At 46.6% G+C, this 102710-nt stretch carries 87 protein-coding genes, 1 rRNA gene, 1 pseudogene and 4 riboswitches (1 of these 93 only partly in view); of the genes and pseudogenes, 19 read left to right on the top strand and 70 right to left on the bottom strand.

Going from position 1 to position 102710, the window contains the following annotated elements:
* Nucleotides 1–85 precede the first annotated feature (85 nt).
* From QFZ81_RS37190 to bcp, 10 genes are all read right to left on the bottom strand, one after another.
* Nucleotides 86–1627: ribosomal RNA gene (locus tag QFZ81_RS37190) — 16S ribosomal RNA — on the bottom strand.
* A gap of 354 nt (nucleotides 1628–1981) precedes the next feature.
* Complete coding sequence (locus QFZ81_RS37185; RefSeq protein WP_307435317.1) at nucleotides 1982–3385, bottom strand: NCS2 family permease; 1404 nt, start codon at nucleotides 3383–3385, stop codon at nucleotides 1982–1984.
* Between the two features lie 137 nt (nucleotides 3386–3522).
* Nucleotides 3523–3623: riboswitch (purine riboswitch) on the bottom strand.
* Between the two features lie 95 nt (nucleotides 3624–3718).
* On the bottom strand, nucleotides 3719–5257 hold the full coding sequence (gene guaA / locus QFZ81_RS37180; protein WP_307606786.1) for a glutamine-hydrolyzing GMP synthase: 1539 nt from the start codon (nucleotides 5255–5257) through the stop codon (nucleotides 3719–3721).
* A gap of 112 nt (nucleotides 5258–5369) precedes the next feature.
* Entirely contained in the window at nucleotides 5370–7808 is a 2439-nt protein-coding gene (locus QFZ81_RS37175) for a transglutaminase-like domain-containing protein (protein ID WP_307606785.1), read from the bottom strand.
* Nucleotides 7795–9009, bottom strand: coding sequence for a DUF58 domain-containing protein (locus QFZ81_RS37170; RefSeq protein ID WP_307606784.1), 1215 nt, complete (start codon nucleotides 9007–9009; stop codon nucleotides 7795–7797). The genes QFZ81_RS37175 and QFZ81_RS37170 overlap by 14 nt, the downstream gene beginning before the upstream one ends.
* Before the next feature lie 8 nt (nucleotides 9010–9017).
* A complete protein-coding gene (locus tag QFZ81_RS37165) occupies nucleotides 9018–9995 on the bottom strand; it encodes an AAA family ATPase (protein WP_307606783.1) in 978 nt (325 codons plus the stop codon).
* 64 nt (nucleotides 9996–10059) lie between these two features.
* Entirely contained in the window at nucleotides 10060–11496 is a 1437-nt protein-coding gene (locus QFZ81_RS37160; protein ID WP_307606782.1) for a polysaccharide deacetylase family protein, read from the bottom strand.
* 154 nt (nucleotides 11497–11650) lie between these two features.
* Nucleotides 11651–12892 carry an MFS transporter gene (locus tag QFZ81_RS37155; RefSeq protein WP_307606780.1) on the bottom strand — a complete coding sequence of 414 codons (1242 nt, stop codon included), beginning with the start codon at nucleotides 12890–12892 and terminating at the stop codon, nucleotides 11651–11653.
* Nucleotides 12893–12917: 25 nt separating this feature from the next.
* Complete coding sequence (locus QFZ81_RS37150; RefSeq protein WP_307606779.1) at nucleotides 12918–14270, bottom strand: PepSY domain-containing protein; 1353 nt, start codon at nucleotides 14268–14270, stop codon at nucleotides 12918–12920.
* Nucleotides 14271–14356: 86 nt separating this feature from the next.
* Entirely contained in the window at nucleotides 14357–14854 is a 498-nt protein-coding gene (bcp, locus tag QFZ81_RS37145; RefSeq protein WP_307606777.1) for a thioredoxin-dependent thiol peroxidase, read from the bottom strand.
* A 140-nt stretch (nucleotides 14855–14994) separates the two neighbouring features.
* Here bcp and QFZ81_RS37140 point away from each other — a divergent pair, with 140 nt between their 5' ends.
* Nucleotides 14995–15402 (top strand): VOC family protein, encoded by a 408-nt coding sequence (locus QFZ81_RS37140; RefSeq protein WP_307606775.1) that lies wholly within the window; start codon nucleotides 14995–14997, stop codon nucleotides 15400–15402.
* A 51-nt stretch (nucleotides 15403–15453) separates the two neighbouring features.
* On the opposite strand, the gene QFZ81_RS37135 is transcribed toward QFZ81_RS37140, so the two are convergent.
* From QFZ81_RS37135 to QFZ81_RS37110, 6 genes are all read right to left on the bottom strand, one after another.
* Nucleotides 15454–16563 (bottom strand): DUF3221 domain-containing protein, encoded by a 1110-nt coding sequence (locus tag QFZ81_RS37135; protein WP_307606773.1) that lies wholly within the window; start codon nucleotides 16561–16563, stop codon nucleotides 15454–15456.
* Between the two features lie 185 nt (nucleotides 16564–16748).
* A complete protein-coding gene (locus QFZ81_RS37130) occupies nucleotides 16749–17648 on the bottom strand; it encodes an RNA polymerase sigma-70 factor (protein ID WP_307606771.1) in 900 nt (299 codons plus the stop codon).
* A 40-nt stretch (nucleotides 17649–17688) separates the two neighbouring features.
* The gene (locus tag QFZ81_RS37125; RefSeq protein WP_307606768.1) at nucleotides 17689–18966 is read right to left on the bottom strand and encodes a phytoene desaturase family protein; all 1278 of its coding nucleotides are present in this window, start codon (nucleotides 18964–18966) and stop codon (nucleotides 17689–17691) included.
* A gap of 299 nt (nucleotides 18967–19265) precedes the next feature.
* A complete protein-coding gene (locus tag QFZ81_RS37120; protein WP_307606766.1) occupies nucleotides 19266–20246 on the bottom strand; it encodes a 2,3-diaminopropionate biosynthesis protein SbnB in 981 nt (326 codons plus the stop codon).
* Nucleotides 20227–21228 (bottom strand): 2,3-diaminopropionate biosynthesis protein SbnA, encoded by a 1002-nt coding sequence (sbnA, locus tag QFZ81_RS37115; RefSeq protein WP_307606764.1) that lies wholly within the window; start codon nucleotides 21226–21228, stop codon nucleotides 20227–20229. Before sbnA ends, QFZ81_RS37120 begins: the two co-directional genes overlap by 20 nt.
* Before the next feature lie 14 nt (nucleotides 21229–21242).
* Nucleotides 21243–22457, bottom strand: a complete 1215-nt coding sequence (locus QFZ81_RS37110) for a phenylacetate--CoA ligase family protein (protein ID WP_307606762.1) — start codon at nucleotides 22455–22457, stop codon at nucleotides 21243–21245.
* Between the two features lie 210 nt (nucleotides 22458–22667).
* On the opposite strand from QFZ81_RS37110, the gene QFZ81_RS37105 reads away from it, so the two are divergent.
* Nucleotides 22668–23465, top strand: a complete 798-nt coding sequence (locus tag QFZ81_RS37105) for a YheC/YheD family protein (protein WP_307606760.1) — start codon at nucleotides 22668–22670, stop codon at nucleotides 23463–23465.
* A gap of 60 nt (nucleotides 23466–23525) precedes the next feature.
* Here QFZ81_RS37105 and QFZ81_RS37100 read toward each other — a convergent pair whose 3' ends face one another.
* Genes QFZ81_RS37100 through QFZ81_RS37090 form a run of 3 tightly spaced genes read right to left on the bottom strand, consistent with a single transcriptional unit; the run spans nucleotide 23526 to nucleotide 26160 of the window.
* Entirely contained in the window at nucleotides 23526–24314 is a 789-nt protein-coding gene (locus QFZ81_RS37100) for an ABC transporter permease (protein ID WP_307435366.1), read from the bottom strand.
* 3 nt (nucleotides 24315–24317) lie between these two features.
* Complete coding sequence (locus QFZ81_RS37095) at nucleotides 24318–25112, bottom strand: ABC transporter permease (RefSeq protein ID WP_307606758.1); 795 nt, start codon at nucleotides 25110–25112, stop codon at nucleotides 24318–24320.
* The gene (locus tag QFZ81_RS37090) at nucleotides 25105–26160 is read right to left on the bottom strand and encodes an ABC transporter ATP-binding protein (RefSeq protein ID WP_171641283.1); all 1056 of its coding nucleotides are present in this window, start codon (nucleotides 26158–26160) and stop codon (nucleotides 25105–25107) included. The genes QFZ81_RS37095 and QFZ81_RS37090 overlap by 8 nt, the downstream gene beginning before the upstream one ends.
* A 234-nt stretch (nucleotides 26161–26394) precedes the next feature.
* Between QFZ81_RS37090 and QFZ81_RS37085 the strand changes: the two genes are divergently transcribed.
* Both QFZ81_RS37085 and QFZ81_RS37080 read left to right on the top strand, forming a co-directional pair.
* The gene (locus QFZ81_RS37085) at nucleotides 26395–27384 is read left to right on the top strand and encodes an LCP family protein (protein ID WP_307449178.1); all 990 of its coding nucleotides are present in this window, start codon (nucleotides 26395–26397) and stop codon (nucleotides 27382–27384) included.
* A gap of 226 nt (nucleotides 27385–27610) precedes the next feature.
* Complete coding sequence (locus tag QFZ81_RS37080; RefSeq protein ID WP_307606756.1) at nucleotides 27611–28957, top strand: glutamate-1-semialdehyde 2,1-aminomutase; 1347 nt, start codon at nucleotides 27611–27613, stop codon at nucleotides 28955–28957.
* Nucleotides 28958–29179: 222 nt separating this feature from the next.
* On the opposite strand, the gene QFZ81_RS37075 is transcribed toward QFZ81_RS37080, so the two are convergent.
* A complete protein-coding gene (locus QFZ81_RS37075; RefSeq protein WP_307606754.1) occupies nucleotides 29180–29446 on the bottom strand; it encodes a hypothetical protein in 267 nt (88 codons plus the stop codon).
* 549 nt (nucleotides 29447–29995) lie between these two features.
* Between QFZ81_RS37075 and QFZ81_RS37070 the strand changes: the two genes are divergently transcribed.
* Together QFZ81_RS37070 and QFZ81_RS37065 are read left to right on the top strand one after the other, a co-directional pair.
* Nucleotides 29996–34546 (top strand): glutamate synthase-related protein, encoded by a 4551-nt coding sequence (locus QFZ81_RS37070; protein ID WP_307606752.1) that lies wholly within the window; start codon nucleotides 29996–29998, stop codon nucleotides 34544–34546.
* Nucleotides 34547–34694: 148 nt separating this feature from the next.
* On the top strand, nucleotides 34695–34820 hold the full coding sequence (locus QFZ81_RS37065) for a DUF6254 family protein (protein WP_235550886.1): 126 nt from the start codon (nucleotides 34695–34697) through the stop codon (nucleotides 34818–34820).
* 120 nt (nucleotides 34821–34940) lie between these two features.
* Here QFZ81_RS37065 and QFZ81_RS37060 read toward each other — a convergent pair whose 3' ends face one another.
* The 13 genes from QFZ81_RS37060 to QFZ81_RS37000 form a co-directional block, all read right to left on the bottom strand.
* Nucleotides 34941–37946 (bottom strand): alpha-mannosidase, encoded by a 3006-nt coding sequence (locus QFZ81_RS37060; protein ID WP_307606750.1) that lies wholly within the window; start codon nucleotides 37944–37946, stop codon nucleotides 34941–34943.
* Nucleotides 37947–38055: 109 nt separating this feature from the next.
* On the bottom strand, nucleotides 38056–38310 hold the full coding sequence (locus tag QFZ81_RS37055; RefSeq protein ID WP_307435393.1) for a hypothetical protein: 255 nt from the start codon (nucleotides 38308–38310) through the stop codon (nucleotides 38056–38058).
* A 287-nt stretch (nucleotides 38311–38597) separates the two neighbouring features.
* Entirely contained in the window at nucleotides 38598–41093 is a 2496-nt protein-coding gene (gene helD, locus QFZ81_RS37050) for an RNA polymerase recycling motor HelD (protein ID WP_307606748.1), read from the bottom strand.
* Nucleotides 41094–41303: 210 nt separating this feature from the next.
* Complete coding sequence (locus QFZ81_RS37045) at nucleotides 41304–42188, bottom strand: VOC family protein (protein WP_307435398.1); 885 nt, start codon at nucleotides 42186–42188, stop codon at nucleotides 41304–41306.
* Between the two features lie 130 nt (nucleotides 42189–42318).
* Nucleotides 42319–42981: a bifunctional 2-keto-4-hydroxyglutarate aldolase/2-keto-3-deoxy-6-phosphogluconate aldolase gene (locus QFZ81_RS37040; RefSeq protein WP_307435401.1), complete on the bottom strand. Its 663-nt coding sequence runs from the start codon at nucleotides 42979–42981 to the stop codon at nucleotides 42319–42321.
* Nucleotides 42982–43010: 29 nt separating this feature from the next.
* On the bottom strand, nucleotides 43011–43988 hold the full coding sequence (locus QFZ81_RS37035; RefSeq protein ID WP_307435404.1) for a sugar kinase: 978 nt from the start codon (nucleotides 43986–43988) through the stop codon (nucleotides 43011–43013).
* A 298-nt stretch (nucleotides 43989–44286) separates the two neighbouring features.
* Complete coding sequence (locus tag QFZ81_RS37030; RefSeq protein WP_307435407.1) at nucleotides 44287–45147, bottom strand: inositol monophosphatase family protein; 861 nt, start codon at nucleotides 45145–45147, stop codon at nucleotides 44287–44289.
* A gap of 190 nt (nucleotides 45148–45337) precedes the next feature.
* On the bottom strand, nucleotides 45338–46108 hold the full coding sequence (fabI, locus tag QFZ81_RS37025) for an enoyl-ACP reductase FabI (RefSeq protein ID WP_307435410.1): 771 nt from the start codon (nucleotides 46106–46108) through the stop codon (nucleotides 45338–45340).
* A 100-nt stretch (nucleotides 46109–46208) separates the two neighbouring features.
* Nucleotides 46209–47198 (bottom strand): UV DNA damage repair endonuclease UvsE, encoded by a 990-nt coding sequence (gene uvsE, locus QFZ81_RS37020; RefSeq protein ID WP_307435413.1) that lies wholly within the window; start codon nucleotides 47196–47198, stop codon nucleotides 46209–46211.
* A gap of 143 nt (nucleotides 47199–47341) precedes the next feature.
* Nucleotides 47342–47659: a hypothetical protein gene (locus QFZ81_RS37015; protein ID WP_307435416.1), complete on the bottom strand. Its 318-nt coding sequence runs from the start codon at nucleotides 47657–47659 to the stop codon at nucleotides 47342–47344.
* A gap of 295 nt (nucleotides 47660–47954) precedes the next feature.
* Nucleotides 47955–48272 (bottom strand): hypothetical protein, encoded by a 318-nt coding sequence (locus tag QFZ81_RS37010; RefSeq protein WP_029194487.1) that lies wholly within the window; start codon nucleotides 48270–48272, stop codon nucleotides 47955–47957.
* A gap of 6 nt (nucleotides 48273–48278) precedes the next feature.
* Entirely contained in the window at nucleotides 48279–49427 is a 1149-nt protein-coding gene (locus QFZ81_RS37005; protein WP_307606746.1) for a D-alanine--D-alanine ligase, read from the bottom strand.
* A gap of 38 nt (nucleotides 49428–49465) precedes the next feature.
* Nucleotides 49466–50485, bottom strand: coding sequence for an amidase domain-containing protein (locus tag QFZ81_RS37000; RefSeq protein WP_307606744.1), 1020 nt, complete (start codon nucleotides 50483–50485; stop codon nucleotides 49466–49468).
* A 194-nt stretch (nucleotides 50486–50679) separates the two neighbouring features.
* Here QFZ81_RS37000 and acnA point away from each other — a divergent pair, with 194 nt between their 5' ends.
* Together acnA and sleB are read left to right on the top strand one after the other, a co-directional pair.
* Nucleotides 50680–53397, top strand: coding sequence for an aconitate hydratase AcnA (gene acnA, locus QFZ81_RS36995; RefSeq protein ID WP_307606742.1), 2718 nt, complete (start codon nucleotides 50680–50682; stop codon nucleotides 53395–53397).
* 227 nt (nucleotides 53398–53624) lie between these two features.
* On the top strand, nucleotides 53625–54281 hold the full coding sequence (sleB, locus tag QFZ81_RS36990) for a spore cortex-lytic enzyme (protein ID WP_307435432.1): 657 nt from the start codon (nucleotides 53625–53627) through the stop codon (nucleotides 54279–54281).
* 136 nt (nucleotides 54282–54417) lie between these two features.
* On the opposite strand, the gene QFZ81_RS36985 is transcribed toward sleB, so the two are convergent.
* Together QFZ81_RS36985 and QFZ81_RS36980 are read right to left on the bottom strand one after the other, a co-directional pair.
* A complete protein-coding gene (locus QFZ81_RS36985; protein WP_307606740.1) occupies nucleotides 54418–55323 on the bottom strand; it encodes a cation diffusion facilitator family transporter in 906 nt (301 codons plus the stop codon).
* A 126-nt stretch (nucleotides 55324–55449) separates the two neighbouring features.
* Nucleotides 55450–56193, bottom strand: a complete 744-nt coding sequence (locus QFZ81_RS36980) for an IclR family transcriptional regulator (protein WP_307606738.1) — start codon at nucleotides 56191–56193, stop codon at nucleotides 55450–55452.
* 364 nt (nucleotides 56194–56557) lie between these two features.
* On the opposite strand from QFZ81_RS36980, the gene QFZ81_RS36975 reads away from it, so the two are divergent.
* Nucleotides 56558–57577, top strand: coding sequence for an alpha/beta hydrolase (locus tag QFZ81_RS36975; protein WP_307435443.1), 1020 nt, complete (start codon nucleotides 56558–56560; stop codon nucleotides 57575–57577).
* 741 nt (nucleotides 57578–58318) lie between these two features.
* On the opposite strand, the gene QFZ81_RS36970 is transcribed toward QFZ81_RS36975, so the two are convergent.
* The 11 genes from QFZ81_RS36970 to QFZ81_RS36920 all read right to left on the bottom strand — a co-directional run bounded on the left by QFZ81_RS36970 (nucleotide 58319) and on the right by QFZ81_RS36920 (nucleotide 66062).
* Entirely contained in the window at nucleotides 58319–59638 is a 1320-nt protein-coding gene (locus QFZ81_RS36970) for a deoxyguanosinetriphosphate triphosphohydrolase family protein (protein WP_307435446.1), read from the bottom strand.
* A 307-nt stretch (nucleotides 59639–59945) separates the two neighbouring features.
* Nucleotides 59946–60533 (bottom strand): GTP cyclohydrolase I FolE, encoded by a 588-nt coding sequence (gene folE, locus QFZ81_RS36965; protein ID WP_171694148.1) that lies wholly within the window; start codon nucleotides 60531–60533, stop codon nucleotides 59946–59948.
* Between the two features lie 27 nt (nucleotides 60534–60560).
* A complete protein-coding gene (locus QFZ81_RS36960) occupies nucleotides 60561–61139 on the bottom strand; it encodes a TetR/AcrR family transcriptional regulator (protein WP_307606736.1) in 579 nt (192 codons plus the stop codon).
* 192 nt (nucleotides 61140–61331) lie between these two features.
* Nucleotides 61332–61541 carry a YneF family protein gene (locus QFZ81_RS36955; protein ID WP_036632513.1) on the bottom strand — a complete coding sequence of 70 codons (210 nt, stop codon included), beginning with the start codon at nucleotides 61539–61541 and terminating at the stop codon, nucleotides 61332–61334.
* An 87-nt stretch (nucleotides 61542–61628) separates the two neighbouring features.
* Entirely contained in the window at nucleotides 61629–62663 is a 1035-nt protein-coding gene (locus tag QFZ81_RS36950) for an HD-GYP domain-containing protein (protein WP_307606734.1), read from the bottom strand.
* A gap of 17 nt (nucleotides 62664–62680) precedes the next feature.
* Nucleotides 62681–63013, bottom strand: a complete 333-nt coding sequence (locus QFZ81_RS36945) for a methylated-DNA--[protein]-cysteine S-methyltransferase (RefSeq protein ID WP_307606731.1) — start codon at nucleotides 63011–63013, stop codon at nucleotides 62681–62683.
* On the bottom strand, nucleotides 62983–63105 hold the full coding sequence (locus QFZ81_RS36940; protein ID WP_307435475.1) for a hypothetical protein: 123 nt from the start codon (nucleotides 63103–63105) through the stop codon (nucleotides 62983–62985). The genes QFZ81_RS36945 and QFZ81_RS36940 overlap by 31 nt, the downstream gene beginning before the upstream one ends.
* Nucleotides 63102–64298, bottom strand: coding sequence for a tRNA epoxyqueuosine(34) reductase QueG (queG, locus tag QFZ81_RS36935; protein ID WP_307435477.1), 1197 nt, complete (start codon nucleotides 64296–64298; stop codon nucleotides 63102–63104). The genes QFZ81_RS36940 and queG overlap by 4 nt, the downstream gene beginning before the upstream one ends.
* Before the next feature lie 36 nt (nucleotides 64299–64334).
* Nucleotides 64335–64934, bottom strand: coding sequence for a signal peptidase I (lepB, locus tag QFZ81_RS36930; protein ID WP_307435479.1), 600 nt, complete (start codon nucleotides 64932–64934; stop codon nucleotides 64335–64337).
* A complete protein-coding gene (locus tag QFZ81_RS36925) occupies nucleotides 64935–65489 on the bottom strand; it encodes a DUF402 domain-containing protein (protein ID WP_307435482.1) in 555 nt (184 codons plus the stop codon).
* A gap of 141 nt (nucleotides 65490–65630) precedes the next feature.
* Nucleotides 65631–66062 (bottom strand): GNAT family N-acetyltransferase, encoded by a 432-nt coding sequence (locus QFZ81_RS36920; RefSeq protein WP_057303466.1) that lies wholly within the window; start codon nucleotides 66060–66062, stop codon nucleotides 65631–65633.
* 282 nt (nucleotides 66063–66344) lie between these two features.
* Here QFZ81_RS36920 and QFZ81_RS36915 point away from each other — a divergent pair, with 282 nt between their 5' ends.
* Nucleotides 66345–66551, top strand: coding sequence for a hypothetical protein (locus tag QFZ81_RS36915; protein WP_047687546.1), 207 nt, complete (start codon nucleotides 66345–66347; stop codon nucleotides 66549–66551).
* 84 nt (nucleotides 66552–66635) lie between these two features.
* Nucleotides 66636–67247, top strand: coding sequence for a superoxide dismutase (locus QFZ81_RS36910; RefSeq protein WP_029194504.1), 612 nt, complete (start codon nucleotides 66636–66638; stop codon nucleotides 67245–67247).
* Between the two features lie 206 nt (nucleotides 67248–67453).
* On the opposite strand, the gene QFZ81_RS36905 is transcribed toward QFZ81_RS36910, so the two are convergent.
* Nucleotides 67454–68089, bottom strand: a complete 636-nt coding sequence (locus QFZ81_RS36905) for a LysE family translocator (protein ID WP_307435490.1) — start codon at nucleotides 68087–68089, stop codon at nucleotides 67454–67456.
* A 237-nt stretch (nucleotides 68090–68326) separates the two neighbouring features.
* On the opposite strand from QFZ81_RS36905, the gene QFZ81_RS36900 reads away from it, so the two are divergent.
* Nucleotides 68327–69010 carry a Crp/Fnr family transcriptional regulator gene (locus QFZ81_RS36900; protein ID WP_307435493.1) on the top strand — a complete coding sequence of 228 codons (684 nt, stop codon included), beginning with the start codon at nucleotides 68327–68329 and terminating at the stop codon, nucleotides 69008–69010.
* Nucleotides 69011–69031: 21 nt separating this feature from the next.
* Here the strand turns inward: QFZ81_RS36900 and mutY are convergent, their stop codons facing one another.
* Nucleotides 69032–70156: an A/G-specific adenine glycosylase gene (gene mutY / locus QFZ81_RS36895; RefSeq protein ID WP_307435496.1), complete on the bottom strand. Its 1125-nt coding sequence runs from the start codon at nucleotides 70154–70156 to the stop codon at nucleotides 69032–69034.
* Between the two features lie 99 nt (nucleotides 70157–70255).
* Here mutY and QFZ81_RS36890 point away from each other — a divergent pair, with 99 nt between their 5' ends.
* Nucleotides 70256–70921 carry a hypothetical protein gene (locus QFZ81_RS36890; RefSeq protein WP_307435499.1) on the top strand — a complete coding sequence of 222 codons (666 nt, stop codon included), beginning with the start codon at nucleotides 70256–70258 and terminating at the stop codon, nucleotides 70919–70921.
* Between the two features lie 291 nt (nucleotides 70922–71212).
* On the top strand, nucleotides 71213–71692 hold the full coding sequence (locus QFZ81_RS36885; protein ID WP_307606730.1) for a c-type cytochrome: 480 nt from the start codon (nucleotides 71213–71215) through the stop codon (nucleotides 71690–71692).
* Between the two features lie 8 nt (nucleotides 71693–71700).
* On the opposite strand, the gene acpS is transcribed toward QFZ81_RS36885, so the two are convergent.
* Complete coding sequence (acpS, locus tag QFZ81_RS36880; RefSeq protein ID WP_029194509.1) at nucleotides 71701–72087, bottom strand: holo-ACP synthase; 387 nt, start codon at nucleotides 72085–72087, stop codon at nucleotides 71701–71703.
* A 211-nt stretch (nucleotides 72088–72298) separates the two neighbouring features.
* Here acpS and QFZ81_RS36875 point away from each other — a divergent pair, with 211 nt between their 5' ends.
* Nucleotides 72299–73276 carry an aldo/keto reductase gene (locus tag QFZ81_RS36875; protein WP_307435504.1) on the top strand — a complete coding sequence of 326 codons (978 nt, stop codon included), beginning with the start codon at nucleotides 72299–72301 and terminating at the stop codon, nucleotides 73274–73276.
* 68 nt (nucleotides 73277–73344) lie between these two features.
* On the opposite strand, the gene nadE is transcribed toward QFZ81_RS36875, so the two are convergent.
* From nadE to QFZ81_RS36790, 17 genes are all read right to left on the bottom strand, one after another.
* On the bottom strand, nucleotides 73345–74154 hold the full coding sequence (nadE, locus tag QFZ81_RS36870; RefSeq protein ID WP_307606728.1) for an ammonia-dependent NAD(+) synthetase: 810 nt from the start codon (nucleotides 74152–74154) through the stop codon (nucleotides 73345–73347).
* 172 nt (nucleotides 74155–74326) lie between these two features.
* Nucleotides 74327–74764, bottom strand: a complete 438-nt coding sequence (locus tag QFZ81_RS36865) for a BrxA/BrxB family bacilliredoxin (RefSeq protein WP_047687537.1) — start codon at nucleotides 74762–74764, stop codon at nucleotides 74327–74329.
* Between the two features lie 121 nt (nucleotides 74765–74885).
* Nucleotides 74886–75293: a DUF3905 domain-containing protein gene (locus QFZ81_RS36860; protein WP_307606725.1), complete on the bottom strand. Its 408-nt coding sequence runs from the start codon at nucleotides 75291–75293 to the stop codon at nucleotides 74886–74888.
* Complete coding sequence (locus QFZ81_RS36855) at nucleotides 75290–76177, bottom strand: prolipoprotein diacylglyceryl transferase family protein (protein ID WP_307606724.1); 888 nt, start codon at nucleotides 76175–76177, stop codon at nucleotides 75290–75292. Before QFZ81_RS36855 ends, QFZ81_RS36860 begins: the two co-directional genes overlap by 4 nt.
* A gap of 225 nt (nucleotides 76178–76402) precedes the next feature.
* A complete protein-coding gene (locus QFZ81_RS36850; protein ID WP_373463759.1) occupies nucleotides 76403–77383 on the bottom strand; it encodes a substrate-binding domain-containing protein in 981 nt (326 codons plus the stop codon).
* A 9-nt stretch (nucleotides 77384–77392) separates the two neighbouring features.
* Nucleotides 77393–79183, bottom strand: coding sequence for a cache domain-containing sensor histidine kinase (locus QFZ81_RS36845; RefSeq protein ID WP_307435522.1), 1791 nt, complete (start codon nucleotides 79181–79183; stop codon nucleotides 77393–77395).
* Nucleotides 79180–80796: a response regulator gene (locus tag QFZ81_RS36840; protein WP_307435525.1), complete on the bottom strand. Its 1617-nt coding sequence runs from the start codon at nucleotides 80794–80796 to the stop codon at nucleotides 79180–79182. Before QFZ81_RS36840 ends, QFZ81_RS36845 begins: the two co-directional genes overlap by 4 nt.
* A 106-nt stretch (nucleotides 80797–80902) precedes the next feature.
* Nucleotides 80903–81934, bottom strand: coding sequence for an ABC transporter substrate-binding protein (locus tag QFZ81_RS36835; protein WP_307435532.1), 1032 nt, complete (start codon nucleotides 81932–81934; stop codon nucleotides 80903–80905).
* A 63-nt stretch (nucleotides 81935–81997) separates the two neighbouring features.
* Complete coding sequence (locus QFZ81_RS36830) at nucleotides 81998–83002, bottom strand: ABC transporter permease (protein WP_373462554.1); 1005 nt, start codon at nucleotides 83000–83002, stop codon at nucleotides 81998–82000.
* 20 nt (nucleotides 83003–83022) lie between these two features.
* Nucleotides 83023–84525, bottom strand: a complete 1503-nt coding sequence (locus QFZ81_RS36825; protein ID WP_307435535.1) for a sugar ABC transporter ATP-binding protein — start codon at nucleotides 84523–84525, stop codon at nucleotides 83023–83025.
* A gap of 449 nt (nucleotides 84526–84974) precedes the next feature.
* Entirely contained in the window at nucleotides 84975–85661 is a 687-nt protein-coding gene (locus tag QFZ81_RS36820) for a PspA/IM30 family protein (RefSeq protein ID WP_171643108.1), read from the bottom strand.
* Nucleotides 85662–85664: 3 nt separating this feature from the next.
* Nucleotides 85665–86120, bottom strand: coding sequence for a PspC domain-containing protein (locus tag QFZ81_RS36815; RefSeq protein WP_307435541.1), 456 nt, complete (start codon nucleotides 86118–86120; stop codon nucleotides 85665–85667).
* A gap of 2 nt (nucleotides 86121–86122) precedes the next feature.
* Entirely contained in the window at nucleotides 86123–86785 is a 663-nt protein-coding gene (locus QFZ81_RS36810) for a PspA/IM30 family protein (protein WP_307435544.1), read from the bottom strand.
* A 43-nt stretch (nucleotides 86786–86828) separates the two neighbouring features.
* The gene (locus QFZ81_RS36805; RefSeq protein WP_307606720.1) at nucleotides 86829–87047 is read right to left on the bottom strand and encodes a hypothetical protein; all 219 of its coding nucleotides are present in this window, start codon (nucleotides 87045–87047) and stop codon (nucleotides 86829–86831) included.
* Nucleotides 87048–87586: 539 nt separating this feature from the next.
* Complete coding sequence (locus QFZ81_RS36800; protein ID WP_307606718.1) at nucleotides 87587–90247, bottom strand: stalk domain-containing protein; 2661 nt, start codon at nucleotides 90245–90247, stop codon at nucleotides 87587–87589.
* Nucleotides 90248–90447: 200 nt separating this feature from the next.
* Entirely contained in the window at nucleotides 90448–90690 is a 243-nt protein-coding gene (locus tag QFZ81_RS36795) for a hypothetical protein (RefSeq protein ID WP_307435553.1), read from the bottom strand.
* A gap of 45 nt (nucleotides 90691–90735) precedes the next feature.
* Nucleotides 90736–90830, bottom strand: a riboswitch (cyclic di-GMP riboswitch).
* 272 nt (nucleotides 90831–91102) lie between these two features.
* Nucleotides 91103–95140: an S-layer homology domain-containing protein gene (locus QFZ81_RS36790; protein WP_307435556.1), complete on the bottom strand. Its 4038-nt coding sequence runs from the start codon at nucleotides 95138–95140 to the stop codon at nucleotides 91103–91105.
* Nucleotides 95141–95200: 60 nt separating this feature from the next.
* Nucleotides 95201–95292: riboswitch (cyclic di-GMP riboswitch) on the bottom strand.
* 433 nt (nucleotides 95293–95725) lie between these two features.
* Nucleotides 95726–95813: riboswitch (cyclic di-GMP riboswitch) on the top strand.
* A gap of 63 nt (nucleotides 95814–95876) precedes the next feature.
* On the opposite strand from QFZ81_RS36790, the gene QFZ81_RS36785 reads away from it, so the two are divergent.
* On the top strand, nucleotides 95877–98129 hold the full coding sequence (locus tag QFZ81_RS36785; RefSeq protein WP_307435558.1) for a stalk domain-containing protein: 2253 nt from the start codon (nucleotides 95877–95879) through the stop codon (nucleotides 98127–98129).
* Nucleotides 98130–98334: 205 nt separating this feature from the next.
* Here the strand turns inward: QFZ81_RS36785 and QFZ81_RS36780 are convergent, their stop codons facing one another.
* Nucleotides 98335–99024, bottom strand: coding sequence for a 3D domain-containing protein (locus tag QFZ81_RS36780; protein ID WP_307435561.1), 690 nt, complete (start codon nucleotides 99022–99024; stop codon nucleotides 98335–98337).
* Between the two features lie 347 nt (nucleotides 99025–99371).
* Here QFZ81_RS36780 and QFZ81_RS36775 point away from each other — a divergent pair, with 347 nt between their 5' ends.
* Together QFZ81_RS36775 and QFZ81_RS36770 are read left to right on the top strand one after the other, a co-directional pair.
* Nucleotides 99372–99713, top strand: coding sequence for an ArsR/SmtB family transcription factor (locus QFZ81_RS36775; protein WP_156396625.1), 342 nt, complete (start codon nucleotides 99372–99374; stop codon nucleotides 99711–99713).
* A 2-nt stretch (nucleotides 99714–99715) separates the two neighbouring features.
* Nucleotides 99716–100249 carry an SRPBCC family protein gene (locus tag QFZ81_RS36770; RefSeq protein WP_307435566.1) on the top strand — a complete coding sequence of 178 codons (534 nt, stop codon included), beginning with the start codon at nucleotides 99716–99718 and terminating at the stop codon, nucleotides 100247–100249.
* Between the two features lie 143 nt (nucleotides 100250–100392).
* On the opposite strand, the gene QFZ81_RS36765 is transcribed toward QFZ81_RS36770, so the two are convergent.
* The gene (locus tag QFZ81_RS36765; protein ID WP_307435570.1) at nucleotides 100393–101106 is read right to left on the bottom strand and encodes a MerR family DNA-binding transcriptional regulator; all 714 of its coding nucleotides are present in this window, start codon (nucleotides 101104–101106) and stop codon (nucleotides 100393–100395) included.
* 188 nt (nucleotides 101107–101294) lie between these two features.
* Between QFZ81_RS36765 and QFZ81_RS36760 the strand changes: the two genes are divergently transcribed.
* Nucleotides 101295–101921 (top strand): DUF5701 family protein, encoded by a 627-nt coding sequence (locus tag QFZ81_RS36760; protein ID WP_307606716.1) that lies wholly within the window; start codon nucleotides 101295–101297, stop codon nucleotides 101919–101921.
* Between the two features lie 42 nt (nucleotides 101922–101963).
* Here the strand turns inward: QFZ81_RS36760 and QFZ81_RS36755 are convergent, their stop codons facing one another.
* Both QFZ81_RS36755 and QFZ81_RS36750 read right to left on the bottom strand, forming a co-directional pair.
* Nucleotides 101964–102641, bottom strand: coding sequence for a hypothetical protein (locus QFZ81_RS36755; RefSeq protein ID WP_307606714.1), 678 nt, complete (start codon nucleotides 102639–102641; stop codon nucleotides 101964–101966).
* Nucleotides 102638–102710: pseudogene (locus tag QFZ81_RS36750) on the bottom strand (ABC transporter ATP-binding protein) (it continues 823 nt past the right edge of the window). Before QFZ81_RS36750 ends, QFZ81_RS36755 begins: the two are co-directional and overlap by 4 nt.

Genomic DNA, 102710 nt, shown 5'->3' with positions numbered 1-102710 from the left:
ATCCTTCAAAACTGAACACGAGTGAGTAAGCGATTTGTGTACTTACGTACACTTGACTGGTCTTATCAAGACCGAGTCTCCATAGAAAGGAGGTGATCCAGCCGCACCTTCCGATACGGCTACCTTGTTACGACTTCACCCCAATCATCTACCCCACCTTCGGCGGCTGGCTCCCTTGCGGGTTACCCCACCGACTTCGGGTGTTGTAAACTCTCGTGGTGTGACGGGCGGTGTGTACAAGACCCGGGAACGTATTCACCGCGGCATGCTGATCCGCGATTACTAGCAATTCCGACTTCATGCAGGCGAGTTGCAGCCTGCAATCCGAACTGAGATCGGCTTATAAGGATTGGCTCCACCTCGCGGCTTCGCTTCCCGTTGTACCGACCATTGTAGTACGTGTGTAGCCCAGGTCATAAGGGGCATGATGATTTGACGTCATCCCCACCTTCCTCCGGTTTGTCACCGGCAGTCATCTTAGAGTGCCCACCCAAAGTGCTGGCAACTAAGATCAAGGGTTGCGCTCGTTGCGGGACTTAACCCAACATCTCACGACACGAGCTGACGACAACCATGCACCACCTGTCTCCTCTGTCCCGAAGGCCTACGATATCTCTACCGTATTCAGAGGGATGTCAAGACCTGGTAAGGTTCTTCGCGTTGCTTCGAATTAAACCACATACTCCACTGCTTGTGCGGGTCCCCGTCAATTCCTTTGAGTTTCACTCTTGCGAGCGTACTCCCCAGGCGGCATACTTACTGTGTTAACTTCGGCACCGAGGAATCGAATCCCCGACACCTAGTATGCATCGTTTACGGCGTGGACTACCAGGGTATCTAATCCTGTTTGCTCCCCACGCTTTCGCGCCTCAGCGTCAGTTATAGGCCAGAAAGTCGCCTTCGCCACTGGTGTTCCTCCACATCTCTACGCATTTCACCGCTACACGTGGAATTCCACTTTCCTCTCCTACACTCAAGTCAACCAGTTTTGGATGCGAACCGGGGTTGAGCCCCGGGCTTAAACACCCAACTTAATTGACCGCCTGCGCGCGCTTTACGCCCAATAATTCCGGACAACGCTTGCCCCCTACGTATTACCGCGGCTGCTGGCACGTAGTTAGCCGGGGCTTTCTTCTCCTATACCGTCACACAAAAGGCAGTTACTCCTCTTGCTGTTCGTCTAGGGCAACAGAGCTTTACGATCCGAAAACCTTCATCACTCACGCGGCGTTGCTCCGTCAGACTTGCGTCCATTGCGGAAGATTCCCTACTGCTGCCTCCCGTAGGAGTCTGGGCCGTGTCTCAGTCCCAGTGTGGCCGTTCACCCTCTCAGGTCGGCTACGCATCGTCGCCTTGGTAGGCCGTTACCCTACCAACTAGCTAATGCGCCGCAGGCCCATCTATAAGCCACAGATTGCTCCGTGTTTCATAATTCTCTCATGCGAGAAAACCAGTTATCCGGTCTTAGCTATCGTTTCCGATAGTTATCCCAGTCTTATAGGCAGGTTACCTACGTGTTACTCACCCGTCCGCCGCTAACTTATCCCGAAGGATAAATCCGCTCGACTTGCATGTATTAGGCACGCCGCCAGCGTTCGTCCTGAGCCAGGATCAAACTCTCCATAATAGTAAAACTATTTGAAAGCTTAATTGCTCATTTGCGTTGCTAGCGAGATTTTGCAATCTCTTTTTGAACGATTTCTCGTTCGTGCTTACTCACTCGTTGTTCAGTTTTCAAAGATCAATTTCTTTCGTTTTAATCCTTCGCCCCTCAAAGGCGACTTGATCAATATACCACATCGACCTATTCGATTGCAAGAACTTTTTTTGATTTCTTTCGTTCTTTCGTTCGACCGCCGAAGCGACAAGGAGTAATATAACAAATCCACAAACCGATTGCAAGCTTTTTATACATAGGAAAATATGGAAATGTTAATAACAAAAAAGCTCCAGTGCGTTATGCACCAGAGCTTGAACCTTTTTAACCTTGGCTTCCTATAAAGATGTATCGAGCTAGGATTAGAATCGCCAGTACCCACATTAACCAGTGAATCGGATAACGCGTCTGACTTTTGCCACCTAAATTAGATGCTGCTGCCAGAACTACATACGTAACGATACCGAAGGAGATACCATTCGCAATATTGTAAGTGAAAGGCATCAATACAATTGTAAGGAAAGCTGGGATCGCCAGAACGAAGTCTTGAAAGTCGATCTCACGAATGGATTGAACCATCAGAACACCAACTACAATCAACGCTGCCGCTGTCGCAGAACCAGGAACCAACATGGCAATCGGAGCTAAGAACAGGGCAAGCAAGAAACATACGCCTGTCGTTACTGCCGTTAAACCTGTACGTCCGCCTTCTGCTACACCCGCTGCGCTTTCTACGAAAGCAGTAACGGTACTTGTCCCAACTAACGCACCGCCACTAACACCAATCGCATCTACGAACATGGCTTTACCTACACGCTTATTGCCTTCTTCTTTATTCTTCATAATACCAGCGCGATTCGCTGTTCCAACCATAGTACCGAATGTATCAAAAAGCTCAACAAACGTAAACGTAGCAATAACCGAAACGATTCCCGTTGTCATAATGCCTGCAAAATCAAAATCAGCGAAACGAAGCTTTGTTAAATCAGGAACCCATGTCGTGTCAGCACTAGTCAATGTACCGAGATTAACCATACCCATGAAATATCCAATGATTGTCGTAGCCAAGATACCAATCAAGATTGCGCCGCGCAGTCGAAGCACCATAAAGATAGAAATCAACAAGACTCCAACGATTGTTAAAATAACGCCTTTATCTTCTAATGAACCCATGTGGAATACAGTTTCAAATGAAAGTACATCTGTAAATTGATGAGCCTTAATATCTTTGCCGCTTTCAACCGCAACCGTTAAAATGCCGCTATTCTTGAAACCAATCATTGCTATAAACAAGCCAATGCCCACAGTAATCGCATGCTTCAGGCTGTCTGGAACGGCCACAAGGAGCATTTGACGGACTCTGGTAATGGTAAGAATGATGAAAATAATCCCCGAAATGAATACGGCTGCTAAAGCCATTGAAAACGTGAATTTACCTTGTGATGTTAAAATGATAGTCGCGAAGTAAGCATTCAAGCCCATCCCAGGAGCTAGCGCAACTGGAAAGTTAACGAATAACCCCATTGCAATTGTCATTACACCTGCAGCAATCGCTGTAGCCAAGAAAATCGAAGTCCAGTCACCGCCGGTAGCCCCCGATTTAAAAGCACTCAGAATGTCTGGATTTACCGCTAGGATGTAAGCCATCGTCATGAAAGTGGTGATCCCCGCCATGATTTCTGTTCTTACTGTCGTGCCGTTTTGTTTCAATTTAAAAAAGCGATCCATTTTCCTACTCCTCCTAAAACGAATGTGGGGAACAGCAAAAAACCCGGAATCATAATGCCTGATTCCGGGTACGAAAAAGGAGCTATCCATATGAGAGCTGCCTTAGATGTCTAAAGGTGCACGTAGAAACTCATACGGATTCCGTTCCTTTTTTTCGTAGCCAGATCATTTGCGGTGATCTCGTAGAAACTCTCAGGCCAATTCCCGAGATTATACGAAAAACTGTTATCCATAACACATTTTAGTTGTGAAATAACCAGATGTCAATAAAAAAGACGAACGATACAGGGGTATTTTTTCCCAGAACGTTCGTCTTTTTACTAGTGATTTATATTATTCCCACTCAATGGTAGCAGGCGGCTTAGACGTGATGTCATAAACGATACGATTCACGTTCTCAACTTCATTAACGATACGAACCGAAATCTTCTCAAGCACATCCCAAGGGATACGCGCCCAGTCAGCTGTCATTCCATCAATCGATGTAACAGCACGAATACCTACGGTATAAGAGTAAGTTCTTGCATCACCCATAACTCCCACGCTTTTCATGCCCGGAAGTGCTGTGAAATATTGCCAGATCTCGCGATCTAAGCCAGCTTTGGCGATTTCGTCGCGTAGAATGGCGTCGGATTCACGAACTATTTTCAGCTTATCTTCCGTTACTTCACCTAGAACACGAATAGCTAGACCTGGACCTGGGAAAGGCTGTCTCCAAACGATTGCTGATGGAAGGCCGCATTCCTCGCCTACTTTACGCACTTCGTCTTTGAAAAGTGTTTTTAAAGGCTCGATTAACTTGAACTTCATATCCTTCGGCAGTCCGCCAACATTATGATGCGATTTAATCGTTTGAGCAGTAGCCGTACCGCTTTCCACGATATCTGTGTATAAAGTACCTTGGGCTAGGAAAGTAAAGTCATCGAACTGACTGGATTCCTCTTCGAAAACACGAATGAATTCGGTACCGATAATTTTACGTTTTTGCTCTGGATCGTCTACGCCCGCCAACTTACCGAGGAAACGGTCACGCGCATCAATTTTGACCACTTTCATATCGAATTTACCGACAAAAGTGTCCATAACGCTCTCCGCTTCACCTTGACGCAGCAAACCATGATCAATAAACATACATGTCAATTGAGCACCAATTGCTCTATGAAGCAGGATAGCAACAACCGATGAATCCACACCGCCACTAAGGGCGCATAGTACTTTCTTGTCGCCAACTTCTTGACGAAGCTCTTTAATCATATCTTCAACAAAAGAGGACATCGTCCAATCGCCTTCGCAACCGCAGACGCCATATATAAAGTTATTAATCATTTCGTTCCCTTGGACAGAGTGACGAACCTCTGGATGGAACTGTACCGCATGAATGTTACGCTCACGGTTACTCATTGCAGCAATCGGAAGAGAATCCGTGCTTGCTTCTATGACGAAGCCTTCAGGCAGGACGGAAACGTGATCGCCGTGACTCATCCACACGGTTTGTTTGGACTCTAACCCTTTCACGAGCGGGCTTTCATTCGTAAATGCAAGATCTGCCTTGCCATATTCACGCGTATGCGCGCGTTCAACTTTACCGTTCAGTTGGTGAGCAATCAACTGCATGCCATAGCAAATACCCAAAATCGGAATGCCCAGATCAAAGATTCCTGCGTCAACAGCGGGAGCTCCTTCACCGTATACGCTCGACGGACCGCCCGAGAACACAATCCCCTTAGGGTTAAGCTCACGAATTTTATCAACAGTTGTATTGAACGGCAGCAGCTCGCTGTAAACGCCCAAATCACGAATTCGTCTAGCAATCAATTGATTATACTGGCCTCCAAAATCTAATACGACAATCATTTCACTCGGTTTACTCATTATCCGACCTCCTAGATTCATAGCGATTGAGGTTTAAGGGGCTCCCCTTGTCCACTTATCACTATTTATAGGTACTAATTTTAAACATTAGGTACCTAGGATGTAAAGGGGTTTAATGTGTCTTTTGAATGGCTTTCCAAATCGTGGTGATTTCCCTCTTCGTATAGGTCAATGAATTGGCCGTATCATAACGGACACTTTCGTAAATCAAGGTAAATTCGAGCAGCGCTTGTTTCTGCCGTTGATCTTTGAAATTTAGAGTTGTGACGTACTCTCGTACCGTCTGGCTAGCAGATTTTGTGCCGTATTTGCGAAATAGCTGCATCCATAAACGATCCATATAAGGTGTCATGGGGTGTGAGTTGCCCTGCTCGGCTTTGTAAATTGGAAAATACAGCCGCGTATTCAATAGGAGACCTTTTCGCCTAAGCAAAACGAAAATACTCACAAGAAGGAGACAACATCCGATTAGAACAATGAAAGCTTCCCTATAAGCCTTTGCAAAATTGACGATTCTATCCTTCGTTGCATGAAGCCACTCGCTTGGATTGGTTGCAAACTTAGTTGATGTGGGAATGTTCATGAGTGAAGCAGTCATCGCCGCTTGCTCCATGGCAGCTGTCGTCAAGGTTTCTCTCGGATGGTCGGACGAAATACCCGAGAAACCCGGCGTAGGTTCAAACGGTACCCAGCCCATAGAAGGAAAATAAACCTCTACCCATGAATGCGCATCTTGATTGCGAACCATAACTTCCTTGAGCCCATCGCCGTCGGTGGATGTTTGAAGTGTCCCTGGAGCGAAACCTTTTACCCAGCGGGCAGGTACACCGACAGAACGAAGCAATACGACCATCGAGGTTGAAAAATGATCACAGTACCCTGTTTGGTCTACGAACAGAAAATGACTGACAAAATCCTCGTTGCGGCTTGGATGCGTTGGCTTTTCGAGACTATAGGTATAGGTATTGCTTAAATACTGCTCAATTGCAACCGCTTTGGCATACGGCGTCAAACGATTCGCTGTCACTTGCTCGGCAATGCTGCGAACAGACCGCGGCATTGCAGCCGGAAGCTGGAGATAATCCTCTACATCAGAGGGATAGCTGCCCGTATCTGTATTGAGTACTGTTGGATCTTCCTGCACGGGTTGGACCGTTATTTTGTAATAAGACAATGGATCCACAATCTCAGGCAGAGTTACTTTACCATTAGATTTAGATGTAAGGAGGCTGCTCGGTGTTAGCGGTTTCCCCTTCTCGCTCAAAAGCATATCAACGCCTAGTAACTTCCCACCCACAAATAATTGGTGATTAGGCGACTTCGTGTTCCACAGAATTTCCTGCACCACGGATCGACCTGTGAATAGTTGATTAGAAGTAACGTAAGGCTCCAGCTTTTGATTGGGCTCAGTCCAGCCTTTGCCGTCGTAGAAGCTTTTGGACTCTCCGCGCCAGTAGGTTAATTTGGATGTTCTCGCTGTGAATACCGGGGTCGTGTCCACCTGGAGTGGACCACCTAAGGAGGAATCATCTTGACCATATCCAGACCTAGCAAAAACACCGTTAGCCCCCGTATCTTCCTTGTAAAGTTCAAATATGCGATCGTATAAATACGCCCAACTAACTGGTTTCATGAGAGAAGCAGGCTCCGCCTGCCTTGCCGAGTACCACCCTACACTAGCTAGTGCACTTACTACGACCAAACTGACTACAATCCATTGAAAAACGCCGCTCGAACGCACCGAAGAGATGCTATAGGTTTGTTCAATTCTAGAAAGATTGAGCAGCGATAACAGAAGTAGTCCATATCCTATTGTGCGCATAATACCTTGAACGGTATCCGCGCCAAGTACCAACTGTAAGAAGACAAGATAGATGAGCGTGGCCGCAACAAACCAGAGACTATGCTGCCTCTGCAGCATGAGAGCCTGCACAACGGAGATCAGGAGCGACCAACCTAACAGAAAGAGCAGCGTTCGCATTTGACCACTGATAAGGTCGAAATGAGCTCGAACGATGTAAACCACATCCTGAGAAATGATCCTCACCAAATCGATAATCCATGCTCCGGTTAGAAAGCCTTCACGGTCAAACATAAAGCCGATGAAGAGCAGGATAATGACGCTTTTGGCTGTCCATCCCCAAACATAAGGGACCTTGAAGCAGTCTATGGCGATGCAGATCGCAAACACAACGAGAATGGGACCGATTTGAATAGAGGCGTCTGCCATCCAGGCTAGAGGACGGAGCCATTCTGAGAGCAGTAGGAAGAGCAGCAGTGAGATTAGACTGTCTCGGAAAAAGGTGTTGGTGATTGGCGTTGATGACTGTGCGTTAGAGATGGCGCTTGAATGGAAGATTGGGCTTGATGGGATAGTAGTATGAGCGCCCGCATGTGATGACGAAGTCCGGGAGAGCGCGCTCGGTGAGTCTGCGCTGGTATGTGAAGAGCTAGTGCCTAAAGAGCGAGACTTCAAGCGCGACGAGTCTGCGCTTGTGCGTAAAGGGCGTGAAAGAGCGCGCGGCGCGCTGTGGGGTTCAAGCGGTTGCATCCGCGACACCTCCTTGCTTTGGCCACTGGCGCACGGGGTGCGGCACTTCCGTGAAGCTGCAGCCTACGGCCTGTAGCTGAGAAGCTCCCTCTCGCTCGGCGACCGAGAGGGAGGGCCGCGCGTGCACGTAGATCACGTGCACGGATCGGCGCTTGGTGCGCGCATCAGCGATCGCGCGCACCAAGGCCAGGTCCAGCGTCGATGTGATGCACAGCATCGACGCATCCAGCGGCAAGGCCGCCGCCTCTTTCCTGACGAGGTCAGGAAAGGAAAGGGCGGGCTTGCCGCCCACGCTCGCGAGTACTTCGTACGCGAGCGTTAGATCAGGGCGAATCGTCGGCGCGATTCGCCTGCTGCCTGAGCTGCTGGCGAAGCCGCAGCTCTCGCGCCCGCCAGCGGCGGCTTCGAAGAAGCCAGCCGCGAGGGCGACGCCCTTCTCCAGCAGCGGCTGCGCCGCCTCAGCTGGACCTGCCGCAGGCGCCGCGTCGAGCAGCAGCATCCGCTTCGCGGAGGATGCTTGCTCGGGGTCTTTGGTCATCAGCCGGCTCAGCCTGGCTGTGGATTTCCAATGGATGCGGTGGTAGGGATCACCGCTGACATAATCACGAACGCCGCTAATTAGCGGAGTATCGGTTTTGGGGCCACGGACGGTAGGCACATCACCATCCTCCGATAGAAATGTCATGCCGGATCCGGTCAAAGAATCTGGTCTCGGATAAACGACACACCGATGAAGATCATCGCGGTATGCTTTTCGAACAGCAAAGCCAAATAAATCACCCGTCACCGCCTCAAATCCTGCGAACCGATAAACACCTCGCATAAGACCCGTCATTTTATAATGGAGGATGAAGGCTGATCGAAACCATGGGAAAAGCAGCTTGCTGTAGCACAGCTTCACCCCGCTTCCTTCATGAATCCAAGTATCCTTAATAATCATCCAAGGCAGCGGCAATAAAGTACGATGCCCAACTTGTAAAGTGATGGTCACGTCTTCACCGGACACGAAGACTTCGCCAGACAACTGCCGGCTAACGGTTAGTCCTTTTAATGCGAACACATAAAATAATCCAGCCTGAATCCAGATTAATGTCAAACAAATTCCTATATACCAAGCGGCAAATCCACCTTGCCAATAGGCCAAAACAATGGACAGCACACATCCCACAACCAATAGCGACGTTTTACCCCAGCTTCTCATAGTAGGCCCTACTTCCCCGAGACGTAACGAAGAACAGGAGTTTGTAAGGAGGTTAGTAAGCCTGTCAAAATCGTATCCGCAGACTTACCAGTCATTCGTGCTTCGGAAGTCAGAATAAGCCGATGTGTCCAGATCGGCAGCACCAAATCCTTGATGTCATCAGGTACCACGAAACTTCTGCCCTTCATATAAGCAGATGTTTGCGCAGCGCGCATCAAGGCGTAGGATGCTCTTGGACTTGCACCCAAGTACAAATCAGCATGCTCCCTAGTTGCCAAAGCCAGACGGACAATGAAATCTTTTAACGTATTATCGACATGAATCATGGTTGCTTCTCTTTGTAATTGCACAAACTCATCCTGTACGATAACGGGCTTCAAATGATCCAGCGGCTGACGGTCCTGCAGACGATCCAGCATCAGAATTTCTTGCTCAGGCGTTGGATATCCAAGTGACAACTTCATCATAAAACGATCCATTTGCGCTTCCGGCAGCGCATAAGTACCTTCATAGTCCACAGGATTTTGCGTAGCTAATAAGACGAAGGGTTTAGGCAATTCATAACTCACTCCGTCAATAGTAACCCGCTTCTCTTCCATCGCCTCTAAGAAAGCAGATTGTGTCTTCGGTGAGGTACGGTTGACTTCGTCTGCCAACACGATGGGTGTCATTAAAGGTCCAGGGCGAAACTCAAAATCATTCGTCTTCACATTATATACAGATACACCGGTTACATCTGACGGCAATAAATCAGGAGTGCACTGAATTCTCTTAAACTCACAACCAATCGTCCTTGCCAAGGCACGTACAAGCATCGTCTTCCCAACACCGGGTACATCTTCTAGCAAAAGATGGCCGCCGCTCAGCATAGCAACGAACGCTTTCTCTATCGTCTCTCTCTTTCCAACTATCACTTTCTCTACGTTCATGATCATCCGTTCCACGAGAGGCTGCGGCTGATCGAATATTCGGGTTTTCGACTGCATAGACAAGAAGCCTCCTTTATAAGGGTATGCTTCTAGTTTTTCCAGCCCTCTACTATTTTAGACATTACCCTCCCATGGCAAATAGAGAGTTTTTCAGAAGACTATCATTCTCTTTAAATATATAAAAAGGCCGTAATGCCACAGACACCTCTCGCTTATTAGATTCTATGACAGTATCCGTAATTCGCCCGCCTAGTAAATCTATGGTTTTCCGTAAAGGAACGATGATCTTACCGTCTTTGAAATCCATATCCGCTAATGAATAGGTAGCTACGCTATTACCTAGGGTATACAGCCTGATACTTCTAGCGGACAAATCATATTCCAAATCATAAACACCAAAATGTGCATTCGCTGTCTTCTTTTCAGCCAGCCATTCTACTTGCCCGCCCATTTTCTCAATAAGAAAGCGCAGCGGCAGTTCAATCCGATTTGTACGCAACTGATACTCTATAGGTTCAATTGTAAAGCTGCTGCCTCCGGCCACATGAATTTGCAGCGGTAACGCCGCCTGCGCGGAGAGAATTTGTGCCGTTTCTTCTCTGGCTACTGCGGTTTGCTGGGCGAGATGCTGTTCAGCATCCTTCTGATCTTGATCCGTCTGAACATGTGCTAAAGCATATTGCTGTGTTTCTTTCATTAGCTCTTGGAAATGGGCCAAACTCATATTTCTCGACCACTTCGGCTTACCCACGGGGAACTGTTTGGGCTTAACCTGAGTCGTAAGGGGAGCGAAGGCGTAACCTAATTTTTTGTAATAGCTGATGACTTGGGGCAATACCTCTACCGTTGACTCATGCCCGCTGCCATCATGAAACAGGATGTTGATCTCGTGTTCGAGCGGTGATCCCTTAATTGTTTGCCAAATTTCATTCACGGGTACATGTAATCTTTTGGAATCACCACTGTCAACATTCCAATCTGTAACGATATAACCCGCCTGATCCATCAAATAATAGTAGTACGCATCGAAATTCGTATATGTACCTCCCGGGGCGCGCACCAATTGCGGTCTGGTACCAGCCAAACTGGCAAATACGTCCTCACTACGCTGGATTTGGTCCCAAAAAGTTTGGAAATCGCTATACAGCTCTTTATATACATGATTATAGGAATGATTGCCTAATGTATGTCCGTCTTGCACGATTCTTTTGACCAATGCAGGGTGTGCCTGAGCTTGTTCGCCAAGTGCGAAAAACGTAGCTTTCACATTCTCTTTATCTAAAATATCCAGCACCTGACTCGTCAGCTTGCTAGGACCGTCGTCAAAGGTCAAGTAAACGGTAGGCTGTTCCGGTGTTTCATACGTCCTCTCGCTCTGCGGGCGCTTACCTGTTTTGAGCTTTTGATAAAGGTCTTGCCCTTCTTGTGCGGAGTATCCATCGTTCTCTGTCGCATTTGCCGAAATCGTAGAGAAAAATAGAGAAACTAGTAAAAGGATTGCCATTAAAAGTTGAACTCGTTTCTGCCTGTTGATTGTACGTTGTGGACGAAAGCGCATCCGATGATCCCTCCGCTTGTTCTATCATTTTGCTAGCTGATAGATTATATGGGAGAACGATCAAGAGTATGTCACTAAAACAAAAACTACCCCTCTCAGAGTGAGAAGGATAGTTTCTAGTGAAAGGACCTGAGCTGCTTTATTCAATTTATTGCTATATTTCTTGTGGTACAGCCTCATTTTTCGTTTGAGTTGCCACGTTAAACAAGGGCTTGCTGCTAATAAGACCTATGAAACTAACGACTAATAAGACTCCGAGCAAAAGAATGGCCATCCTAGCGCCTTGAAAAGAAACAATTTGTGTACAGACACCAATGAGTAGAACTCGCATACCCATCCCTACCGTATTGAAAAAACTGTTCACACGACCGATCAAATGATTTGGCACCATTTCCATCAAAATCGTATTACGCGCTACGCGACTCCCCGCATTCCCCCATCCGTTCAACGTTTTGAATAGGAGAAAAATAGAGACAAAAGGGAACGCGTAAAAGAAAACAATCGACAGACTGAAAATGACAAACGAAAGAATCGTTGTATAATAGGAACCCAAACGCTGCATGAGCAGCGGGACCGTTAAACCTGCCACGACAGCTCCGATGGCAAAAATCATATCGGCTGCCCCGAGAACATTAGCCCCACCATGGAGGACACTTGTGATATACACGGGGTAAAGAAAATTACCGACCATAACACAAAGAAACGGCATCAGTGCGCAAAGGAAAAACATAACTAATAGCGGTCTCGTTTTCAAATAAGCGAAGCCTTCTCTGATATTCGACCACATAGAGACGGCACCGTTTGCCGTGACAGACCTGTTTTTGATATAAGGAATAAGCAAAAATAGACCAAAACCCAAAAAGTAAGTCATCGCGTCCGCTAATAGAATCCATGCAAAATCGATATGATCAATCAGTAGACTCGCCAAACCGCCAGCAATCATTGATGTGGATTGATTTTGGACCTCGAGGATGGAATTTAACGTTTTGTACTGCTCCTTCGAGAAGATCTCCTGTGTAAAAGCGAACTGGGTTGGAAAGTGAACGTTGTAGTACAGAGAACCGCTAAAATAAATGACGATCAACTGCCAAGTTTCAAAATGCCCCGCACTTAATCCCCATAGCGCAAATAGCAGCGTGACTGATCCGCCGACAACTTCACTGCCCAGCAGCATTTTCTTTCGGGAAATACGGTCAATATACACGCCGATATGCGGCGATAGGAAGAAAAGTATTATGGTTGATGCTAGCGTCGCATAACCAAATATCTCACTCCCCCCGGCTCGATTCACTAATAGCCACGGCACGCCGATCATGGTTATTCCTGAGCCGATCGAGGATAAGATGTTGGCTATCATGAGAAACATCATTCTTCGGTCTTTGAGCATCATCCACATGTGAAAAAAGTCCTTTCATTTCTGTTTACCCTATAGGAGCTTCAATCTCCCCAAGGACCATGATTTTACCTGTTCTGGCATCAATATACACAACCATTTTGTTTCCTGCTGGATAGACCGCTTCTACGACCCATCCGTCATAGATTAACCTGTTCGTGTTGTAATGGAGCACCAGCCCCTTCTTGAAGGTTACTTTCCATTCGGCTTCAGAATCGGGGTCCGTTTCTTTGGCTATTTGTAATGCGGTCTTCTCATCAATTAGCAAAGGGGTATCGTTCAAAGCCTCCCTTAAGCTTGCACGGATAGCAAGAGCAGCCGCCTCAGCATAGGTTAGGTAACCGTGGACGCCGAAGCTTTGACCGTTCCGCCCCTCCAAAAGGCCATCTCCGTAAGCAACAGCGATTTTATCGGAGTCAAAAGCAGCGCCATAATCTGCAAACGCTTGTTCAGCTTTCATTTTTTCCTCCGCAGTTGCGCTTCTTGGATTTTCTCCAAGCTTAGTTACTCCGACTACCGCTCTGTCCCGAAGTATTCCTCCATCCTTATCATAAGCGAGCGTATACATAAATGCTTTATCCTTTATATAGGCAGGTACCGGCAGTCCTGAAACGAGCATTTCGTGCCACAAAGCAACAGGAATATTGCGTTCGGCGTTCATCGGATCTTGAAAAGCACGGCGCAGCACCTTAAGCATCTGCTTTGGAAGCTTGCTGCTTTGGTAGGCAGACTCCAGTTCTTCGCTGAGCCAATGGTTTGCCGGCAGATCTGGCTTATCATACGCCAATTCACCCATTACCCGAAACATCATAGAAATTGCTTCAGCATTCGTAAGCTTATCGTTCGGCCTAAACTTTTCTTTCACCGAATCATCCAAAATTCCCTGGACATACGCAATCTCAACCAGACCTCGCTGCTTATCGCTGATATCCTGGTGATCCAGCAGCGCTTTTGCCGGCTTTACTTCTTCCGCAGACCAGCTCCCCTTGAGGTAAGAACCGATCAACAGCTTTACCATCCCTCCGACTGCATTTTCGCGGGTAATCTCCGTCTCTTGCCCCAGCCCGTGAACATACATGCTGATCCAGGCATCACGGTCTTTTCCCGGCAAATCCGCCGCCATTTTAAGAGCCGTCGCCCAATCATCGAGTAGTATGGGTTTATTCAGATTGCTCCCGTCCAGTACATTTCTCTGGAATGAATCCCACTCTTTCTGCGTGATCGTACCTTGTGTCGAAGCATTGTCCCTATAAGGCACGATGTACTGCTTGTAATCCTTGAGCTCCTTCATCACCCAATGGGTTTCCTCCACAGCCCCGTACGCTGTACTTCCGTATGCCACGAAAATAGACAACATCGAAACAATCAGCTTCTTTTTCATCGCTTTCCCCTCTTCACAAATATTCTCCCTTGCAATTGAATTAGACGAGTAATTTGTAAAAAAGTTCCATCATTCTTTGTGGCGTATTAGCTACTTGCATTCAATGCCATTACAGCGTCTAAAACCGATTGCACGTGATTCTTAATCCTCACTTTACTCCATTCCTTGACGATATATCCCTCTTCATCTATGAGGAAAGTAGACCGAACAATCCCCATATACTCGCGGCCATATAGCTTCTTCCATGCCCATACACCAAACTTCTCAGCTACCTGATGGTCAGGGTCAGAGAGCAGTAGGAACGGCAGCTCATATTTCGCAATGAACTTATCGTGAGCTTTCAGCTCATCAGGGCTAATTCCGATCACTTCTACGCCTAGCTGTGCAAACTTACCATTATAGTCACGAAAATCACACGATTGTTGGGTACAGGTTGGCGTGTTGTCTTGTGGGTAAAAGTAAATGACAAGTTTCTTCCCTTTAAAATCCTGTAAGGATACGTTTTTCCCGTTGGATGCAGGAAGTGTAAATAAGGGCGCCCGTCGCTTGGCTGTCTCTGTTTCAATCTGTATCTTTTTACTCATCTATGTTCGCTCCTCTAATTATCCGGCTATTGTCTTTATTCATTATGCGACATTCTATGGGAGAACATCAAACGAATCTTATCCAACTAGCTTTTACAAAGAAAAATATGGTAGTTTAAAAAGGAGAGGAAGTGTTCTTAATGAAAGCAAACATAGCCGTAATTACTATTCTATCGAATGACGTGCCTCTTTTAGCTCAGTTTTATCGTGATGCACTAGGTTTTAAAATAATTGTTGATTCTGAAGAATATGTTGAATTCGAGAATATTGGAGTCCGTTTTTCTATTTGCTCAAAAAGACTAATGGCTATTAACACCGATGGACATAGCTCCTTTTTAGAAGAACGTAAAGGTCAATCGTTCGAGCTCTGTTTCCCCTGTGATTCACCGGAATTAGTCCAAAAAACTTATAGGGACATCCTTACCAAAGGTGCTATTGCAATTAAGGAACCAACTATTATGCCGTGGGGGCAGACAACAGCCTTTTTCGCTGATCCCGAAGGAAACATTCATTCCATTTATGCAGACGAAGAAACTTCTGATTCGTAACAATAGCAAAAAAGCTGCCACGAGTCGTGATGACTTCGTGAGCAGCTTTTTTTATCTTTGTATGCCAGGTAATAAATTCGGAATGCTGGCTCTTCCAAGCGCTACGATATAGTCGTTTAGTTCGGTTGTAACTGAATTTTGCTTATATTTAATGTTATCAAACCTTAGATTGGTACCATACAGAAACTTGTTATCCCCAATGGTTAATTCCATCCCGTACAGAAACCCATAAGAGGTTCTTTTATCATTGGCTCGGACAAGCTCAATTCTTTTCAATTTTGATGATATCTCCTCAAGAGACTTTGTATCTGTAATGGCCAGCTTTTTACCGTCGCCGAATCTGACATCGATTTGTTTAATGCCATTAAATTCTATCTTCATTAAAGCTGAAAGTGCAACTGGCGTCTCATCTTCAGGCTCCACCACCTCAATATCAAGTGCTGTATATTGCGGAGGAGAGCTTTGTAATACTGCTTGTGTAGTCCATATATGGAGCAAATCTCCTAGTTTTAAATCCTCAAACTTATTTGAACCGTCACTACGATTCGTTACGATTACGGCATCGTCTTCGAGACTCACCCAAAACTTCTCTATTTCCTTGCATTCCTTATCTAAACAGGCCTCAGGATTAACAAGGAGCATCTTTTGCTCCTCCCTATCTATTTCGGATATAACCCCAACCAACTCCTCCTCTTTCGATATAACCAAAGTTGTAATATCAAGTGAGAAACGTGACCCTATGGCCTTATAGATGGCTTCTTTAATCTGGCCTTTCTCCTGTAAGCTCAATTCCTCACGATGATTACCTAGCTTAAGAAGCTGAAGATGAAATGCACCATTGGGGTATTCTCTCTCAGACTTATAAATACTCATTGGCTTAACTGACAATTGTCTATACACATTTTCTAAATGAAATATTCGATCCTGGAAGTTTTCAGGCAGCGGAGCTGCAGGATTCGGGGATGGCAGTTCATAAACTCTTTCCACCTCTGTCGGAGGAACAGTGACGTCACCTTGGTCCCCGATACTAGACAAACCAAATGCAAATACAAGCAATAAGAGTATGGACTTCATTGGTCTACTGCACCTCAAATCTTTAGATTCTTTACTACTTAGACGCAATAAATTTCCAATTGTTGCATAATAACCCTTTTTACTCAAAACCCTCATTTCAGGCACAATTAGATGTAGGAAATGCAGCAACTGCGCTCAAAAACGCAGATAGTACGAAATTGGATGTATTTTTTGCAGCTAATGTTATAAAACCATTTGAGGAGTGCACAAAAAAACCTTCTTTCGCATAACCCCTAAGAGATCACACGAAAAAAGGTTGAATAAGAGCTAATTTATATATGCCTCAACTTGTCAGGATTAACTACGAGATAGACAGCAGCTATCTGACCATTTTCAACTTGGAAGGACGTTACATTATAGGGATGACCATCCGTGTAAGCCACAATGCCCATTTGTCCATTCACAGTCGTTAATGAATAACTGAAGCCAGGCGGCACTTTGGAAAGAAGCCCGGAAAAGAACATGGCGATACGTTCCGCCCCCATAATAGGCTTAACAGCCGCTTTAACCTTACCTCCACCGTCAGAGTAAAGGATGGCATCCGTTTTGACGATGTTCAACAATTGACCGATGTTGCCAGTTACTAAAGCCTGCACGAATTGTTCCACGACGGCTGAAGTTTGTTCCAATACAGGCTGCTTGAGCTGTACCTTAGTATCATCATCGCGATCTGGAAAGCTGCTAATGGCGCTTTTGGCCCTACGAAAAATTTGCCGGCAATTGGTGCTGCTTTTCCCAACAATCTCGGCAATTTCGTCGTACTCGTATTGGAGTACCTCTCTCAATAAGAATACCGCTCTCTCAACCCAAGACAGCTGCTGCAGCAGCAATAAGTACGCGGTCGAAAGGGACTCTTTTTGCGAATAGTAGAGATCAGGTTCTGTCTGATTGTCACTACTCGATATAAGTGGCTCCGGCAGCCACGGACCTACGTAGACCTCGCGCTTTTTGCTCGCGGAACGCAGCTTATCTATACACCGATTGGTAACAATTTTGCATAAATACGCTTTAGGATTGTGGACATGCGCCGGATTCGTCTCATTCACATATAGAAATGCCTCCTGCACGACATCCTCAGCATCCATGACACTCCCAACCATCCGATAGGCAAGTGAGAATAAAAGCGGTTTATACGATGTATACACCTGCTCGGAAGATCCGGCTAACTCCATATCGCACAGCTCCTCACTCTATTTAGATGATATGGCAATTCTACGATAAATGGCTTTCTTTTAAAATAGCCTCTGCCGCTCGATTGGCGCTTGCCGCCGATGCGTCTGCGAGCATTTCACCATGACTGACCCAGTCCCCAGCCACATAAAGGCCACGTATACCCTGAACAGATGGACCTGTAAATCTATCCGATTTACCTATATGCATAAAGTCATGGACAACCGTTATATTGGGTAGGAACTGTCTTGCGACAACTTCTTGCTCCCAGCCAGGATGAAGTGTATTCATGGTAGCGGTGAGCATTTGTTCGTCCGCCTTAGGATCGCTTTCCCCAGAACCGTTATACTTCACCATATGCACAACCAATGTACCATTATCGCTTAGCTTGGCATGGACGGTATGATGGGAGAAAAAAATAGGTTGGTCCAGAGCGATGGCAAAATCTCGTCCGCGGGCGGGCAGCTTCTTCAATCCTAAATCAAGGCATGCCGCTTTCGATGGACGGGCCTCATCCTTCCACAGTTTCAGTATGGTGTGATCAGCATTGCGAACAAGCTTGTAGGTCTCGTAAGGGGAAGCCGTACTGATTACGTTTGAGATTTCTATATATTCCTCATCGGCAAGCTTAAGCTTTTGAACCTTGCCATCCTGATGCACGATCTCTATCACATCTTTGCCGCTAATGATGTTCACACCCGCTTGAACAGCTTTCTCATGAAGCTGATCCACGATCGTTTGCCAGCCGCCATGGAGGTACAGGACTCCCTTAAGCGAACGCTGTACTTGTGCCAGAACGGGAGTCGCCAGCTGATAATCTGGATCGTGCGTATATGTGGCGGTTCTGCACAGCGCATAGAAAATATGACGCACCATCGGATCAGGAATCTCACCTTCAGCCCAATCCCTCAAAGTTGAATTTCTTAAAGTAGTTGAGTCGATTTTGTTTAACTTCATTACCAATCGCAGGAGAGTCATTTTGCCAGACCATGATAGAAGCTTAGATGATAACATACTGATCGGACTCGCTGGCATTGGCAGAATTTGATTGTTCCAGATGGCGTTCATTTTGGATGAAGGCGCCCCCCCATCTATGCGAACTCCAAGCTCTTGTAAAATCGAGTACGCTTTCCCAGCGCGGTATAACGCATGCCCGCCTAAGTTAAAGAAAACACCATTTTTCTTATTCGTAATGGCCCTGCCGCCCAAGCGTCCCGATTTTTCCAAAATAACCACTTTATTTCCAACCTTAGCTAATTCGATGGCCGCAATTAATCCAGCTAAACCTCCGCCAATAATCGCTGTGTCGTATTTTTTCATGTTCATCACCCTCCGTTTTCGCTTTTCATATATAAGGCGAAATAGGGAGGTGTTTTGTGACAGATACGGTTTCAAAATCAAACTTTCTTTGTGGATATCTTTATCTGTGGATATGTTGACATTGTGCATGAAAGTTATACACAACGGGACTTTTTACCCTGTGGAATTGTGGATAATTATGTGGATAAAATTGATCAAAAATATAAAATGAACGGTTTACGCTGTGGGGCTTGGGCGAAATCACATGTCAAAAAAAGCACTGCTCCACCAGAGCCAGCGCTTCTTCTTGTCACCATTTTTCAAACAGATCGACTGCTTTCTAACCTCACACCCTTGTTCAGGCGCAACGCTTCCTTCCAATAGTAACCAGCTAAGGCAATGTCGAATACACCTAAACCCATCGGATTGAAGTAAATGGACTCCTCCGCGGCAATAGCTGCCAATCGATTACGCAGCACAATATCTGCTAATGTTAGAACATCTGATTCCTGTAAGTCATACTGCAGATGCAGCAGTTCGATGTCCGTATTTTCACGACACACCTCTCGCCAATCATCCACGATAATAGCCTTCACCTTGGCCACGCTTTCCGGAATATAATCCCTTAGCGATATATTGAGCAGCAGTGCCCCTTTTGGCGGAGCCTCATCGATATATCTTTGTGCAGATACGGTACATGTGGCAATTACGTTAGCGCTTCGATAGCCGGACCGCCAATCGCTCGTGATGTCAGTAATCCCTTGAACGGCAGCCGGAATCGTACTTGGATCTACACCCTTCAGATCACACACAGTCACCCCTTTAATCTTTTCTCCAAATAACGCGATACACATATCGAGGTGCAACCGACCAATCGGTCCCCACCCCATAATACTAAGTCGCAAATCTGCAGGCTGCCTGCTTGCAATGTAATGACTAAGCATAACACCGCTCACTGCTGCTGTCCGCAAGCCATTCAGCAAGCCGCTGTGGATAAATGCCAGAGGCTCACCAGTAGTAGGCCTATTTAGAATAATGGTATTATGCGCTCTGGGAAGACCGAGGCGGCTATTGTTTGGAAAGCTTGCAATCCATTTAATTCCCGAGATCTCAATATTTCCTCCTACGAACGCAGGCATCGCTATAATCCGATTTGCCTGATCACGGAATCGTAAGTACGGCTTTAAGGGGTGTACACAGTCACCATTGTCTTTAATGGCAACGACATCCTTGATGATGTCGGTTAACTTCGTCCAATCGATACCGATATCTCGGATATGGTCATCGTGTAAATAAATCATACTCCAGTCTCCCATGCCAGGTACTCGGATTAAAGCCTATCTCTTTCAGCACCCATTCGTCGTTGTATACGGTGTTCAAGTAGCGCTCGCCTCGATCTGGCAAAATGGCGGCACAAACCGCTCCTTCAGGGATACTCCCGCTCATTTTGCGTATTGCAGAAATAACGCCTCCAGAAGAGGCCCCAGCCAAAATAGCTTCACTCTGTACCAAAGCACGGCAGCCTTCCACGCAATCCAAGTCTGAAACGTACATGACAAGGTCCGCTACATCATGCCTGTATAGACCTGGTGTCATTCCAGCGCCGAGCCCTGGGAACCTTCTCGAACCTTTTTCCCCGCCAAAAATGACACTGCCTACCGCATCCACTGCAACAATTTGTGTGGACCACCCACGACTTCGGATATATTCCATACACCCTCGAATCGTTCCGCACGAACTTACACCGCAAAATAAATAGTCGATCGGTCCCAATTGCTCCCCGATTTCTGACATGGTCGTCTCCATATGTGCCTTGGCATTGTCAGGGCTTGCATACTGATTGGTCCAATACGCATTCGGTATTTGTCTAACTAGCTCACTTACTCTCCGAATCCGTGCGGGCAAGAATTCACCGGTCACCGTATCCGGTTCCGTAACTAGATCGATTTCTCCATGAAAGCTGCGGATAATCTGCTTATGCTGCTCGGTTGTGCGGGGATCCACCACACAGATGAATCGCAGTCCCAGATAACAGCACAGCTGCGCAAGACTAATAGCCAAATTACCTGAACTCGATTCCACAATGACGCTGTCGCTGGTAACTTCACCACGCCGTATCGCTTCTCGAAGCATATAGAGTGCTGGCCTATCCTTCGCGCTGCCCCCTGGATTCATCCACTCCATCTTCCCGTAGACTTCGAATGGCTGATCTTTGAACAACCGTCCAAGTCGAATGAGCGGCGTGCCTCCGATCGCTTCCACAATACCCCCTTCAAGATGCATACGCATTCCCTCCTTCACGTATAAAAGATTTTTTTATTCTTCACGGAGGCGCGGCTTAGCGAATCTTCAAAGGTACCTCCGATAACCTGAATTCCTGCTAATATCCGGGCTCTAATCATCATGCCGATTTCTGGAATGCGATTTTCCACATCAAAGCGAATACTTTCCAGAACCGCTGTTGTTGCATTCGTACTGAACACATATACACGTAATGAATTTCCCGCCACATTCACACGAACACTGGCATTTCCTAAATGACGATAAACGACATCTTCAATGTCGTAGATGCTTATCTTCTCTCCGTGCTTCAGATCAGGCCCTATTCGCTTCACTATACTTTGAAAACTTTGTCTAGGAACACCATCCACCATAATAGGACGCAAATCACGAACAACATCGTAAGTAACGTAACGCAATGCAGGAAACGAGTCTCTTACCGTTGACGTCAGTATTAGCACCTGCTCTTGCTCATCCGTTAGAGGCTCCAAGTCCTCTCCGAGCGACTCCGCGCTGACCCCCTCAGCCAAGAGTCCATCCGCAAACAGATACCTCCTATGTTCGTGTGAAAAGTAAGCAATAGTCCCGATCTCAATAGAACCATACGTATCTGTTATTTGTTCCTCAGCGATGCTGAGCCTTTCAGCTACCCGCTTGATCCAGCCTGGCGCAGCAATTTCCCCAACCAAAATAACATGGCAAATCCCATACGCAGCAGGGTCAACAGAGGCCAGAAGAATGCGATCTAGAATGGACGGCATTGTATACAGCACTTCCGGCCTAAAGCTTGCCAGTCTTTCAATATGCTGCTCAACAGGAAGCTGGAAGGATAATGTTTCAACCTCCATACCCAGTTCGCGGAACACCTCTACAGCCGTCGCCTCCGCGTGTCCAGTACCCATATCCGCCATCGCGGCCCGATACTTGTGTCCATCAAGAATCCTACGGAAAATATCCAGCTTAATGCGCAGGTAAGCCTCTTCATCCGATTTTGAGTAAAAAATCGTTTTTCGCCGTTTGGAACTCGTACCCGATGTCTGATACCGATTCAAATCAGCCCGCTGATGAAAAGGATTATTTTCCGTATAGTAAAACGTCTCTAGAGTAGCTGCTGACATAAGCGGCAGCGCAGTCAACGCCCCACTTTCCTCATCCGACCGCTCTAGATCATGCCCTAGTGGATACCAAGAAAATTGCCGTTTCATCCCATGTATCGTTTCCATAATGTGCATGGAAGGATGGTTCCCCCTCTCCGCTTTTCCATCATAAACAACCGATAATCCAGACACTGCTAACTACATATCCTATGCGTTTTGTCCTGCCTTAGTTCTTTATTCATAACTTAGTTGTCACAAAACTTGGTCTGGTATTTACACCTATATGCCATTCAATTCATATGTTAAAGGAAATCTATTTTCTCAATAGTGAAGAGGATCCTATCCATGAACAAAACCCGCAAGATCATTGCAAGTAAGCTGATAAAGACTCGAATTGTACTTAGAAATAAGAATTTGCAAAAACATATGCCACCTACTCACCCTTTTAACCAAAAACGGCTATCAGCTATGCTGGCGAGGTACGGAATGATCTATGTCAAACCTGATGCCGGCTCCCTAGGTATAGGCGTGATGCGAGTCGATAAAAAGGGCGGGATTTACCGCTATCAAAGCGGAGTACGAATATTCACCTTTCCAACATTTGAGAAGCTGTTCCAATCCATACAGAGTCGCTGCGGCAGCAAACGTTATCTCATTCAGAAAGGCATTCACGTCTTGAAGCACGAAGGAAACCCTTTCGATTTCCGCGTCATGATTCAAAAAAAACCATCCGGTGGATGGGAATGTACTGGAACAGCTGGGCGTGTTGCTCATCCACGTAAAGCCGTTACCAACGGCAGCCAAGGCGGTACCATTTACAAAGCCGCTGATCTCATTGAACCCAAGCACGGAAGCGAATCCACGAGCTTGCTTTTGCAAAAGATGGAGCAAATAGCACAGCTAACAGCTGCGCAATTCAGCCGCTCCTATCCTGCCATGAATGAACTCGGAATCGATATCGCTGTCGACCGCAAACTGAAACCATGGATCTTGGAAGTTAATACACGACCTGACCCTTGTCCTTTCACCAAGCTCGAAGATAAAGCGATCATCCGTAAAATCATCACTTATGCCAAAGTCTATGGCAGGCGATACTGTTTGACCTGTTCCAAGGCGAAGAAAGCACCTAAGGGAAACAAATAGTCATACTCAAAAAAGCCCAGTTCCTGCTTTTTAGCAAGAATTGGGCTTTTCAGTCTACTATTAAGATCCCGCGCCGCGGTACCGTTTCACGCCAATATTCCAAACCGTAATACCCAAGATGCTGAAAACAATACCAACAACCGGTGTCAGCAAGGCAAACCACTTCCAATTCTCTGGATCAATGAAATAAGCGGCCGGATAGAAGCCGACGAACGCAAAAGGCAGAATCCACGTCAAGATCGTTCGGAGCAGCTTATTATAAATCGTAGCCGGATATCGTCCATAGTTTTGGATGTTCCAAATCAACGGCAGAATACCTGTCGGCGCATCAGAGAAAAAGGCCAGCGACGTCAGCGAGATGTATACTCCTGCATAAATGAGAATCGATCCAATCACCAGTACAATAAAGACGAGCGGATCATGCCAGTGAAACGGAATCTCGAGCTGAACCCACGAGTAGATCATGACAATCAGACCTGCTAATGCGCTAAATAGTGAAGATGGACTCATGTTTTCGAGCATCAATTGCCATAGATTGTAGGCGGGACGCGTCAGGATACGGTCCATCTCCCCTTTGACAATATAACGTTCACTGAAGCCCCATAAGTTAAAAAAAGTGATGAATATGCCGTATGGAATCATAAAATAACCGTAAATGAACAAAATTTGTTCTTGATTCCAGCCGCCAAGCGATTGTGTTTGCAAAAATACGACGAGAATGAAGAATAGATTTAAACCATTGAACATCAAGTCGGAAAAAACCTCAATCCAGAAATCGGATCGGTAGGTGAGACGCGTTTTCATGTAATTTTTCAAATATTCAACAACTAGGGAGATATAGAACTTCATATGCTAACCCCCCTGTACGAAAAGACGCGTTTTGGATTTAACCCACAGGACATAGATCGGAATAATTAAAAGCAGGAACCACAGCACTTGGACGCCAAGGCTTTGGAATATCGCAGTACCTGTGATTTTTCCTGTGAAAACAGCGCTCGGCAAGTAAGTAATCGCTTGAAAAGGCAGCCACTCTAAGACCGATTTGGACCATCCTGGGAAAAAGGAGATCGGAATAATTAAACCGGAGAACAAGTCGACGGCAACGCGCTTCATGCGCATCAGACCTTCGTTGTTTTCCAAGAAAAAAGCGAATAATCCCGTAATGATATTAAGCTGCGTGTTAATCAGAAAGCTGAAAAACAGCATCACGAAGTAGATAACCCACAGACTTGGATCGGTTGGGAACTCAATCGGCAAGAGAAGCCATATGAAGATCATTCCCGGTGTCGTGAAGAGAAGCAGACGGAATACGCCTTCTCCCAATCCTTGCATCATTTTTACAAAAACGTAGTTATAAGGACGAATAAATTGGATGGCTACACTGCCGTCACGAATTTCACTAGCAATTTCACGATCTAAGTTATTGAAGTAAAAAGCGCGCCCCATCCAGGAAATGGCCACATAAGTCGTCATCTGACCTAACGTCAGGCCGCCAATTATAGCTTGCTCACCATAAATTGCTTTATATACAAAATAATAAGAACCAATATTGAGTGCATAGATCAAAATGCCGCTGTAGTAATTAACACGGTAAGCAAGCATCATGAGAAATCGCATGCGGATAACTTCTAAATAAGCACTAAGCATGGGACGCGACTCCCTCTGGCTGCGGCACTTCTTCTTGACGTTTCACATCGGCTGAGCCGGCTTTATAAATTTCACGGACGATATCATCCGTATTCGTTTCATTGATTTTGATATCTTGAATTTGCAAAACGCCGACTACGCGGCTAAGCACCTCAGAAACATTGGCGCGTTCGTGCGGTATGAACACTTTGGCGGACAGCTCATTTTCAAGCTGCCAAGCAACATCTAGGCCTCGCGTAAGCTCTTGAAGACGAGCTAATGTGGTCGGATGCTCAAATTGCAGCACGACTTCTTTGCCTTTGCCCCATTTCACCTTCAGCTCTTCGAGTCCGCCATCATAAATAATACGGCCATCATCGAGCATGATAACACGGGAACACAATGCTTCAATATCCTGCAAGTCATGCGTTGTAAGCAAAATCGTCGTTTCGTAACGCTGATTAAGCGATTTGAGAAATTCGCGAATTTCTGTTTTCACTACGATATCTAGACCAATAGTCGGTTCATCGAGGAACAGAATCGCTGGGTTATGAATAAGGGAAGCGGCTAACTCACAGCGCATCCGTTGACCTAGACTTAGCTTACGAACGGGACGTGATAACAAATCCGATAATTGTAGACGATCGACGAGCTCGTCGAGACGCTTTTTGTAATCGGCTTCTGATACCCGATACACCTTTTTCAATAGTTGAAACGATTCAACGACACCGATATCCCACCAGAGCTGACTGCGTTGACCGAAAACAACACCGATTCCGGCTACGAATTTCTCACGCTCTTTAAATGGAACGAAACCATTGACCTTGATATGTCCTGATGTAGGTACTAGAATACCCGTCAGCATTTTGATGGTAGTAGACTTGCCAGCTCCATTTTCACCTATATATCCACAAATTTCGCCCTTAGGAATTTGAAAGCTGATGTCTTTCACAGCTGTAATTTGTTTATATTCCCTCTGAAATAAATCTTGGAATGCGCCTTTTAAACCCCCGCGGCTCTGCTGAACTTGAAATTCCTTGCGCAGATCTTGAACATCAATCGCTAACATGAACTTACCCCCTGTCTGTGTAGACTCGGCTACATATAACGGCAAAAATCGCCGTAACTTGCTATCGAAGTTTCATAACCTCTATAATATGGATCATAAAGATGAATTGTACAACACACTCATGATACATGAATTCTGTAAGAAAAAAAAGTACAGATTACCTCTACCTACGAAAGGAGCGCAGAACCTTTGAGAATCATAAAACGAACCTTGCTCCTGATCGGCTTGCTGCTTATGGTGGTAGCTGGTTATTATTCTTATTCTTTCTATAATTTCGCGAACAATATCTCCCATAAATCGGACAATCCACAAGGCAGCGGCACCATGATTGCCCAGAATATTAAAGATAAAGGGGATAAATTCATCCCACCAAAATGGGAAGACAAACAGCGAGTCAACATTTTGCTTCTAGGCGGAGATTCGCGTGGGATGACGAAGAATGAGCTGCCCCGTTCGGACAGTATAATGCTAGCATCGATTGATCCCGTGACCAAGAAGGCTCATCTTTTCTCTATCCTTCGAGATACCTATGTGAAGATCCCAGGCGAAGGTGAAGATCGCATCAACACAGCCATTACATCAGGCGGTCCGAATTTAGCGATGAAAACGGTCAGTGATTTGCTCGGCATCCCTATTCAGTACTATGTTTATACCGACTTTAAAGGATTCATTGCACTCATTGATGCCGTTGGCGGAATTGATATTGACGTCGAGAAAGATATGAAATATTCGGACTCGGAAGATGATCATGTGTATGATATTAATTTAAAAAAAGGGCTTCAGCATCTCGATGGCAAAACGGCTTTGCAGTATGTACGCTTTCGACACGATGCTTTGTCCGACTTCTCGCGTACGGAACGTCAGAGGAAGTTCCTAACTGCGGTCGCGCAAAAAATGCAAACAACCTCTTCCTTAATTAAGCTGCCAAGAATTCTAAATGCCATCGATCCTTATATCGATACGAACCTCAGTGTGACGGATATGCTCAAGCTTGGCGGCCTTGGTTATGAGGCGAAAGCTGACGGAATCGTCAGCTCCCAATTACCGCCAACCGAGCTCCTGATCGAGAAAAACGTCCGCGGCGCCGCTGTCATTACGGCGAACAAAGAGAAGCTGCAGCTATATGTGAAGGACCTTTTTGCAGGGAAGGCTGAGGCTGACGCTGGTCCTACGAAGCCATCACCTTCACCTACACCGAAGTCTGCGGTGAAGACGACGAAGTGATGAGGCGTTGCAGGACGCTCTGGCATAGTGCGAACGGCTGGCTTTACGGATGAGAAACATCCTTATGGTGACTGGACGAAGACTAAGCTAGTTGGTTAGAATTACGAAGTTAATTAATCAATTGAGATTTTATGCCTCTACTTGGCTAGAGGGCTTAGCGCCCTTCGAGTAGGGGCTTTTTGTAAGACCATAAACGACTACATAGCGTAAAGGAATGATTCTTCTCATGGAACGCAAACAATCCGAGCAGTTATATCAAGAAGCACTGAAACATATCGTCGGCGGGGTCAACAGCCCTTCCCGCTCATTTAAAGCTGTTGGCGGCGGCGCGCCTGTCTTCATGAAGCGTGGGCAAGGCGCACACTTCTGGGATGTAGACGGGAATCGCTTCATTGACTACCTTGCCGCCTATGGCCCTATCATTACCGGTCACGCGCATCCGCACGTGACCGAGGCGATTTGCCGCGCCGCACAGAACGGCACGCTGTACGGCACCCCGACCGAACTCGAAATCGAGTTCGCCAAGATGCTGAAGTCGGCGATTCCTTCGCTCGACAAAGTGCGCTTCGTCAACTCCGGCACAGAGGCCGTGATGACGACGATTCGTGTGGCGCGCGCCTTCACGAATCGCACCAAGATCATTAAGTTTGCCGGGTGCTACCACGGCCACTCGGATCTCGTGCTTGTGGCGGCCGGCTCCGGGCCGTCCACGTTAGGCACGCCGGACAGCGCGGGCGTGCCTGCGAGCATCGCGCAAGAGGTCATTACAGTGCCGTTCAACGACATTCCGGCACTCGAGGCCGCGCTTGCGCGTTGGGGTGAAGAGATTGCCGCGGTGATGGTGGAACCCATCGTCGGGAACTTCGGCATGGTCATGCCCCATGCCGGCTACCTCGAGCAGCTCTGCGAAGCTGCTCACAAGTACAGTGCCCTCGTCATCTACGACGAGGTCATCACGGCGTTCCGCTTCCATTACGGAGCGGCACAGACCTACCCCGGCCTCCCACTTGTGGAGGGCGGCACTTCCGAGGCGGCGGCGCGCTTCGCCGCCGTGGAGCCGGACCTTACAGCCCTCGGCAAAGTGATCGGCGGCGGGCTGCCGATCGGTGCCTATGGGGGCCGCAAGGCCGTGATGGAGCAGGTTGCTCCGCTCGGACCTGCTTATCAAGCCGGCACGATGGCGGGGAACCCCGCCTCCATCTCTGCCGGCATCGCCTGCTTGGAGGTGCTCCAGCAGGCTGGCGTCTACGCCAAGCTCGAGCAGCTTGGGGAAACACTTTCGGTCGGCATCGCCGAATCCGCCGCAAGGCATGGCATCGCATTGACGCTTAATCGCATCGGCGGCGCCTTCTCCACCCACTTCTGTGACCATCCCGTCACGAACTTTGACGAAGCACAGGATACCGACGGCGAACGCTTCGCTGATTTCTTCCGACTTATGCTGGAGCAAGGCATTAACCTCGCTCCGTCCAAATACGAGGCGTGGTTCATGACCATCGCCCATACGGATGACGATATCGCGCAAACGCTCGATGCTGTTGACCAAGCTTTCAAAACCATGAAAACTCGCTAAAATGGCTTCTCATGTGTTATCTGTTACGGGTTTTGTATTGCATGAACCCACCCCGACTTCCATTGGAGGAAATACAATTGAGAGCGCCAAAAAGGGCTCTCAACTCGCTTTATCGCTCCTCAAACGCACAAAAACTCCAAACCTACAGCTTTAAGCGACGTTTCCGCGCTCTCAGCTTTAAAACAATGGAAATATCCAATGAAATCTGAGATTTCACACTTTTTAGGGCACCTCCATTGGATTTCTCCAATAGAACCATTTTAACCCCATGACTAACAGAGGCTCTTGTAGTTGTTGTTGTTGTTGTTGTTGTAGTTGTTGTTGTAGTTGTAGTTGTTGTTGTAGTTGTTGTTGTTGTAGTTGTTGTTGTTGTTTTGGTTTTGGTTTTGGTTTTGGTTTTGGTTTTGGTTGTGGTTCTTTCTCTGTTCTTGCTCTGGCTCTTGATCTAACTCTAGCCTCCATCATTCTCACAATCTCAACGACTTTCACAAGCTTAAACAGCTCCAACTTCTACCACTACATGTCTCAGAAACGAACTATGATCCTATATGGATTGTAGTTCGTTCGTATTTTAAGAGTACCCCAAGCCATGAGAAATATGGTTTTATTCACCAGTATGCAAAAAAGGTAACGCTTACATTTGTGATTTCGATCTGCAACTATTGTCGGATGAACTTTTTCATGCTATTCTAAGAGTACTTTTACCCTTTTCGCGAAATGTCTTGTTTTCATAGTATTTTCCTAGAAAGTTAGGGCATGATTTACAAATTCTTTGCCGATTTTTGTGTGTAATGCCTTACTTTAATACAGGTCGATTAGAGCCTCATTTCGGGGAGATTATCTCCTTAAAATTGGTATGCCATTCAATTATATTGCATTTTTATTCATAATCTTGCATATTTCGGTTTTGACTCCTTTGTGGGTAATTCCTTGAAAATGCTAGGGTTGCGGGCTCATCAATGCCAGAATGCAAGAAGCGTAGTGCAAGAGGAGTTTAAATTTGTATGGGAGGTGACGGTCAGGCGACTGACCTGAGCAATGAATGAAATTATGCGTAATGAAGGCCGTTTTCAAGATCTACTAGGCACCGAACACGACAGCTGCGGTATTATTTGTATTATTGAAAAGAATGGTCACCCTTCCCATGATAACATCCAAAAAACGATTGATGCCCTCGTAAAAATGGAACATCGTTCGGGTTTTATCCACGGTGAAGGCGACGGTTGCGGTATTTTAACGGATATTCCACGTGCTCTTTGGGAAAAGAAATTAACAGATGCGGGTCAAGACGGCAAACTTGCCTACGACAACCGTTTTTCTATTGGACATATCTTTGTTCCCCGCAAGCTTGACCTGACCGTTGCTCAGATTCAAGACGGTATCCGCGAGCTCTTTGCTTCCCATGATGTATCCATCATTTTGGAGCAAGAGAATGAAGTGCACAGCAGCGTCCTTGGACCTAACGGCCTAAACGATGAGCCTACTTTCTGGCAAATCGCAGCGATTAGCAACAAAACAGAAGGCCAGGTAGCTGATCACCTTTATGAACTGCATATCGCAATCGAAGATAAATACAACGTTCACGTAGCAACTCTAAGTAATGTAACATCTGCTTACAAAGTGCTTGGAGCGGCAAGTATCCTTCCTAAATACTTCAAAGATACGTGTGATGCTTTATTTGCTTCCCAAGTTACAATCGGTCACAACCGTTATTCCACAAACACCTTGTCCAGCTTCTTCCGTGTACAACCGTTCTCGCTGCTCGGGCACAATGGTGAAATCAACACGATTAAGAAACTTCGTATCGAAGCAGACATGGTTGGTGTTCCGCTCGTAAGCGGCGGTTCTGACTCCCAAGATATGAACAGAACGATTGAAACGTTCATTCATCGCTTTGGCTTGTCTCTTTTTGAAGCGATGGAAATGGTATTTCCTCCTATTATTAATGAAATGAAACAGTTCCGTCCGGAACTTCAAGATCTTTATGTGTACTACCGTCAAGTATGGGGTCATTTTGCCCAAGGTCCTGCGGGTATCGTTTCTCGTTATGGCAACGAATGTATTTTCAGCGTGGATGCGCTTGGTCTTCGTCCGGTATGGATGGTTGAGAGCGATACTTCCTTATACTTCTCCTCGGAGCAGGGTGTTATTACGGTTGGCGAAATGGTCGCTGATCCGAAACCAATTGCACCAGGTGAAAAAGTGGGCGTTGTGCTTACACCAGGTGAACACGTTCAAGTTATTCCTTACCATGAAGTACAAACTTTAGTGTACGAGCGCGCTAGCAAACGTCTGAATATTGGCGGACTTCACAAATATCTGAACCATGTTAAAACAGATACTCAAGCTGAACTTAATGAGAACATTGTAGCGACAGACCAATTGTATAGTGCATTTGGTTGGGATCGTGACGGTATTCAACATATCGAAACGATGTCTGAAACAGGTGCTGAACCTATCCGCTCCCTGGGTCACGATTCACCTCATGCTGCTCTTGCTTGGGAACGCCAGAACGTGCCTGACTTCATTAAAGAAAGCGTAGCTGTTGTTACGAATCCTGCGATTGACCGTGACCGTGAGATGGAGCATTTCTCCACCCGCATCATTGCCGGCACTCGGACTCCTGTTTATGCACAAGTAGATAACAACCTGCGTCTTGAGCTTCTGGCACCACTTGTACTCGAAGGTACGAATGGCGTAGATAGCGAAGAGCACCTGTCACAACCTTCTTATGAGCAATTGTTGGCCCTGTTCCGTGCACAAGGAGATAACGCTGTAGCCGTGCTTTCCAGTACTTTCGCTCGTGGAACTTCTCTGAGTGATGGCTTGGATGCTCTAGCTGCTGCTGCGATCGCTGCTGCCCGCAATGGTGCTGCACTGATAGTTCTTGACGATGCAGAAGCTCATCAAAATGACCGTTTGTGGCTGGAACCGCATCTTGCCATTTCCAAAATCGATATCGCACTTCGTGCGGAAAAACTCGGTTTCGGCGACAACTTGCGCCGCCATGTTACTTTAATCCTGCGTTCCGCTGCGATTCGCAGCTTGCATGATATCGCTGTAGCTTGCGGTCTTGGCGCAGACGTAATCTCACCATACCTGTTGTTCTCAACGGCATCTGATAAAGAAGGCCATGCTGCAGCAGCACGTAAAGTGTATGCAGCACTGACTAAAGGTCTAGAGAAAGTTATTTCCACGATCGGTACTCATGAGCTTCGCGGTTACACACGTTTCTTCTCCTCCATCGGCTTCCATCCGGAAGTTGCTGAAGTATTAGATATCGTGAACTACCTCGGTAGCGAAAAAGCGGGAACTGGCTTTGCCCAGCTCGAAGCTGATGCCGAATTACGTTATACAGACTATACAAATCCAAAAGCAAAAGCAGCGAAAAACTTCCGTTTCTTCCAACGTATGTGGAAAGCACTAGGCGACGCCGCTTCAGGCGCTGCTCCTTATAGCGACTACCGCGACAAGCTGCGTGAAGAAGAGAAGAAGAACCCGATTTCCATTCGTCACATTGCTGGATTCAACATTGACAAAGCACTAAGCGAAGGCCGCAAGGCACTCGATCCGTCACAAGTTGATATCTCCATTGGCGGTCATTCCTTGCCGATGCTGATTTCTTCGATGTCATTTGGTTCACAAAATGAAACAGCTTTCCGTGCCTACGCTGAAGCCGGCGAACGCCTGAACATGGTTACCATGAACGGCGAGGGCGGAGAGATTAAAGATATGCTCGGCCGTTACAAAAAAACGCGCGGTGCGCAAGTCGCATCCGGACGTTTCGGTGTTAACGTAGAATTAGCTAACGCGGTCGCTTTCCTTGAGATCAAAATCGGTCAAGGGGCTAAACCGGGCGAAGGCGGTCACTTGCCAGGATCCAAAGTAACAGCGAAAATCGCTGCTGCTCGTAATGCAACGATTGGTTCTGACCTGATCTCTCCTTCTAACAACCATGACATCTACTCGATCGAGGATTTGGCGCAAATCATTTCCGAGCTTAAAGAAGGTAGCGGTCGTAAAGCGAAAATTATCGTTAAAATCCCGGTTGTACCAGGTATCGGTACGATTGCGGTTGGTGTAGCGAAAGCAGGCGCTGACGTTATCACGCTTTCCGGTTTTGACGGCGGTACAGGTGCGGCTCGTATTCACTCCTTGACACACGTTGGTCTTCCAACAGAGATCGGTACGAAGCTTGCTCACGTTGCTTTGATTGAAGCTGGTCTTCGTCACCGCGTTGAGCTGTGGTCCGATGGCGGTCTGAAATCAGGCTCTGACGTTGTTAAAATGGTTATGCTCGGTGCGAACCGTGCAGGTTTCGGTAGTATCGCGATGCAATCGATCGGCTGTACAACTTGCCGCGGCTGTCATTTAGATACTTGTCACGTTGGTATTGCTACACAAATCGATTCCATGGAAGAAGCGGAAGAAAAAGGTCTTCGCCGTTTCGTACCTCGTCAATTCGATGTAGCTGTAGACAGCTTGGTTCGTTTGTTTGGTGGTATTGGTGAAGAAGTACGTGAAGTCGTTGCTTCCCTTGGTTTCAAAAGCTTACAAGAACTCGTTGGCCGTTCCGATCTATTGGAACAAATCAGCCACGTAGATCGTATTGATTTATCCGATATCCTTCGTCCAGCTCCGCTGCAGTTCATCTCTGCTGCTGAAAGAGCTATCGATGAAGCAGCTGTATCATCCGATATCCGTATCGCGGCTGGTGCTGAAGGTCAAGAATTCTTCCCGGATTCCTTGGCTCTGGATGCTCCAATCGTACGTAACTGGTCCAAAGTGGATGCCGAGTCCCGTATTCTAGGAGCTCGTTACTCCAGCCATCGCGTAAGAGATCGCTTCGACGGAAGCTACGATGCATTACCGACAGTTACATTGAACTTCATTGATGGTTCCGTACCAGGAAACGGTTTGGCTGCCTTCAATGCTCGCGGCGTAGATATTACCGTTCATGGCGGCGCTGAAGACGGTCTTGGTAAAATGGCCTTCGGTGGTAAAGTCGCTATCGTTAAAGCACTTGGCAAAAACAATACCTTCATCAACGGCAGCGTTGGTAAATCGTTCGGTTACGGCGCGCAAAAAGGTTTGTTCTTAATCCAAGGCAGCGCAGATACTCGTGCATGTATCCGTTTCTCCGGTGCTGACGTTGTATTCGGCGGCGAAATTACGACACCACTTCAAGATGAACTAGGCGGACTTGCCGCTCGTGCAAACCTTAAAGGCTTCGCATTTGAGTACATGACAAACGGTCGCGCCGTTGTTATGGGCGATCCAGGTCCATGGATCTGTGCAGGGATGACAGGTGGCGTAATCTACCAACGTCTTGTACCAGAAATGGGTCTAGATCAAGCAGCAATCGAACGGCGTATCGCGAAAGGCGCCAAAGTGAAACTTGAAGCCATTGGCGTACAAAGCAAAAAAGATCTTACCGAATTGCTTACAGCTTACCACGCTGAGCTTGCTAACTCCGGCCAAACCGAAGCAGCAGCTAAAATCGAAGGTTTGCTCAGCAATCTTGAAGCTAACTTCATCCGGATCTCCCCGGTCAACATGCAAGCTGACCAATCCGTTGCTACGGAATAGTTCAAACAAAAAGCTCCGCGGGACCTTAGCAGGTCTTGCGGAGCTTTTTTTCATAGGAACAATTTGCATCGGGTGCATAAAATATGCTCAACCATCGCATTTTATTAAGTAGCGTCACCCATCCGCATACCATAGGAGGTTTTTAGCTATGAGCCACTCGAAACGCCGCGATGAAGCAGCATGGAAAAGCCGCAAACAAGCTCACAATCCACATGGTAAGGTGAAGTCTCTGGAGGAATTCGCCAGTGAATATGAAGCGGAACAGAAGAAGTAAGTAACTCCCCTCCCCCGTCGAAAGAGGGACCAACACAAAGAACCCGGTAATCTCGTTTCTAATGAAACGCGGTTATCGGGCTCTTTGGTATCCATGCACTAGGAAGTCCTAAGATGACATTTAGTATGACAAGCGAATGAGTACGGTTTTAATCTCAAACGGCGTAAAGGAAAGCAGGTAGTGGCCGTCATCGCCTTTCAGCGGCTCCAATGGGTTTTCCATCAAATCCGCTAGCAACGCCTCTCGGTGAGGAAGATGAACCGAAAACTTGATATCGCCATTCGCTCCCGATGTTTCGTAAAGGCGAACCACGAGAGCGTCTTCGTCCTCCGCTTTTTTCACCGCTTCAATCATGACCTTGGCACCTTCAATCTCGAAACCGGAATACTTCTTCGGCAGTCCGCCTTCTTCGGCACTCGCCAAGACCGCGGATATCGGAGCATTTAATTCATAGCCTTGCTTGAAGACTTCGGCTTGGATGAAATCCCCTTCATGCGGCAATATGGCGTATACGAATTGATGGTGCGCCCTGTCGCAAGTCGGATCCGGATACGATGGACTGCGAAGTAAGTTAATATCCAAAACGTTGCCGTTAACACTATAGCCATACTTGCAATCGTTCAAGAGAGCGACACCGAAGTCCGCTTGGGAAAGGTCGATCCATTGATGGGCGCATATTTCGTCCTTAGCGTAATCCCACAGCGTATTCCGATGGGTCTGTCGTTTGAGATGACCGAATTGAATTTCGCAATTCACTAGATCGGTATACACGTTGACTGGGAAAGACGCACGCAGCATTTTGCTGTCTTCCTGCCAATCGACATCCGTTTCAAAATCTATTCGTTTGCTGCCCACCATCAGACTGATTTTCTGCGTGAGCACCGAGTTACCGTAGTGATACTCCTGCTCAACCACTGCTTTTGGTCCGCTAACGTAAGTCTTCGATTGCATGAGCTTCATCTGCGCAGGTTTCGTTCCCGCATAATCCTCAGGGAAATCCCAAGCGTCGCCGTCATCATAATAAATGGATAACGCGTTCCCTGCTTCGCCGGCAGCGATAACTTCTCTATCCAACTCTTTATCGAAGATCGATAGAATGCTTCCATCCGGTCCGAACGCTACCTTGATCAACTCGTTCTCAAGTGTATCGCTCACAGCTGTTACTTCGAATGAGGAGACTGGAGCTAGCGCTGCCGAGTCTATAACCTGATAGCCCATAGCAGGAGTCGTGACCTGTATCCATTGATTATCTAGCTGCATCCATTCGCTGCGCTCCCATGGAAGGGAGTTGAAGATGACCATCGGACGTTCTGTTCCCTGCGTCCATATGGAGGATGCAAAACCGCGGTACATTTGATCGGTTAGCTCCGTTACTCTAGCTAGTAAAATTTCGTATCGCGCAAGGGATTCGTCGAATACACGCTTAATAGAAGAACCAGGCAAAATATCGTGGAATTGGTACAACAGCACTTCCTTCCAGATCGCTTCAAGCTCCTCGGACGGATATTCGCTACCGTACGCGAAATGGAGCGAAGCAGCGAATTCCAGCTCCCTCAACGACTTCTCAATCTTCCGGTTATATCGTTTATTGCGGGCTTGGCTGGTGAATGTCCCTTGGTGCTTCTCTAGGTAGAGCTCACCTTTCCATGTCTTATATTTCTCTTTATTCATAGCCAGCTTCTCGAAAAAGTTCAGGGCAGGCTCCTGTTTCACCGGAATAAGCCCTTGGAGATTCTGCTCACGCTGAAGGCGCTCCAGGTGCTCTTCTCCTGGCCCGCCGCCGCCGTCTCCGATTCCGAACACGACAAGGCAATGGTCGGATACGTTTTTATCCAAGTAATCTCTTTCAGCTTTAAGAATCGACCTTGGCAACGCAGGGCCATTGTAAGTATCTTCTGGCGGCAAATGCGTCAACACGCGGCTTCCGTCCAGCCCTTCCCAGAAAAACGTATGATGCGGATGATCATTATGGACGTTCCACGACAGCTTCTGCGTCATCACATACTCGACCCCGGACTTCTGCAGAAGCTGCGGCAAGCTGGCCGAATAACCAAAAATGTCTGGAACCCACAGCATCTTCATATCTTGACCGAATTCCTGCTGAAAAAAACGTTTCCCGTAGAGGATTTGCCTTACAAGCGCTTCTCCTCCCGCAAGATTGGAATCCGGTTCCACCCACATGGCTCCTTGTACTTCCCAGCGCCCTTCTGCAATGCGCTGCTTGACCTCAGCATATAATTTGGGATGCTGCTGCTTGATCCACTCATATAATTGAGGCTGACTGGCTCCGAATACATAATCGGGATACTGCTCCATCATCCGCAGTGCGGTGGCAAAAGTCCGCGCCCCTTTGCGGTAAGTCTCACGAATAGGCCACAGCCACGCCAGATCGATATGCGCGTGTCCAATCGCTGTAGCCGTCAGTGTTGGATCCCCTCCTTGCTTGCTTAATTGCGGACTCAGAATACGTCTAGCCTGCGCCACGTTCTCATCCGACATATCCCTGAGCAGTAGATGAACATCATAAAGGGCCTGAAGGATACGCGCTCTTCTTGCAGATTGGTCCTCTAGATGCTTGGCCAGATCGAGCAGCACCTCATAATCGTAAAATAGCCGTCTCGTTTCCTCACGGCAGATGGCTATTTGAGCCTCCTTCAGCGTTCCGCTCCGGTAACGCCCAAACAAATCGTTATTGCCAGCGTCAGCCCAGAGATCGATAATTTCTTCCCCCGATGCGCTGGAAGCGATCTGTACGACGCGTTTGCCTGGCAAGCCAAGCGTTAAGTCAAACTCCGAATTCACGTTTGTGAGCCCTTGCGTCGGTGTTCCTTCCTCATCGACAAGGCATAGCTCTCCGTTGACATCAAGCAGCAGCACGACCTTGCTTCCCGCAGCCGATCGCGGCACTTGACCCTGGAAATGAAACCAAGCGCAATCCCACAGCTCCCCCCACTTTTCTCCTGGGCGAACTTCAAGACGTTGTCCCGACATTCTTCGCTCGAAAGATACGGGCTCCTTCGTTACGTATGCGATGGCCGACAAGGGAGCTACCTGCATGTAGATATGATTTTCGATTCGATTTAGCGTGTGCTTAAGGATTTCCACCTTTATTGGCGTGTATGGCATGTAGAGCTGCACCGTCCTTTGATCATTATGTATAAAGATAATGTTTAATGTTATACGCCTTTTATTGCTTAAACACATATGTCAATAATTAATATATCATATATATCAATTATTTTAATGTTTTGAGCAGAAAAATACAAGCAAAAAAACTGACCTCGGCAGCAAGCCATAGATCAGTCTCTTTCGTCCTCTTATAGATAAGCCCGATCTTCGGACGTACCCCGCGATTCGTAGTCGGTGATTGAACTGGAACGCTCTTCGATCTGGGAATATAAGTCTCCGGAATGCCCTTAACAAAAGTCCCTCGGCTCGGAATACGGTAAATCCAACCTTCCCGACTCATATCAAATATAGCATATAGCACTAAGTACCTTCCAAACCATTTCCGCCAGACCTCCTTTGAGCAAATTCACACCGATAACGGGACCAGCGCCCATAAGTGGATGCTGATCCAGCAGTAATTATAGTGCCCATTTGTTGCGAAATGGCCTGTATAGGACAAAATTGTTGTATATTACGCAACAACGAAGGGAGAACGGCTAGATTTAGGCAGCAATTGTTGCACTTTTTACAACATCATTCAACCGCGAATATGGATTTTGGAATCTCCCCCCTTTCATAATTCCAAAGAGGTAAGGCTGCAAAATCACATTAAACCCACTCATACGTATCCGTTAGATGTTCCCCTACAAACGCAGTTAACTCGCCCAGTGTGAATATACATAACTCGTGCATAGCCCGGGTGCAAGCGGTGTAGAACAGCTTGCGTTCGTTTTCATATCCGTACTGATGATGGGAACCATCATAGATGAGTACGGCATCGAACTCTACCCCCTTCGCCAGATACGAAGGGATGACTAGCACGCCCGACTCGAAGGTCGGGCTATGTTTGGTGATGAGCCCCAGAGGCACTTGCAGCTGTGGCTCAAGGGCTTGGTGCGCGAGCTCGCTCTCGCTCGCGGTCTTGGCGATGATCGCGATGGAGGCATAGCCTTCGCCTAGCAGCCGATCAATCTCGGCTGCCAGCAGGCTATGCAGCGATCCGCGATCGCTGACCTTGATCACCCGCGGCTTTGCGCCGCTGCGGGTGAAGGGCTCTATGGCATCGCCGCCAGGCACGATGCCGCGAGTGAACTCCACGAGCTCGCGCGTGGAGCGGTAACTGCGGTGCAAACGGATAACCTCCGTTTGCTCCGGCCCATACAGAGCGGCGATCGGATCGATTTCGCTGTACGCGGAAGCGTGCGAATAGATCGCCTGGTTCAGATCTCCGAGCGCTGTCATCCGGCAGCGCGGGAAGAGCCGTTTCAGGTAAGCCAGCTGAAACGGGGAATAATCCTGCGCCTCGTCGATGATGACGTGGCGCACGGAGCCGTTCGTCTGGAAGCCGCAGACCGCTTCCATCATGTATAAGAACGGCGTCGCGTCCTCATACGGCAGCCTGGCCTGCGCCAGTTCCTTCAGCGTCCGCTCGCAGATAGCCGACCAATAGGGCGGCTTATTCCCTATAGGACTCCACTGATTCTCTATCAGACTCCCCTGATTCTCTATAGGTCTCCACTGATTCTCAATCGGACTCCCCTGCCCTGCTTTCACTTCATGATCGGGTTCCTCTTCACGAATCTCTCCACGAAACAATTGCCCATACAATCCTCTCAGATCTACAAACTTGAGCCGCTTCACAGCGTTCCGTACTGGTTTCAAATGCTCCTTGATAACGTCACGTGCAAGCAGCACCCTCTCCTGATCAAAATCATCAAATGTGACTCCCTCCCCCCGCTCCATTTTACGCAGCCGTAAATAGGCAAGGTGGTACTCTTCACTACTGAGAAGTTCAATCTCCTCCTCAACCCAAGCTTCTTCCAGCTCAAGCTCTGCAAAGAGCTCTAGCTGTTCCAGAATCCAGCCCCGCATCAATTCCAATCGGTTCGGCAGCCGAATGGACGGATCATAGCTGTAAAACCGCTCCACCAATCGAGCAGCGCTCAGGACTTCCTTTTCACGAAACTTAATAGAGTTAAATAGCATATCTGTATGCATCAACCGCTCCTGATAAGCATGAATGACAGTTAGGAACTGGGGCGATGACTTATAATGAATTCCGCTTAAACGAGCATTGTAAGCACATTCCTCATCCCCCTGTGGAATTTGCTCCTGGGCCCTCTCCCCATTTTCAGATGAACGTTCCCGCGCTAACACATACTCCAATTGCGTGAATGAGTCCTCCACATCAAACTCTTCACCCAATCGATGCTCCAAATAGGCCTGATAGGTCGTTTGCTGCATGTTTTCTTCGCCTAATTCCGGCAATACCGTGGATACATAGTGATTGAAAAGCGGATTTGGTGAAAATAGCACCATCTGGTCTGAACTCAGCTGATCTCGATGCTTATATAGTAAGTAGGCGACTCTTTGCAGAGCAGCCGAAGTTTTCCCACTGCCAGCTACCCCCTGCACGATGAGCATGCGTGCTTTGTCGTTCCGAATAATGCGGTTTTGTTCTTTTTGAATCGTCGCCACGATTGTCTTCATTTGCGCATCAGAACTTCGACTGAGCACTTGCTTCAACAATTCGTCTCCGATCGTCACTCCAGTATCAAACATCAGCTGAATTCGGCTGTCGCGAATAACAAATTGGCGTTTCAACAGCATTTGTCCCTCTACAATGCCGTTCGGTGTCGTAAAGGCTACTTCACCAGGCGCATAATCGTAATAAAGGCTGGATATGGGCGCTCGCCAATCATAAACCAGATAGTGATCCTCCTGCTCATCCAAAAAGGCAGCAATCCCAAGATAAATGGCTTCTCCTTGTCTCTCATCTCGTTCGGTGAAATCGATTCGGCCAAAATAAGGGGAATACACAAGTCTTTTTAACTTGCCTAAAGCTATTGTTGCCTGTCGATGCGTACGTTCTCTCTCAGATAGCACCTCCGCTTGCTGCCGCATACTTGCAATCGATTCTGCCGCGTCTTCCGACGTACTTAGATCCATGGTGACTTCATCCCAATAATGCTTGCGAATCTCAACAACATCCGATTGAACCTTGCCGACCTGATCCTCTAACCCTGTAATTCTTATGCAGATCTTTGCTGTAACTTCTTGAACTCTTTGTTCCTCTGCTGCCCAATCCTGCTCAGTTAGATTCATTGCAACACCTCTTTTCAGACATGTAAAACGCAAATTTGACACGAAGGCTGTCTTGATGCTATAATTATATTAGGATAATAATGTTATTTAATACATTTTTTCCTAATCACTCTTTATCATATCAATTCGCTTGCCTAAAATCAACAAATAAACCCAAGAGCTTGTGCGCTTGGGTTTTTCTGCGTTTTTATAGAAATGCCATAGCTGTAATTAATAGCCATGAAGTTCACGAATTCGCTCCACAGCCCGTACATGGTGCCTAGCATGTCCTGACATCATTTTGAGCAATCTAGCAACCGACTCTTCGCGATTATTTGTAGTTATAACTGTCCGCTCAAGCGCACCAGGCAGATGTTCACATAATCCAAGGATATGCTGTCTCAAACTACGAAACAGCTGCACTTCGTATGCAATCGGCCTCGTGGCATAATGAAGACTAATACTCCAATCATCCTGTGAAAAATGATTCCCTTGGTAGGTACGCCCCGGCTCTGCTAAGGCAAATTTCACTTTGTGGATCGTGACTAATTCCAAATCAATCAGGTGCAGCACTTGTTCACGAATCGACCATTTACCCGGCGCTTCCGTTAAACTGAGCTGTTCATCAGACAGGCCATCTACGGCACATTCCAACTCAACTATCCCATCAGCGAACATCTTCATAATTTCATCATCCGAAGCAAATAGTTCCTCCCAGAAAACGAAGGTATACCCATCATCGGCGGGAACAAAAACCTTCCGAATATGTCCCGTTTCTTCTTCTTTTCTCAGCTCATTCCATCCGTTTTCTTGCAAGCTTTTTTCCACTTCGTTAACGGAGCTAACCCCAATATAAATGAGATCTCCCGCTTGCGGGCTTGTGGGCTTAGGCTGCAACCAACGAGTTAGGTAAGCCTCTTGTCGCTCATGCTCCTGCTTGGTTAGCTGACCTCTCTGTTTCAATACAACTTCATCGTTCAACCAAATGCGAAGCAATGCTGCATGGCTCTCAGGAGCCGACTCCACCAATTCCCAACCAAGCTGTCTTGTATAGAAAGACACCGACTTCTGAAGATTATCGACCTGCAGCAGCAGCTTCGCTTTGCCATGATTCATCGTCTCTTTCCTTTCATCAATCAAAACTACCTTCGAGGGGAAGCAAGTAATTGTCATAGATATGATTTACCAACATTCATGTTTCAAAAAAATACGCTCCGTCATCATTTCGACGGAGCGTGCGCATTTCCTACTTCTTGGCCGCTTGGTAGGCCTCGATGTATTGAGCCGCCTTCTTGGCGACAAGGCTGTAATTACCAGTTTTAACGGCTTCGCTAGTCAAATCGGAACCGATACCGACAGCAACAGCGCCGGCCTGGATCCACTCGCCGAGGTTGCTCAGCGAGACGCCGCCAGTCGGCATGATGTTCGCTTGCGGCAGCGGACCTTTAATGGCCTTAATCATCGCGGGCGAGTAGAGATTGCCCGGGAAGAGCTTGACGATATCGACGCCGAGCTCAAGCGCCGTCTGAATCTCTTGAATCGTCATGCATCCTGGCATGACGGGCACTCTGTAACGGTTGCAGAGCTCAACCGTTTTCGGGTTAAGCGATGGGCCGACGACGAACTCGGCCCCACTGAGGATCGCGGCACGCGCCGTCTCGGGGTCAAGGGCTGTGCCCACCCCGATGATCGCGTACTTGGCCGCGTCCTGCGCTGTGCTCGAGTAGCGCTTCGCGAGCTCCTCGATAGCGCGCAGCGCGAAAGGCACGGTCATTGTGACCTCGATGACCTTAATACCGCCGGCAATGGCTTGATCGGCCATTTCCACGACTTCTTCTGGCGTATCGCCACGTAGAACGGCAACGACACCTTCACTTGATATTTGTTGGATAAGTTTAATTTTTTTCATTAGAATCTACACCCTTCTTTTTCAAGCATTTAACGTTCTATATGTTTAACATCGTTAAGTACGGCATCCACTTGTTCCCAAGTCGGAGCGCCTTCCCAGTCCCCTTCGGTCTGAACGATCAAGGAACCCACGAGATTACCGATGCGCACAGCTTCCGCATATTCATACTCTTTTAACAAGCCAACCAAAAAGCCCGCACAGAAACCATCACCCGCTCCAACGGTATCCACCACATGCTCCGCTTTGAAATATGGAACTGCTGTAACGCTATCTGAGTTTACGACGTACGTCTCATTCTCTCCGCCTTTGACAATCGATATCGCTGATAATTCACGCAGCTTGCTCACGATAACATCCCAGTCCTCTGTCTGGTAGAGCAGCTTCAATTCATCTAAACCAGGTAAGAAAATATCAGACAGCTTAGCCAGTTCTAACAGCACAGGACGCGCATCTTCAATACTCCAAAGCTTCAAACGCAAATTAGGATCAAAGCTGACCTTGACGCCATGTTTACGAGCCATCCGAATAGCTTCGAAAGCCGCCTCTTTACAAGATTCGCTTAAGGCAGGAGTGATGCCTGTGATATGCAGGATTTTGGCCCCAGCGATATAAACCTCGTCCAAATGCTTCGCACTCATCTGACTCGCTGCTGAATTTTTGCGATAGTAGTAGACAGACGTTTTGCCCATAAGTACTTCACGCATCATCAGCCCCGTAGGAGCTTCTGCTGTCAACTCAGCACGTGAAACATCGACGCCTTCACCACGGATTTTTTTGAAAATCATGCGACCTAATGGATCTTTACCTAACCGTCCGAACCAGCCGACCTTGCCTCCAAGCCGTGATATACCAATAGCTACATTACTTTCGGCACCACCAAACAAGCTGTGAAGCTCAGATGAATATTCCAACCCCTTGCCACCGGAGGGCATGAGCAGTGCCATCGTTTCCCCAAATGTGATGATATCCGGGCCAGATCCTGAATGTGATTGTGTATTTGACGTCATAAAAGCTCTCCATCCATTTTCCCGATTACGCCTGTGCGTGTCCAGTTAATTGAAACGTTTAAATAAACGATATATCTCATATTATAGTGCATGTTAGGCGTTTATACCAGACTTGACTTACCGTGCACAAAGCATCTCAACAAACTTACTCCTTCTCTCCCCTCCTGATCATATCGCAGAAAAAAGAGAGCCACATTGTGACTCTCTTCTTCATGCTTGCATCTATTCGATTAGACCAATTACTCTTTTTTCTGCTTGTATCCCATTCAACAAGAAAATCTTGTGAGCTGCTCAAGCTTTACAAACCTGTCGCTCCCGCTCCAGCCAACTCCTGCTGAAGTTCTTCATGAATTTGACCATTGGTAGCAAGCACATTTCTTACGGCAAGCCGGTATGGATTCCCAGCCGTATCGCTTACTTTACCGCCGGATTCTTGAATCAACAACGAGCCTGCAGCAATATCCCATGCGTTGAGACCAATCTCCCAGAACCCGCTTAATCGTCCTGCTGCGACGTAAGCCATATGCAGCGCTGCTGATCCACCCGAGCGAAGATTCCTTACCTTCGGGGCCAAAGCCAGCGTCCCTTTGAGATTGATCGGGAGCGCGCCGTCACGGTCCGCAGGAAAGCCGGTTGCCACCAAGCTCTCGGATAGCTTGTTATCGAGCGAAACCTTCGTCTTATTGCCGTGCATATAGGCGCCTTTCCCTTTTTCAGCGACGAACAGCTCGTCACGTGAAGGGTCATAGACGACACCTACAATAATTTCACCCTTATGTGCCAGCGCAATCGAAACGGAGTAGAACGGAAAGCCGTGAACAAAGTTCGTCGTCCCATCAATTGGATCCACGATCCAGAGATACTCCTCATCACTCATCGCCTGAAGTGCTTTGGCCGAAGCCTCTGGTCCAGGCTCCACGCCTTCCTCACCAAGAATGGAATGATCTGGGAAATGAGTCATAATCAAATTACGAATTAGCTTCTCCGAACCTTTATCCACCTCAGTGACCAAATCTTGAGAGGAGAACTTCGTATCCACGCGATTAATGTCCCCCAGCTTGCTCTTAATCCATTGCCCAGCCTTAGCTGCCGTATTAATGGCCACCGCTGTAAAGCTCTTACTGCCCACCACGAAAGGCTCCACCTTACTTTCAACCATTTATATCAACTCTTTCTTTTCATTAATTTAATTGGTAACTCCAGTATAGTAAATTATACGTTTTAAATACTAGTGCGTTTCATCCCAAAATATTCGTATTATTTTACATTTCAACTAGAATCAGCCTGTCTTTTGCGTAAAAAAAACCGTATTACCCATAAGGCAATACGGAATTTCTTAGTATGGGGGTTTAAATGCCAACGATATGATATCCACCGTCCACATAGATAACTTCACCCGTGATACCGCGGGAAAGGTTACTCATCAAGAACATCGCTGTGTCGCCTACTTCGGCTGTATCCGTTGTTTTGCGCAGCGGCGCTTTCTCTTCCACTTGGCGCAGGATGGAGTTGAAGTCTTTGATGCCTTTGGCTGCTAAGGTACGAATCGGGCCAGCGGAGATACCGTTGACGCGAATGCCGAATTGACCGAGGTCATTCGCCAGGTAACGCACGCTAGCTTCCAGCGCTGCTTTGGCAACACCCATGACGTTGTAGTTCTTCATCGCGCGCTCAGCGCCGAGGTAGGTCATCGTCATGATGCTGCCGCCCTCTGTCATCAGCGGGTAAATCCGTTTCGATACAGCTACAAGGGAGTAAGCGCTGATGTCATGTGCTAATGCGAAACCATCACGCGATGTGTCAACGAATAGCCCGTCCAGCTCTTCGGTTTTAGCAAAAGCAATACTATGTACGAGACCGTGAAGCACACCGAATTTCTCTTTGAGTGTAGATGCAAGTGTTTCGATCTCAGCATCCGCAGTTACGTTGCAAGGCATCAAGGTTGAGCCTGGAATCGTGTCTGCGAGCTTGCGAACGCGTTCCTCAACACGCTCATTTTCAAACGTAAAAACAAGATTGGCTCCTTGTGCCGCTAAGGATTGAGCAATAGCCCAAGCGATGCTGCGGTCATTGGCAACACCCATTACAAGTATATTTTTTCCGGTTAACAATTGACTCATGGTATTAAGAGACCCCTCTCACAATGGATTGTGCGTCGTTCATTCCCACTCTCCAAAGTACCCCATTTTGTCTAACAATTCAAGAATTAAATCTGAATGGCTATAGCTGGATGGAGGCTTGATCGATAACCGAAACTCCCTCTTGCATTTTGAGGTCTTCCATGAGGCGAAATAACGCACCATCTTTCATCTTCGCTTCAATCATGATATCGAGATTTGGCGTGGTTGGCGCAATCGCACGCAGGAATGCGAAAAGAGGACCTACCTCCACGTAATCAGCATGACTTCTTAGATCCGTTTCACTTTTTGGACTTGAAACATGAATTTTCGGCGGGAGTACGTTTGCCGCCTGTTCCGACTGCTCACTCTCCTGTCTCGACCACGTTTGTCTGATCCGCGGCCAGAGATCTATCGCATCTTCCCCGTTGTTATTGACCGCATGATGATGAATATCCAGCACCATAGGCGCTCCCACCTTCTCTGCAATATCGAGTGTCTCTTGCGCAGTAAAGGTTTTATCATCATTCTCAAGTGTAATCCGCCTCTGAATGTCAGGGCGCAGCGCGGAAAAATTCTGAATAAATCGCTTAGCCGCTTTCTCTTTATCGCCGTAGGAACCACCTACATGAATATTGCACATGGCTTCCATACCCAGCCCCATCGCGTTAAGCATAGCAGAATGCCGCTCTAGATCTTCTACCGATTTCTGCAGTACATCTTCCTTTGGCGTACTCAGCACGGTGAAATGATCCGGATGAAAGCTTACACGCATGCCAGACTGCTTAGCGTAACTGCCAAGCTCTTGGAATTCCGCAGAAAGCGTGGTAATGGGGTCCCAGTCACCTAACATTTCATGTCCAATGAGAGGGATCAGCCTGGAGGAAAAGCGAAACACCATAATGTCATGCGCTCGGTTATGCCTAAGCAATCTAAGCGTATTATGCAGATTTTCGGCGCCAAGTCGCTCTAGCTTCCGAATGGCCGCATCTCGATCCAGAAGCTTGCTGAAGTTCGTGACTGTCATCGTTTTGGAAGGGGACGCGTTCTTGACTACCGTCGACATAGCCACATACCCAAGGCGAATAATCATGCAAGGTTAACCTCCAAGAAGAGTATGCAAGGATAAACGGCTTACATCGTCCTGTTGGACGAATGCATTTGTAAGGTTTCTGCAAAAATTCCCTTCATAGGGTACCCTCTAGAGCAGCCGCACATACACACAACTCACCTAATTTAAGATGAGATGGATGTTAAGATTTTGAAGCTGATAAAAGACGAAATCGCCAGTGGCAGCAGGCTTAACGCTAGCATACCGAACTTGGTGCCTCGATCTTCTTTTCGTAAACACATATAATTTCCGATAAACCAAACCAACAAGTATACGCAAAGTACCCCCGCAGCCATATACCGATCTTGCATCGATGGAGGCGACATAAAGCCATAAAACCCAAAGATCAGATAAATAAGTACATATGGAGTTGGTATACCTAAGCCAATATTGAAAAGCCAATAGGCAATAAACTTTCTGTCCGTCAATAACGTTTGTCTCATTCTTTTCACGCTCCAATCTGAATATCTAATACGTACATTGTAGTTCTTAGAGCTAAATAGAATAAGTACTAAGTTCTTGTAGTACCTATGGTGAGAGCGACTTTTTGCATGGAGGTACTTTTCCACCTCGCGCATTGTTTAGTGATGAAAATCATCCTTACCGAGCGCAAAACGGACTATATCGGCAACTCAGCCGAGCCTCGCACTCACAAACATGAGATAAGCCTCTAGTATAAGGTATTCAAAAAAGACACCGTCCATATCGGACGATGTCTTCTAATTTCACGCTATGCCGCTAAGCTTGCTCACCAAAAAACATCTCAAAAGCAAGTGAGGTCTGAATCCGTGACTCTTCTTCCGTCAGACGGCGAATGAGCTCCATTTCCACTTGCGTTACTTCATCTCCTTGGAAATTGATTTCCGCGATGGAGGCAACGATCCGAACAATGGCAATCGCCTGATTCTCAGGCGTGTAAGCTATGACTTTCTGACCGGTTGGGAAGACGCGGAAGCCGCTTTTCACCATTTTGCCGCGGCCGTACTCTAGAAGCTCATAGAGCTCCTGCGCGGACTTAAACTTGCAGACTGAATTAAACTCCGTTTGAAATCCCATTTGCATCTACTCCACATCAAAAGAATATTGGATATTCTGCTTCGCTGTATGCCGTTCGATAGCCAGACGTATAAGATCATCCAGCAGCTCTATGTATGGTTTACCGGTTTCTTGCCATAGCAGCGGGTACATACTGAATGGTGTAAAGCCCGGCATCGTATTGATTTCATTGATGTAGATCTTCTGATCGATTTTGCCTAAGAAAAAATCAACACGCGATAAACCACTGCCATCAACAGCCAGGAATGCTTGAAGCGCCAGCTGTCTAATCTGCTCGGACGTTTCTTCGGGGATGTCTGCAGGAATAACCATCGCTGATTTGCCGTCCATATATTTCGCTTTGTAATCGTAAAATTCGTTCGAGGATACGATTTCACCAGCAACAGAAGCAATAGGTTCATCATTGCCCAAAACGGCTACTTCGATCTCGCGGGCATCGATGTTCTCTTCAATAATGACTTTGCGATCATATTGGAAAGCGAAATTGACCGCTTCAATTAATTCTTCTTGATTTCTTGCTTTGGAAATACCGACACTGGAGCCCAGATTAGCCGGCTTCACGAAGCACGGATATCCGATAGCCGTTTCGAGCTCGACCAGATGATACGCACGGTTCTTTTCCCACTCGGTACGAGTGAAATGGCGGAAAATACACTGTGGAAGCCCTTCTTGTGCGAAAACCTTCTTCATCATGACTTTATCCATCCCGACGGCTGATGCAAGCACGCCTGCACCTACGTATGGAATGTTTGCCATTTCAAGTAATCCTTGAATGGTCCCATCTTCACCAAATGTACCATGTAAAAGCGGAAAAATAACGTCTAAGCCTGTGTCCTTCATGGCAGCTGTATTCGTTGCAGTAATAGCCACATCGCCTTTTGTCTGAATGGCCCCGAATATGGGTGCCAAAGCATTGGAAGCAGGTGCGGCTGCAGCGGTTTCTCCACTGCTAAAAGTCAATACTTCCTTGGATTCAGCCGGACCTAACAGGGGTGCACCGCTTCTCCATTCGCCCTTTTTGGATATATAAAACGGTGTGATCTCATATTTATTGAAGTCCACAGCTTTCATAACCGCCAATGCTGTTTGCAGGGACACGTCATGCTCTCCGGATTTCCCCCCATAAATTAATCCAATTCGTATTTTGCGGCTCATTACGTACCTCCGTTTAGTATTTGCGTTTACGCTTCGTATTACATTTCATCAGCAACCCGAACGAAAACGTACTTCGTCCTCTCTGTCCAAGCAGGTGAATCCTTATAAGCCCAATAACGATTACGGCTATTATATGTATGCGCATTGACCAGCGGCATCCCGTTGGCATCTTTGCCTATCACAATCGTATTGTGCTGATAGCGGCCATCGCCATCCCAGTCGTAGCTAATTGTATCCCCCGGTTGAAGCTCCCTCGGATCATTTACCGCATGCCCTTGCAGACCTCTGCGGCTATGTGAGAGGAAATTTTGCAGGCTATTGGCAACAGCCCAACTAAAGCTCCAAAGCTCTTGATTGCCTTTTTTGCCAGCATACCACCAGCCCAAATCCCTTTTCCCAGTATAGTCCATTGGAGCCCCGCCTGCAAAGAGGCATTGCGATACAAAATTCGTACAGTCGACTTCAAATTCCTCGTATTTCGGATTCGGGGTTTGCCACCAAGTTTCTGCATAATGGGCCGCTTTGGCGCGATTATAAATGATTTTGCGAGGAGCTGATTCCTGAGCACCACTGTTGAGTATACTATGATTGATATAAGGAAGTGAGGGCGCTCTGCGAAGCCCTTCCACAAAACCTTCATGATCAGGCAAAAAGACGCCTCGCTGCTTGCTCGGAAGCGACTTTTCTTCATGGAGAGGTTCTGTGTACCGGACCTGCCAGCGGTTCGCCGTGCTATCTATGAACACACGTTCAGGTTCAATACGTTCCTCCAGATGTTCGATGGACCCAATCCGATAATTTAGAAATCGATGTAATTGGATATCCGCGATTATCGCTTGGGGCGATTCTTTGACACCAGTAAGACGCAGCTTTGTTTCTCCACGCAGCAATTTAGCATCACGGTCGCGGTAACTGTTCACGAGCCTACGTACCTTGACATCCTGTTTCCGTACATAAGCGCTATCTGAGACATAAGCTTCCAAAGGTGCAGCAGAGCCATCGATCTCTGCCTGGTTCTTAGCGTGAACGTAGTTATAGAGCGCTGTTTTCCAGGACATCTTGGTATCCTCCTTAGGACGAGCCCGAATTGCTTTGAATTGATTCAATATATGACATTTTGACGGTAAAAATGATTGAAATTAATCTTTACTCATACAAAGCAAAACGCTATACTTGAAGTAGAGGGATTAATGAAATTGAGTTTCACTAGATGAAACCAATGGATGATCATATTATTGAGGAGGAATTACCCATGTCCAATAAGGACTCTTTTTCTGTGCGTAAGCAGTTAACTGTGGGAACGAAATCGTTCCAGTATTACAGTCTTCCTGACTTTGAAAATCAAGGCCACGGAACTGTTAGCAATCTGCCTGTCTCCATTCGCGTTTTGCTCGAAGCCGCTATTCGTCAATTCGACGGCCGTGCCATTACAAGTGAACATGTTAAACAAATCGCTGGTTGGGCTGAAGGCCGCGATGAAAACAAAGAAATTCCTTTCATTCCTGCTCGTATCGTTCTTCAGGATTTCACAGGCGTACCCGTCGTTGTTGACCTTGCGGCAATGCGTGCGACGATGGCACGTGAAGGCGGAGATCCAAAACGGATCAACCCACTCGTTCCTGTAGACCTTGTTATTGACCACTCTGTTATGGTCGATGCTTTCGGATCCCCGGATGCACTTGACTACAACATTAACCTAGAGTTCGAAAGAAACGAAGAGCGTTACCGTTTCCTACGTTGGGCACAAACGGCATTCGACAACTTCCGTGCTGTTCCACCTTCAACAGGTATCGTTCACCAAGTTAACTTGGAGTACCTGGCTTCCGTAGCAGCTACGAAAACGATCGATGGCGAAACTGTTGTTTACCCAGACTCCCTCGTAGGTACAGATTCCCACACTACAATGATCAACGGACTTGGTGTTGTAGGTTGGGGCGTAGGCGGTATTGAAGCTGAGGCTGGTATGCTTGGACAACCGCTTTACTTCGTAGCTCCGGACGTTGTTGGTTTCAAATTGACAGGCCACCTGGCAGAAGGCGCTACAGCAACTGACTTGGCTCTGACTGTTACACAAATTTTGCGTAAAAAAGGCGTTGTTGGTAAATTCGTTGAGTTCTTCGGTCCTGGTCTGAGCAACATTTCCTTGGCTGACCGTGCAACGGTAGCGAACATGGCTCCTGAGTACGGCGCAACAATCGGTTTCTTCCCAGTCGACAACGAAACGTTGAACTACCTGAGAAGTACAGGTCGTGACGCAGATCAAATCGCACTCGTAGAAGCCTACTACAAAGCACAAGGTATGTTCCGTACAGACAGCACACCAGATCCTCAGTTTACAGATGTAATTGAACTTGATCTTGGCTCTGTAGTACCGAGCTTAGCTGGTCCTAAACGTCCGCAAGACCGTGTAGAGCTTACGAACATGAAGGAGTCTTTCAACTCCATCATCCGTACACCTATCGATAAAGGCGGCTATGGCCTTACCGATGAGAAAATCGACGAAGTCGTTGATGTTGTTTATCCAAACGGCGAAACTGTCAAAATGAGTACAGGCGCAGTTGTCATCGCGGCAATCACTTCTTGTACAAACACATCGAACCCAAGCGTTATGCTAGGTGCTGGACTTGTAGCGAAAAAGGCGGTGGCTCGCGGTTTGAAAAAACCAGCTTTCGTTAAGAGCTCCTTGACACCTGGTTCCCTGGTTGTTACCGAGTACTTGATTAAAGCAGGCTTGCTTGAGCCTCTAGAAGCACTAGGCTTCCACGTTGCAGGCTATGGCTGCGCAACTTGTATCGGTAACTCCGGTCCGCTTCCAGAAGAAGTAAGCAAAGCCATCATCGACAACGATATGACTGTGGCTGCCGTTATTTCCGGTAACCGTAACTTCGAAGGCCGCGTACATGCTCAAGTGAAAGCGAACTACCTGGGATCACCTCCGCTTGTTGTTGCCTATGCACTTGCAGGAACAGTGAACATTGATTTGGCTAACGATCCAATCGGCTACGACCAAAGCAATCAACCTGTCTACCTCAAAGACATTTGGCCTACAAACCAAGAGATTCAAGAAGCTCTTGGAATTGCAATGAGTGCTGACATGTTCCGTGATAAATACAGCAACGTATTCCGTGCAAATGAGCGTTTCAACCAAATCGCAATTCCGGAAGGCGATCTATACGAGTTCGACAACAATTCCACATACATTCAAGAGCCTCCGTTCTTCACAGATCTGGGCACGGTTCTGGATGATATCGCAGATATTCGCAATGCCAAAACATTAGCACTCTTGGAAGATTCCGTTACAACGGACCATATCTCCCCTGCCGGTAACATCAAAGTTGACAGCCCTGGAGGCCAATACTTGATTAACCATGGTGTGAAAAAAGAAGACTTCAACTCCTACGGTTCCCGTCGTGGTAACCACGAAGTGATGATGCGCGGTACGTTCGCGAACATCCGTATTCGTAACCAAGTGGCACCAGGAACAGAAGGCGGCGTAACGACTTACCTGCCAACTGGCGAAGTTGAATCCATCTACGATGCTTCCATGAAGTATCAAGCTGAAGGCCAAAACCTCGTAGTTATCGCTGGTAAAGAGTATGGAACTGGAAGCTCCCGTGACTGGGCGGCAAAAGGTACATTCCTACTTGGCGTCAAAGCCGTTATCGCGGAAAGCTTCGAGCGTATTCACCGCAGTAACCTTGTTGGTATGGGCGTTCTTCCACTTCAATTCCTTGAAGGAAATGGTTGGAAAACACTAGGTATCACAGGTCGTGAAACATTCGATATCACTGGTTTGAGCAACGACGTACAGCCGGGTTCCACTGTAAAAGTAACAGCTACTCGTGAAGATGGCACAAGCTTCGAATTCACCGCACTTGTACGTTTGGATAGCTTGGTGGACGTAGACTATTACCGCAATGGTGGTATTCTGCAAACCGTTCTTCGTTCCATCCTTGCTGAGAAAAACTAATACAGCAAAACACACAACAGCATTACACACAGCAAAAGTCCGGGATTGCCTTATTGGCGGTCTCGGGCTTTTTATTTAAAAAAAAAGACCAAATCAGCAATTGTAAAGACATTTTTACAACCTAAATTCCCTTACAGCGCCAAGCGTTTGGGCTGAATTTCCAATAACTGCGGGTTGAGCCTCCCCTCCTCGGCACCTATACTGATAGAACGAAAGGGGAGATGAAGATGAAGTTGATAAAAAAACTCGTCCTTGTCGTGCTGTTAGCTTCAATGGGTCTAGGTTTTAGCGTAAGTGAATGGAGCCTGCCGGCTTCTGCAGCAACTACATTGAAGCAAGGCAGTCAAAACGGTGATGTCTGGGACGCTCAGTTCCGACTCGAGACTTTAGGCTACTATCAGCAATCTGTGGATGGCAAATATGGTCCGATCACGGCCGCTGCTGTTCGCAATTTTCAATATAATTATGGTCTAACCGTTGACGGCATGATTGGAGCAAAAACCTGGGAGGCTTTACGTAACTATTCGGTGAATCAAGCTGAATTGGATATGTTGGCGAAGGTGATTTACAGCGAGGCTCGCGGTGAATCCTATGAAGGACAAGTGGCCGTTGGGGCCGTTGTCATGAATCGTCTACAATCGAGTAAGTTCCCGAGTTCCATCCAAGGCATTATATTTGAGCCTGGGGCTTTTACAGCCGTTAGTGACGGCCAATACTGGCTGAAGCCGGATAAGACGGCCTACATGGCAGCGCAGGATGCTGTTCAGGGCTGGGACCCTACTAGGGGTTCCATCTATTATTTTAATCCTGATACAGCGACGAGCGCTTGGATCTGGTCACGTCCGCAGACTGTGCGGATTGGGAGTCATATTTTTGCGAAGTAATTAAAGAAAAAAAGATGTATGAGAAGCAAACAAAAACACCTCTACCGAAGCCGCTCCATGGTGAGCGACCTCGTGTAGAGGTGTTTTTACATAGAATGCGAATTGGTGGCTCAGGAGGTTAGATCAAGAGTTAAGATCAGCTGCCATCTGATTTAGTAGACTCCTCATACCAAGGATTCAAATGAACCAGCACCTCATCCACATCACTATGCTCTTCTTTGATTTTTTTCTTAATAAGGCGGCTAATGTCATGGCCTTCTTGAATGGTCAATTTGCCCGAAACAGCAAGTCTGGCGTCAACTAGTATGTAATGACCGTGCTCGCGGGCGCGTAAGCGGTCGATCCGTTTGACCTCCGGGACAGATCGGATCAATGCCGCGTATTGTTCAATGTACGCCGTACTCACACTGCGCTCCATGAGAATGTCGAAAGATTCGCTTCCCATTTCGTACGCCAATTTCAGCACTAAAAACGAGACAATGATACCAGCTACTGGGTCGCCATAAGCCAATATGCTATAGCCGTAGTGATCCCCGATTAAGGCCAAACCAATACCGACCGAAGCCGCAATCGAAGCATATACATCGGCCAAATGATCATACGCTGTGGCTATTAATCCTTTGCTGTTGACCCTATGGCCTATACGTTTCGTGTAGACATAAAGAATTTGCTTCCAAACTAGCGAGATGATCGCCGCGATAAATGCAATCATATGCGCCTCTCCCGCTGGCTCAAGTAACGCATGAATAGAGTGGTAGCCCATGTAAATGGCTGCTCCACCTAGGATGATAGCGACTATAAAGGCTCCGAGTACCTCGGCTTTGCCATGCCCGTAAGGATGATCAACATCCGCTGGTTTGGAGGAAACGCGCATCGAGCTATAAGCAGTTGCGGTCGCAATGACATCTCCCGCGTTATGGACGCCGTCGGCGATAAGCACTTGGCTTTTGAAATTGAGGCCGACGATGATTTTGATGGCGGTCAGCACGATATTACTGGCAAGACTGATCCAGATCGCCAGCATCGAGGCTGTCTTATTCATCACTTGCCACTCCCTTTCCCTCTTCTAGTATGACCTCCTAGAAGCAAAGCATCCTCATCCTGACGACGGATGACGGGTAGGGCTGCGGCTTCGCGCCAGCACGAAGCCGCATAACAGGACGATGCGCTAGCGCAGCATCGTTCCCATACGACGCGCCGCCTCCACAATGAGCGGCGCCTGCTCTTGCATCAGCTCCAGCGTAAGCCGGTTCGCTGGACCAGAGACCGCGAGGGCGGCCACAAGCCGGCCCCCGCGGTCCAGAACTGGTGCGGACACAGCCGCCGCACCGGGTTCGCGCTCTTCGACGCTCGTAGCGAAGCCCGCGCGTCGGGTGTCGCTGAGCTGCTGCAGGAACGCAGTCTGATCTAGCCCGATCGGCCAATCGGCCGAGGCTAGAAGCTGCTCCTGCAGCGCTGGCTCAGCGAAGGCGACGAGCACCTTGCTCGAGGCGCCGACGTATAAGGGCATTCGCGCCCCCACTGGGGCAACGCGGCGAATGGCGTGGTTGCTCTGTACGGCTTGGACGCGTACGCGTTCTAGGCCGTCCTGCACGTACAGCGAGATCGTCTCGCCGAGTTGATCTCGCAGCCGTTCCATTTCCGGCAGCAGAATGACGCCAGGGTCTCCCTCTTTGGAGAGGTTAGCGGACAACTCCCATAGCCGATAACCGAGTCTGTATTTATCTGTCGAGCCATCCCGCATGATGAAGCCTTTGCCTTCTAGGGATGCCAGAAGTCGGTGCACCGTGCTTTTGTGAAGCTGGGCACGACTTGCTATTTCGGTCAGCGTCAATTCCGACGCCCCTGTGAAACAAAGCATAATATCTAAAGCGCGCTCTACAGCACGCACCGTCAGCTTGCCATCTTCCATCGCTTTACACCACTTCCATCCGTGTGAAAAAGTTTCACTATATGAAACTCAGTTATCTTCAGTATAACGAAACTCCTTTAACCCGTAAAGAAGAGACTTTGGTCAAGACCAAAGATCCCTATAGAGGAAAGACTTTGGTCTTGACCAAAGATCCCTATATATAGTCAAACATCTGTTTTCTCATTGTTACAGGACGATTACAAAGGGCTTACAATTAGCGCAACCTCATTGACTTGAAAGCGCATTCAGAATAATATTAAGTTAATAGAATACTTATCTGAATATTTAAATAATTTATTCTCCCTTAAACCTCTAACCCGCAGAAGCATAATCTCACTAATTTATATGGAGGGAGGGTACTACGATGTCAACAACATCTCTATCCCCTGGAACTGGTTCACTACAACCCACACTGGAGCAAGTGGTCACCCGACCGCTTTTGCGCAAAAAAAGGCTGGTTTTCACCATCCTCATTTCATTCCTAATCCTATGCACTTCTTTACTTCTTGGTTTTCACGCCTATATTGCTTGGACACTGGCTCGGCCGCATATTGACCCGCTTCATTCGGATCCGATGAGGGCCGTTGGTCTACCTTACAACAGTGTGACCTTCCCAAGTCTGAATGGCACGTCAAACCTAGACGGTTGGTTCATACCTGGCAAATCCGACAAGACCGTCATCTTCTCCCATGGTTACGGCGGCAATCGTGAAGAACTTTGGGTTCCCATTTACAACTTAGCCCGCGAACTTCATTTGCAAAACTACAATGTACTCATGTTCGACTATGGCTATGTGCACCCTAACAGTAAACGAATTATGACCGGCGGCATTCAAGAATCGCAAGAATTGCTTGGCGCCATCCATTATATCAAGCAGATATCCACCGGTCCTATCTATATTTGGGGCTTCTCTATGGGAGCAGGAACAGCACTACAGACTGCTCTTCAAAGTGGCAACGATATTTCGGGGATGATTCTGGACAGCACTTTTTTGCTCAATCCAGACACACTCTATCATAATATGAAGCAAGTCGTTAACGTGCCTAAATTTCCATCTCTACCGCTTGTACGCTTATTCTTCCCTCTGCTCAATGGAGTAAGCTTGCAAGAAGTGCCTTACAACAAAGTAACCTCAACCGCTTATCCGATGCCGATTTTCTTCATCCATGGTACGGAAGATTACAAAGCACCTTATGGCATGGTAGAGGATATGTTCAAGCAGCAAAAAGACTCCGAATCCAAGCTGTGGATTATCCCTAAAGCGCAGCATGAGCTGCTGTACCGAGCAGAGCCGAAAACGTATATGCGCCGAACGATGAATTTCCTCAACAGTATTACGACTACTCCTATGCAAGCTAACCTTGGTATTCCCTCCTCCCTATAAAATCGGCCCCTCGTGGGCCGATATTTTTTTGCCTATACCGCTTGTTCCTGCCGAAAGTTTCCAACCCTCCTGCGACACTCCGCTTTAACGATCTAAATCATCACCATTTTGTCCATTTACCCTCTTCTTGCGTTGACACTCACATTTTAACTTTATCGCATCATCAAAAAAAGAAGCCCTATTTATTGGACCTCTTTCCGCTTCTTCGTTTTGACTCCAAACACCTCCAATAGTACCGGACTAGCTACTCAAGCATCTAAAGCACCAAGAAGTCCTTTTCGGACTTCTCAGCAATACCTTGCTACTTTTTCGGCGATGAGAAGTCCATTTCGGCTCTCTCAGCATTCATTTGTCGGTTAACAAGCATCCTTCACGCACCAAGAAGTCCTTTTCGGACTTCTCAGCAACACTTTGCTACTTATCGGCGATGAGAAGTCCATTTCGGCTCTCTCAGCATTCATTTGTCGGTTAACCAGCATCCTTCACGACCGAGAAGTCCTTTTCGTACTTCTCAGCAACACTTGGCTACTTTTTCGGCGATGAGAAGTCCATTTCGGCTCTCTCAGCATTCATTTGTCGGTTAACCAGCATCCTTCACGCACCAAGAAGTCCTTTTCGTACTTCTCAGCAACACTTGGCTACTTTTTCGGCGATGAGAAGTCCATTTCGGCTCTCTCAGCATTCTTCTGTGGTTAATCAGTCACTTTTTACAACAACTTGGGGTCTGCATCGTTATACCGACTAATCCATCTCGTAAATCGAGCCGGATTTGCTAGCGAACAATTCGGCGTAGACTTTCTCCGCGTAGGCGTCAGTCATACCGGAAATGTAATCCGCAACGAAACGCGGCCAGCTCCAGGTGGCATTACGACGCTCGTAGCTATCGATCCAGTCGGGAGGCATAATCCATTGCCCCTTTTCCTTGTCGATGAAGCTGTCCCACAGGCGCTCGACGATGATTTCGCTGCGTTTTTGCAGGCGCAGAACGCGGAAGTCTTTGATCAGCGTGACCCATGCCAGTTTCTTGAGAATTTCCATCGTGCGCAGCAGATTCATATCCTCAGCTCCGTCTTTTACGAGCGCAACCTTTTTCCAGCCTCGGTCAGGGTCATCCAGAATGTCCAGACTACTCGCGAAAGAGCTCACCCAGCGGGCTTTCATCTCTCTGCGCGTACGTGATTCCTCCCCATTGCACTCTGAGAAAATTTGCTCCCACTGCTCCAGGTAGTCCGACAGAACTTGCCTGACCATTTGCTCGATATTGACTTGCTCCCAGCCGAATTTATGCTTATTGGGATCATTTAATATTTCCATGACCACATGGCGAATCAGTCTTTGATCTTCAAAAAAGGTTGCGTTCATTTGAATTTTGCCAGCACGAATACCATCTTCTATATCATGGGTGGAGTACGCGATATCGTCGCATAAATCCATCATTTGTGCTTCCAAGGTCGAACAGCCTTCCGGCATGTTCCATTGCGATCGAAGATCATGAATGATTTCCCACTCCGAGGCATAAACACCCTTAAGTCGGCCTTCCTCCTCGATCAAAAATGGATACTTATTTATACCAAGAAGTACCGCGGCTGTAAGATCCAGGCCGCTTTCACTGCCTGCTCTTTTTTCGAGAAACATCAGGATACGAAAATTTTGGGCGTTGCCCTCATATTTTAAGCCATAATCCCTCATCAGAATATGATTCAGAACCTCTTCCCCTTTATGCCCAAAAGGCGGGTGACCGAAGTCGTGAGCAATCGACGCACACTCGACGACAGTAGGATCAATAATCAAGCCAGGATGCTCTCTTTTACTCAAAAAAGGATTTGTCCGTTCTAACCGCTTCGCCACTTCTCTGGCGATTTGGGCAACTTCGAGCGAATGGGTTAGACGTGTTCGATAGTAATCACCTGATCCTGCGCCGAACACCTGCGACTTGCCCTGCAGCCGACGAAAGGTCGGAGATTGGATTAACCTCGCATAATCCCGCTCAAATTCATCCCGTTCTTCACTCAATTTAGAGGAACCGGCCTCACCTGGCCGATATTTTCGTATGTTGTTCATAAGCTTGCCTCCTCTATTGCTGTTGCCGGACGCCCGGTATAGTTCTTAGTCTCTTTGTGTCAATTAGCCACTCCGTATACCTCTTCATGTTTCCTATCAGTTTATGCTAAAGCATGTACGATAGCCACTTGAGGATATTTTATTATGTGAGAAAACCTCTCTCGAGGCCGAAAATCTTAAACTTTCTTATGTGGTAAAATAATACTATATCGTCTACCTCGCAACAAGTCATGACGCGCTTCCTGAACAAAAAAAAGGGATGCTGCACAAGACTATTGTCTCCATGCACATCCCTCGTACGCACTACTTATTTTAATAAAGACAGAAATTCGGCACGAAGTGTCGAGTCCGAGCGGAAAGAACCGCGAACTGCTGAGGTAATCGTTTGACTTCCGTATTTCTTCACGCCTCTGGAGCACATGCACATATGTTCTCCCTCAACAACAACCATGACGCCGTGCGGCTTCAGCACATCATCCAGAATGTCGGCGATTTCTGAAGTAATCCGTTCCTGCACCTGCAGCTTACGAGTTACCACATCAACCAGACGAGCAAATTTGCTAAGTCCAGCCACTTTTCCGCTAGGTAAGTAACCTACATGTACTTTCCCGAAAAAGGGCGCCATATGATGCTCACATTGACTGTAATAAATAATATCTTTAATAATAACCAGCTCTTCGTGCTGTTCATCAAAAGTTACACCCATCACATCGCGTGGATTCGCCTCATAGCCCGAAAATATTTCTTCATACATACGAGTTACACGAGCAGGTGTGTCTAATAAGCCTTCCCGATCTACATCTTCACCAATCAGCCGTAAAATCTCTCGGACATGCTGTTCAATCAGCTCCCGATTCTCAGCAACTCTTGTATTTTTGTAGTCAATAGACGCCATCTTTTTATCACTCCTCTTCCTTATCCTCTACCCCATACAAACGGTCAAAACCTTGATACTGTCGCGCAGCGCTCTGCTGTCTTTGTGCGTTTTGGTGAGCAGCATTCCACCCTGCAGAAGAGATACTATCGGGGTCGCCAGCTCCACTGGAGTTAACCCCTGCAGCAGCAGCTCGCCTCGTCTCTTACCTTCCTGTAAACAGGATTCCACCTCAGCCTCCAACTCACTGAAAAAGCGGCTTAACGGCTTACGCAGCTCCTCAGAGCTATCACTCAGCTCCAAGGCCAGATTACCGAAGAAGCAGCCTCTGCGGCATTCATGCGCCTCACAAAAGGCCAGCATGCGTTCAAACAAGGCCAGCAACCGCTGCTTCGGCGTTAATTGCGCATTACCCAAACTAGGCTCCATCACAGATTGCCGCATCTCCTGGACCTTGCGCTCAATAACTTTCAAACCTAGTTCATCTTTACTCTTAAAATGGTAGTAAAAATTGCTCTTGCATACTCCGCTGCTCGTCAATATATCTTCCAGACCCGTTCCTTGAAAACCATGATCGTGAAATAAATCCATGGCTGCTTCCATGATGCGGTCTTTGTTGCTAGCCATCGCTTGAGCCACCTCTGAATAGTACTGGTATGTCCTACTTTGAGCTACACTCACATTAGGAGAGACTTTGAGCTGCACTCAAAGGTCCCTATATTAGGTCCCTACATTATAAATTAGGAAGGGCTCGTGCTGTCCACCGTTCGTACGGTTAAACAGCAAAGCCCTTTTGAAGGGTTATTCTAACCCTACGTCTTATTTCCACTTTTGGTTTTTCATCATTTGCTGTGCTTTATTTAGCTGCTGCTTATTCATGTTGTAGCCCATTTGCTTGGCCATTTTTTGCAGCATTTCCGGATTGTTCTGCATGGATTCCAGCTGTCTTTTTAAATAGAATACGCCGATGAAGAACCCACCGACCAAGCCAACAATTAACGTGAGAATGGGAATCAGATAACTCCACATATTTATGCCCCCTGCATGTACAAATTGGTATCGATTGCTTGCTTTATCATATCATTTCTGTTTATCTTTTTACAAATGACTACCCCTTTATGACAGAACCTGTTCGATGAAAATGGTCGTATGCTTGGCCAGATCAATTTCTTTGATATCCAGCGCCTTGTCCATCGCATCCTGCTTCACGATTCTAACAATTGGACGGCTTGGTAGTCCTCTATGCTGTCCGACCACGACACCCGTTTCCCGATTGGACAAACGAACGGAAGCCCCCGTTGGATAGATCGAGACGATTTTCAGAAACTGGATCAAAACATCGCGATCAAGCTTGGTCTCCGCTAGCGCCATCATATGCTCGCAAGCCTCATGCGGCAGCATACGACGCCCTAAAGAGACATCAAAGAGCAGATTATCGTACATATTCGCAACGGCTGTAATTCTCGCATAAATATGAATATCTTCACTCATAAGTCCTCTTGGAACCCCTTGGCCGTTAAGCGTTTCATGATGCTGGAAGGCCACATGGGCAATGAGCAGGCTGAATTCACGCTTGTTCTTCAGAAGCTCGAAGCCGCGCCAAGTATGATGCTTCTTCATGTCGAGCGATTCATCATCGCAAACAAGCTCCACCTTACCCACATCATGCAGAAGCGCACCAATGGCGAGCTCCTTCAATTGGGTTCCATTGAATCCCATGTTAATTCCAATGAGCACGGCCATCATACAGACATTCGTTGCATGGACATACATCTCGTTATCCTGCGTACGAATATCCGTCAACTGCACGAGCACATCACGATTTTTCATGATCTCATCCAGCAGCGTGTTAATCGAAATACTCATAGCGCGCGAGTTAAATTCCTTACCCGACTTGATAGCAGCGAACGTTTGGCCCATTTGCTGCATAACGATACGTTTGGTTTCATCCGAAAGGATTTCCGGGATTTCTACATCCTCTAGGTTCGGGTCTTTGATGTAAATCATTGTGACTCCGATTCGGTTAAGCGTGTTAATCATAAACACCGTTAATTGCACATCTTCTGAGAGCAAAATAGCTCCATTGCTGGCAAATATCGTTCGGCCCAAAAATTGACCCGGCTCAACGGAATCCAAATGCACATATTTCATAGGATTCACTCCATGTTTTATTTATTAGTTATAACCGTATTCGAGCTTCGTTCCAAATCGAGCAAGAGTACTTTAATTGGAAGACCTCCGCCGTAGCCAACAAGATCGCCACTAGCGCCAATGATGCGATGACAGGGGATAATGACTGGAATTGGATTTTTATTGTTAGCTCCACCAACCGCTCTAACGGCTTTCGGTGAACCTATGGCTTCTGCAATATGTTTATAGGAAACTATTTCTCCATATGGAATAGAAAGCAGTGCTGTCCAGACTTGTTTCTGAAATTCAGTTCCCTGTAAATCCAGTTCACCCTCAAAGCTTAAACGTTCTCTTCTAAAATACTGCTCCAACTGCTGCACAACCGGTTCGAGCCGTGAGGCATTGGAGAATTAACCTCCGTATAGGAAAGGACGGTCGCAGCTTGTGTCTGTTGCTGTGTCATATCTGCTCTTTCTCCCCCTTATCAGCTGTAGAATGGCTTATAACGTCGAATGCCTTCTCGATATCCTGCAGAGCAGCGGGTTCCTGCTCGGCTGCTCTGGCTTTATCGAGAGCAGCCGCCGCGTCTTCGCCGCCAATCCGCCCTAGCGCCCACGCTGCCGCAGCCCTGATCTCAGGGCGCGGATCGGTCAGCAGCAGCTCTCTTAGGACGGGTACAGCTGTCCTGTCCTTGAAATTCCCGAGGGCGATAATCGCATTGCGCTGGATCGGCTTCTTGCCTCTCCAGGACGCTGCGATGCGCCCGTACTGTTCTTTGAAATCCTTGTTCGACATGGTCAGCAAGGGGATTAATAACGGCTTGACCTTTTCAGGGTCAGGCTCTAGCTCGGGATGATGCGTCCAGTTCATCCCCTTGTTCATCGGACAGACGATCTGGCAGGTGTCACAGCCGTAGAGGCGGTTGCCGATTTTGAGCTTAAACTCATCATCGACATAGCCTTTGGTCTGCGTGATGAAGGAGATGCAGCGGCTTGAATTCAGCTGCCCTGGTCCGACCAGCGCTCCCGTAGGACAAGCATCGATACAGATCGTGCAGTCCCCGCACTGATCCATAATAGATGTATCGGATGTAAACGGTATATTCGTGATCATTTCGCCCAAATAAACCCATGATCCCCACTCGGGGGTGATGACGGCGCAATTTTTGCCAGTCCATCCGATCCCAGCCCGCTCGGCTACGGCCCGGTCGACCAGCGCACCGGTGTCGACCATGCTTTGTAGTCTTGCGTCAGGCACGCGCTGCGCGATGAAAGCCTCCAGCTTCGCGAGCCTATCGCGAAGCACATCGTGGTAATCGCTCCCCCACGAGGAGCGTGAGATAATTCCCCGATAAGCTCCTGGCTCGGATCGGGGAGGGTTTGGAAGTTTCGACGGGTACGCAACAGCGATGGAAATGATCGACTGCGGCGTGTCGAAGCTTAAGCTTGGATGTACCCGCTTCTCGATATCCGGCTCTTCGAAGCCGGATTCAAACCCCTTCTCCCTATGGCGGAGAAGGATCTCTTTCAGTTCCATGAACGGTTCAGCTGACGTGAAGCCGATCTTATCAATACCGAGGGACGACGCGGCTTCCACGATCTCTTGTTGTAGCCTGCGCCAATCCGCATCTGTTCCTGCTGCTATGGAAACCGCCAACCCTCTCACCTCTCTCTTCTTTCGCTTCCGTTACCTTTAAAGCTTCTTGGCCATCGCGAATGGCCACAGCACATATTCGGCCCTTCCTTCGATCAGGCCGATAGGAACAGCCCCGAACCTGCGGCTGTCGCCACTTGCCGCCGCATGGCGGTTATCGCCCATCACGAAGACGTGGCCTTGCCCGACGCGTGTCGGTCCAAAGTTTCCGTCCTCGATGAGCGTGTCTGTATATGGCTCCTCAATCTTGTCGCCGTTTATATAAAGAAAACCGGCTCGGCCCTGCACCTCGTCGCCTGCAATCGCGACAATCCTTTTAACCAAAAAAGGATGCGTCACAGTAACAAACTCCTCAGACTCTTTGAGAATGACAATCTCTCCGCGTTTGGGTGCTTTCAAATACGTAATAGCTTTGTTCACGAACAACCAATCCCCCTCTTGCAAGGTGGGCTGCATCGAGTGACCTCGAACCGTGGAGAGATTGAATCCGAATTGGTGTACAAGGATCACGACAAGAAGAGCTACAAGAATGGATTTCGTCCAATCCCATAGCTCATGGGTTAGGCTTCTAGCCTCATTATAGTTCTTAGGCTGAGAAGCTGCCTTATTCGATTCACTGCGTCCTACAAAGAAGCTCATTTATGCTCCTCCGTTCTTATACTTTTCCCACTGCTCGTAATAATTCATAACCATATCATCTTGAAACGGCGGCTTGTCCGCGTTCACCAGCGCGAGTAAAGCTGCAAGACCTTCCTTCACCTTCGTTTCCACAAGAGAAGAATAGTGATAATTCAGTTTATGGCGTTCATATTCATCTTGATCCACGATATGCACGGAACGATCCGGCATCCGAATAACATCAAGGTCGTAGTCAATATAAGTCAGTACTTGCTGGGTCACATACAGTGGAGATGCAACATTGCAGTAGTATCTAACACCTGTTTCTTCTATAAGCGCAACAATATTAAACCACATTTTAGGAATAAAAAAAGATACCCCTGGAATGCGGCTAACCCACTCCTTGCCGTCAGCTTCCTGAATCTTGGTCTGGCTGTTAATAAACACCATCATTTCTTGCTGCTGATGATCGGCATGAAGGATGTGATGCGGTACTCGCCAATTCGTCAGCCACATCCGGTGAAGATGTCCATCATGTTTGAAGCTTTTTATCACATACGGCGCGAAGTTATCCATGTCCAAAGCTCCTCTATTCATAGCTGCCGAAAAGTTCCCCTATTATATAGAAAAGCATATCTGACCCCCAATTGCAATGGCGGCACAGATATGCTTCCCTCGTTCCAAATCTATTCATTTCATGGACATCCGAACGATCAGTTAAACACTGACTTTCTTCACAATGCTGAGACGATGTGCGGTACGGGAAAAGTCCGATGTGCTGTAACCAGCAGACTCGTACACAGGCAGCACCATTTCATTATGGACATCCACCGTTACCATAATCTTCTTCACGTTCCGATGAAGGAACCTTTGCTTCATTGCTTCGATCAAAGCTTTACCGATACCTTTGCGTTGATACTCTGTTGCAACTGCGATCCGATAATAGTAGCCATTGTTGTTATCAATCGTACCGATAATCATGCCTACAACTTGCTCTTCTTCTTGAGCGATTAAAACAAGCTCTGTATCCCATGATAGTTGACGTGCAAAAGCTTCAATCGTTTCCTCATAGCAGGTTTCCGATAAAACATCCTGCAGAAGTGTCTTCACCGAAGAGGTATCACCAAGCTGAAATGAACGAACGTGCATACGGTTCTCTCCCAATTCCACTTTTATTTGTTAGGAATAATTTTTTGGTAAAGTAGTAAATACGACAAAAAAGTGCGGAATCCTGCTAAAAATGTGTCAAAATTCACAAAAAACTTAGTTTTTTTCGGTTTTCCTCTTGAAAGCGCTTAAATGCAAGCGTTTTCATCAAATTGTTTCAATTATTTTGCTTTTATTTTGTTCCAACATATATCACCTCATGTATAAAAATCGGGATAACGTCGGATTTTAAAGAAGGATGTGCAAAGAATGGGAGGTGAATCCATGTCAAACAAAGATGATTCCGCGGCGTCATACCCACGAAATATACGTGATTTCCAGGAGTTAAGCTCTATGAAGCCTAGTGAATGGACGGAGATCGAACTCCAATATAATCACAGAGCAATGAGTGATTTATCCCCTTGGCTCAATGAACAAGGAACCCATATCCACAGTCAAATCATCCAGGAAATTGAACGTCGCGGCGTCTGACTTAGTAAACATACATGTTGCTTTATTATCGAAATTCCTTCATAATGAAGTTGAAACTACATAATTTTAGGAGGTATTTATACAATGGCACATCAATTACCAGCTCTTCCGTACGCGAACAACGCACTTGAGCCACACATCGATGCCAAAACGATGGAAATTCACCACGATCGTCACCATAACGCCTATGTAACCAACCTGAATGCAGCTCTGGACAAACACCCTGCTCTGCATGACAAATCCTTAAACGACCTGATCGCTGACCTGAACAGCCTTCCTGAAGATATCCGTACTGCTGTTCGCAACAATGGTGGCGGACACGCGAACCACTCCCTGTTCTGGGAAACAATCGGACCAGAAGCTGGCGGAGCACCTACTGGCGCATTAGCAGCAGCTATCGAGAGCGAGCTTGGCGGCTTTGACAAGTTCAAAGCAGACTTCGCAGCAGCAGCTACAACACGTTTTGGCTCCGGCTGGGCTTTCCTAGCTGTTGACAAAGCTGGCAAATTGAAAGTGTACAGCTTGCCTAACCAAGACAGCCCGATCATGGAAGGCGAAACGCCGGTTCTTGGTCTTGATGTGTGGGAGCATGCTTACTACCTGAACTACCAAAACAAACGCCCTGATTACATCGCGGCTTTCTGGAACGTTGTGAACTGGAACGAAGTTGGCAAACGTTACGACGCTGCGAAGTAATCTCTGTGCATAGTGAAAGCGACCCCGCGGGGTCGCTTTTTTGCATGATACGGAACACTATTAGCATAGAGTGGCCGTCATGAGTTATGGAGTTCATAGAACAAACTGGATCTCATAAGCTGTGTGGTATCTGAATTTCATTGGATAAAATCCAATGAAACACCTATTCAGACTTTAAATATCCTACTTTCATTAGCAAAAGAGGTTTATTGAGGAGCCTTGGTTTGAAGCAGCTTTAATCCCATTCCAATAAAAATAATGCCCGTTATTTTGTTTAAAACCGTGCCAATCTTTGCGCATCCTCTTACTTTTTTGGTGATGTGCGAAGAAAAATAGGCAATAAAGAGACACCATAGCAATCCAGTGAACGTAAATGTAAGCCCTAGAATGATAAATGGGATAGGACCAGAAGCCTTTTTGTCAATAAATTGCGGGAGAAAGGCAATGAAAAATAAAGAAACTTTTGGATTTGTTAGACTGGTCAAAAGCCCTTGTGTAAATATTTTGCGTATACTTTGTTTATTAGATTCAGAAGCAGCACTAAAGTTTACATTTGATTTATCAAGTAACATTCGAATTCCAAGATAAACTAAATAGATGACTCCAACTATTTTTATGATATTGAATAGGAGAAGTGACTTTGTCAGTATGATTGACAAACCAAAAGCAACTAGTAAGGTATGGATTAAAGAGCCACTAATAATGCCATAAACCGAATAAATACCCGCATTTCTCCCCTGGGAAATACTTCTTCCCACAATATACATGGTGTCTGCACCAGGCATAAGATTCAGCAGAATTCCAGTTAGCAAAAATACCTCATAATTAATGATTCCATACATAGAGACACCCCCCATTTTTTTACGATTTTATCACATTAAAGCAAGTTATATATAGAAAGATTATTTTTTCATACCACTATGGACGATTTTATTGAATCCTTTATACAAAAGACCATCCCCGCACATCACGCGCTGGAAGTTCTTTACGCAAACACTGGAAAGCTGTACGATATAGACATGGTCAAGCTGTGGCGAACAGCTGGTCGTTTAATATGGCCGAAATGAGATGAATGCCCGGTGAAAACAATCGTTTCTTTACTCCAAAATGTCCCCTTATTTCAAGAACTTTCGGAAGAAGATTTACAGGCAATTGCCCCTTTATTCACAGAAAAAAAAGCAAAAAAGGGCGGAATTCTTTTTCTCGAGGGTGATACAGGAGAAGAATTATTTCTTATTAAATCAGGTGTCGTGAAAATATATCGCTTGGATGAAGCCAAGGAAATTATTTTAGCTTTGTTTCGTGATGGGGATTTCTTTGGAGAAATGTCCTTGATAGGCAGCGGTCATACTCGGTCAGCAACCGCCGAAACGATGGAGACTTGTACTCTTTATATTCTTAAACGTACGGTATTCGCTCAGTTCATGGAGAAGAGCCCTAAGCTATGCTTAAAGCTCCTAGAAACCACGATGGGACGACTGCGTCGGGCTAATGATCAAATTTACGATCTTACGTTCTTAGGGGTTCGCTCCCGTATCATGAAGACCATTATCCGTTTATCCGAGCAGCATGGTGTACCTACACCGGAAGGTCTTCTGATTAATGTAAAACTTACACATCAGCAGCTAGCTAATATGGTTGGCACTGTGCGAGAGTCTGTAACCAAGGTGCTGCAGGAGCTCCTCGATGATGAACTTATACAGATTGATAAAAAGTTAATCACATTAAGAAATGTGGATGCCATTAAGGGTGAAATTCGATAAAAAAAGAGAAAACGGAGGAAGTTACTCCTCGTTTCTCTCCTGCCACTCTTTCATAATCCGTATAAAAACGTTTGGAAAAGCGTATTGATCGAGCTCTTCTGGGCCTACCCAGCGATAATGAAAAGGGATCCATTCTCCCCCATGACTTGGGCGGTTCGCGTTACTTAGCTTGGCACGGTATACTTTCATTTTCCAAACGATATGACTGAAAATATGTTCTGTATCCATGAACCACTCGTTCGGTTGAATACCGATTTGTTCCTGATCTACAAGGGCTTGACGGAGCTCACTCCTATTATCCTCATCCGAATTCCATCCCTCAGACTTCCAGGCCACATGCGGCAGTTCCCACATACGCGCGAGCAATCCTTCTTGCGGACGCTGCCTGATCAACCATTTCCCTTCGTTCTCACCCGTACCCTCTATCAAAGCCACTGCACGCAGTTCTGGACGCGGGGGTTTGGCTTTCTTTTTGATGGGCAGGACTTCTTCCATGCCAGCTTCACGCGCGGAGCAATGTGCCATAACAGGGCAAGTCAAACAGTGCGGCGAACGAGGCGTACATACCATAGCCCCAAGTTCCATCAATGCTTGATTGAAGTCACTTGCGGTACCTTCTAGGATGAGTTCGCGTGCCAGCTTCTCCATTTTGGTCCGTGTTGCAGGCTTCATAATATCTTCTTCAATTAGAAAATAGCGCGACAGGACTCGCATAACATTGCCATCCACGGCTGGCTCGGGCTTATTGTAGGCGATGCTGAGGATTGCTCCTGAGGTGTATGGGCCGACGCCTTTGAGCGAGGAAATCTCCTCTTTATTTTGCGGGACGATACCGTTATAACGTTCGTGAACTTCTCTGACTGCCGTTTGGAGGTTTCTTGCGCGCGAGTAATAGCCGAGCCCTTCCCAAGCTTTGAGCACGTTCTCCTCAGGCGCCGTAGCCAACGCTTCAACCGTTGGGAATTGATCGACGAAGCGATGGAAATACGGAATCACCGTATCCACCCGGGTTTGCTGCAGCATGACTTCGGAAATCCATATATAATAAGGGTTTTTGCTTCTTCGCCATGGTAAATCCCGTTTATGCGTTTGGTACCAATCCAATAGATTTCGGGAAAAATAAACCTTCTGTTCTTCGCTGTACATGAGCTCTCCTTCTCTATGGGACACGTTCCAGTTATAATGAATGAATGGACATGTTTCCATTATACGAGAAGTGTGGAACATAAAACTAGAGGTGAATGTATGCAAAACTCAAAACAAACAGATTTGGCAAATACGAATCAGCAGGACTTCGAGAATAACAAACGGCAAGACTTGGAGAATAAAAGAAAAGCCTGGATCGGTCAAGCTAACGCATTAATCCCGCTTCTGTTCATTTGGGGTGCGGAATGGATATTCAGCGCGCTTGTCGATTTTGCGATCTATTGGCGCGACTTGGATTGGTTGAAGCAAGCGGCTTTTATCACAGCGGTTGTGGCCAGCTTGGTTCAGATATGGAGCCTGCGTAAGGAATTTAGGGCTGACTCTGCTGAAGGCGCGCGTGAAAGATCAGCTGGCTCGGGTGGGCATGCAGGTGCAAGTGCTGGTGGTGAGCGCAACGGCTGGGGACATCCAGCGCTTCTAGTGCTGCCTGGAGCGATGCTCATTGCAGCCGTTGCGCTGCTCGAGGCCATTGGCGCTGTTAGCCCGCTCTTCGCACCTGTGCTGCGAGCGTTCATTCTCGCCATCGGGTTCGTGCAGGTCGGACTCCTGCTAGGTAGACCACTTGTTTACCTTGGCTTTTGGCTGTTCGCCCTGTCTGCGCTTATGGGCGTTTGGTATTTGGGTTACTCCGGTGTTGTGTTAGAAGGAATGGGTGGCATTAGCCTTATTCTAAGCGGGTATATGCTGCGTGTTTGGGGACGGTAAGTGGAATGAGGATAAGTAAGTAAGTTCATAAGTACGTACTAACATAATTTCATTGGTGGATAAGATTAGCTCGCATAGGGTACATACCTGAAACACGAAATGAGCCGGAATGAGCAGATATGCAGAATTGCAAATAGGCAGATATTTGCTGCACTTTTTGCATCTTTCTGGAACTCTACCGCATGCCCGCTCCGCCGCCCCCTCTGCCAAAGCTTGCTGCTACCCAAATGGGGTTAGAGAGGGACGAGCGAAGTTCGTTTGAATTAACCCCAGCATAGGAGGAAGCTCGGTATGGAACAAAGCAAAAAGGCTTGCGATCGCGCAAGTCTGAACGGACATCAGATGCCGGAGGATCAGCAATCCGGCATAGCATCCAGACCGCCGCTGCACGCAGTACGGCGGTATAGACGCATGGTCGGCGCGCTCGTCATCGCGTCGATGGTTCTAGCCCTGGCCGCTTGCGGCGGTGGTGCTTCGGGTGGCAGCGCCGCCACGAAGACACCGGCAGCAACCGCGGCAGCCGAGAGCAACCCTGCGGTCGTGAAGGCGCAGGAGCTCTTCACAACGAACAAGTGCATCAGCTGCCACGGCGTTGATCTTGCTGGCAAAGTCGGCCCTAAGACGAATTTGCAAAAGGTCGGCAGCAGACTGAGCAGCGAGCAAATCGCGAACAAGATCAAGAATGGCGGAGGCGGCATGCCTGTCTATAAAACCACGATTTCCGAAGAGGAAATCGGACTTCTATCCGACTGGCTCAATTCGAAGAAGTAGTCACCGCTTTAGAGCTTCTCCACGATTGCATAGGCGGCAGCCATCGATTCCGTATGTGTAATGCTAATATGGATGCGATGGCTGCCTATTAAGCCTGCTCGCAGCAGCGCAGCCTCGTTCACAAGGCATACCGGTTTGCCAAGTTCATCTGGCAGCACCTCGACGTCTTGAAAGCCAATTTGCTTGCCAATGCCGCAGCCAATTGCTTTGACAATGGCCTCCTTAGCAGCAAAACGGCCTGAAGCAAACTCAGCAAGTCGGCCTCGCCGTCTCTGCGCCAACTCTCTCTCCTGGGGCGTCAAAATCCGCTCAAGAAACCTTTCGCCCGTAGAACCCTCTAACATTTTGCGAAGCCGTGCAATTTCAACTAAATCCGTTCCGACCCCAATAATCATAGACACCTGAGCCCCACTTTTCTTGCAACGTTGTGCGTACAATTTACATGATTCCTTGCTTGCGGTCAAGGGGGAAGGAATGGCTTGTCCATACCTGACGCTCCCCCAACGCTTACTTCGAGGTAAGTAAGTTACACTATTTTCAGCTCTTCTGCCGAGCCTCGACTAGGGTTATACTGGGAATAGATTTAAAAGCTGGGAGGCCAACATAATGAGAATCATGCCACTTGAGAAACGTGGAATATCGAACAGCAGAATCGTTTTTGGATGTATGGGAATTGGCGGGGAATGGAATTCGACTCCTTATACAAAGGAAGATTACATCATCGCAGAGAAAGCTGTAGAAGCTGCATTGTCGATAGGCATTACAATGTTCGATCATGCTGATATTTATAAAAGAGGTAAATCCGAGTCTATTTTCGGAGAAATCCTCAAAAAAAGACCCGACCTGCGCGACCAAATCATTCTTCAATCCAAATGTGGGATTCGCTTTCAGGACGATGTAAATCCACAGCGTTTTGACTTTAGCAAAGGCCACATCCTGAGTTCGGTTGATGGCATTCTTCAGCGCCTAGGCGTGGAACATTTGGACGTCCTCCTGCTTCATCGTCCAGATCCGCTCATGGAACCGGAAGAGATCGCAGAAGCGTTCAACCAATTGAGATCAGCGGGAAAAGTGCGTCATTTCGGCGTATCCAACATGACTTCCGCTCAAATGCGTTTCATTCAAAATTCACTTCCAGAGCCGCTTGTAGTTAACCAACTAGAGATGAGCTTAGCACGCTTAGACTGGGTCGAGCAAGGCATCTTGGTCAACCAAAAGGCTGGCGTAGGCATCAATTTCGCCGATGGTATTCTCGAGCATTGCCAAATGGCAGATATCCAAATTCAAGCTTGGGGACCTCTTGCTCAAGGTAAATTCTCCGGTAGAGTTGTGGAGGATGCACCTGATACGATCAAAAATACAGCTGCACTTGTACAGAAAATGGCCAATGAGAAAGAATCGACACCAGAATCCATCGTACTGGGCTGGTTAATGAAACACCCTGCTCGTATTCAGCCGGTTATCGGCACATCTTCCGCAGAGCGCGTTCTAGCTTGTCAAGATGCTGTGCGAATTTCGGAAACTATGACTCGCGAAGAGTGGTACACTCTCCTCGAGAGCTCCCGCGGGGCGCGCATGCCATAGGTTTACTTATACTCGATAACAACCCCAGACCTCTTTGGTCGGGGGTTGTTTTATGTCTTTGCGGAGCCTTACACACCCGGAATCGGGATTCGTTTATGCTCCGTTTTCAAATATTGCTTCTCCAGCTTCTCCTGCACAGCAGCATCAATTTGCTTGCCTTCGAGGTAGTCACTGTTATCTCCGTATGTAATACCCAGCTCGTTCTCGTCCGTTTGACCGTCCCAAAGTCCGGCTGTAGGAGCTTTATCCAGCACGCTTTGCGGTACGCCAAGCTTCGAGGCAAGTGAACGCACTTGACGCTTGTTCAGCGTGCTCAGCGGCGTAATGTCGACCGCACCGTCGCCATATTTGGTGAAGAAGCCAGTGATTGCTTCAGATGCATGGTCTGTCCCTACAACGATCAGTCCCAGCTCAAAAGCAAGAGCATACTGCATGACCATACGTGTCCGCGCTTTGATGTTGCCTTTGCCGCCGCGGCTTACATGCTGGTGGACGCCGATATGCTTAAGACCATACTCGACTTCAATGGCCATTTCGTCGACGGCTTCTTCAATATTATTCTCGATTTGATATTTCAAATCGAAGGCTTTGGCCACCGCGTAGCTATCTTCGATATCCACCTGCTGACCGTATGGCTGAAACACACCGACGGTTTTGTACTCTTTGCCCTTTTCGGCCGTCAGCTCGTCCGTCGCTTGCTTGCATAAACCCGTAGCTACAGCACTGTCGATGCCGCCGCTGATGGCAATCAGCAGGCCGTTTGCATTCGCACCCAGCACATAGTTTTTCAGAAAGTCCACACGTTTGCGGATTTCTTCATCCACATCAATCTCCGGCTTAACGCCGAGCTTCGCGATAATTTCCGTTTGCAAACTCATGCATCTCTCCACCTTTTCTATAGTTTGAAACCATTCATTCTTTAAGATTTAGTATAGACTTTCATTCCTGAAATTTCAAAGACAAATCCATCGGACTTGAGTCCAAAAAACAAAAGGCCACCATTGCAGCTACTGCAAGGCGGACCTTTAAACTAATACTTAATGCTATTTATTATTTGCAGAATTCATTGAAGGCATTAATTAAGTCGCCAGCAATCATATCTGCGGAGCGGTCTTCGATTTGGTGACGCTGAATGAAGTGTGCGAGTTCACCATTCTTGAATAATGCGATGGAAGGGGATGATGGCGGGTATGGCGCCAAGAATTCACGCGCTTTCGCTGTTGCATCCTTCTCTTGTCCAGCGAACACGGTGTATGTGTACGTTGGCAGTGTATCGTTTTGAAGTGCTTTGGCAACACCTGGACGACATTGGCCGGCTGCGCAACCACAAACGGAATTGACGACTAACAGCATCGTGCCATCCTTCGATTTTTCAATCGCTTCTTCTACTTGCTCTGGTGTAAGAAGCTCTGTAATACCCAGACGAGTCAAATCTTCTCTCATCGGTTTAACCATATCTTTCATGTAAGAATCAAAAGACATTGCCATATGTGCCACCCCTTAGGATTTATTAGTTACTCTCAAAACGTAATCGTTACCACTTATATTATACATCCGATAGCCGTGAAAGCAAAGTCCAATGTCCTAAATAGAAATAAAGCGAAAGCTTTTACGCTTCCGCTTCATCTTCCTTCTGCTTTATCTTTTCCTTGTACGGATCGTAGGAAACATCTTTATCCGGATGCATGAAGATACCGCTTTGCGGCACGATGCCTTTTTCAAAATATTCTCGATTCTCGGCACTTTGGAACCCTATATCCTTAAAAGGATGAACCCACTCGTCTCCAGCCATGACCTCAGGGTCGGTCTCAGCCGTCCACTGCTCTAGCGGGGAGTTGTCCGATTCATAATCATGATCGCCGATAACGACGCCATGCTCATTCACAAAAGCTTCTCGCGGACCGCGCCCCTGCTCGAATTGAGGGAGAAATTCAATCTCGAACGGATCAAGATCGCTTTGGTTCTGGTTGCTCTGGTCCTGAGTTGATTTGGCCACCTTATTCTTGTCTGGACTCATGTGGAAGGTCGGTTTGGACCATCCAGTTTCTTATCAACAAAGCCCTCTTTCCCTGCTGGTGTTGCGGTCTTCTCGCGCTCTTGGTTTTGCTGTTCTTGCTGGATTTGCGTCTTGGAATCGTTTTGACTCATTGCACTCAGCTCCTTTCTGCTAGTATTATGTGTCAAAACGGGGAAAAGCATTCCAATGATGAGCATGAATAGAAACAATAGCTGCGCTAAGCTAAGATACAGCAGTGTCGGTTTAGCAGCATCAAAAAAGCTGGCCAGCATCCCTGCCACGCCCCCGTAAAACAGCGAATATTTGAGCAGTACGCCTTGTCCCAGCGTCCTCTTGCGCAGTTCAATAACATGCTGCCAAATAAGCAATGGCACAAGAAGCAGCGAAATATAAACGTGATAAGGATGGAAACGAGATACCGTTCCTTCGACCCCAATGCCCCAAGGTACCGTTGTAGGCAGTCCATATGCGGGAATCAGTGCACTGAATAGGAAAACAGAAGCCGTTATTCCAATTGCGATAACATCCAGTACAAGTAAGAGTGGCGTTCGATTTTTATCAATTTGGTAGTACATGTAGATACAAGCTATCAGCACACCTAATACAATCTCCGTGCCCGAGCCAGACACCATGAGCAGCTTTAATGGATTGTTCCACAATAGGGATGGCTGCGTCACAATGACCCCTAACTTCCAGGTCAACAAAACGATAATAGCACTGTTAAAAATAAGATCCTCAATAGGCTTGGCAATCACGATTTGGGTGTCATTCAACAAACGCTGCGATACCCTCCTGATTAGCCATAATCCCAAAGCACATGCCAGCAGCAGTGCCAGTAATCTTCCTTGCAGTTGAAACGGTCCAATCTGTAACACATCAGGCATAGTTAACGCCAGCCTCTCTCTTTCGACTATCTTTATCGTAGTCAAACTAAGAGGCATCTGCAACTGTTAAGATTCCAAGAATTGAAACGTGAACGAGGATTCTTTGTTTTCGACATTAAACCCAATATTTCCCGGGAAATTTGTAGAAGTGCTGTTTTCTTCGTCTAAATAACACGAAAAAGCTCCCCACAAGGAGGAGCTTCTTAATAAAACGACACACACCTACTATTTCTCAACGAATGGAAACAGCAGCTTTTGATTTTCTCTGGTGTACATATTTTCTTTCGTGATAACCTCAGAGCCTGTATCTATGGAGGTTTTAACATTTTCCCCATCATAAACCTGAAGTGCTGTTTTCACCGCTAAATATCCCATGTTAAAAGGTTTTTGCACAACGGTTGCTTGCAGGGTCCCCGCTTCCAGGAAAGCAATTTCATTCATCGAACTGTCGAAGCCGACCAGCTTAATGTTATGCTCAGGATCAAGCTCTTTCAACGCCCTCGCAGCCCCTACCGTAGAAACTTCATTCAATCCGAAAATGCCGCGAATATCCGAATGTTCGGCAAGGAGCTGTTTCGTTTGCTCATACGCTTTGTCTTCAAAACCATTACTATATAACGTGTCTAAAATCTGTATGGAAGAATCATTCTTCAAATGGTCTCTCACCCCATTCTCCCTATCCAGCTGGGTCGTGGAAGTTTTAACAAAGCTGACGATCGCATACTTAGCTGGTCCCTGGACATAGCGTCTCATCGTTTCCACTGCTTTGCGCCCTGCTGCATAATTATCCGTTGCAATGAAACTGGTCGAAATGCCGCCTTCGAGGCCGGAGTCCACAGTAATTAGCGTAATGCCGGAGCTGATTATTCTTTGAGCAACAGGTACCAACCGGTTATAATCCGTTGCCGCCAAAAGGATGGCTTTCGGCTTCAATGCGATCGCCTCTTCCACCAACTTTATCTGCTCGTCAATGTCTGATTCGGAAGGCGTACCCATCACTTTCACCTCAGTATTGTACTCTTTGGCCGCCGCAGTCACTCCTTGGTTTAAAACCCGCCAAAATTCAACATGAGGGTCGATCGTCTTGGGAATGAGGATAAGCGGCCTATCCTTCGCCTCCATGCCCCTTGACACGATGAGATACGTAGTCGTCATGAGCAGGACCAGTATGACCGCAATCGCTACGAAGCTTGCTCTAATTTTCAACTTCACACCTCAATTCTCACTATCGTTATGGATTGGGGGTATTGCAGGAATACGTACGGTTACCGTCGTGCCCTCTTCCAGCTCACTCTCAAATTGCAATCCGTACAGCTCCCCGAAATAAAGCTGGATGCGATGATTCACGTTGTGCAAGCCGAAGCCTTTGCCTGACTCTGTTTGACGTGTTTTGAGCATCAACGTTTTCAATTTCTCTTCACTCATCCCAACACCGTTATCTATTACCTTGAGCTCAATAACCTCTTCGATCCTGCGTCCCGTGATGCGTATATGACCGCGTTCCGGCAGATGCTTCATTCCATGGTAGATGGCATTTTCAACCAAGGGCTGCAAAATAATTTTCAATATTCGACAGCTGAGAATGCCCGATTCTACTTCGACTGTGTACGTAAATTTATTCCGATAACGGATGTTCTGAATCGTCAAATAGTTCTGAATATGCTCCAATTCAACCGCAATTGGAATGAGTTCTTCCCCTTTGCTAATGCTCGAACGGAGGAGTTTGGACAAGGCCGAAGTCATCGTAACCACTTCATCCACTTTGCCCATTTCAGCCATCCAAATGATTGAATCCAGTGTATTGTACAGAAAATGGGGCTGAATCTGCGCCTGTAACGCTTTCAGCTCACTGATTCGTTTGACTTCCTGATCTTTCAAAGTTTGGTTCATGAGCTCTTTAATTTTGCTGATCATTAAATTAAAGGTTCGTGAAAGTTTACTGATCTCATTCGCACCTTCTATATTGACGCGAATGTCGAAGTTACCTTTTTCCACCTGCTTCATATGGACTTCCAGTTCTTTAATCGGCTTGGTTAGGGTGACCGACAGCAAAATGGAAATCGCTAAGGCAATGATTAACGAGATGCCGCCCCACATCGCTGATGTCAGCTGCATGTCCTTCTTATTTCCACTTAGATCCCCAGCGTAGGTAACTCCAACAATTTTCCAGCCAAATTTCGTTGTCCGGACGGTGTAGATTTTGCTTTCCTCTTTTTCTTGCGTATGGAAAGTGCTGTCCTTGGCCTGCAAAAGTGTAGGAATATCCTCCGATTTCAGCCCTGAGTAGATAAGCTGCTGCTGAGGATGATAAATTAAATCACCTGCTTGGTCGAGTATGAACACGTACCCTCTTTGCCCCAGCTGAATTTGGTTGCATAGATCATTAATGACGTTATAGTTCAGATCGACCAATAGAACACCGCTTGCCGCTCCAGGCAACGGATTTGGCATTTGCTTGCTAATCGACACGACCCATTTGTACTCATCCTTATATAGGTGCTGAACGTGTGAGGGAGAAATGGCCACGTCGCCATTGTCTCTATTAGCCTTGCTGTACCACTCTTGCATAATTAATTCGGCATATGATTTGAAATTTGCATCTATGCGTTCCGATACGATGGCGCCATTGGAGCCCGCAAATACGATGGAAGCGATATCATTCCGAGAAGCAACAATGGCATGAAAATAACTGCTGATCTGACTCGCTAGCTGCTCTCCCTCTGTTCCCTTCGGGTTTTTCAAAGCCAAGTATCGTTTCAGATCGGTGTTGCTCAGCGAAAGAGCAGATATACTTTCCATGTTACCGATGTAGGTTTGAATGTTTTTATTTACTTGCTCGATAAGCTGCTTGGTATATTCCAATGAAGTATCCGTAACGGCCACCGTAGAGAGGCGGTAAGCGCTGTAGCTTAGGATGATGGTTGTACAAAGAATTAAGCATGAAAACGCCAGTGCTATCTTCGTATGAATGCTTTTGAATTGAATAGGACGCCGCCAGGTTCTCATAGGCTCTGCTGACCTTTGTGCGCTGACCTGAATTCTTTGGGGGTCATGCCTGTATTTCTTTTGAAAATAACGCTAAAATATTGCGGATCACTGTAGCCAACCTTCGCGGCCAACTCATAGGTTTTCAACTGCGAAGCAGCGAGCATTTCTTTGGCTTTATCCAGACGGTATCGGGTCACGTACTCGACAAAAGTCTCACCGGTATGCGGTTTGAACAAAGCGCTGAAGTAGCTCATGCTCATATAAATATGATTGCACACCTGCTGAAGCGAGAGCTGTTCATCCGCATAATTCGCATGAATGTAATCGACCGCGGCTTCCATCTGGGCTTGAGACACTTTGGTTCGTTTCTCAGCCAGCAAGTCTACGAGCGCAAGACAAATTTCCTCTAGCCAGAGCTGCACATCATCTAAGGTTTTCCTCGCATATAACTGCATAAAAGAATGATCGCCTAGCACTTCAGCTTCTTCAAAACCGGTCTCCACCAATACATTCATTAAGGCGACGAGCAGTTTATTCAATTTGCCGTAGCATTTATCCATCGAGCAGTTGCCCTTCTTCATTTCATTGATCCAATCCTGCAGCGTAAGCGTTACGATCATCTTTTCTCCTGTTTTAATGGCGGAAATCAACCTCTTCTCCATATGGATGTAACTAAGATTGTCCGGGCTGCTTCCAAATTCCATATCTCCAATCGAAATGATCCGGTTCTTTCCGAGCAAAAAACGGTAATCCAGCGCAGAAAGAGCTTCCTGAAATGATTTTGGCAAGTCTCGCAGATCGCTGTAAGTACGCCCAATTCCCATCGTTACCGTCATGTTCAAATATTTCTCGATGCTGTACCTCACATGTTCGGCAAGTGTTTGACAGGTCAATTCGATCCTTTCCGAATCGCCAGAGAGCAGTGCGACAAGCTTATCATCACGCGTTCGAAATACGATGCCGCCTTGCTCTTTCTCCATGATTTCATGAAAAATGTTGTAGGCTGCAAAGCGTAACAACTCCTCCTCAGCTGCTGGGTCATTGTAGAACTCACGGTGAAAGTCATCAATATCAAGAGCAAGCACCGTAATACTAGGACCGCTCAAAGAGAGTCCGAACATCTGGAACTTGCGTTCAATTTCATCTTTTTTCATGCAGGAAGTAACTAACCGTTCAAGAAATCGTTCTCTAAGAAGCGGCATGCTCTCGTGAAACTGATGACGGAGAAAGGTGACATCTTCCCGCTGTTTGCGCTCCTCATCCAGCTCTAGCCTTAACTTATGAAGAAATTCGGTAAACTCTGCGGCGTTGATCGGTTTCAGTAAATAATCTTTGACCTTGAGTTTGATCGCTTGCTTCGCATAATCAAAATCCTCGTAACCGGTTACAATAATTACTTTAACATCCCTGTAATTCGCGGCAATTAGTTCTGTCAGTTGAAGACCGTCCATGAACGGCATGCAAATATCTGTAATAACAGCATCAGGCTGCAGACTCTCCAGCGCTTCATAGGCATCTCTGCCATTATCGAAATCACCAACCAGTTGGAAGCCGCAAGCCTCCCAATTCGTCTTCCTCTTGATGCCTTCTCTGACTTCATCTTCATCGTCAATCATGATGATTTTGTACATTACGGGTCACCTCTGGCGAAATCGAATTATGCTCTATGTGTATTGTACACAGCTGCTTCAATAAATAACAATAGAGGCTGCCCATAATGGCGCAGCCTCTTTATTCTTATTCGTAGAGCAGCGGCTTGATGTCAGCGGCATCAATGTTCGTTTTGTCGTACCAGTGGAAACCTGTATCGATTGATTTAGGAACAGTCTCACCTTTAATCGATTGGACGGCTGCTTTCACTGACCAGTAACCAATGCCGATCGGATCCTGTGTGATGGCACCGGCCATCTTACCGCTGCGGATCGCATCCATTTGCTGCTTGCCGGAGTCGTATCCGACGACGATGATTTTGCCGTCTTTTTTCAGCTCTGTTACAGCGTTGATAACCCCGATCGCGGATCCCTCGTTCGCACCGAAGAAGCCTTTAACACTCGGATGAGCTTGAATAATTGCTTTGGCCAAATCGGTGGACTTAAGTTGATCTCCTCCGCCGTACTGCGTATCAACAATTTTGATATTCGGATATTTCTCTTTGATCCGATTCGTGAAGCCATCCCGGCGATCAATGCCCGTGCGGCTCGTTTGGTCATGTACGACAAGGGCGATCTCTCCCTCGTTGCCGATGAGCGATGCCATTTTGTCCGCTGCCAACGCTGCGGCAGCTTTGTTATCGGTGGCGGCCGTCGTCACCGGAATGTCGCTGTCCACACCGGAGTCAAAGCCGATGATGGGGATTTTGCTTGCTTTTGCCTTTTCCAGCAGCGGCGTAGCTGCTTTGCTGTCCAGAGCAGCGAAAGCGATGGCTGCTGGTTTTTTGCCCAATGCTGCCTGCAGCATTTCAATTTGCTTATCCACTTGTGTCTCTGTTTCCGGACCTTCGAACGTAATTTCCACATTAAATTCTTTGGCGGCTTTCTCAGCCCCCTGTTTGACGGCTTGCCAGAATTGATGTTGGAAGCCTTTTGAGATGACCGGAATATAAATTTTATCCGATTTTGCCGCAGCAGGCGCTGCAGTTGATGCTGCCGGCGTAGCCGTTGTCGCCGCTGTTTTCGTATCTGTCGTTTTGGCACCGCATGCCCCAAGTACTATCGTCGTTAATAATAATAGCGATGATGCTACCGCAAATTTCTTTGTCCGTTTATGCAATCTCAATCTCCCCTTACGTATAATTTGTTGTATGTGACTCCGATTTGGAGTGAATACCGAAGTTTATTTCTTGCGGCGTCGCATCATATCAGCGTAGACCGCCAGTACAACGACAATTCCTACAATAACCGTCTGCCATTCTTGTTTAACAGATAAGATACGCAGCCCGTTCGTGAGTACGCTCATGATAAGGGCACCGATGACGGTTCCAAGTATGGAACCTTTGCCGCCGCTTAAGGAAGTACCGCCTATAACCACAGCTGCGATCGCCTCCAGTTCATAACCAGAGCCAAGCGCGGGTTGAGCCGAATTAAGGCGGGAGGCCATCATAATGCCGGCGATACCGCTGAACACGCCAGTCAGCGAGTAGATGACGATTTTCCAATAGTCTACATTAACGCCGGAAAGCCTCGTGGATTCTTCATTGCTTCCTAGGGCAAAGTTATAGCGTCCAATAATCGTCCTCGATAAAATAATGCTGGCAATGATAGCAGCGCCGAAGAAGACGAGAATCGCATTCGGAATTTCGAAGCCAGGAATGATTGAATTAAGAATGGACCCCATCGAAATCTGCGAGAATGCCGGCGTATCATTAAAATAGATCGGCTTCGTCCCAGAGATAACGAGAGAAAGTCCTTTGGTCACCATCATCATAGCTAGTGTTGCAATGAAGGGCGGAATTTTCATCTTCGCAACGAGAAGCCCGCTGATGAGACCGCAAATGGCTCCGGTAGCAATGCCCCCGATAATGCCAAGCGGCATTGGTAAATGCCACGTTGTGATGATGACTCCCGCCATCACCGACGAGAAGGTCATCACGGTTCCGACGGCCAGATCAATACCGGAAGTGATGATGACGAACGTTGAACCTAGAGCAAGTACGCCGATAACGGCCGTTGAGAGCATAATGGCTACAATGTTATTGAATTGAAAAAAATTGCTGGAAGATACCGAGAAGATAATAACCAGCATAATCAAGCTGGCGAATGCTAGTAGTTTCTGTGCCGCGCCAGTTTGACTCGACATCGTGGGCACTATTTTTTTACGTACAAGCCATGTTGACATCATGATTCCTCCTAAGACATCCGCTAACTGATTCGCATCGTGGCGTATTTCATAATCGCTTCCTGGGTGGCGTCCTGTTGACGAAGCTCACCGGTAATTCGCCCTTCGCACATGACCATGATGCGATGGCTCATGCGCAATATTTCGGGCAGCTCGGAAGAAATCATAATGATCGATTTCCCCTGTGCGGCTAGCTCATCCAGCAGCTTATAAATCTCCGTCTTCGCGCCAACATCGATACCTCGTGTAGGCTCATCGAAGATAAGAATGTCGCAGTCCCGAAGCAGCCATTTACCGATAACAACCTTCTGCTGATTGCCGCCTGACAGAAATTTGACTTGCTGATGAATGCTTGGCGTCTTGATTTGAAGCGCTTCCACAAAGTGTGAGGCTGACTGATCAATTTTGCCGTCGTGCATCCAGCCGAACAGACGTCTCGCTTTGCGATAAGAGGCTATGGCGATATTCGTCTTCACATCCATATCCACCATGAGCCCATAGCGTTTACGATCCTCGGATAAGTAACCGATCCCATGCTTAACGGCATCATGCGGGGCTTTGAGCTGAACCTTGTGCCCGTGAATGCGTATGTCGCCCGAGTCAATCGCATCTGCGCCGAAAATGGCCCTCGCCACTTCGGTACGACCAGCTCCCATAAGACCCGCGAAGCCAAGAATCTCACCTTTTGCCAAATGAAAGGAGACGTCTTTCACCGCAGAACCGCGGTTCAGATTCGTAACCTCGAGGACTCTTATCTCTGAAGCTTCGACGGTAGTCTGCTGCGTGCTGACATAGAGTTCGCGACCAACCATCATCGCAATGATCTGATCGATGGACGTATCTTTCGTCTGTACGGTATCGATATAACGTCCGTCGCGCATGACCGTGATACGATCGGTAATTCGCTTTAACTCTTCCATCCGGTGAGAAATATAGACGATGCCTACCCCACGCCCGCGCAGCTGTTCGATGATTCGAAACAGCTCCTCGATTTCCGCATTGGTGAGTGCCGCCGTCGGCTCATCCATGATGAGCACCTCGGATTGAAATGACAATGCCTTGGCGATTTCCACCATTTGCTGCTTGGCGACTGTCAGCTCCGACACCTTCGTGCGCGGATCGAGCTGGAGATTCATTTCATTCAGCAGTTGCTGTGCCTGATCGTTCAGCTTCCGATCATCGACGAACAGCTTGATTCCCTTCCTCGGCTCTCGCCCAATAAATATATTTTGGGCAATCGTCAAATCTGGCATTAAATTCAACTCTTGATGAATCATCGAGATGCCAAGCTGCTGAGCCGCTCTCGTATTGGGGATGTTCACTTCCTTGCCTTTCAGAATGATTCTGCCTTCATCTTTCTGATAGACGCCCGTAGCGATTTTCATTAACGTGGACTTCCCGGCGCCGTTCTCGCCAACAAGCGCATGCACTTCACCGGCTGCCAATTCCAGACGACATTGATGGAGGGCATGCACACCAGGAAAATGCTTCTCAATTCCTTCCATCCGGACCAGGGCTTCACTCATGACCTCACCTCGTGTTTCGTTTTAACATTTCTTTGGTGCTCATGTGCTTATTCTATCTGCAATCTGCTAGAAAAAGAGTGGATAAATCTCTTCAAAAAAGTTGAAAATCTTATGATTTTGAAAACCATAAACAAACCTCAGCAAAAAAACACTTGTTCCAACTAGTGTTGTATTTTGTGCAACATTATGCAGCCAAATCCGCGTGATCCCCGCAATTGTTGTAAAAAATACAACAATTGCAGCCAAAAGTAGCTTTATTGGATGAAAACAGGATAAATTGTTGTACACCATACAACATCTATAGTTTGGTGAGAAGAAACCGACGAAATTGTTGTACGTTATACAACATACCATCAAATAAATCGAGGAAAAATAGAACAAACTCCACAGCTCAGCGCAAACGAAAAAAGCCCCTCGCAAGGAGGGGCTTCTCGATCAAACACAGTTCATTACTCGGCTTCTTTACCGTTTAATTTCTCTTTCAGCAGATTCAACTGCTCATCAACTTTAGCTTGCTTTGCAACATCTACAGGTGTGTAGCTGCCTACTGAGCCTGCTGGTACATAAGGCTTGCGAGCGATTTCCGCTTCAACTTCCAGTTGGATAATTTTCTCTTCCATACGTTGGAAGCCGCGGGATGCGTTGCCGCTCTCGATGACACCATTGTAGGATACTTGTGCCATTTGTTTTTTGGCTTTAGCCAGCTGAGCGCGGGATACAAGCTCGTTGCGTTTGTTACGCAGTTTGTAGAACTCGTCTTTCATTTCATGCAGCTGCTGTGTTAGCTCATCAGCATGTGCTTTGGAAGCGGCATATAGATCTGTGTACTCAACAATTTTATCTTCGTGATACAATTTTTCTTCAACAGCTTGGCGAGCAATAGCCTCTTGGCCATTTTTGATCGCTGCGGAAGCTTTAGCTTCGCGGTCAGCCACGAGACGAACAGACTCTTCCAGGCGCTGCTTCAGCTTGCGCTCATTCGCGATTTGTCTAGCAACAGTAACTTCAGCTTGCGCGATTTCTTGCTCCATATCTCGCAAATATTGATTCAACATAACGATCGGATCCTCAATTTTATCCAATACCTCGTGAATTGATGCTTTAGTCATATCTTTCATTCTTGTAAATACTCCCATGGTTTACACGTCTCCTTTTTTAATATCAATTGGTTGTTGTTCGAAGCGAGCAACTTTGGCTCTCAATTCTTCTACTTCTCTTTGCAGAGCTTTCTTTTCAATGTCTTTCATCATCTCGTCGATGTTGTTGGTTTTCCCTGCGTCGTACGGAGCATTGTAGCCCGTATGTTGTGGCGCATGGTTAGGGTGCGGCTTGTGAGCGTTCCAAGCCCCGCCATTATAGCCTTGACGGCCATATGAGCCAGCATAAGGATCAAATGGAGGCTGATCGTACCCAGGTTCCTTCGGAATGACAAGCGCAGCTACAAGGTAGATGAATATGACTGTTCCTCCAGTAAAGATGGTGGTGATCACCACCAATAAACGTAGTAGCGTTGCATCTACATTCATGGCCTCGGCGAGTCCGCCGCATAGACCAGTAACTTTCTTATCTCTTCGTGAGCGGTATAGTTTGCTCATGATTACTTGGCTCCCTCCTGCTGCAGTCTACTTCTCAGAGCTTCCATTTCAGCATCTACAGCTGGGTTACCCCCGCTATAGTAGCTTTCACGCCCCATTCGTCTTACATCGCGGAGCGTTCTGGCATGCAGCTCCATATCGGAAACGCGCTCTTCCAAGCGACCGAACATCCGTGGTGTCGCATCCTGCGCCACACTGCTGCGAGCATGCAATCTTTGCTGCAACCGAGCGGACTCCATTCGCGCTAAGTAGTAACTGCGTTTATCTGCCACTTCTTTGTAATCGGCTTTGAGCTGCTGCAGCTCTTCATCCAAATCGAGGATGGACTGCTTCGCTTGTTCGTACAATTCATGATACTGCTCGCTTTTCTCTTCGGCTTGCAGCTTCTCTTGAAGCACGATCCTTGCCATATGTTCTTCGCCGGCCTTCAGAGCCAGCAGCGCCTGATGCTCGCGCTTCTCTTTGGTTTCCAGCGCCGTCAGATATTGCTGCCGGAGGGACGCTGCATGGCTGACGCATTGCTGATACAGTCTCTCAGACTGTTGAAGCTGCTCACGCTGCGCTGCTAAGTACTGGTCAATCAAGCGAACCGGGTCTTCCGATCGCTCCAGATGTTCATTCAGTGTTGCTACGGTAATGTCTCTCATTCGCCTAAATAGGCTCATCTCTCATACCACCTTTTTCACTCTCTGTATTCGTTTCAATTCATTACACCGTTCTTCTTGTCAACATCGAAACTCCGTAACCTATCAACCCTATCGCCAGTAAAATGATGATCCAACCAGCTAATTTACCAATCAGGATGATACCGCCAAGCCCTGCAATAATCCAACCGATTTTGCTGCCGTTCTGTATGCCTACATAACCAAGGCCAACCATTCCTATTGGAATCAAGTATCCCATCACCGAGCCAATAAATGGTCCCATGTGAACGCCTAGCTTATTTAACAGAATCAGTGCACCGAATGCGATTAGCAGAGCGGCTAAGCCCGTATTTTCTTTTCATCGTTTCGTCACCGCCTTTCGTTGTTTGCTGTGTTGTTTGCTGTGCTCTTGTTCATGTCTTTATTTTAGGTAAAAACGAAGCTTTCCAAAACGGACTAACGACGGTATTTGTTCCTAGACCTTAGTCGGGGCGCATCTAAGACCTGTGTGAAGACTAGGTAATCGCATGAAAAAAGAAACCCACTAGCGAAGATAGTGGGTTTGGGTTAGGTTATCTTTTTATTTCACTAGCATTGCATTAATTTTCTCTGAATGTTCATTATCTTTTGGCCGATGTCGGGACACTGCAAAAGCGAATGGAGAACGTCTATGTCTCATTCACACCGTGGATTCCGAAGGAAATCCAGTCGCCATTTTAACCAACCGACTTGATCTGAGTGCGGATGAAATCGGTTTGCCTGCTCGTACTCTTCAAGATAGAAACGGGCACCAAACAAAGTCTACTAGAGCTTTACCGTTCCTCATTTAACTGGTACGTTTTCTTTAAATTGACCCTGAAATTCAATATTTCCGTTTTTGTCATATAAGATGCCTTGACCATTCGGGACATCGTGAGCTAGCTCTCCTACATACTTTGTACCGTCTGTATAGTAATACGTCCCCTTAACGAAATAGTTGTTTTTAAATTGACCTTCTTTCTTCAGCATTCCGTTTACGGAGTAAATCTTCCCCTGTCCTTCCCAAATATTATTCACAAACTCCCCCTCGTATAGCTTCGTGCCGGAAGAGTAATACCAAATACCTTTTCCGTTCATGACTCCTTGTTTAAACTCTCCTTCCCGATTTCCGGCTTTATTATATTCTTTGCCGTAACCATTCGGAGTATTGACTGCAAAATCCCCTTCATAAAAAAGTTTACCATTAATGTAGTATTTTCCACGACCATCGTACATGTTGTCCTTAAATTCGCCTTCATAGATCAACTGGTTTGCCACATAGTATTTACCTTGGCCACTATATAAGCCCTTTATCACTTTTCCCTCATAGAACACATATCCACTGTCGTCAACGTATCTTACATTACCTTCGGGAATACCTTCTACGAATTGACCGATAGACATTTCCCCCGTGCGATCGCGACCGCGGCTAAAACCTTGGAAGTAGATAGTCCCCAAGCCGACGACCTCATCATTTTTGAACTCCGCGTCGTACCAAAGCGTCCCGTCCTCTCGGTACAACTTGCCTTTTCCGTTCATATGACCATCCTCCAGCTGTCCTTCGTACATAAGGGCACCACCGTTGTAATATAGCTTTCCTTCCGTTACCAGATCATAGAGGTATACTGTTTTAAGGTTGGCATCCCACATCACTTTTCTACCGGTCGCTTCTCCTACGAAACGGAGCGGTACGAACGTATAGTCCTTGTATAAAAAGGGGGCAACCGGAATGTTCATCTTTAGATCGTTAAACTCCGCTTCCTTCTTACCCAAGGGCAACCGGAGGGATTTCCCCTCTTTTTGCCCGGTTACTGTTTTAGTTGCATCGTCCCAATTCACTTTAAGTCCCAATTTCTCAAAAATAGGCCTGAATTCCACGGTAGTGGAGCCTTCTTGCAGGATTGGTGCCTCATGAAACTGAATTTCTTCTCCGTCAAGGAAAACACGTATCGGATCGTTATCGGTCATCTGGGTAATACGTTTATTAATCCAATAGTCCCTTACATACGGGTTTGAAACATTATAATACAGTATGATGTACGTTCCAGGCTTAATAATTGGAGTATAAATTTGGTTCGTCTCTTGTTCGAGCAATCCACCCACATACTCCCATGATCCACCTTCCAACCGATAAATGCCGAGCTTATTTATTTGCTCCTTCGGCACTCTACTCGCTATGTAGGACATGGAAAGAATGAGCGCATCTTTAGCATCCGGCATCGAGACGTTCCATGGCAGACTCACCATTTTCTGTCCAGGCAACAGCGCCTTAGTCAACTGTAAGTCGCGATCCGGGTTAGGCTCCATGTTGACGTCGCCATCACCTTGGAACAACCATTCTTTCATTTTCAACATAATGCTTTTATCCTGCGATGTGATAGCTCTGTCTTTGCTAAAGAAAAGCATTGACTGGTTTACTGGTTCAGCCCATTTCTCGACATAAGGTACCGCAGAAGCAATAGGGGCCGTCGGTGCTACAGACTGACCGCTCACGTTCACTTCTCGGAGAAATATATTACCGTCGTCACCTCTGAGCACAACCTGATTATTGTAAATACCGACGAGTGAGTTTACGGAAGCCTTGTCTACTAAGATGTGCGCTTCGCTATAGGCAAGATCTGCTACGGCAATCTCATCATTGTCATTCACCGTTTGATGCCAAGCCGAGATATGATCACCAATAGCAATGGGAGCTTGGCTTTTCGGCGCTGCATCGGATCTAGCTAAGAGCTGGGGAAGTGCGTCATCATGATCGGTTTGCTGTGATCTGGTCTCATAACCACCGGCATTCATTTTCTGCAGCCAAACCGCGGTCTTTCCGTTAAAAGCTGGACCGTAAAATGTATCTACATAACCGTCAGTCGGTTTCGTTAGCTTGCGGGTTTTCTCGGTAGCGATATCGTAAAGCTGAAGATCTTTGGAGGGTAATTGGACATACAATATTTCCCCCTCCGCAACCACAGCATTTATGCCCTGACCAACCCTTTTGTTGGTCTTACTCGCTATATCATAAACATAAATAAAATTGTCGCTCTTATTGGGGACAGCTACATAATGACCGTCCGTCGTTGGGGATTCGTACGTACCGGGGGTAGATGCTATGTTCAAAGATTCACCGCTACGAATATTGAGCAATATGAGATCCTTCTGACGATGAACATAAGTAACATAATCCCCTCCGACATCTGGTACCGACTTGACACCACTCGTGTCCGTCAGCTGCTTGGCTTCGCCAGTTACTAGATTACGGTAATAAAGCTGATCTTTTCCCGAGTTGTCCTGGGCTTTCCAGACCATGTCGCTGCCAGAAATGTTAACGAAACGATCAGGTGCCTTATACATGGTTGGGGTATCTTTCGTACTATACATCAAAGTAGCCTGTGCTGAGTTTCCCCCTCCGTAATAAGTGATAAATCCAATCAGCACGCATATGGCTACAAGTCGTTTCAAATGTAGTCTCATCATAGCTCACCCCGATTTCCTTCATTTTGGAATATAAAAAAACAACCATCTCGAGCGACCCGGCTATCATTTCCCAAGTGGATTGACCGCTGATTCTCGCTTTTTCGTATGAGCACATAGGTGATTTCCAAAAATGACCAAAATGCTAATTCCAACTAATATGTATTCAAAAGAGTAATTGAAACTAGAAGCTAATAAAAATTTTAAGAAGCAAAGAAAGTTTTGTCCGGAAAACCATCTCCCTCTGCATAACATCTTGCAATAGCTGAAGCAGCCTTCATGAACATATGGTCTTTAGTTGTTCCCGGGACTCTCTCTAGCTGCCGAAATTCTTCATTAAGTAGATTAAATTCAATTTCACCCAAACTTTCTTCCGTTGGACCAAATTTGTATATGACCTTTTCGGCATCGTCGAATACTTTAATCAGCATAAGATATGTTGCCATTTTGGGACCCTCCTTTCTTTTTGGCAATAAAAAAACAAGCCCCTAAAGAGTATCCCGGCTATCATCCCATGACATGTGACTCATGGCTTAGACCCGTGGCTTTGCGTCTCCACCTTTCGATGGATTTGCCTTTGTTCATTATTGCTTGATATTAGGTGTGTTTCACTCATTTTAGCTAGTCGTAAAGAACTACTATTTCCCATGGTATTCCATAAAATAATATAATTCAACATATTTCTACAGGAAAGAGGCAACCCCTACGCAAAGTGTGTGATTTCTCACAAAAAAGGCCAACCAGAGTACTGGTTGACCTAGGAGATCCCATAAAACAGTCAGTTTAGTTGAATAAACAGATGAACTGGAATTTCACAATTACTCGACTGAACAGATACACGCACGGGTTATTATTATTTTACTTCTGTATAGACAATAACGCACCATTTACGTAATAATACAGCATTCCGTTCTGATCAAAGAAGACTTCCGTTGCTGTCCCCAGCGCCAAAGTATCAACCTTCTGATATGTCGCCGCACTGTATATCCCATTTTTACCAACCAGCAGCTCTCCGGTAGCATTCGCAGCATAAATCGGTTCTGGCAATGTACTGATTACCTGCGTAACATCATTGAGATTAAGGACCTTATTCTTTACGACTAGTTTCCCTTGACGTTCCAACAATAGAACCGGAGTATCCAAGGGATCTCTCAAGAAGTTCGGGTAACTTAGGTTGGATTGGCCTGACTTGGTTACGCTATTACCACTAACGGAATATGCGAATACGTTTGAACCGGCACTTCCCGCATTCCAGCCATACTGATACCATGTAAAGAATCTGCTCTTATCGCTAGAGAAAGCCAGATCGCCAACCCCTTTGATCACAGTTCCGTAGTTTACGGCTGCAAAGGTAGTCGAATTGAACGCAAGCAGCGTCGGCTCCCAATCACCCATCACAACATATAGAATCCCGGATTTATGGTAGATATGTCTATGAGCGATGTCACCGGAATCAACAGTTGACGTGTATGCCAAGTGCCTTACAATTTGTAAATCAGATAGGCGCACTTCCGTTATGAGCTTATTTAGATCATCATTCACGATAAAGAGACTTGAACCGTCTTCCGATAATGTAAGACCGGACGGACGATATGGAAGCTTGACCGTGTTTACAATCGTCTGTGTTTGAAGATCAACCACATATAGATTGCGGAACGCTTCGTCGATTGCATAAGCTTTTTTGTTTACGGAATTGTAAGCAATGTCAACAACTCTGCCGTCCAACTGGACACCAGAAACCGCAACAGGGGCAATCGCTTCGATTGAATTCTTTTCTACGATTTCGACGATATTCTTTCCGTCTAGCGTAGATACAGCAGTCAATCGATCGGTATCATTAAATACATTCTTGGCTGTACCGTCCAAGTGATAGAGGCCATTTTTCTTAAAATTGCTGTAATCATAGACTTGTACCTCGTTGTTCTTCGTTGTGTAAAACTTGTTATTGTTATTTGACAGATCAAAAGCAATACCGTCATATGCTTGTCCAAGTCCGTATACATATTTCATATCGTCGTACTTATTGCTTGTTGCCATAAATACGTTGCCGGAACCGTTAAAGATGTAGGCACCGTCCGGAGAAATGGTAAAGTTCGTCGACATCGCATAATCGCCATGGTACGGCGAATCGTAACCACCTGGATAGGATGGCTCGACGTATTGTCCGTTCATTACATTATACGCACTAAGATCTCTCGGTGACGTATCCGTTGTGATCGTATAGAGCTTATTCCCTAATGGAAGCGTTTGGATATAACTCGCTTGCCGAATATCGCTTGAACCCACCTCAGCAAAAGTTTTCAAATCATATGACTTGATCTTCGTCCACTGACCTGATCCGGATGACACGTAGAGATAACCGGAAACGACTGCGACATCAAAGGGGTCAATCGCAATTTCATGAGTACTTTCAAGCGTGAAGGTAGCCGCATTCACAACCGCAATTGCGCCTTGTTGCTGTGAAATATCCGTATAGGAAGAATGTGCCGCTTTTAGCAAAGAAACGTAGATTTTACCGTCTGCATATGTGAGACTCTCCGGTGCAAGGTTAAACGCTATGGAGGATTTATCACCTGTTTCGTAATTGACGCGATAAAGCTTCTTGTCCGTTTTATCTGTGATATAAAGGATTGGATCCGATGGATGCTGCCACGTATCTGTGATCTCAAAATCCAGAGCTATGTGTGCATTATAATAAGTTGTAGCAAAAGCAACGCCGCTTGGTCCGGATTCCACGCCAATTTCATCTATTGCTGATGTAACGACATAATATCTTGTCGTATGTGGAAGATTCGTGCTATCGACATAGGTCGTTCCGGTTACCGTAATCGGTTGACCGTTTTGATCCTTCAAGGGGACAAACTTGCCAGCAGCAGTTGCGCTGTAATAAATATGGTAATGGTCCGCATTCGCAACTGGATTCCATTGCAAAGCGATCTCCTTATTCGATACTGTAGATGCCTTTAGACCAGTTGGCGACTCTAGTCGATCATTTATCCCATCAAGTTCCCAGTCGCTTCCGTTCCATGTTGCAAAAACAAGATACTGACTTCCGTAAACGAGCGTAAGGTTATCCCCTGTTGTGAGCGGCACCGCTTGTTCCGGCAGCTGATTACCTAGATCATGGACCTCGTAACGGTTATTGATTTGATAAGAAATCATCTCGTTGCCGCCATAATAAACCTGAGCATACACGCTACCGCTAACCGAAATGCTCGATAACAGAACCCCGGAATAATGCTGTTTTGAATTCCGATTGGTTACGTCATACGGCGCTGGAGAAAACGATCCGCCTATAATGCTGTAGATTCCTACATCTTCTAACGTCCCAGTATATTCGGTCTGGTATGTATCGTGTGTGACTGTGTTCGAAACGTCCCATTGAAACGTCGAGTAATCTGCGATGGATGGGTACAGAGTGTATACCTTGTCATGAATGATAAAGGCAGCATTAATATCCTCTACATTACCCGGTTCAGTAGCCGGTTCCCCGCCTGTCGGCTGCCCAGCATTCGGAACAGGATCCGGGGATGTGTTCGTTGATCCAGGTGTAGTACCTGGCATAACCGGAGAGTTTCCTGTTACTTCCTTCCCGCCAATTACGACGAGCTTCACTAGATCGCCAAGTGTATATTTCTTTACAATTTGTTCAAAGCTTACGCCTTCCACATTAATCACTGCAATAAGGATCGATCCTTCTCCCGTCACCTTCGCGGCTGCTTGCAAAATGATCTGCTCCAATATGGCATTGCCCAGCAGCTTGATTCCTGAGCCTTCCGAACCTGCTTGCGTTTCAAGCAAGGTGACAACGGATTGACTGGAAATCTCGAGGGTTACCGTCGACTTCAGGTCAACTTTCACAAATGTCCCTACTAGCTGAACGACATCATTCACAGTCGTTCCTTGGATGGAAATGGATTGGAAGCCCTCGTTTCCTTGCTCTTGTTCTAATTTCGCACCCGAATTGATAATGGTATCGCTTATTCTCGTAGAACCTTTAGCAAAAACTCTGACTCTGCCGAAGTCCTTCTGAACCATCATCTGATTGAGGGTTGAATCTTGAATTTCAATACTGTTTTCTCCGCCCCCATTCACAATCGTTCTTCCTTTTACTGTCACGTGATCAAGGAACACTTCCCCTTCCCCTATCCCCGCTGCCAAGATGAGGTCGCCTTTAATCACAGCATTTTTTATAGTGACACCGCCGCTGTTGACCGTCATATTCCCTTCAACATCAGCTTTTGGAGTATAAGTTCCAGGCTCATGGATCAGTTGCCCTACGGCATTATCTAGCATCACTACGGCTTCTGCTCTTGTAATGGATTTCTGAGGACGGAAGCTCTGATCAGGATATCCGTTAAGATAACCCTCCGAGGCGACTGCTTTTATGTAAGGCTTGCTCCAGTCAGACATTTGCTGCTCATCGTGAAACGTTCGCGTATCGCTCTTTGGTAACACGTCTTTTAATTGCATAAGTTGATAGATGATTTTGGCAGCCTGTTCTCTGCTAATCGGTTGATCTGGACGAAAGGTGCCGTCATCGAACCCAGAAATATAGCCGGCATATTTTGCTTTGGCTACATCGTTATAGAACCATTTTTCCTGAGAAACATCTTTGAAGGTTTGGTCATCCTTATGGGGATACCCTAACGCCTTGTTGACAAGCGATATGAATTCCGCCCTGGTAATGACTTTATCAGGTTGAAAGGTTTGATCGGCATAGCCCGAAATCAATCCATTACCGATCCATTCGTTTATGGCATCCTCTGCCCAATACCCGTTTATGTCACGTAAAGATGGTTGATTTTCTGCTTGCACTAAACCTGAAAAAGATACGATTTGAACGGTCAAAAACATAACGATAAATACAATTTTCCCTAATAACCTCGCCAACATATAATCTTCCTCTCTTTTACTTTGATATAAAGGCAATAAAAAAGCCACTCCAAAAGGAATGTAGGCAGCCCGGCTGTCGTACAAGGAAGTGCCCTTGCTTAGACCCGTGGCTTTGCGTCTCCGCCTTTCGGACGGATTTGCCGTTTCTTATTCTATGGAATGACTCTAGGACCTATCGAATAGTTCTAATTGCCTAGCAACAATTATATACTTAATTAATCTAATAGAAAAGAAATATCTTCCATTTTCGACAAATTATTTTTAAATTCTTCTTTGAAATACTTACGACTGAATCCCAATTCAGCGCTTGCCTCTGCTCCTCATCGTGTTATTTTCTCTAATAAAAGGGTCGTCACACAAGCAGAAAGACGATTTCCAAGCACTTATTTAGCATCTCATTCTCCCGTTTCAGCTGTTGAATGTATCGATTTTGATCAAAGTACTCCTGTCGTCTCCCCGCTGGTCTAGCAGTCCGAATTCACTTTTACCAAGGGATTTTTCCAAGCGAAGTATGTCGTATATTGTAGAATTAACGCAAATGCCTTATAGTGGTTAAAAATACCATAAATGCTTAAGCCAATATAATACGATTAAAGGCACATTCGCGCGAAAGCCGGAGTCGCAAAGCCACGGGTCTACGTCCCCTTCGGGATATGATAGCCGGGCCGCTCTATAGATTGGCTTTTTTGCATGCATGAAATTTATTGAGATTTTAATAAAAGGGGTGTATTTCAACATGAAGTTTAAAAAGATTGCGTTAGGGGCAGTTGCGCTCATGCTTGCGCTTGGCTCGTTGTCCTTCTTGCCGGAAGCGCATATAAGCGCTGCTACATTCGTCAAAGAGGATAACTTAATGGACTATACGGTACCTAGGTTCCCGATCATTACCGATTCCAAGATGGTTTGGATGGGAGATGACGAGAACAAATTCTATCAAGTGTTCTCCCGGGATTTGTCTAGTGGCGAATTAAAACAGCTAACCGAAACCCAGACCTACAAAGATAAATTATCGGCAGCGAATAATTATGCTATTTATCGGGATAGTCAAAAATTTATCATGATGGTTAATCTTCAAACCGGCGAATCTATCCAAACAGATGTCAAGCCGGGCTATTATGAAGATCTTCAAACGGACGGCGAATACATAGTCTACAAAGATGTATCTACAAGCACTCTTAATGTGTACAATATGACAACAAAGGAAACAAATATCATTGGAAAAGGACAAGACGCTACTTTGGCGAACAGCCAAGTCGCCTATTATGGTATTACGGAGAATAGGCTTAAGCTTTACGACATTGCAAGCAATACTTCACGAGTTCTGTGGGATAAAAAGGATGGCAGTTTATATAACAGTCATCCAGTCGCATTCAACGGAAAATACATCGTATGGATACAACAGCCATACAATCAACTAAAATATCAATTAAGAATGATCGACGTTACGCAACCGGATTCACTACCTAGTGTACTTAGCCTATTTGACAAGGTAGCTATCCCTGTCGTTACTTTCGTAAGTAAGGAAATTGCGGCATGGACCATTGAGAAAGATGGACATGAAGTGGTGATGGCAGCAAACTTGCAAAACAAGCAAGCTGATGCAGCAGCCGATCAAGGGGAGAAACTATTGGGTGTTACCGGAAGCACAATTATTTTGAAGAACGTCGATAACAATCTGATTCTTCGAACCCTTCAATCTACAGGTGAAGGTAACGCTATTCAGGATACACTTGTTTCAGCTATCCCTTATGCAGCTAACATACCTGAACAAGTGACAGGCTTCTTCGGAGGAAACAGTCCGAGCAGCGTGCACGAGTTGGCAACTTCCGATCGCGCGGTTATTTTGTCCTCTCCGTTCGAGAATCCGTTTTCCTATAAGGGGAGCGATTATACAAGCATTTGGTATAGAGACGATTCGAAACTTGAACTGACCAAAGCTCTTCATCCGGATCAGAAAATGGTGAGCCTCCCATGGTCGGTCGACGTACGAGAAGCATTCGATTACCATGTCCTAAAAATGGTCTATATGCCATCTCGTGTCCCTTCCGGTCAGCTTAGCAAGCTGGGGATTTATAAACTCGTTGAGGGCGAATGGATCTATGCAGGGGGGATTATCGAGGAAAAAAATCAACTTCTACGTACCCACATTCATAGCGGTGGGGTTTACGCAGTGCTTTATCAAGATATGAATGCAGCGTCCCTCCGGGACTATTGGATACGGAAAACCATTACGCAAGTGAACGCAGACAAACCTATCCGTGTCTTTCTTGACGGAGAGGAAGTAATCTTCCATGAACAGCCTCAACTTAAGGACAGCTCTACAACGGTTGAGTTTCGACCTATTTTCGAAAAGCTGGGTTTGCAAGTTAATTGGAACGAAGCATCCCAAACGGTTACAGGCAGCAAAGAGGGATCGTCGATTAGTCTCACATTAGGAAAGTCGCAAGCAACCGTTAATGAAGAGACATCCGAACTACCAACAGCCCCTTACCTTCAAAAAGGGTATACGTTCGTCCCTCTTAGATTGGTTGGTGAAGCTTCCGGCCGAAAAGTGGTATGGGATGCGAACCTCAAAGCCGTGTATCTCTATGACCCTGCAACGGAAGGCAAGCTGTACAACAAAGCGGGCAACTTGCTTTATGAAGGTCAGCTTAAAGACGGACAAATGCACGGAAAAGGGAAGCTCTTTCATGAAGATGGCACTGTCTGGTACGATGCCACGTTCGTTAATGATAATGTAGTGGGCTGGGGAACCATTTATTTTAATGGAGAAATTTTTGGTAGAGACCGAACTGGTGACGTTCTGATTGGACAATTCAAGAACGGGATTCCTGACGGATATGTGACAAGTATTAATGATAACGGCAAACTAATTTATGAGGGTTACGAAGTTCAAGGAAGATTCAATGGCAGGGGAAAGTATTATGAAGATGGCAAACTCGATTATGAAGGCGAGTTTAAAGATGGTCAGCCTGTACACTCAAATTAATGATTAGGAAGTACGACGAAGCCGTTGGATTTATTGGGAAATGGCTGATAAATTTTCATACAAAATAATACCTGCTAACATTATGGTAAAAACGCCCTTTCAGCACCTTTGCTGGGGGCGTTTTTGAGCTGTAACTGTTATTTTAAATGAACCTTGCCTCTTCGGATGTCCCGATTGACCCTTAGCCTAGTAAATTGCTATCGCTTTAAACATTCTCTCTATCTAGCAAATAGACTTTCACATTCTTCTTCACGCCGAATTCCTGAGCTTCACTCAAATCATTCATGAATACATCAATTCTCGAACCGCGAATAGCCGAACCTATATCCTCCGCCTTGCGAATGCCGATGCCGTCAATGAACACTGTAGATCCCAAAGGGATTACTGCAGGATCCACGGCGATCGTGCGTCCTTCTTTGGCTTTAAGACCACTAAATGTGATGCCATACATGGGATGGGAAGCCTTTTTACCTGTTGATTCAAAGCCCGCCGTATAAGCTGTAAGGGTTGTGTTCAACACTTTTTTAATTATTTTCTTTTGACCATTTGGTAAACCAATCTCATCTCCACCCATCGGAATCGTTAAACTTTGACCAATCGTTAGCTGGTTCGGATTTGGAATATTGTTTGAGTTGATAATGTCATCTACGGATACGCCAAAATCCCGAGCAATTTTGTACAGCGTATCTCCTCGGTCCACTTGATACTGCGTCCGAGGCTGAACAAGCTCAGCTTGAGGGGCCTCTTCCACAGGACCTGCGTTTCTTGCCATACTATACGTAGGAGGCAATTCCCCCCCATCTTCACTTTCAGGGTACGAATAGGCTGGTTGCACCTGCCACAAACAAAGCAGCAACGGAAACGTCAAAGTAACATAAAGAATTTTACGAAACATAGTATTTCCTCCTCTTAAAAAATAATAGAGTTATAGCTACTAGATTCGTCCAATTCTATGATTTATATACGTCTTACATTAATTTTTTTGCTGAGGGCGGAGGATAGTTTAATGAAATGTGAGCACGAACGCAAACAAGGCGGAGAGAGTATCAAATAATAAGCATGAAAAAATAGGTGAAGAAATAAGAAAGCTTAGTAGCATACAAAACGAATCTTGGCTTAAACTAACAAACGTGAACGAAGAAAAGGCTGCCGGTGTGGCAGTCTTTTTGCTTTTCAACAAATAGCGGTTACATCATTAAATATTCCTTGACAGGAATATTCCATTCGGAGTATATTATGTTTATGAATAAGACTTTCAGTGCTCTTGCCGAGCCAAACCGCTTGCATATTGTCGAGCTCTTGCGTGACGGCCCTCTTACCGTCGGGGAAATAGCGGATCGGCTTGAGCTCCAGCAGCCGCAAGTATCCAAGCATCTCCGCGTGCTTAGTGATGCAGAACTAGTCGAGGTACAACCGTCTGCGAATAAAAGAATCTATAAACTGCAGTTTCAGTCGCTCAAAGAACTGGATGGCTGGCTAGACTCTTTCCGCCGCATGTGGGAAGAGAGATTCGATCGTTTGGACGATTATTTGCAGCAAATGTTAGAGAAGGAAAAGAAAAAACAATTTGATTTGGAGGATTAGACATGACTCAAGAAAAATCAGGGAATAACTTCGATGTAACCTTAGAGGGAGGCGAGCTGGTTCTTACTCGCACCTTCAATGCCCCTCGTGAACTCGTCTTCAAAGCGTGGACTGAGGCTGAACATTTAGCGCACTGGTGGGGACCAACAAGCTTTGAATTAAGCGTACACACCTTAGATCTTCGCCCAGGAGGTAGCTTCCACTACTGCATGAAATCGGCTGAAGGCTTTGAAATGTGGGGTAAGTTTGTCTACCATGAAATTAATTCCCCGGAGAAACTCGTCTACGTGAATTCCTTTTCCGATGCAGAAGCTAACATTATCCGAGCACCATTCAGCGAAAACTTTCCGCTGGAAATAATGAATAAGTTATCTTTTACTGAAAATGAAGGAAAAACCACACTGATCATGCGTGGAGGCCCTATCAATGCAACTGAGGAAGAACATAAGTTCTTTGAGGGTATGTATGATTCCATGAAACAAGGCTTCGGCGGAACGTTCGATCAGCTCGATGCCTACTTAGCCAAAGTGGTATAAGAGTTTTTCCCGGTTTAAAAGATGTTTCTTGCGCCACTCTAGCTGCACTTGCCGATCCAGGCATGCCGCTAGGGTGGCGTTTTTTCTTTTTTGGGGATGTGAGCTCACGCCGGTAATTAGCAATGACGCCTTCGCGATAGGTCTTAATCGAGCAAATTCAACAATCGGCACAGTCGATATAAATAGGACATGCCGCGCAGCTGCTCTTTGTTGATTTTGACTAAATAGTTTAAGGAATCGAGGGCAATCTTCTTGGCATGTTCCACATCATGAACATCCATCCCCGCAATGGCTTGCTTAAGATCAACAAGATCTAATGAATAAACGGCTGGCCGCAAAGCGCGAAGCAGCAAAATTTTACGCATTTGAGATCGACTAAATAGGCGGTAGCCATTTTCCGGATCTCGTGATAAGGTAATGAGCCCCACCTTTTCCCAATGTCGGATGGTTGAGCTTGGGATGGATGTCTCCGCAGAAACCTCTCCGATGGTCATCCATTCTTTCTTTGCGCTTGAATCGAGGCTGGTATTAGGTTCCTGAGTCTCTAGAATTTGAATGTTCCTCCCTGCCAGCGTTTTATCGCGATGGAGATCGGCTTGTCTGTCGTTGACCAACCAAAGGGCTGCATCTACTTCTTTTAATTGAATTTTCCGAAGAACCTCGGATGTTACATCCATACCAAACCCCGGTGCCATGGCTTGAATACACTCGAAATAAGCAATATGTTCTTCGGTGTATATCCGATAGCCGCTGGATGAACGTTGCGTAGGAGGAACAAGTCCACTCGTTTCATAATTCCTTAAGGCACTTGTACTTAGCTTAAGTTTTCTGGCTATATCGATTGGCCGCAAGTTCATGTATTCACCTCAGATCGATTTTCACGGTCACCTTTTCCCAAAGATTAAAGCTTACTTATAAGGTTAACTAAACGAATTCCCTATATTTAAGGCCAATCCTTCCGAATGTTTACCATTTGCATGAATGTTGTAAAATGATTTTATCAAAAGAAAGGGTTGTTGGACAAAGAAGGAAGGAGTTGAATCCATTGTTGAACGATGAGTTCGATCGGCAAGTCGAAAACCTAGTGGAAAAAGGCTACCCAAGCATTGCTGGGTTAACTAATGAAGAATTCAAGCAGCATCTCGAATCGCTTAGAGATAGAATCAAGGAGCTTGAAAAGCCAAAAAAAGAACAGCAAGCAGGATATGTTCCTTTCGTCATCGTCGTTCAGAGCGACTGGGTAGATGGAGAAAAAGCGATGCAGATTGTGAAGCGGAATGACAAAATGGGCTTTAGCGTCATGGACGCAGATGACATCAAACGCTTTAAACCTATTGAGGGTATTGAGCTTCCTACTGGTCTCGCCTATCTGGCGGTGGATATTGATACAGGCAAAGAAACACTTAATATCACCCCAAATGAAGCGATCAAAACCATTACGAATGAAAGTCGCACCCCCCTCACCCTCGAGGAAGGCATCGCCTTGATTACTCATTTTCCGGATATTTTACAGAAAAACAACGGCTTCTCTCTGCTCGGTTCTCGCTGCGGCGACCGCAGAGTGACCGCTTTATGGATTAGCGCCGGCAAGCCGAAGCTAGGCTGGTGCTGGGCAGGAAACCCGCATACGTGGCTTGGTTCCGCCTCTTGCGGATCTCGATCAGGAAACTAACAAAATAAGTCTACTGCAGCTGCAGTAGACTTATTCTTAGTTCTAAACAGTTGCTCGACGAAGCAATCCATAAGCTGCCACTAAGTACACGACAACCAAAGGAACCATCCACCAGAATATATCCATATAACTGTGAATGATCCAATCCAAGAGACCGCCCCACAGTCCAAAGTGCGTAAAAATGTAGAAACCTATTGTACCAATCAAAAGCAGGGATGTAAAAAAAATATACATCGAAGCACTGCCGAAACGACGGTGCAAACTGGATATGGCAAACCCGAGGAAATACATATGAAGGAGTATAATCAGATAAATACCCCATGTGCCTAGCAGCGAAAGATCGTTTAGAAATTGGATTTTAAAAAGGTGCAATCTCACCCACCAACCATTTGTCGCTTCTTCAATCACAGACAGGATGGCAAGTGCTAGGGCTGAGCTAACATTAACAATAATAGCTGTCACAGCCGTTCCAAAGAAATAATCCTTCCTACGAATACTCAGTCCCAAGGCAAATGGGAAGGTTTCTTTAATAGTGATCGTTCCTGCTACAAAGGTGTAGATGAAAATCGAAGCGATAGCCCCTGTATTTATAGATTCACCTATCTCCAGCGAGAGCGCTATGATCAAATTGAGCAAAAAGTTTGCCCCAATAATGATCCACGGGATAGCCCACGATGCCATTTTGTTCCTCATGTGGAGTTTTACTACTTGATTCATCATTCCTCAGTCCCCTTTCCCGCGATTAATGGTGTGCGTGTCAGATGAACGATAAGCTGCTGCATAGATACC

The organism is Paenibacillus sp. V4I9 (assembly GCF_030817295.1).
Lineage (GTDB): Bacteria > Bacillota > Bacilli > Paenibacillales > NBRC-103111 > Paenibacillus_E.
This window is presented reverse-complemented; position numbering and strand designations above follow the sequence as displayed.

Coding starts and splice junctions, on each gene's coding strand:
- QFZ81_RS36915 (WP_047687546.1), top strand. CDS start 66,345: ATGTCAAACAAAGATGATTCCGCGGCGTCATACCCACGAAATATACGT.
- QFZ81_RS36875 (WP_307435504.1), top strand. CDS start 72,299: ATGAGAATCATGCCACTTGAGAAACGTGGAATATCGAACAGCAGAATC.
- helD (WP_307606748.1), bottom strand. CDS start 41,093: ATGAATCTAACTGAGCAGGATTGGGCAGCAGAGGAACAAAGAGTTCAA.
- QFZ81_RS36805 (WP_307606720.1), bottom strand. CDS start 87,047: ATGGGACCATTTATTGGCTCGGTGATGGGATACTTGATTCCAATAGGA.
- QFZ81_RS36800 (WP_307606718.1), bottom strand. CDS start 90,247: ATGATGAGACTACATTTGAAACGACTTGTAGCCATATGCGTGCTGATT.
- QFZ81_RS37140 (WP_307606775.1), top strand. CDS start 14,995: ATGAAAGCAAACATAGCCGTAATTACTATTCTATCGAATGACGTGCCT.
- QFZ81_RS37150 (WP_307606779.1), bottom strand. CDS start 14,270: ATGAAAAAGAAGCTGATTGTTTCGATGTTGTCTATTTTCGTGGCATAC.
- QFZ81_RS36795 (WP_307435553.1), bottom strand. CDS start 90,690: ATGGCAACATATCTTATGCTGATTAAAGTATTCGACGATGCCGAAAAG.
- QFZ81_RS36955 (WP_036632513.1), bottom strand. CDS start 61,541: ATGTGGAGTTATCTGATTCCCATTCTCACGTTAATTGTTGGCTTGGTC.
- QFZ81_RS37155 (WP_307606780.1), bottom strand. CDS start 12,892: ATGTGGATGATGCTCAAAGACCGAAGAATGATGTTTCTCATGATAGCC.
- QFZ81_RS37100 (WP_307435366.1), bottom strand. CDS start 24,314: ATGAAGTTCTATATCTCCCTAGTTGTTGAATATTTGAAAAATTACATG.
- QFZ81_RS37165 (WP_307606783.1), bottom strand. CDS start 9,995: ATGCAGTCGAAAACCCGAATATTCGATCAGCCGCAGCCTCTCGTGGAA.
- QFZ81_RS36840 (WP_307435525.1), bottom strand. CDS start 80,796: ATGTACAAAATCATCATGATTGACGATGAAGATGAAGTCAGAGAAGGC.
- fabI (WP_307435410.1), bottom strand. CDS start 46,108: ATGAGTCAATTGTTAACCGGAAAAAATATACTTGTAATGGGTGTTGCC.
- nadE (WP_307606728.1), bottom strand. CDS start 74,154: ATGAGTTTGCAAACGGAAATTATCGCGAAGCTCGGCGTTAAGCCGGAG.
- QFZ81_RS37035 (WP_307435404.1), bottom strand. CDS start 43,988: ATGACGTCAAATACACAATCACATTCAGGATCTGGCCCGGATATCATC.
- QFZ81_RS37125 (WP_307606768.1), bottom strand. CDS start 18,966: ATGAAAAAATACGACACAGCGATTATTGGCGGAGGTTTAGCTGGATTA.
- QFZ81_RS37120 (WP_307606766.1), bottom strand. CDS start 20,246: ATGATTTATTTACACGATGACCATATCCGAGATATCGGTATCGATTGG.
- bcp (WP_307606777.1), bottom strand. CDS start 14,854: ATGAGTAAAAAGATACAGATTGAAACAGAGACAGCCAAGCGACGGGCG.
- QFZ81_RS37065 (WP_235550886.1), top strand. CDS start 34,695: ATGAGCCACTCGAAACGCCGCGATGAAGCAGCATGGAAAAGCCGCAAA.
- QFZ81_RS37170 (WP_307606784.1), bottom strand. CDS start 9,009: ATGAGAAGCTGGGGTAAAACGTCGCTATTGGTTGTGGGATGTGTGCTG.
- acpS (WP_029194509.1), bottom strand. CDS start 72,087: ATGATTATTGGGGTCGGAACGGATTTAGTTGAAATTGCACGGCTTCGC.
- QFZ81_RS36830 (WP_373462554.1), bottom strand. CDS start 83,002: ATGATGTCAACATGGCTTGTACGTAAAAAAATAGTGCCCACGATGTCG.
- QFZ81_RS36775 (WP_156396625.1), top strand. CDS start 99,372: ATGAATAAGACTTTCAGTGCTCTTGCCGAGCCAAACCGCTTGCATATT.
- QFZ81_RS36970 (WP_307435446.1), bottom strand. CDS start 59,638: ATGAACAACATACGAAAATATCGGCCAGGTGAGGCCGGTTCCTCTAAA.
- QFZ81_RS36885 (WP_307606730.1), top strand. CDS start 71,213: ATGGAACAAAGCAAAAAGGCTTGCGATCGCGCAAGTCTGAACGGACAT.
- QFZ81_RS36910 (WP_029194504.1), top strand. CDS start 66,636: ATGGCACATCAATTACCAGCTCTTCCGTACGCGAACAACGCACTTGAG.
- acnA (WP_307606742.1), top strand. CDS start 50,680: ATGTCCAATAAGGACTCTTTTTCTGTGCGTAAGCAGTTAACTGTGGGA.
- QFZ81_RS37110 (WP_307606762.1), bottom strand. CDS start 22,457: ATGCACATTATGGAAACGATACATGGGATGAAACGGCAATTTTCTTGG.
- QFZ81_RS37005 (WP_307606746.1), bottom strand. CDS start 49,427: ATGAGCCGCAAAATACGAATTGGATTAATTTATGGGGGGAAATCCGGA.
- QFZ81_RS36785 (WP_307435558.1), top strand. CDS start 95,877: ATGAAGTTTAAAAAGATTGCGTTAGGGGCAGTTGCGCTCATGCTTGCG.
- QFZ81_RS36820 (WP_171643108.1), bottom strand. CDS start 85,661: ATGGGAGTATTTACAAGAATGAAAGATATGACTAAAGCATCAATTCAC.
- QFZ81_RS37070 (WP_307606752.1), top strand. CDS start 29,996: ATGAATGAAATTATGCGTAATGAAGGCCGTTTTCAAGATCTACTAGGC.
- QFZ81_RS36815 (WP_307435541.1), bottom strand. CDS start 86,120: ATGAGCAAACTATACCGCTCACGAAGAGATAAGAAAGTTACTGGTCTA.
- uvsE (WP_307435413.1), bottom strand. CDS start 47,198: ATGATTATTCGCCTTGGGTATGTGGCTATGTCGACGGTAGTCAAGAAC.
- QFZ81_RS36925 (WP_307435482.1), bottom strand. CDS start 65,489: ATGGATAACTTCGCGCCGTATGTGATAAAAAGCTTCAAACATGATGGA.
- QFZ81_RS37040 (WP_307435401.1), bottom strand. CDS start 42,981: ATGAAAAAAATTAAACTTATCCAACAAATATCAAGTGAAGGTGTCGTT.
- QFZ81_RS37010 (WP_029194487.1), bottom strand. CDS start 48,272: ATGGGATTTCAAACGGAGTTTAATTCAGTCTGCAAGTTTAAGTCCGCG.
- QFZ81_RS36890 (WP_307435499.1), top strand. CDS start 70,256: ATGCAAAACTCAAAACAAACAGATTTGGCAAATACGAATCAGCAGGAC.
- guaA (WP_307606786.1), bottom strand. CDS start 5,257: ATGAGTAAACCGAGTGAAATGATTGTCGTATTAGATTTTGGAGGCCAG.
- QFZ81_RS36865 (WP_047687537.1), bottom strand. CDS start 74,764: ATGGCAATGTCTTTTGATTCTTACATGAAAGATATGGTTAAACCGATG.
- QFZ81_RS36770 (WP_307435566.1), top strand. CDS start 99,716: ATGACTCAAGAAAAATCAGGGAATAACTTCGATGTAACCTTAGAGGGA.
- QFZ81_RS36940 (WP_307435475.1), bottom strand. CDS start 63,105: ATGACACAGCAACAGACACAAGCTGCGACCGTCCTTTCCTATACGGAG.
- QFZ81_RS36780 (WP_307435561.1), bottom strand. CDS start 99,024: ATGTTTCGTAAAATTCTTTATGTTACTTTGACGTTTCCGTTGCTGCTT.
- sbnA (WP_307606764.1), bottom strand. CDS start 21,228: ATGCATCTTGAAGGGGGTATTGTGGAAGCGATCGGAGGCACGCCGCTC.
- QFZ81_RS36985 (WP_307606740.1), bottom strand. CDS start 55,323: ATGAATAAGACAGCCTCGATGCTGGCGATCTGGATCAGTCTTGCCAGT.
- QFZ81_RS36950 (WP_307606734.1), bottom strand. CDS start 62,663: ATGAAATATGTGCATTTGGATTCCGTTGAGCCGGGTCAATTTTTGGGC.
- QFZ81_RS36810 (WP_307435544.1), bottom strand. CDS start 86,785: ATGAGCCTATTTAGGCGAATGAGAGACATTACCGTAGCAACACTGAAT.
- QFZ81_RS36960 (WP_307606736.1), bottom strand. CDS start 61,139: ATGGCTAGCAACAAAGACCGCATCATGGAAGCAGCCATGGATTTATTT.
- lepB (WP_307435479.1), bottom strand. CDS start 64,934: ATGAGCTTCTTTGTAGGACGCAGTGAATCGAATAAGGCAGCTTCTCAG.
- QFZ81_RS37000 (WP_307606744.1), bottom strand. CDS start 50,485: ATGTCCTGGAAAACAGCGCTCTATAACTACGTTCACGCTAAGAACCAG.
- sleB (WP_307435432.1), top strand. CDS start 53,625: ATGAAGTTGATAAAAAAACTCGTCCTTGTCGTGCTGTTAGCTTCAATG.
- QFZ81_RS37175 (WP_307606785.1), bottom strand. CDS start 7,808: ATGCAACCGCTTGAACCCCACAGCGCGCCGCGCGCTCTTTCACGCCCT.
- QFZ81_RS37185 (WP_307435317.1), bottom strand. CDS start 3,385: ATGGATCGCTTTTTTAAATTGAAACAAAACGGCACGACAGTAAGAACA.
- QFZ81_RS37085 (WP_307449178.1), top strand. CDS start 26,395: ATGGTGGTAGCTGGTTATTATTCTTATTCTTTCTATAATTTCGCGAAC.
- QFZ81_RS37015 (WP_307435416.1), bottom strand. CDS start 47,659: ATGAGACAAACGTTATTGACGGACAGAAAGTTTATTGCCTATTGGCTT.
- QFZ81_RS36765 (WP_307435570.1), bottom strand. CDS start 101,106: ATGAACTTGCGGCCAATCGATATAGCCAGAAAACTTAAGCTAAGTACA.
- QFZ81_RS36975 (WP_307435443.1), top strand. CDS start 56,558: ATGTCAACAACATCTCTATCCCCTGGAACTGGTTCACTACAACCCACA.
- QFZ81_RS37130 (WP_307606771.1), bottom strand. CDS start 17,648: ATGGAGTTAGCCGGATCTTCCGAGCAGGTGTATACATCGTATAAACCG.
- QFZ81_RS36920 (WP_057303466.1), bottom strand. CDS start 66,062: ATGCACGTTCGTTCATTTCAGCTTGGTGATACCTCTTCGGTGAAGACA.
- QFZ81_RS36980 (WP_307606738.1), bottom strand. CDS start 56,193: ATGGAAGATGGCAAGCTGACGGTGCGTGCTGTAGAGCGCGCTTTAGAT.
- QFZ81_RS36905 (WP_307435490.1), bottom strand. CDS start 68,089: ATGTATGGAATCATTAATTATGAGGTATTTTTGCTAACTGGAATTCTG.
- QFZ81_RS37060 (WP_307606750.1), bottom strand. CDS start 37,946: ATGCCATACACGCCAATAAAGGTGGAAATCCTTAAGCACACGCTAAAT.
- mutY (WP_307435496.1), bottom strand. CDS start 70,156: ATGTACAGCGAAGAACAGAAGGTTTATTTTTCCCGAAATCTATTGGAT.
- QFZ81_RS36825 (WP_307435535.1), bottom strand. CDS start 84,525: ATGAGTGAAGCCCTGGTCCGGATGGAAGGAATTGAGAAGCATTTTCCT.
- QFZ81_RS37090 (WP_171641283.1), bottom strand. CDS start 26,160: ATGTTAGCGATTGATGTTCAAGATCTGCGCAAGGAATTTCAAGTTCAG.
- QFZ81_RS36855 (WP_307606724.1), bottom strand. CDS start 76,177: ATGCCTGATGTGTTACAGATTGGACCGTTTCAACTGCAAGGAAGATTA.
- QFZ81_RS36860 (WP_307606725.1), bottom strand. CDS start 75,293: ATGAGTCCAGACAAGAATAAGGTGGCCAAATCAACTCAGGACCAGAGC.
- QFZ81_RS36790 (WP_307435556.1), bottom strand. CDS start 95,140: ATGTTGGCGAGGTTATTAGGGAAAATTGTATTTATCGTTATGTTTTTG.
- QFZ81_RS37080 (WP_307606756.1), top strand. CDS start 27,611: ATGGAACGCAAACAATCCGAGCAGTTATATCAAGAAGCACTGAAACAT.
- QFZ81_RS37095 (WP_307606758.1), bottom strand. CDS start 25,112: ATGCTTAGTGCTTATTTAGAAGTTATCCGCATGCGATTTCTCATGATG.
- QFZ81_RS37105 (WP_307606760.1), top strand. CDS start 22,668: ATGAACAAAACCCGCAAGATCATTGCAAGTAAGCTGATAAAGACTCGA.
- QFZ81_RS37045 (WP_307435398.1), bottom strand. CDS start 42,188: ATGAATCATGGCAAAGCGAAGCTGCTGCTGCAGGTCGATAATCTTCAG.
- QFZ81_RS37030 (WP_307435407.1), bottom strand. CDS start 45,147: ATGGTTGAAAGTAAGGTGGAGCCTTTCGTGGTGGGCAGTAAGAGCTTT.
- folE (WP_171694148.1), bottom strand. CDS start 60,533: ATGGCGTCTATTGACTACAAAAATACAAGAGTTGCTGAGAATCGGGAG.
- QFZ81_RS37160 (WP_307606782.1), bottom strand. CDS start 11,496: ATGCGCTTTCGTCCACAACGTACAATCAACAGGCAGAAACGAGTTCAA.
- QFZ81_RS36845 (WP_307435522.1), bottom strand. CDS start 79,183: ATGAGAACCTGGCGGCGTCCTATTCAATTCAAAAGCATTCATACGAAG.
- QFZ81_RS36755 (WP_307606714.1), bottom strand. CDS start 102,641: ATGATGAATCAAGTAGTAAAACTCCACATGAGGAACAAAATGGCATCG.